General features: G+C 57.4%; 130 protein-coding genes. 96 read left to right on the forward strand and 34 right to left on the reverse strand.

Annotation, left to right across the window (positions count from 1 at the left end):
* The first annotated feature begins 76 nt into the window (after positions 1-76).
* The 19 genes from IAG25_RS32420 (at position 77) to IAG25_RS32510 (ending at position 19,813) form a co-directional block, all read left to right on the forward strand.
* Positions 77-1,093: a PRTRC system protein D gene (locus IAG25_RS32420; RefSeq protein ID WP_187608509.1), complete on the forward strand. Its 1,017-nt coding sequence runs from the start codon at positions 77-79 to the stop codon at positions 1,091-1,093.
* Positions 1,066-1,488 carry a hypothetical protein gene (locus tag IAG25_RS32425; protein WP_187608510.1) on the forward strand — a complete coding sequence of 141 codons (423 nt, stop codon included), beginning with the start codon at positions 1,066-1,068 and terminating at the stop codon, positions 1,486-1,488. Before IAG25_RS32420 ends, IAG25_RS32425 begins: the two co-directional genes overlap by 28 nt.
* A gap of 909 nt (positions 1,489-2,397) precedes the next feature.
* A complete protein-coding gene (locus IAG25_RS32430; RefSeq protein WP_255504103.1) occupies positions 2,398-3,330 on the forward strand; it encodes a tyrosine-type recombinase/integrase in 933 nt (310 codons plus the stop codon).
* Between the two features lie 157 nt (positions 3,331-3,487).
* On the forward strand, positions 3,488-3,787 hold the full coding sequence (locus IAG25_RS32435; RefSeq protein ID WP_187608511.1) for a DUF4148 domain-containing protein: 300 nt from the start codon (positions 3,488-3,490) through the stop codon (positions 3,785-3,787).
* Between the two features lie 233 nt (positions 3,788-4,020).
* Positions 4,021-5,580, forward strand: a complete 1,560-nt coding sequence (locus tag IAG25_RS32440; RefSeq protein ID WP_187608512.1) for a UvrD-helicase domain-containing protein — start codon at positions 4,021-4,023, stop codon at positions 5,578-5,580.
* 165 nt (positions 5,581-5,745) lie between these two features.
* Positions 5,746-6,114 carry a helix-turn-helix domain-containing protein gene (locus IAG25_RS32445; protein ID WP_187608513.1) on the forward strand — a complete coding sequence of 123 codons (369 nt, stop codon included), beginning with the start codon at positions 5,746-5,748 and terminating at the stop codon, positions 6,112-6,114.
* Complete coding sequence (locus IAG25_RS32450) at positions 6,111-6,785, forward strand: DotI/IcmL/TraM family protein (RefSeq protein WP_187608514.1); 675 nt, start codon at positions 6,111-6,113, stop codon at positions 6,783-6,785. The genes IAG25_RS32445 and IAG25_RS32450 overlap by 4 nt, the downstream gene beginning before the upstream one ends.
* Positions 6,786-6,793: 8 nt before the next feature.
* A complete protein-coding gene (locus IAG25_RS32455; RefSeq protein ID WP_187608515.1) occupies positions 6,794-7,234 on the forward strand; it encodes a hypothetical protein in 441 nt (146 codons plus the stop codon).
* Positions 7,235-7,244: 10 nt separating this feature from the next.
* Complete coding sequence (locus IAG25_RS32460; RefSeq protein WP_187608516.1) at positions 7,245-8,234, forward strand: DotH/IcmK family type IV secretion protein; 990 nt, start codon at positions 7,245-7,247, stop codon at positions 8,232-8,234.
* A gap of 2 nt (positions 8,235-8,236) precedes the next feature.
* Complete coding sequence (locus tag IAG25_RS32465; RefSeq protein ID WP_187608517.1) at positions 8,237-9,367, forward strand: DotG/IcmE/VirB10 family protein; 1,131 nt, start codon at positions 8,237-8,239, stop codon at positions 9,365-9,367.
* A 67-nt stretch (positions 9,368-9,434) separates the two neighbouring features.
* Positions 9,435-10,568, forward strand: coding sequence for a hypothetical protein (locus IAG25_RS32470; protein WP_187608518.1), 1,134 nt, complete (start codon positions 9,435-9,437; stop codon positions 10,566-10,568).
* Entirely contained in the window at positions 10,568-11,095 is a 528-nt protein-coding gene (gene traQ / locus IAG25_RS32475; RefSeq protein ID WP_187608519.1) for a conjugal transfer protein TraQ, read from the forward strand. The genes IAG25_RS32470 and traQ overlap by 1 nt, the downstream gene beginning before the upstream one ends.
* Positions 11,096-11,109: 14 nt before the next feature.
* Complete coding sequence (locus IAG25_RS32480; protein WP_187608520.1) at positions 11,110-11,646, forward strand: hypothetical protein; 537 nt, start codon at positions 11,110-11,112, stop codon at positions 11,644-11,646.
* A gap of 27 nt (positions 11,647-11,673) precedes the next feature.
* Positions 11,674-12,459 carry an HNH endonuclease signature motif containing protein gene (locus IAG25_RS32485; RefSeq protein ID WP_187608521.1) on the forward strand — a complete coding sequence of 262 codons (786 nt, stop codon included), beginning with the start codon at positions 11,674-11,676 and terminating at the stop codon, positions 12,457-12,459.
* The gene (locus IAG25_RS32490; protein ID WP_187608522.1) at positions 12,434-13,711 is read left to right on the forward strand and encodes a hypothetical protein; all 1,278 of its coding nucleotides are present in this window, start codon (positions 12,434-12,436) and stop codon (positions 13,709-13,711) included. The genes IAG25_RS32485 and IAG25_RS32490 overlap by 26 nt, the downstream gene beginning before the upstream one ends.
* Positions 13,695-13,949 (forward strand): hypothetical protein, encoded by a 255-nt coding sequence (locus IAG25_RS32495; RefSeq protein WP_187608523.1) that lies wholly within the window; start codon positions 13,695-13,697, stop codon positions 13,947-13,949. Before IAG25_RS32490 ends, IAG25_RS32495 begins: the two co-directional genes overlap by 17 nt.
* The gene (locus IAG25_RS32500; RefSeq protein WP_187608524.1) at positions 13,946-17,002 is read left to right on the forward strand and encodes a hypothetical protein; all 3,057 of its coding nucleotides are present in this window, start codon (positions 13,946-13,948) and stop codon (positions 17,000-17,002) included. Before IAG25_RS32495 ends, IAG25_RS32500 begins: the two co-directional genes overlap by 4 nt.
* On the forward strand, positions 16,999-17,526 hold the full coding sequence (locus tag IAG25_RS32505; protein WP_187608525.1) for a hypothetical protein: 528 nt from the start codon (positions 16,999-17,001) through the stop codon (positions 17,524-17,526). Before IAG25_RS32500 ends, IAG25_RS32505 begins: the two co-directional genes overlap by 4 nt.
* Positions 17,527-17,569: 43 nt before the next feature.
* Positions 17,570-19,813, forward strand: a complete 2,244-nt coding sequence (locus IAG25_RS32510; protein ID WP_255504105.1) for a DotA/TraY family protein — start codon at positions 17,570-17,572, stop codon at positions 19,811-19,813.
* A 47-nt stretch (positions 19,814-19,860) separates the two neighbouring features.
* On the opposite strand, the gene IAG25_RS32515 is transcribed toward IAG25_RS32510, so the two are convergent.
* The 4 genes from IAG25_RS32515 to IAG25_RS32530 form a co-directional block, all read right to left on the reverse strand.
* Positions 19,861-20,115 carry a hypothetical protein gene (locus IAG25_RS32515; protein ID WP_187608526.1) on the reverse strand — a complete coding sequence of 85 codons (255 nt, stop codon included), beginning with the start codon at positions 20,113-20,115 and terminating at the stop codon, positions 19,861-19,863.
* 124 nt (positions 20,116-20,239) lie between these two features.
* Entirely contained in the window at positions 20,240-20,425 is a 186-nt protein-coding gene (locus tag IAG25_RS32520; RefSeq protein ID WP_187608527.1) for a hypothetical protein, read from the reverse strand.
* A gap of 128 nt (positions 20,426-20,553) precedes the next feature.
* A complete protein-coding gene (locus IAG25_RS32525; RefSeq protein WP_187608528.1) occupies positions 20,554-21,840 on the reverse strand; it encodes a replication initiation protein in 1,287 nt (428 codons plus the stop codon).
* Between the two features lie 1,124 nt (positions 21,841-22,964).
* Positions 22,965-23,267 carry a hypothetical protein gene (locus IAG25_RS32530; RefSeq protein ID WP_187608529.1) on the reverse strand — a complete coding sequence of 101 codons (303 nt, stop codon included), beginning with the start codon at positions 23,265-23,267 and terminating at the stop codon, positions 22,965-22,967.
* A gap of 87 nt (positions 23,268-23,354) precedes the next feature.
* On the opposite strand from IAG25_RS32530, the gene IAG25_RS32535 reads away from it, so the two are divergent.
* The 23 genes from IAG25_RS32535 to IAG25_RS32645 all read left to right on the forward strand — a co-directional run bounded on the left by IAG25_RS32535 (position 23,355) and on the right by IAG25_RS32645 (position 41,927).
* Positions 23,355-23,771, forward strand: a complete 417-nt coding sequence (locus tag IAG25_RS32535) for a hypothetical protein (RefSeq protein ID WP_187608530.1) — start codon at positions 23,355-23,357, stop codon at positions 23,769-23,771.
* A complete protein-coding gene (locus IAG25_RS32540) occupies positions 23,768-24,196 on the forward strand; it encodes a lytic transglycosylase domain-containing protein (protein ID WP_187608531.1) in 429 nt (142 codons plus the stop codon). The genes IAG25_RS32535 and IAG25_RS32540 overlap by 4 nt, the downstream gene beginning before the upstream one ends.
* On the forward strand, positions 24,181-25,293 hold the full coding sequence (locus IAG25_RS32545; RefSeq protein ID WP_187608532.1) for a secretion/conjugation apparatus DotM-related subunit: 1,113 nt from the start codon (positions 24,181-24,183) through the stop codon (positions 25,291-25,293). The genes IAG25_RS32540 and IAG25_RS32545 overlap by 16 nt, the downstream gene beginning before the upstream one ends.
* The gene (locus tag IAG25_RS32550; protein WP_187608533.1) at positions 25,277-26,311 is read left to right on the forward strand and encodes a thioredoxin fold domain-containing protein; all 1,035 of its coding nucleotides are present in this window, start codon (positions 25,277-25,279) and stop codon (positions 26,309-26,311) included. The genes IAG25_RS32545 and IAG25_RS32550 overlap by 17 nt, the downstream gene beginning before the upstream one ends.
* A 31-nt stretch (positions 26,312-26,342) precedes the next feature.
* On the forward strand, positions 26,343-29,237 hold the full coding sequence (locus IAG25_RS32555) for a hypothetical protein (protein WP_187608534.1): 2,895 nt from the start codon (positions 26,343-26,345) through the stop codon (positions 29,235-29,237).
* A complete protein-coding gene (locus IAG25_RS32560; RefSeq protein ID WP_222946749.1) occupies positions 29,237-29,782 on the forward strand; it encodes a YcbK family protein in 546 nt (181 codons plus the stop codon). The genes IAG25_RS32555 and IAG25_RS32560 overlap by 1 nt, the downstream gene beginning before the upstream one ends.
* A gap of 226 nt (positions 29,783-30,008) precedes the next feature.
* Entirely contained in the window at positions 30,009-31,205 is a 1,197-nt protein-coding gene (locus tag IAG25_RS32565) for a hypothetical protein (RefSeq protein ID WP_187608536.1), read from the forward strand.
* Positions 31,202-31,717 (forward strand): hypothetical protein, encoded by a 516-nt coding sequence (locus IAG25_RS32570; protein ID WP_187608537.1) that lies wholly within the window; start codon positions 31,202-31,204, stop codon positions 31,715-31,717. Before IAG25_RS32565 ends, IAG25_RS32570 begins: the two co-directional genes overlap by 4 nt.
* A gap of 12 nt (positions 31,718-31,729) precedes the next feature.
* On the forward strand, positions 31,730-32,338 hold the full coding sequence (locus tag IAG25_RS32575; protein WP_187608538.1) for a hypothetical protein: 609 nt from the start codon (positions 31,730-31,732) through the stop codon (positions 32,336-32,338).
* Between the two features lie 41 nt (positions 32,339-32,379).
* On the forward strand, positions 32,380-32,769 hold the full coding sequence (locus IAG25_RS32580) for a hypothetical protein (protein ID WP_187608539.1): 390 nt from the start codon (positions 32,380-32,382) through the stop codon (positions 32,767-32,769).
* A 186-nt stretch (positions 32,770-32,955) separates the two neighbouring features.
* Positions 32,956-33,417, forward strand: coding sequence for a hypothetical protein (locus IAG25_RS32585; RefSeq protein ID WP_222946750.1), 462 nt, complete (start codon positions 32,956-32,958; stop codon positions 33,415-33,417).
* A 201-nt stretch (positions 33,418-33,618) separates the two neighbouring features.
* Positions 33,619-34,107, forward strand: coding sequence for a hypothetical protein (locus IAG25_RS32590; RefSeq protein ID WP_222946751.1), 489 nt, complete (start codon positions 33,619-33,621; stop codon positions 34,105-34,107).
* A gap of 52 nt (positions 34,108-34,159) precedes the next feature.
* Positions 34,160-34,408, forward strand: coding sequence for a hypothetical protein (locus tag IAG25_RS32595; protein ID WP_187608542.1), 249 nt, complete (start codon positions 34,160-34,162; stop codon positions 34,406-34,408).
* A 17-nt stretch (positions 34,409-34,425) separates the two neighbouring features.
* Positions 34,426-34,869 (forward strand): hypothetical protein, encoded by a 444-nt coding sequence (locus IAG25_RS32600; protein WP_187608543.1) that lies wholly within the window; start codon positions 34,426-34,428, stop codon positions 34,867-34,869.
* Positions 34,870-34,980: 111 nt separating this feature from the next.
* Entirely contained in the window at positions 34,981-35,685 is a 705-nt protein-coding gene (imuA, locus tag IAG25_RS32605; protein WP_187608544.1) for a translesion DNA synthesis-associated protein ImuA, read from the forward strand.
* A 4-nt stretch (positions 35,686-35,689) separates the two neighbouring features.
* Positions 35,690-36,007, forward strand: coding sequence for a hypothetical protein (locus IAG25_RS32610; RefSeq protein ID WP_187608545.1), 318 nt, complete (start codon positions 35,690-35,692; stop codon positions 36,005-36,007).
* Between the two features lie 74 nt (positions 36,008-36,081).
* Positions 36,082-36,372: a DUF2471 family protein gene (locus tag IAG25_RS32615; protein WP_187608546.1), complete on the forward strand. Its 291-nt coding sequence runs from the start codon at positions 36,082-36,084 to the stop codon at positions 36,370-36,372.
* Between the two features lie 68 nt (positions 36,373-36,440).
* Complete coding sequence (locus IAG25_RS32620; RefSeq protein ID WP_255504109.1) at positions 36,441-37,163, forward strand: ATP-dependent DNA ligase; 723 nt, start codon at positions 36,441-36,443, stop codon at positions 37,161-37,163.
* A 25-nt stretch (positions 37,164-37,188) separates the two neighbouring features.
* Complete coding sequence (locus IAG25_RS32625) at positions 37,189-37,668, forward strand: 3'-5' exoribonuclease (RefSeq protein WP_187608547.1); 480 nt, start codon at positions 37,189-37,191, stop codon at positions 37,666-37,668.
* Positions 37,669-37,695: 27 nt separating this feature from the next.
* Positions 37,696-37,971, forward strand: a complete 276-nt coding sequence (locus IAG25_RS32630; protein ID WP_255504110.1) for a hypothetical protein — start codon at positions 37,696-37,698, stop codon at positions 37,969-37,971.
* 38 nt (positions 37,972-38,009) lie between these two features.
* The gene (locus IAG25_RS32635) at positions 38,010-39,077 is read left to right on the forward strand and encodes a hypothetical protein (RefSeq protein WP_187608548.1); all 1,068 of its coding nucleotides are present in this window, start codon (positions 38,010-38,012) and stop codon (positions 39,075-39,077) included.
* Positions 39,078-39,415: 338 nt separating this feature from the next.
* The gene (locus tag IAG25_RS32640; protein WP_187608549.1) at positions 39,416-40,342 is read left to right on the forward strand and encodes a DUF72 domain-containing protein; all 927 of its coding nucleotides are present in this window, start codon (positions 39,416-39,418) and stop codon (positions 40,340-40,342) included.
* Between the two features lie 118 nt (positions 40,343-40,460).
* Positions 40,461-41,927, forward strand: a complete 1,467-nt coding sequence (locus IAG25_RS32645) for an ApeA N-terminal domain 1-containing protein (RefSeq protein WP_187608550.1) — start codon at positions 40,461-40,463, stop codon at positions 41,925-41,927.
* Positions 41,928-41,986: 59 nt separating this feature from the next.
* Here the strand turns inward: IAG25_RS32645 and IAG25_RS32650 are convergent, their stop codons facing one another.
* The 4 genes from IAG25_RS32650 to IAG25_RS32665 form a co-directional block, all read right to left on the reverse strand.
* Positions 41,987-42,157 (reverse strand): hypothetical protein, encoded by a 171-nt coding sequence (locus IAG25_RS32650; protein ID WP_187608551.1) that lies wholly within the window; start codon positions 42,155-42,157, stop codon positions 41,987-41,989.
* 214 nt (positions 42,158-42,371) lie between these two features.
* Positions 42,372-42,632, reverse strand: coding sequence for a hypothetical protein (locus tag IAG25_RS32655; RefSeq protein WP_187608552.1), 261 nt, complete (start codon positions 42,630-42,632; stop codon positions 42,372-42,374).
* A 21-nt stretch (positions 42,633-42,653) separates the two neighbouring features.
* The gene (locus tag IAG25_RS32660; protein WP_187608553.1) at positions 42,654-42,869 is read right to left on the reverse strand and encodes a hypothetical protein; all 216 of its coding nucleotides are present in this window, start codon (positions 42,867-42,869) and stop codon (positions 42,654-42,656) included.
* A gap of 168 nt (positions 42,870-43,037) precedes the next feature.
* Complete coding sequence (locus IAG25_RS32665; RefSeq protein WP_187608678.1) at positions 43,038-43,316, reverse strand: hypothetical protein; 279 nt, start codon at positions 43,314-43,316, stop codon at positions 43,038-43,040.
* 256 nt (positions 43,317-43,572) lie between these two features.
* Here IAG25_RS32665 and IAG25_RS32670 point away from each other — a divergent pair, with 256 nt between their 5' ends.
* From IAG25_RS32670 to IAG25_RS32705, 8 genes are all read left to right on the forward strand, one after another.
* Positions 43,573-44,298 (forward strand): hypothetical protein, encoded by a 726-nt coding sequence (locus tag IAG25_RS32670; protein ID WP_187608554.1) that lies wholly within the window; start codon positions 43,573-43,575, stop codon positions 44,296-44,298.
* A 7-nt stretch (positions 44,299-44,305) separates the two neighbouring features.
* Positions 44,306-45,055, forward strand: coding sequence for a bactofilin family protein (locus IAG25_RS32675; RefSeq protein ID WP_187608555.1), 750 nt, complete (start codon positions 44,306-44,308; stop codon positions 45,053-45,055).
* The gene (locus IAG25_RS32680; protein ID WP_187608556.1) at positions 45,052-45,333 is read left to right on the forward strand and encodes a hypothetical protein; all 282 of its coding nucleotides are present in this window, start codon (positions 45,052-45,054) and stop codon (positions 45,331-45,333) included. Before IAG25_RS32675 ends, IAG25_RS32680 begins: the two co-directional genes overlap by 4 nt.
* A 4-nt stretch (positions 45,334-45,337) precedes the next feature.
* Positions 45,338-46,711, forward strand: a complete 1,374-nt coding sequence (locus IAG25_RS32685; protein ID WP_187608557.1) for a helicase HerA domain-containing protein — start codon at positions 45,338-45,340, stop codon at positions 46,709-46,711.
* A gap of 9 nt (positions 46,712-46,720) precedes the next feature.
* A complete protein-coding gene (locus tag IAG25_RS32690) occupies positions 46,721-47,122 on the forward strand; it encodes a hypothetical protein (protein ID WP_187608558.1) in 402 nt (133 codons plus the stop codon).
* A gap of 41 nt (positions 47,123-47,163) precedes the next feature.
* Positions 47,164-48,519, forward strand: a complete 1,356-nt coding sequence (locus IAG25_RS32695; protein ID WP_187608559.1) for a hypothetical protein — start codon at positions 47,164-47,166, stop codon at positions 48,517-48,519.
* A gap of 131 nt (positions 48,520-48,650) precedes the next feature.
* Complete coding sequence (locus IAG25_RS32700) at positions 48,651-49,001, forward strand: hypothetical protein (protein WP_187608560.1); 351 nt, start codon at positions 48,651-48,653, stop codon at positions 48,999-49,001.
* On the forward strand, positions 48,998-49,414 hold the full coding sequence (locus IAG25_RS32705) for a hypothetical protein (protein ID WP_187608561.1): 417 nt from the start codon (positions 48,998-49,000) through the stop codon (positions 49,412-49,414). Before IAG25_RS32700 ends, IAG25_RS32705 begins: the two co-directional genes overlap by 4 nt.
* A 282-nt stretch (positions 49,415-49,696) precedes the next feature.
* Here the strand turns inward: IAG25_RS32705 and IAG25_RS32710 are convergent, their stop codons facing one another.
* The 3 genes from IAG25_RS32710 to IAG25_RS32720 all read right to left on the reverse strand — a co-directional run bounded on the left by IAG25_RS32710 (position 49,697) and on the right by IAG25_RS32720 (position 50,657).
* Positions 49,697-50,029, reverse strand: a complete 333-nt coding sequence (locus IAG25_RS32710; protein WP_187608562.1) for a hypothetical protein — start codon at positions 50,027-50,029, stop codon at positions 49,697-49,699.
* A 16-nt stretch (positions 50,030-50,045) separates the two neighbouring features.
* Positions 50,046-50,312, reverse strand: coding sequence for a hypothetical protein (locus tag IAG25_RS32715; protein ID WP_187608563.1), 267 nt, complete (start codon positions 50,310-50,312; stop codon positions 50,046-50,048).
* Positions 50,313-50,396: 84 nt separating this feature from the next.
* Positions 50,397-50,657, reverse strand: a complete 261-nt coding sequence (locus IAG25_RS32720; protein WP_187608564.1) for a hypothetical protein — start codon at positions 50,655-50,657, stop codon at positions 50,397-50,399.
* Between the two features lie 456 nt (positions 50,658-51,113).
* Between IAG25_RS32720 and IAG25_RS32725 the strand changes: the two genes are divergently transcribed.
* The 14 genes from IAG25_RS32725 to IAG25_RS32790 all read left to right on the forward strand — a co-directional run bounded on the left by IAG25_RS32725 (position 51,114) and on the right by IAG25_RS32790 (position 61,198).
* On the forward strand, positions 51,114-51,749 hold the full coding sequence (locus tag IAG25_RS32725; protein WP_187608674.1) for a DNA topoisomerase: 636 nt from the start codon (positions 51,114-51,116) through the stop codon (positions 51,747-51,749).
* On the forward strand, positions 51,737-52,183 hold the full coding sequence (locus tag IAG25_RS32730) for a hypothetical protein (protein WP_187608565.1): 447 nt from the start codon (positions 51,737-51,739) through the stop codon (positions 52,181-52,183). Before IAG25_RS32725 ends, IAG25_RS32730 begins: the two co-directional genes overlap by 13 nt.
* Before the next feature lie 8 nt (positions 52,184-52,191).
* Positions 52,192-52,416 (forward strand): hypothetical protein, encoded by a 225-nt coding sequence (locus IAG25_RS32735; protein WP_187608566.1) that lies wholly within the window; start codon positions 52,192-52,194, stop codon positions 52,414-52,416.
* A gap of 5 nt (positions 52,417-52,421) precedes the next feature.
* A complete protein-coding gene (locus tag IAG25_RS32740) occupies positions 52,422-55,598 on the forward strand; it encodes an LPD1 domain-containing protein (protein WP_187608567.1) in 3,177 nt (1,058 codons plus the stop codon).
* Between the two features lie 8 nt (positions 55,599-55,606).
* A complete protein-coding gene (locus tag IAG25_RS32745; protein WP_187608568.1) occupies positions 55,607-55,801 on the forward strand; it encodes a hypothetical protein in 195 nt (64 codons plus the stop codon).
* A complete protein-coding gene (locus IAG25_RS32750; RefSeq protein WP_187608569.1) occupies positions 55,798-56,187 on the forward strand; it encodes a hypothetical protein in 390 nt (129 codons plus the stop codon). The genes IAG25_RS32745 and IAG25_RS32750 overlap by 4 nt, the downstream gene beginning before the upstream one ends.
* A gap of 38 nt (positions 56,188-56,225) precedes the next feature.
* Entirely contained in the window at positions 56,226-56,636 is a 411-nt protein-coding gene (locus IAG25_RS32755; RefSeq protein WP_187608570.1) for a hypothetical protein, read from the forward strand.
* 4 nt (positions 56,637-56,640) lie between these two features.
* Positions 56,641-57,219, forward strand: coding sequence for a hypothetical protein (locus IAG25_RS32760; RefSeq protein ID WP_187608571.1), 579 nt, complete (start codon positions 56,641-56,643; stop codon positions 57,217-57,219).
* Positions 57,216-58,427 (forward strand): conjugal transfer protein TraW, encoded by a 1,212-nt coding sequence (gene traW, locus IAG25_RS32765; protein WP_187608572.1) that lies wholly within the window; start codon positions 57,216-57,218, stop codon positions 58,425-58,427. Before IAG25_RS32760 ends, traW begins: the two co-directional genes overlap by 4 nt.
* 3 nt (positions 58,428-58,430) lie before the next feature.
* Positions 58,431-58,895, forward strand: coding sequence for a hypothetical protein (locus IAG25_RS32770; RefSeq protein ID WP_187608573.1), 465 nt, complete (start codon positions 58,431-58,433; stop codon positions 58,893-58,895).
* A 131-nt stretch (positions 58,896-59,026) separates the two neighbouring features.
* Complete coding sequence (locus IAG25_RS41235; protein ID WP_222946753.1) at positions 59,027-59,179, forward strand: hypothetical protein; 153 nt, start codon at positions 59,027-59,029, stop codon at positions 59,177-59,179.
* 2 nt (positions 59,180-59,181) lie between these two features.
* Complete coding sequence (locus tag IAG25_RS32780; RefSeq protein ID WP_222946754.1) at positions 59,182-59,439, forward strand: hypothetical protein; 258 nt, start codon at positions 59,182-59,184, stop codon at positions 59,437-59,439.
* A gap of 14 nt (positions 59,440-59,453) precedes the next feature.
* The gene (locus IAG25_RS32785; protein WP_187608575.1) at positions 59,454-60,671 is read left to right on the forward strand and encodes a hypothetical protein; all 1,218 of its coding nucleotides are present in this window, start codon (positions 59,454-59,456) and stop codon (positions 60,669-60,671) included.
* A gap of 149 nt (positions 60,672-60,820) precedes the next feature.
* Positions 60,821-61,198: a hypothetical protein gene (locus tag IAG25_RS32790; protein WP_187608576.1), complete on the forward strand. Its 378-nt coding sequence runs from the start codon at positions 60,821-60,823 to the stop codon at positions 61,196-61,198.
* A gap of 84 nt (positions 61,199-61,282) precedes the next feature.
* On the opposite strand, the gene IAG25_RS32795 is transcribed toward IAG25_RS32790, so the two are convergent.
* A complete protein-coding gene (locus IAG25_RS32795) occupies positions 61,283-61,522 on the reverse strand; it encodes a hypothetical protein (RefSeq protein WP_187608577.1) in 240 nt (79 codons plus the stop codon).
* Positions 61,523-62,160: 638 nt separating this feature from the next.
* Here IAG25_RS32795 and IAG25_RS32800 point away from each other — a divergent pair.
* The 15 genes from IAG25_RS32800 to IAG25_RS42290 all read left to right on the forward strand — a co-directional run bounded on the left by IAG25_RS32800 (position 62,161) and on the right by IAG25_RS42290 (position 68,758).
* Positions 62,161-62,610, forward strand: a complete 450-nt coding sequence (locus IAG25_RS32800) for a hypothetical protein (RefSeq protein ID WP_187608578.1) — start codon at positions 62,161-62,163, stop codon at positions 62,608-62,610.
* A gap of 171 nt (positions 62,611-62,781) precedes the next feature.
* Positions 62,782-63,072 (forward strand): hypothetical protein, encoded by a 291-nt coding sequence (locus tag IAG25_RS32805; RefSeq protein ID WP_222946755.1) that lies wholly within the window; start codon positions 62,782-62,784, stop codon positions 63,070-63,072.
* The gene (locus tag IAG25_RS32810) at positions 63,062-63,235 is read left to right on the forward strand and encodes a hypothetical protein (RefSeq protein WP_187608580.1); all 174 of its coding nucleotides are present in this window, start codon (positions 63,062-63,064) and stop codon (positions 63,233-63,235) included. The genes IAG25_RS32805 and IAG25_RS32810 overlap by 11 nt, the downstream gene beginning before the upstream one ends.
* Positions 63,236-63,245: 10 nt before the next feature.
* Positions 63,246-63,521 carry a hypothetical protein gene (locus IAG25_RS32815; protein ID WP_187608581.1) on the forward strand — a complete coding sequence of 92 codons (276 nt, stop codon included), beginning with the start codon at positions 63,246-63,248 and terminating at the stop codon, positions 63,519-63,521.
* Positions 63,521-63,730, forward strand: a complete 210-nt coding sequence (locus IAG25_RS32820) for a hypothetical protein (RefSeq protein ID WP_187608582.1) — start codon at positions 63,521-63,523, stop codon at positions 63,728-63,730. The genes IAG25_RS32815 and IAG25_RS32820 overlap by 1 nt, the downstream gene beginning before the upstream one ends.
* A gap of 36 nt (positions 63,731-63,766) precedes the next feature.
* Entirely contained in the window at positions 63,767-64,702 is a 936-nt protein-coding gene (locus IAG25_RS32825) for a DUF6685 family protein (RefSeq protein WP_309243994.1), read from the forward strand.
* A gap of 21 nt (positions 64,703-64,723) precedes the next feature.
* On the forward strand, positions 64,724-65,050 hold the full coding sequence (locus IAG25_RS32830; RefSeq protein WP_187608584.1) for a hypothetical protein: 327 nt from the start codon (positions 64,724-64,726) through the stop codon (positions 65,048-65,050).
* Between the two features lie 308 nt (positions 65,051-65,358).
* Positions 65,359-65,724: a hypothetical protein gene (locus IAG25_RS32835; RefSeq protein WP_187608585.1), complete on the forward strand. Its 366-nt coding sequence runs from the start codon at positions 65,359-65,361 to the stop codon at positions 65,722-65,724.
* Positions 65,725-65,914: 190 nt separating this feature from the next.
* Complete coding sequence (locus IAG25_RS32840; RefSeq protein WP_187608586.1) at positions 65,915-66,235, forward strand: hypothetical protein; 321 nt, start codon at positions 65,915-65,917, stop codon at positions 66,233-66,235.
* 439 nt (positions 66,236-66,674) lie between these two features.
* Complete coding sequence (locus tag IAG25_RS32845) at positions 66,675-66,851, forward strand: hypothetical protein (RefSeq protein WP_187608587.1); 177 nt, start codon at positions 66,675-66,677, stop codon at positions 66,849-66,851.
* A 68-nt stretch (positions 66,852-66,919) separates the two neighbouring features.
* Positions 66,920-67,504 carry a hypothetical protein gene (locus tag IAG25_RS32850; protein WP_187608588.1) on the forward strand — a complete coding sequence of 195 codons (585 nt, stop codon included), beginning with the start codon at positions 66,920-66,922 and terminating at the stop codon, positions 67,502-67,504.
* Between the two features lie 3 nt (positions 67,505-67,507).
* Complete coding sequence (locus IAG25_RS32855) at positions 67,508-67,804, forward strand: hypothetical protein (RefSeq protein WP_187608589.1); 297 nt, start codon at positions 67,508-67,510, stop codon at positions 67,802-67,804.
* Positions 67,805-67,845: 41 nt separating this feature from the next.
* On the forward strand, positions 67,846-68,064 hold the full coding sequence (locus IAG25_RS32860) for a hypothetical protein (protein WP_187608590.1): 219 nt from the start codon (positions 67,846-67,848) through the stop codon (positions 68,062-68,064).
* Between the two features lie 8 nt (positions 68,065-68,072).
* Positions 68,073-68,357 (forward strand): hypothetical protein, encoded by a 285-nt coding sequence (locus IAG25_RS32865; RefSeq protein WP_187608591.1) that lies wholly within the window; start codon positions 68,073-68,075, stop codon positions 68,355-68,357.
* 5 nt (positions 68,358-68,362) lie between these two features.
* Positions 68,363-68,758 (forward strand): DUF6283 family protein, encoded by a 396-nt coding sequence (locus IAG25_RS42290; RefSeq protein ID WP_222946756.1) that lies wholly within the window; start codon positions 68,363-68,365, stop codon positions 68,756-68,758.
* On the opposite strand, the gene IAG25_RS32870 is transcribed toward IAG25_RS42290, so the two are convergent.
* Genes IAG25_RS32870 through IAG25_RS32890 form a run of 5 tightly spaced genes read right to left on the reverse strand, consistent with a single transcriptional unit; the run spans position 68,736 to position 71,395 of the window.
* Positions 68,736-69,425: a hypothetical protein gene (locus IAG25_RS32870; protein WP_187608592.1), complete on the reverse strand. Its 690-nt coding sequence runs from the start codon at positions 69,423-69,425 to the stop codon at positions 68,736-68,738. The two genes, IAG25_RS42290 and IAG25_RS32870, sit on opposite strands and share 23 nt — an antisense overlap.
* Positions 69,426-69,460: 35 nt before the next feature.
* Entirely contained in the window at positions 69,461-69,613 is a 153-nt protein-coding gene (locus IAG25_RS32875; RefSeq protein ID WP_187608593.1) for a hypothetical protein, read from the reverse strand.
* Between the two features lie 34 nt (positions 69,614-69,647).
* Positions 69,648-70,529: a hypothetical protein gene (locus tag IAG25_RS32880; RefSeq protein WP_187608594.1), complete on the reverse strand. Its 882-nt coding sequence runs from the start codon at positions 70,527-70,529 to the stop codon at positions 69,648-69,650.
* Positions 70,486-71,001 carry a hypothetical protein gene (locus IAG25_RS32885; protein WP_187608595.1) on the reverse strand — a complete coding sequence of 172 codons (516 nt, stop codon included), beginning with the start codon at positions 70,999-71,001 and terminating at the stop codon, positions 70,486-70,488. Before IAG25_RS32885 ends, IAG25_RS32880 begins: the two co-directional genes overlap by 44 nt.
* 7 nt (positions 71,002-71,008) lie before the next feature.
* The gene (locus IAG25_RS32890; RefSeq protein WP_187608596.1) at positions 71,009-71,395 is read right to left on the reverse strand and encodes a hypothetical protein; all 387 of its coding nucleotides are present in this window, start codon (positions 71,393-71,395) and stop codon (positions 71,009-71,011) included.
* 157 nt (positions 71,396-71,552) lie between these two features.
* On the opposite strand from IAG25_RS32890, the gene IAG25_RS32895 reads away from it, so the two are divergent.
* The 7 genes from IAG25_RS32895 to IAG25_RS32925 all read left to right on the forward strand — a co-directional run bounded on the left by IAG25_RS32895 (position 71,553) and on the right by IAG25_RS32925 (position 77,543).
* Positions 71,553-72,371, forward strand: coding sequence for a hypothetical protein (locus IAG25_RS32895; protein WP_187608597.1), 819 nt, complete (start codon positions 71,553-71,555; stop codon positions 72,369-72,371).
* Positions 72,361-73,095 carry a DUF2786 domain-containing protein gene (locus IAG25_RS42535; protein WP_187608598.1) on the forward strand — a complete coding sequence of 245 codons (735 nt, stop codon included), beginning with the start codon at positions 72,361-72,363 and terminating at the stop codon, positions 73,093-73,095. The genes IAG25_RS32895 and IAG25_RS42535 overlap by 11 nt, the downstream gene beginning before the upstream one ends.
* Entirely contained in the window at positions 73,089-73,946 is an 858-nt protein-coding gene (locus IAG25_RS32905) for a prepilin peptidase (protein WP_187608599.1), read from the forward strand. Before IAG25_RS42535 ends, IAG25_RS32905 begins: the two co-directional genes overlap by 7 nt.
* A gap of 60 nt (positions 73,947-74,006) precedes the next feature.
* Entirely contained in the window at positions 74,007-74,333 is a 327-nt protein-coding gene (locus IAG25_RS32910) for a hypothetical protein (protein ID WP_255504120.1), read from the forward strand.
* A gap of 90 nt (positions 74,334-74,423) precedes the next feature.
* Positions 74,424-75,557: a hypothetical protein gene (locus tag IAG25_RS32915; RefSeq protein ID WP_187608600.1), complete on the forward strand. Its 1,134-nt coding sequence runs from the start codon at positions 74,424-74,426 to the stop codon at positions 75,555-75,557.
* Positions 75,558-75,570: 13 nt separating this feature from the next.
* Positions 75,571-76,902, forward strand: a complete 1,332-nt coding sequence (locus IAG25_RS32920) for a hypothetical protein (protein WP_187608601.1) — start codon at positions 75,571-75,573, stop codon at positions 76,900-76,902.
* Complete coding sequence (locus tag IAG25_RS32925) at positions 76,899-77,543, forward strand: hypothetical protein (protein ID WP_187608602.1); 645 nt, start codon at positions 76,899-76,901, stop codon at positions 77,541-77,543. Before IAG25_RS32920 ends, IAG25_RS32925 begins: the two co-directional genes overlap by 4 nt.
* Before the next feature lie 691 nt (positions 77,544-78,234).
* Here the strand turns inward: IAG25_RS32925 and aspA are convergent.
* The 9 genes from aspA to ehuR all read right to left on the reverse strand — a co-directional run bounded on the left by aspA (position 78,235) and on the right by ehuR (position 90,307).
* A complete protein-coding gene (gene aspA / locus IAG25_RS32930; protein WP_187608603.1) occupies positions 78,235-79,668 on the reverse strand; it encodes an aspartate ammonia-lyase in 1,434 nt (477 codons plus the stop codon).
* Between the two features lie 375 nt (positions 79,669-80,043).
* Positions 80,044-81,207, reverse strand: coding sequence for an MFS transporter (locus IAG25_RS32935; RefSeq protein WP_187608604.1), 1,164 nt, complete (start codon positions 81,205-81,207; stop codon positions 80,044-80,046).
* Positions 81,208-81,436: 229 nt separating this feature from the next.
* A complete protein-coding gene (gfa, locus tag IAG25_RS32940) occupies positions 81,437-82,009 on the reverse strand; it encodes an S-(hydroxymethyl)glutathione synthase (RefSeq protein ID WP_187608605.1) in 573 nt (190 codons plus the stop codon).
* A gap of 58 nt (positions 82,010-82,067) precedes the next feature.
* The gene (locus tag IAG25_RS32945; protein WP_187608606.1) at positions 82,068-83,177 is read right to left on the reverse strand and encodes an S-(hydroxymethyl)glutathione dehydrogenase/class III alcohol dehydrogenase; all 1,110 of its coding nucleotides are present in this window, start codon (positions 83,175-83,177) and stop codon (positions 82,068-82,070) included.
* Between the two features lie 211 nt (positions 83,178-83,388).
* Positions 83,389-84,585, reverse strand: coding sequence for a M20 aminoacylase family protein (locus tag IAG25_RS32950; RefSeq protein WP_187608607.1), 1,197 nt, complete (start codon positions 84,583-84,585; stop codon positions 83,389-83,391).
* A 7-nt stretch (positions 84,586-84,592) separates the two neighbouring features.
* Entirely contained in the window at positions 84,593-86,044 is a 1,452-nt protein-coding gene (locus tag IAG25_RS32955; RefSeq protein ID WP_375336554.1) for an aldehyde dehydrogenase family protein, read from the reverse strand.
* A gap of 153 nt (positions 86,045-86,197) precedes the next feature.
* Positions 86,198-87,223 (reverse strand): N(2)-acetyl-L-2,4-diaminobutanoate deacetylase DoeB, encoded by a 1,026-nt coding sequence (gene doeB / locus IAG25_RS32960; RefSeq protein WP_187608609.1) that lies wholly within the window; start codon positions 87,221-87,223, stop codon positions 86,198-86,200.
* A 2-nt stretch (positions 87,224-87,225) separates the two neighbouring features.
* Entirely contained in the window at positions 87,226-88,434 is a 1,209-nt protein-coding gene (gene doeA, locus IAG25_RS32965; protein WP_187608610.1) for an ectoine hydrolase DoeA, read from the reverse strand.
* A 469-nt stretch (positions 88,435-88,903) separates the two neighbouring features.
* On the reverse strand, positions 88,904-90,307 hold the full coding sequence (gene ehuR, locus IAG25_RS32970) for a MocR-like ectoine utilization transcription factor EhuR (RefSeq protein ID WP_187608611.1): 1,404 nt from the start codon (positions 90,305-90,307) through the stop codon (positions 88,904-88,906).
* A gap of 334 nt (positions 90,308-90,641) precedes the next feature.
* Here ehuR and IAG25_RS32975 point away from each other — a divergent pair, with 334 nt between their 5' ends.
* The 9 genes from IAG25_RS32975 to IAG25_RS33015 all read left to right on the forward strand — a co-directional run bounded on the left by IAG25_RS32975 (position 90,642) and on the right by IAG25_RS33015 (position 99,137).
* Positions 90,642-91,487 carry a transporter substrate-binding domain-containing protein gene (locus IAG25_RS32975; protein ID WP_187608612.1) on the forward strand — a complete coding sequence of 282 codons (846 nt, stop codon included), beginning with the start codon at positions 90,642-90,644 and terminating at the stop codon, positions 91,485-91,487.
* A 53-nt stretch (positions 91,488-91,540) separates the two neighbouring features.
* Positions 91,541-92,206, forward strand: a complete 666-nt coding sequence (gene ehuC, locus IAG25_RS32980; RefSeq protein WP_187608613.1) for an ectoine/hydroxyectoine ABC transporter permease subunit EhuC — start codon at positions 91,541-91,543, stop codon at positions 92,204-92,206.
* A 3-nt stretch (positions 92,207-92,209) separates the two neighbouring features.
* A complete protein-coding gene (ehuD, locus tag IAG25_RS32985; RefSeq protein ID WP_187608614.1) occupies positions 92,210-92,875 on the forward strand; it encodes an ectoine/hydroxyectoine ABC transporter permease subunit EhuD in 666 nt (221 codons plus the stop codon).
* A gap of 1 nt (position 92,876) precedes the next feature.
* Positions 92,877-93,704, forward strand: a complete 828-nt coding sequence (gene ehuA / locus IAG25_RS32990; protein ID WP_187608615.1) for an ectoine/hydroxyectoine ABC transporter ATP-binding protein EhuA — start codon at positions 92,877-92,879, stop codon at positions 93,702-93,704.
* A gap of 157 nt (positions 93,705-93,861) precedes the next feature.
* On the forward strand, positions 93,862-95,043 hold the full coding sequence (locus IAG25_RS32995) for a cytochrome P450 (RefSeq protein ID WP_187608616.1): 1,182 nt from the start codon (positions 93,862-93,864) through the stop codon (positions 95,041-95,043).
* Positions 95,044-95,053: 10 nt separating this feature from the next.
* Positions 95,054-95,371: a 2Fe-2S iron-sulfur cluster-binding protein gene (locus IAG25_RS33000; RefSeq protein ID WP_187608617.1), complete on the forward strand. Its 318-nt coding sequence runs from the start codon at positions 95,054-95,056 to the stop codon at positions 95,369-95,371.
* 59 nt (positions 95,372-95,430) lie between these two features.
* Positions 95,431-96,648, forward strand: coding sequence for an NAD(P)/FAD-dependent oxidoreductase (locus tag IAG25_RS33005; RefSeq protein WP_187608618.1), 1,218 nt, complete (start codon positions 95,431-95,433; stop codon positions 96,646-96,648).
* A gap of 258 nt (positions 96,649-96,906) precedes the next feature.
* Positions 96,907-98,058: a porin gene (locus IAG25_RS33010; RefSeq protein WP_187608619.1), complete on the forward strand. Its 1,152-nt coding sequence runs from the start codon at positions 96,907-96,909 to the stop codon at positions 98,056-98,058.
* Positions 98,059-98,204: 146 nt separating this feature from the next.
* Positions 98,205-99,137, forward strand: a complete 933-nt coding sequence (locus tag IAG25_RS33015) for a DMT family transporter (protein WP_187608620.1) — start codon at positions 98,205-98,207, stop codon at positions 99,135-99,137.
* A 10-nt stretch (positions 99,138-99,147) separates the two neighbouring features.
* Here IAG25_RS33015 and IAG25_RS33020 read toward each other — a convergent pair whose 3' ends face one another.
* The 3 genes from IAG25_RS33020 to IAG25_RS33030 form a co-directional block, all read right to left on the reverse strand.
* On the reverse strand, positions 99,148-100,107 hold the full coding sequence (locus IAG25_RS33020) for an aminotransferase class IV (RefSeq protein WP_187608621.1): 960 nt from the start codon (positions 100,105-100,107) through the stop codon (positions 99,148-99,150).
* Between the two features lie 286 nt (positions 100,108-100,393).
* Positions 100,394-101,797 carry an aspartate aminotransferase family protein gene (locus IAG25_RS33025; RefSeq protein WP_187608622.1) on the reverse strand — a complete coding sequence of 468 codons (1,404 nt, stop codon included), beginning with the start codon at positions 101,795-101,797 and terminating at the stop codon, positions 100,394-100,396.
* A gap of 14 nt (positions 101,798-101,811) precedes the next feature.
* Positions 101,812-103,290 (reverse strand): NAD-dependent succinate-semialdehyde dehydrogenase, encoded by a 1,479-nt coding sequence (locus tag IAG25_RS33030; RefSeq protein WP_187608623.1) that lies wholly within the window; start codon positions 103,288-103,290, stop codon positions 101,812-101,814.
* Between the two features lie 130 nt (positions 103,291-103,420).
* Between IAG25_RS33030 and IAG25_RS33035 the strand changes: the two genes are divergently transcribed.
* Positions 103,421-103,912, forward strand: a complete 492-nt coding sequence (locus IAG25_RS33035) for an Lrp/AsnC family transcriptional regulator (RefSeq protein WP_187608624.1) — start codon at positions 103,421-103,423, stop codon at positions 103,910-103,912.
* 277 nt (positions 103,913-104,189) lie between these two features.
* Here the strand turns inward: IAG25_RS33035 and IAG25_RS33040 are convergent, their stop codons facing one another.
* The 5 genes from IAG25_RS33040 to IAG25_RS33060 all read right to left on the reverse strand — a co-directional run bounded on the left by IAG25_RS33040 (position 104,190) and on the right by IAG25_RS33060 (position 108,490).
* Positions 104,190-105,062, reverse strand: coding sequence for an alpha/beta hydrolase family protein (locus IAG25_RS33040; protein WP_187608625.1), 873 nt, complete (start codon positions 105,060-105,062; stop codon positions 104,190-104,192).
* Positions 105,063-105,540: 478 nt separating this feature from the next.
* The gene (locus IAG25_RS33045; RefSeq protein WP_187608626.1) at positions 105,541-105,735 is read right to left on the reverse strand and encodes a CsbD family protein; all 195 of its coding nucleotides are present in this window, start codon (positions 105,733-105,735) and stop codon (positions 105,541-105,543) included.
* A 417-nt stretch (positions 105,736-106,152) separates the two neighbouring features.
* Entirely contained in the window at positions 106,153-106,614 is a 462-nt protein-coding gene (locus IAG25_RS33050; protein ID WP_187608627.1) for a hypothetical protein, read from the reverse strand.
* Positions 106,611-107,294: an AAA family ATPase gene (locus tag IAG25_RS33055; protein ID WP_187608628.1), complete on the reverse strand. Its 684-nt coding sequence runs from the start codon at positions 107,292-107,294 to the stop codon at positions 106,611-106,613. Before IAG25_RS33055 ends, IAG25_RS33050 begins: the two co-directional genes overlap by 4 nt.
* A gap of 167 nt (positions 107,295-107,461) precedes the next feature.
* On the reverse strand, positions 107,462-108,490 hold the full coding sequence (locus tag IAG25_RS33060) for a DNA-binding protein (RefSeq protein WP_187608629.1): 1,029 nt from the start codon (positions 108,488-108,490) through the stop codon (positions 107,462-107,464).
* Between the last annotated feature and the right edge of the window lie 982 nt (positions 108,491-109,472).

Consider the following 109,472-nt stretch of genomic DNA (forward strand, 5'->3'; position numbering starts at 1 on the left):
GCCGCTCGGCGTCGTTTGTTCGGCAAACGACGCCTGCAAGCGTCGTTTTCAACTTCCGCCCTGAGACGAGGCATCAATGAGCAAAGCTAAAGCAGTTCGCGCCGTAGACGTCGGCTACGGCAATACCAAATTCACCGTCGGGATGCTCGATCAAGACTTCGATGCCATCTGCGATATGTTCCCGTCGTTGACGCCGACTGCGCTGCAAAACGACTTCTCGCGCGCGATCGGTCAGCAGCGCGATACGCACAAAATCGAGATTCGAGGTGAGACGTATGAGTGCGGGAAGGAGGTGCGCTTGGCACTCGGCGGCGGTAGTCACGATCGCGTGCTGGACGAGAACTTCTGCTTGTCAAACAGGTACTTGGCGCTGGTTCGCGCATCGCTTGCGTACATGGGCGTCGATGAGATCGAGTGTCTGGTTCTCGGTCTGCCGCTGACCACCTACGAAGCCAAGCGCCGTCCGCTCGAACAGTCCGTTGCAGGCGCGCACGAGATCGGCAATAAAACCGTTACGGTTCATAAGGTTACGGTTGTTCCGCAGCCTATGGGCGGTTTCTACGATTACGTCGTTCAGAACAACATGACCGACGCGATCGACCACGAAATGAATCTCATCATCGATCCTGGCTACTACACGCTGGATTGGGTCGTGTCGCAAGGCAGCAGGCCGATCGATTCGCGCTCGGCGGCAGTGAACGAGCAGGGCGCTTCGACCATTCTGACGGCCGTCCGCGACGCGATCGAGGCCGATCTTAGCTGCGATCCGGGCGACATCATGCGCATCGACGAATCGCTGCGCACGGGCCGTGTTTTGCGCGTTCACGGGCAGCAGGTTGACCTCGAAAAATACCGCCCACTGATTCGCCAAATTGCTGATTCTGCGGTGAATAAGCTCATCAGCGGCACGCGCGGCATCGTCGATATCGAGAACGTGATTCTCGTCGGCGGCGCAACGCACCTGTACCGCGACGCAGTCAAAGCGCGGTTCCCGAACCTCGAAGTGCATACCGGTGGCAATCCCGTGTTCGCGAACGTCCGCGGCTTCCAAATGTTGGGGGAACAATGGCTGCGCTCGAACGAAAGCAGGTAAGGCTCAACGGGTACATCAGCGCCGATTCGGACGAGGCGCTGTTCGATGCGATGACCGGCGTCAGCCCGTACAAGCGCATGGCGTTGCTCCGACGCCTTGCGAACTTAGGATTGATGGCAGAGCAGGGACGGCTCCCGGCAGTGCCGCAAATCGCCCCTGCTGCGGTCCAACCGACAGCGCCCGTCGCAGTAAACGAGGCACCTCCGCCACCGCTCAAGATGAACCCGCCACCGCGCTCAACGCCGGTCGTTTCGGACCCGAAAACACCCGTTGCCGATCGCGTGGTAACAGCCAAATCCGAAAAACATTCGGACACGGACGCTTCTGCCCACGATAAACCTCGCGGCCCCAATCTCGCCCTTATGGGCCGGATGAACCTGTCGATTATGGACTGACGTGACGGGTTGTTACCACGCACCGCTGTGTGCGTGGTAACAACCAACTCTCGGAACGTCGTCGCTACCTCGCGCTGCGCCGCTCGGCACCCTCCAGCGCATCACCCCGAGCGAACAAAACGAGCCAGGCCGACCCGGTTCGGCACCGTGTTTTCATCCGACTCGAACCCCTCGGAGCGCAGCATTTTTGACGTCGCTGCGCCACCTCGCGCCGGCCGATCTCATCACGCTCGGGCACGCATCAGTCGTTCGCCATCACCATTCGCTCACTCATTCACGACGCATCGCAAACGAAAGCTGACAGCAATCGACGCGGGGAGAAGACGGGCAGGGACCGCGCGCGCCACGAGCGAAATCGATCAACAGCGATAGCCGCGCTCGCACTCGATCGCACACGACACCGACACGGCCGCGTTCGACTTGCACGCGTTCGAACAACACTCGCTCACTCACCTCACCGTTTTCGAAAATCTCTCGGTATCATGCGTGAAATCGTCACCTGACTGGCGGTTACACCGCATCGAAGGTGCGTGTGTAACGCGGCAAGGTTTACCTTGCCGAGATTCGATACCCAACCTGTAACGAAAACGCTCCACGCTCGGAGACGAACCTCGCCAGAACGCAATCCGGCACACGGAATCGATCCGCATCGCACCCAACGAACCGCCTCCGTCGGCCAGGCCAGCACACAACCATCGAGCAAACGAGCACAGCAGGACACGACGCGAGCAGCAGACGAGCAAAGCAGCGCACTGGATCGACCGGCCACAACAGCCGTACGATCACGAGCAAGGCCAGCAATCGACCAAGTCGCGAACGAACCGGTAAGGGCCACGAGCCCCACGCGCCGAGTTCGCTCAGGCCGAAGCCGAGCAGGCCAGATGACAAAAAAGAACGAAGACCAAACGAATGAATCCGAACCACGCTCAAAACCAGACTCGGACCGCTAGCACCATCAGCGTCTACCTCAAGCGCGCCGACGGCATCCTCAGCCGCATCGCCGACGAGATGCAAATGCCCGAGGACGCGTACCCCGCACCTGACGATGTCGTCGCCTACATGCAGCGCCACGCGAGCGAATGGAAATGGGCGACCTTCCGGCAGTACCAGGCGAGCCTCGTTTGCCGCTACCAAGTCGAATTCGAGCGCACGCAGGATCCTCTATTCAGGGAAACGGCCGACCGAATCCGTGCACTGCCGTGGGCGGATTGCAAGAAGGCGTCCGAGCCGGGGCAGACTTCGTCGCGCAAACGAAAGGGCGTGCCAAAGCGCGATTACGATGTGCTGGTCGCCAACCTCTCGAATCCGAAACAGGGAGGCGACTACGCTCGCCGGGCCGCGCTATGGCTGATGGCGGCGCTTGCCACCGGCCTGCGCCCCTGTGAATGGCAAGGCGCGAGTCTTTCGGTAGACGGCATCTTGACTGCGAGGAACGCGAAAGCGACGAACGGGCGCGGCACAGGCGTCAGCCGGTCCGTCCCCGTGCGCCCGGACGACGCTGCGGTCGTGCGGGCGCACCTCGAGTCGCTGAGCGAGATGCAATCGAAGGGCTTTACCTTCGCCCAGGTACACAATCGCTGCGGCGAGGCACTGCGCCGTGCCTGTCAGTCGCTGTGGGGCAAAGACCCGAAGCGGCGATACGCGCTCTATTCAGCTCGACACCAATTCGCTGCGAACGCGAAAGCAACGAAATCTCAAGAGGAAGTTGCCGAACTGCTCGGGCACTCGTCCGTGCGCACCGCGAGGCGACACTACGCCAAGCGGCGGTCGGCTTGGCTGGAGTACAAGGAGGCCAGCCGGCCCGCCAACACGCCAGAGGTGACGCCGCGACCGAACCATTGAGCCGATCGGCGCCGTGGACCGCATTAGGGTTATCCCGAATCCAGCAACAATGAGTTGTCGAGTCAATCATTAATCTTAAGCGGGCGCTTACCTATACTGAGATCACTGAAACGCAAACAGGGCTGTTTGCGAAAAACAAGATCTGGAGGTAAGCATCATGAAACTCGCAACTCTCATCGTCGCCGCTGCACTCGCCGTCCCGGCCGTCTCGTCTTTCGCGCAAAGCCAGCCGCTCACGCGCGCTCAAGTGAAGGCAGAACTGGTGCAGGTCGAACGCGCTGGTTACAACCCGAGCATGGACCGCACGACGTACCCGGCGCAGATCCAAGCCGCCGAAGCGAAGGTCGCCGCTCAGAACGGCCAGAACAGCTACGGTGGGGTCGCGGACACTGCGTCGGCATCGGGCGGTCCCGCGCACACCGGCAACAGCATCGCGCCGGTCTATTTCGGTCACTAAGCCGATCGGAAGCTCCCGAGTCGTAATCCGAAGTACAAGAGAACTGGCCGCTGTCGGAATCGACATTCGGCCAGTTTGCATTTCTGCACCTCCGTTGTCGGCTAAACCGACGGCTTGCCCAGCGAGATCGCTGGGCTTTTTTCGGCGACCTCGCACGGGCGACTTGAAAGACACGCGCCTATTCCGCAAACAACGTATCATTACTACGATACGTACTCAAGGAGTGGGGCGGAATGAACATCACGGGCAATCAAACAAGCGCGCCGACGCCGGAGCAGGCGAAGGTGATCGGGTCGAAGGCACGGCGCATTCGCGTCAATGCCTATGCCGGCACCGGCAAGACAACAACAGCGCGTGGCTTCACGATGGCCCGGCCGAACGAGCGCTTCCTGCTGATGGCCTTCAACAAGGCGATCGCCGACGACGCAAAGTCGAAGTTCCCGGAGTGGGTCGAATGCAAGACCATGCACTCGCTTGCGTACGGCGCGATCGTTCCGCGCCTCTTTTCGTCACTGCCGCACGACCAGCGCAATGCGAAGCTAGGCGACATGCGCACGCTCGCGATCGCGAACACTCTTCAAGTCAACCCGCGTATGGCGCGTCTGGTTCAAGGCGCGCTGCACGGCTGGCTGTGCTCGCCTGACAAGGCGATTTCGGCGAGCCACATTGCGGAGGATCTGAATTGCCCGCGGAGTCAACAAGGGCAGGTAGTGAACTACGCGAAAGAACTCTTCGCGCAGATGTGCGACCCGACCAAGCTCGACGTCAAGCTTCCGCACGACGGCTATTTGAAGCTCTGGCAGTTGTCGAGTCCCGATCTGTCGCAACGGTACACGACGATCATCTGCGACGAAGCACAGGATCTGAATCCGACTGTGCTCGATATCATCAAACGGCAGAAAACGGGATTGCTAGTAATCGGCGACGAGAATCAGGCAATCTACAAATTTCGTGGCGCGACGAACGCCATGCGCGAGATCCAGGTCGATGAGACCCATTACCTGACAACGTCCTTTCGCTTCGGTTCGGGCGTCGCCGCAGTTGCCACGGCTCTTCTTGGCAGTTTCCGAAAGATGCCGCGCCCGATTACCGGGAAAGGCATGCCCACTATCTTCGAGATCGACACCTCGCGCACGTACTGCACGATCGCGCGCACCAACGCTGCCTTGTTCGACGTCGCCGTCAAAGCACTCGAATCCAACCGTCCGCTTCACTTTGTGGGCGGCACATCCGGTTACCGCTTCGAAGCAATGATGGACGCCTACCATCTGTCGATGAATGAGCACGCCAGCATTCGCGACCCGATCATCAGGCAGTTCACCGATCTGGCCGAACTCGCGGAAGCCGCAGAGGACACCGACGATCGCGACCTCAAATTCCTAAGCAAGATTGCTGACGCATACGGGCAACGCATTCCGGCGCTCATCCGCGAGTTGGAAAGACGCCATGTGCCGGCGCCGAGCGCCAAGTCGTTCGCAACGACGCATTCGAACGGCATCGTTTTTACCACCGCCCACAAATCGAAAGGGCTGGAATTCGACCAGGTACTACTTACCGACGACTTCTGCGACCTGACTGACGATAAAGAAAATTTGTTGCCTGCCGATAAAGTGGATGAGGATGAACTGAATCTTCTATATGTGGCCGCGACCCGTGCGGAGCGCGCGCTGCATCTCAACGACGGAACGCGCTCATTCCTGCGTTCGATTCAACGTGCAGCGAAGGCTGCAACGCCCGTGGATCTCCACAGTTCACAGTCGATCGCCGCCGAGTTTCGATCGCGCGCGAAATGAAGTAGGTACATGTGTACCGGTCAGTGCAAACGTTGTCTCGGTAAGTTGTGTGCACAGCAAGTAACAAAACGCAACCACGATTGACATCTAGTACCTTCTGAGGAATTTGCTTGACAGGCAACAAAGAGCCATAAATAATTTGCGTATTGCAGTAATGATACAGAATTGACAACGCACATTATGGCCGTGAAGCCTCTGACTCTATTGAAGGCGTACCGGGTTGCTCACAACCTCGATACTGCAAAAATTTGCCTCCTGGCAGACGTTTCGCGGTCGTATCTGACGCGGCTCGAACAAGGCTCGATTCCAAGTCCAGACATCGCCGAGCGCTTGGTAAAAGTGCTCAAAGATGCTGACTGCGTGCGTCACTCGCGTCCGTCGGAGCATCCCCAAAAGGTGGAATTGCTCGACGCCGCCCGCCGCTGGATCGACGTAGTGCGCACGCGCGACGCGGAATTCGCCGCCCATGGAGTCCGCGAAATCCATCTGCTATACCCCGAGCGATATCAATCTGAAGAGGAAGTTGGCGCATGAGCACGCCCAAAGCGAAGAGCGCTCCGGCATCCGTCGCGCTTCATCCAGCATCAGGACTTTTGCGCGAGACGTTTCTCTATAAGGCGAGTTGGCCGCGCATGCTCACGTCCAATCTCGTGCTGGCCGTGGCTCTTGTCGTGTCCGGTGGCATGAACCTCGCACAGTTCATGCACAAGCCGGAACCGCAGTACTTTGCCGCGACGCCCGATGGCCGTTTGACGCCGCTTACTCCGTTGAGCGTGCCGATGGTCAATACGGATACCGTCCTCGAATTCTCGCAAGCGTGCATGACCGCTTCCTTCACGCTCGATTTCGTGGATGAGAATCTTCGACGCAAGCTGCAATCGCTGCACGCCTGCTACACGGACGCCGGCTACAACGCGCTCATGGCGGCTATGGACTCGTCCGGCCTCATCAAGAAGATCCGCGACCGCCGTTACGTCTCGTCGGCAACCTCGGGCGGAGCAGGGGTCATCTCCGCGACGGATCCGCACAACGCAGGTGGATACAAGTGGACGGTCCAACAACCCATCAACATCACGCTCCAGAACCAGACTGAGAAGAAGTCGTACACGTTCGTGATGGAAACCGACATTCAACGAATTCCGACCGTCGATAACCCAAAAGGCATCGCCACGGCTGCTGTACGCATCATCGGCACGAATAACTAGGTGACGGCATGACTGACCAATTCCAACCACTTCCGTCGGCAATCGACATCGCCGCGACCGAATCCACTAGCGACACGACCAATCCGCTTGCAAGCGTTGAGGGGACCGAGTGGCATCAGGTGTTCGATATTTTCGACCCCTTCATCGCCAAGCGTGACGAACTGGCAGAACTGCACGAGACCGCTCCGAGTCGTCGCGCGCAGGACTGGATCGTCGGGCTGATGGATATTCGCGCGATGGACGCGATCGACTCGTCGTCGCATCCGCTTGCAAACGTTGCAGGCACTGAGTGGCATCAAGCGCTGCGCGCGCTGAACGTCCTCGAAGCCAGCCGTGCGGAACTTGAAGATCTGCACCGCACCGCACCGAGCCGTCGCGCCCAAGATTGGTTGGCAGGGATCCTCGATACCCGCAAGATGTATTCGATCGTGACCGGCATCGCTTTCTAAGGAATCACTTATGCGCAGCCTGGCCACAAAGCTCATCTGCTTGCTCGCCATGTGCGGCGCAGCAGACCTCGCAAGCGCCCAATATCAGCAACCGTCCAATGCCGGCGCAGCGGGACAGACGCCGAACGGTCCCGGCGCAGCAGCACAGTCACCTAATAATGGCGGCGCAGCAGGTTCGGTTTATTCGAATCCTAATGCGCCGCGTCCGCTCCCGCCGTTGGTGCCACAATCGGCCGTCAACTACGACACCGCCGTGGGCAACTACATGCCCTTGACCCCGGAACAGATCAAGGTGCTGCGCAAGCGACTCGACACAACCAAGCGAGCCGCAGCAGCAAGCCCCACTGTTCCGCCAAAGCCCGTGTACTCGGTGAAAACGGTCGATCTCTCGCCCGGCGCACCGCCGCCGATCGTCCGGGTCAGCAATCTTGGTGCTGCCGTGACGTTCATCGACGCGACCGGCGCTCCGTGGGATCTTCTCGAAGTCAATAACATGTCGTCGGAACGATTCGATGTCGTCCGTCCAGTCGCTGCCGTCCCAACGATCACGATCACGCCGAAAGGGGATTACGTCGAAGGCGACGTCGCAGTCTTTCTAAAAGACCTTCCTTTTCCGGTCGTCATCAAGATGATCGCGGGTCAGAAAGAAACGGATTATCGACTCGACATTCGTGTGCCGCGACGCGGTCCGAACGCCGCCCAACCTATTCAGGGCGTCAGTGCCATTGATCTGCCGAAGGCATCGCTTCAATCTTTGCTCGACGGAATCGACACGCCTGACGCCAAGCCATTGAAGATCCAGAGCGGCCCGAGCGGCATGCAGGCATGGGTTGTAGGCGACCACATCGTGCTGCGCACTCCACTGTTCCTGAACAATCCGGCCTACACCGGATCGCTGACGTCGGCCGACGGCACGCACGTGTACGAGATTCCGAAGACACCCGTGGTCACCGTCAGCGAGAACGGTGCACTGCGCAATGTCATTTTCGATCTGGAGTAAAGATGGCTGGTCAGAAACAAAAGATGCATCCCGGATTCCTTCGTAACGCGAAGGTGCTTGCCGTAATTGCGGCCGTGGTCGTGGCTGGTCTTGTCATCGTCGTACTCGCCGCGAAACATCGCAACGATAAGCCGTCTGAAGTTGATGTGCCGACCGTTGATGCAGCCGGTGGAACGCCCGCTCCCGAGACGCAACATTACTCCCAAGCGCTCGCCAAGCAAAATGCGCAAGGAGCAAAGCAGGCTCGTGCGCAAGATGCTACGTTCATTCCGGCCCTGTCGGATAACACGCCAACGGAAAATACGTTCCAGCAGCGCGAGGCTCAAACGCCTGTCGCGCAGAAAATCGACTACTCGCGGCCAGCCGAGAATCAGAACGCTCAGCAACTGCCGCCGCTGCCGGCACCTGCCCAAGGACTCGGCACACAAATGTCGGGGCTTTTCGCTGCCTGGGACAACCCGCCCAACTCTCAGAAAGTGCTCGGCCTGCAACAGGACAAGAGTAATACCGCCTCGGCCGCGCCGGCAGCAGGCCCTCAATCTGCGTCCTTGACGGCCTCGCCGGCCGAGTCGCGCGAGAAGCGCGTCCTCATTCCGGCGCTCACTCAGTATGCCGGTCATCTGGTGAACGGTATCGATACAGACGCGCCTTCGGACGTTTTCGCCACCATTGACGAGGGTCCGTGCAAAAACGGAGAACTTGCAGGGACGGGTCGGCTCTCGACTGAGACTGTCACGGTCACGTTCACCACCATGCGTTGCAACGGCAAGAGCTACAACGTGACCGCCACTGCGCTTAACGACGAAACGCTGATGAGTTCGCTTCCCGCCGACATCGATCATCGCTACGGCGAGCGCATCCTCGCGCCTGCTTTGCTAGGTGCCGTCGGTGCCGTCGGTGCGGTCTACGCCAACTCGGGCGCGACCGTAACAGTCAATCCGCTCGGCGGAACGACATCGGTCAATCCGAACGCGACCATCACGCAAGCGGCCGGTGCGGCTGCGGCCGGTGGAACGCAAGGTATGCAGCAAGTTATCTCTCAACAGGTCAACTCGATCCCTCCGGTCCGTGGGCGTGTTGCAGCAAACACCACGATCATCATCAAATTCAAGTCTGACGTTGCGGGCGAGTGATCCGTTGTTTCAACGCCCGTCTTTTTCCGTATAATTGCAACCATACGTTGCGGGGACACTATTCACTATGGCTCACGATCATTTCGCTCAACTCGATCCTTCGGATACGACGGTTATCGACGCCGAGCATCAGGAGTATCCGCATAACGAGCATTCGGCTCAGCACGGTCACGACCAGCCGCACCCCGCTGCCGAGGAAGAGGAAGATCTGTCGTTCAACGATAGTCCCGATGGCCGTGCTCCCAAGAAGAAAAAGAAGCTGCCGGTTCCGGTTCTTCTTGGTGGCGGATTCATCGTCTTCATCGCGCTGTTTGCTGGCTACAAGAAGATCTTCGGCCATGCTGCACACCCTTCGCCCGTACCGACGGCAGTCGCTTCGCTTCCTGCCGATGATGGCGCTGGTGGAAACGGCAGCGGTGGAATGATGGCGCAGGGCGGACAAGCCGGTGCCGGGAGCGTCTCTTCTCTTCCTGCCGGACTTCCACAGGCCGCTCAAGCCGCTCCCGCATCGCTTACGGCTGCCGACCTTGGCGCAGCGCCGGCAACGTCGGTCGCATCACTGCAACCGCAGCCGGCTAGCGCGCCGGCAACCACCTTTTCTCCGGCTGTACCGAATGCGATGCCAGCCGCGATGCAGGCTCAACAAGATCTTGGTCCGGCCACGGCCGCACTGGTCGGTGGCAACCCTGCTCCCGTTGCGACCGCCGACGCAACGACGACGCCCAACGCGGCCACCGCTAGCGCGATCATCCCGTCAGCGGCTACACCGGCTAGCGCCGCACAAGAAGCTCCTGTCGAGACGCGTGCCGCAAAAATCGCGCGTTTGGAACGCGAACTGTCCGAACTGCGTGGCAAGCACGCGGTGCAACGCGTCAAGCACACCCCGAGCGCGAAATCCGACGAAGCAACGACGACCGACGGGGCACCCGCTGATAGCGATGCGACAACAACCGCTGCTGACGATCAGCCGGTACGTCATGCCAGCGCAAAAGCGACGCGCAAAGGAAAGCACTCGCGTGTGCTCGAAACGCAGGTCGGCTGGCACATCAAGCAAGTGATTCCCGGCCAAGGTTGGGTCGAGGACGAAAACAGCGGCAAACAGATCGTTGTCAGCATTGGCGACCGCATCGGCGGTGCTGAAGTCACGAAGATCGACGCGGACGCCGGGAAGATCTATACGACGGCCGGAGTGATCCAGTAATGGATCTCACAACGATCGTCGTTCACCTCGCGCAGGACATTGTCGAAGCTGAATCGCTGGCTGTAGCTTTTGCTTTCGCGATCGGCCTCTGGTTCTGCGGCAGTGCGATTTCGAGCGCGATCAAGAAATCGGGTGCACCCGGTTCAGATATTTCCGGCAGCAAGATCTTCGGCACCTTCTTCATCGGCGTGTTGCTCGCGCAGTTCTCTTTCTCGATGGGCAGCGTGTGGGACTCGATGACAGGTTCCTCCGCAACGACGTACGGCATGGTGTCGTATGCCGGCGCTTCTGCGGCTGGCGCATTCGCGCCTGCCGTAAATGCGGTCCTCACGATCATTTCGACTTTTGGCTGGTGGTATGGGCTCAAGGGCTTCACACAGCTTCGCAAGGCATCGAGCGGCGGTGGAGGAGGTGGGTACGAAGACTACGCGTGGAAAGGCTTCATTCACATATTGGGCGGTGCAGCGATGATCAACATCGCTACCACGCTCGATGCTTTCAAAGAAACACTCGGATTGACATTTTGACCACTGGAGTTGTCATGTATAAAACTGCTGCACGCGCGCACCTCTTTGCGACGGAGCACGCCGAAAAGATTGCGCTCGGCGCATTCACGGCGTCGTTCCTCGGCCGAATTGCATTTCTGAACCCGATGCTCGCTGGCACCGTGACTGTGATGGTCACGGCGCTCGTCGCGCACGCGATGACGAAGAAGTCGTCTCCGCGTCTGAGCACGTTCCTTCTCTGGTCGGTGGTGTTGCTCTGCCTGAGCATCCTCCTTCCCGACTACGCCAACGCGTCGATCGGCGCTATCTTCCGCTCGGTCAAGAATGACCTCGGCGACGTCTACTCGGGCATCGTGTATGGCTGCTATGGCCTCGGCATGTGCTCGACCGCTGTGGGCATCAATAGCGGCATCAAGAAGTCCAAGGGCGACCAACAAGTCACCAACGGCCAGGTGTTCGGCTACGGCCTCGGTGGTCCCGCTCTCGGTATGGTCGGCTACATCATGGACAGCGGCGCTGAAACGATCGGCGGAGGCTCCGGCCAGATGAACAAGCTTCCGGGCGGGCTGTAAGCACACCACTAACCACACGACACGACTATGGCCTTCCAACAGGATTCCCGCGCCAGCGTTGCTCTCGATGAAGAGGCAGTGCGCAATGCGGGCGTGTCGTGGGACGAGGCTACGGAAGGCAAGTCTCGTCCGACCGACCAACTCGGCGCGAACTTCGCGACGCGCCGATACCGCGACATTCATTTCTCGGTCAAGCGCAAGATTTGGCGTCAAGACGATCAAGGCATGGAGTCGGCCGACGCCGAGTACAAAGCAAAGCGTGATGCCGTTCTCGTAAAGGGCGGCGGCAAATGTGTTTTCTGTGGCTTCCGCTCGAAACACACTGAAGTGCACCACTGCAATGACAATCACGCAGACAACCGCGATGAGAACCTCGCCATTGCTGATCCTCTTTGCCATGGCACACAGCACATTGGACAGGTTGGAAGTCAGCGGCAAGGGCTTTTCGTGCACCTCGAAGGATTGCCGCAGTCAGAGATCAACCATCTTCAGCGCACGATCGCCGTAGTGCTCGAAACGGGCACCGATCAAGAGAAGGCCGAAGCAAACGCTCTGCTTCAGCACTTGGCTAGTCGAGCCGAACTCATTGCGCGCGAATGGGGTAGCGCCAACCCGTCGGACTTCGCAAATGCCATGCTTCGTCTCCAAGACGAGGACTTCGACAAGCGCATAAGCGCGTTCTCAGGCATGGCGCTGCTTTATAAGCCCGTGCGCTTCATGGAATACATCGGTCGGTGGATCGAAGAGAGCTACAAGTCTCTTCCGATCAGCACGTGGGGGCAGATCTATGAACGCGCACGAGCAAAACGATAGTGCGCTGAGCAACGCGGATCAGGACGCAAAGGTTACCCCTCCCGAAATCGGAATCATGCTCTACGACAACCCGAAGGAATGTGCCTCGGGGTGGGCTTCCGTAAACGGAACCGAAGCGACCTACGTTCGTCAACATTCGGATCTGGCAAACAACGTCATTTGGATCACAAATGGCGAGTTCAGCCAGTTCATCACGCTCGGGCATCGCAACGTCCACAACCTGCGCTCGCTTACGTTCTTCCGAACGCAAATCAATCAGATCTGTGCCGATCTCGGTTACGAGATGATGGGGGCGCATGCGAAGGTGGCGGCTCAAGCCGTCTCCGAGGTTGCTACGCGAGTGTTTCGCCTTGCAGCGCAAGGGTACGAGTGGAAGCCCGGCGAGCTAGCCAATGCAGATTCCCTGCACGAGAACATCAAATCCCGTTTCGCCCGCGACACGTATCCGAACAATCCCGCTCTCGAACGAGCTTTGCGCTCGGCATATCAGACAGATTCGGCTCTGTCGCGTGCTGACTTCGTGCCGAATTCGGTCTTCCTGACGATGCGCTTGAATCGACTGGACCACGCACGACAGATCCTGGCATGCCCGATACCGGATGAGGCGTGGGAATACATCCCGAGCGTCAAATTGCCCGTATCGCAACGGGATCGGCTCGCGTTCTGCCTGAAGCATGACACGCCGATTCTCGCCGAGGTGGTGCTCGACATGACTCGAGCGGATTCCGAGTACGCCGCACTAGCAGCGTTCGGGCAGAAAGTGCAATCGCGCATGGTGCTCCGCGAATGGGTTTCGCACCCTGAACTGCTTTGGCTCGCGCGTTTCACGCCACTGGAGATTAAGTCGGTCTTCCGTTCAGCAGAGTACAAGATGCTGCCCGAAAGGTCGCTTTTGCCGTCGGCACTCACGTCCGATCCGCTGCTTCATCTTTCGTACTCTGCGGGCCTGCTTGCGGAGAACCATTGGATGGCGCTCGCAAGCGACGAGTACAACAAAATGCTGAAAAAGAAGTCGCTGACGGCGCGCGCCGTGTGGCTTCGCGCGGCAGACCGAGCACTGTGTTTCAGTGTGGCAAAGAAGGCGGTCGATCGCGGCTTCACCGTGACCGGGTATTCGACGGGCGCGGTTCGGGTTCGCTTGCTGCGGTCTGAATTGATGCGGGCGATGGAGTTTGCGATCGAAAACAAGATCATCTGCCCGAATTTCCACCGCGTCATTCAAGAGGACGACGTCTATGCCGCCGCTGGATGACCAACCTATCGACTTTCAGTCGCTGACTGAAGTGATGTGCGCGGCGGCAATCCGCTCGGGTGATCTTCTCGCGCTTGATCGGATTGCCGACATGCAGCCGTCGGACCGAGTGCTGCACGCAACAAAAATCATTAGCCAGGCCGCAGCAGCAGATCCGTGGATCGCCAAAGTCCTGAGTGAATCGAAAGCGGTCCACACCATGCGCACCGAGATCATGCGCCGAAGGAACCAACCATGAAAACTATCGCAACGTCCTTTCTTCAAAACGTCGAATCGGTCATGGCGTGGCTTTCGAGCCATGCACTCGGCGCGGACTTCCCCTCGTACTGTCAATTAGAGACGGCGATCGGTCTGGATCCGGATAGCTCGCGCGCGAAACAGATGGCAGCAGTCGATCCGAAGGGCGCACGCCCGTACATCCTCATCACGCGCGACTGCGCGATGCTGACGATGCTCGAACTGACCGGCTCGATGGATATCGTGGGCGATGTGGAGTTCGAACGCATCACCGAAGAACTGCGTCGCTCGATGACGTCCTACTGCCAGCGCGCGGGGCATTCGTTCGAATTCTCATTCGAGCGCGATCCCGACGTCGTGCGGGAAAAGATCCGCGCGATGATGAAGCCGACTTATGACACGTGCGAACGCGTCGGCCTTGACTTGACCGACATGCTCGATGATCGGGTTGAGCGTGTCGCCTCACTTTGCAGCCACGAGTCCTGCTACCTGCTGCTCTACACGCATCTTAGCGCGATGGCGCCGGACGAGTTCAAGCGCGAAATGGAGAGCCACAAGCAGAACATCAAAGAGCACGCGATTCAGCCGATGGTTGACGCTCAATCGCCGACTGCGATCATGAAAGGCATCCTCCACCGTCACGAAACGTTCGTCGATGCGATCGAACGTGACTGCCGCTACGCGAAACTGCATGTCGAGCGCATGTCCACGCACGAGTCGGCGCGCGCTATCCGCATGTCCTACGATCGTCGTCGAACGGATGCGAAATGGAAGCCGGCGCTTCCCGGCGACCGCTACACACCTCGCAAGTCGGTGAACGGCTCACTTGGTGACCTCTACCTGCCGAAGTTTTCGGAACAGATGTGCTCCGGTCGCATCGAGACCGATGGCGAATTCGTCAACATTAATGGCGAGTACCACGGTGCCGCGTACATGGATCTCGGGCCGCAAGAGGTGCATGACTTCATGATGCTGTTCGACCGCGTCGGTCGGGATCTGCCATGGCGCATCAAGTTCACGATCGAACCGGGCGGGCTCGAAGCAAGCAAATTCAAATCGTTCGCGGTGAGCATTTTCGGGTTCCTCGGCAGCACCAATAAGTCGATCAAGAGATCGTTCGACGCGATCCAGCACGCGCAGGACGAGGGGGAGTGCCACGTCTCAGTGCGCATTACGGCCGCGACGTGGGGACCGGACAAGAAGACTTGCCAAGAGCGCCTGTCGTCCCTCGTCGCCGCGATGCAGGGATGGGGCGTAGCGCAAATCAGCACGGACGTCGGCGACCCGGTTGCGGGGCTGACCTCGACGATTCCGGGCTTTTCCGACAAGTCGATTGCACCGAAGCTCGTGCCGCCGCTGCGCCACATCGTGCGAATGCTGCCGATTCAACGCGCCGCGTCCCCGTGGCACGCTGGCGGTTCGATCATGCTGCGCACGCTCGATGGAAAGGTGTATCCCTTCCAGCCCAACTCGTCGTTGCAGACGGCGTGGATCGATCTGATTTGGGCGGTTATGGGTGCTGGTAAGTCCGTTTGGCTGAACACGCTCAACTTGGGCGCGATCCTGTCTCCGGGCCTTCGCCGCCTCCCGCTCATTACGATCTTGGACGTCGGCGTTAGTTCGAGCGGCCTTATTGATCTCATTCGCAACGCGCTTCCCGCCGAGCGGCAACACGAGGCTTTATACATCCGACTTCGCAATGAGTCGAAGTTCGCCATCAATCCGTGTGACACGCTACCAGGTTGCCGCAAGCCGACGGCGTTCGACCGCGAATTCCTGATTTCCCTCCTAACGTCGCTTGCGACGCCAGTCGGCGCTAAGAAGCCATATGACAACGCGCCCGAACTCGCCGGCATGCTCGTCGATGAGGTGTACGCCAAGTATTCGGACCCTAGCTCACAGAAACGATATGAGGCCACGATTGACACGGTGGTCGATGAGGCACTGGCGAAAGTTGGCTATCAGGCTGACGAGTACACGTCGTGGTGGGACGTCACCGATGAACTCGCTCGCGCTGGCATGGCCCGCGAATCTCGCCGCGCGCAGCGCTATGCAGTACCAGTTCTGGCCGACTTCGTGGAAGCTTGCGGCTCCGACCGCATCCGTTCGATTTTCGAGCCGTCCGAGACGTCACGAGCGATGACCGATACGGGAATGACCTTGCTCGACGCCATGCGAATGGTCATCCAGAACGCATTGCGCGACTTCTCGATTATTGCGTCACATACTCAGTTCGAGTTGAGCGACCTGTCCCGCGTCATCGCGCTTGACCTCGAAGAAGTCACCCGAGGCTCCGGTCCAGATGGCGAACGCCGCGCCGAGATCATGTTCATCTTCGCGCGCCAGATCGCGGCACGTCAGTACTATCTGCCCGAAGACATATCCGACCTCGCGCCGGCGCAGTACCACGAGGCTCATCGTCGAAAGTACGAGGACATCAAGGACGAGATGAAGGGCTTGTGCGTGGACGAACTGCACCGCACGGGCGGCAAGACATCGTTCCGCCGATTGCTGTCTCTTGACCGACGCGAGGGGCGAAAGCACGGCATTCGCGTCAGCCTCGCTTCACAGTTCATGGGCGACTTCGACTCGGATGGAGAGCCGATTACCGAGTCGGCATTCTCCGCGTACATCATGAACGCCGGCACGGCCGACTCGCGCCGCAGGGCGCAGGATCTGTTCGGCTTGTCGGACTCGGCGATCGCGGCGCTTGAACGCGACGTGCGCGGTGCCGGCCGCTTCCTCGCATGGCATCAGACCAAGACCGGCGTCGTGACGCAGATCCTCCACAACGCACCGGGCGCTATCGAGCTATGGGCATTCTCGACCACGGCGCCAGACGTCGCACTGCGCAAGCGCATGTACAAGCGAGCTTCGCCTGCCGTCGCCCGTCGAATTCTCGCGCGCGAATTCCCGAGCGGTAGCGCGCAAACCTATCTCGAAGCGCGCCGGGCAGATCAGGGAGCGCGAGAGGTCGAAAACGTAATCGACAAAGTCGCGGACGAGCTGCTCGTCAAATATCGCGACGAATTCCATCTGGAGCGTGCAGCATGAAGACCGACAACAATCGAAGCATAGGCCGAAAGACGCTGCGATACGTGGCGCTCAACGCGATTCCTTTTTATCCGCTGTACGCTGCGCTGCGCTCCATGAGACAGACCGCTGGAGCGGGCGCCGCCACGCTGCGCGACCTCAACGACGAGATCGCCGCGGATTCGACGCGTCCCCACGTCGTGACGTTCCGCCAGGCCCTGGAGCGCCGGCCGGAAGGGGCGTTGAGCTTCGCTGAGATTCGCCATCAAAGCATTCGCAGCAAGCGTGTTGCTTTCGTCTTCACTTTCTTTGGCTCGTGCTTTGGACTCGGCAGCCTCATCGGCGGAAACTTCCTCGGCTTCCTCCTGAGCCTATTGTTGATCGCCTTCACGCTGCTGACGGCAGTCAAACACTCGCATCGCATCTGGCAGATCGAAGCAGGGTGCATCGAACCCGACCGGCCGTTGGGAAGTGTTCGGGATTTCCTGCGTTCGCCGGGAGCGATCGCAACTGTTTTCGATCTGTGCGTGACTTCGTCCATATAGTCGCCGCATAATTTCGTATGCTTATAACCACACGGACATACCAATGAATAACAGATGCAGGCTCGGTTTGGCGAGCGTGCTGGCGATCGCGATGTGCAGCGCTGTGCATCCGGCGTTGGCGCAAACCAACGTGTCGATGGGCGATATCACGGCCGCTGCGAACCGGTCCGGTGACAAGTCGATGTCACTTCTGCAACTGGTGTACGGCTCGATCGTGCAGAACCCGCTATCGAGCGGGGGCAACAGCGGCGGCGGCATGATCGGCTCGATGTTCCTTGTGCTGAATGCCTGCTTCCTTGCAGTCGGCGTGATTTGGGCGATGTACCACTTTGGCTCCGCCATGATCGCCACCGGCCAGGATGGCGAGTTTCTCGGCCAGAAAAAGTCTTCAACCTGGTACGTGATTCGTATGGGCGCAGGCTTCACCAGCCTCGTTCCCATTTTCGGCGGGTACTGCGGCGCGCAAGTCATCATGCTATGGGCGACGATGATGGGCGTCGGCATCGCGAACCTCACAATGGACGCAGCCACGACCGCGCTCGCAAGCGGCGGCTCGATGATATCGACGCCAGTTTCGCCGCAGGCAACGTCTCTCGCCAAAGCGCTCTTTGAGGCGAACCTCTGCTCGGCTTCGGCAAACACCGCGATCGCGAACATGCCGGCCGATAGTGGCGTAAGCGTAGATTCGTCAGAGACGTTCGGTCAATCCAGCACGAGCAATAAAATCGTCCTCATGAATCGGAACGGTCTCTCGTGCGGAGGTGCTGAACTCACGCTCACGGACCCGTCGAGCACGCCACTGCCAAGCCACGACGGAATGGCCGTTTACGAGCCCAACTCAACGTCTGCGGTTTTCTCGCAGATGCAGAGCGCGCATCAGGCGGCACTGACGGCCATGCAGTCGTCGCTTTCATCGGCTGCGCAGTCGTACGTCGCGTCGGTGAACGGCGGGCAGGCGCCGCAAGACGCCGGCTCAATCATCGACAATGCCGCGCACCAGTATGAGGCAACAATCAACGCGGCTATCAACGCTTCGTCCAGCAGTCTGAGCGGACTTGCAAGTGAGCTTCAGTCGAATCTTCGCCGCGACGGATGGATCATGATGGGTGCGTGGTATCAGACGTTCGCACAGGCAAACGCGCAGGTGTCCGGCATGAGCAACGCCACAGCAACAGGCGTCCCGCCAACGGACCTCGATGCGTTGCCATACCCGCAGTTGTACCGCAAGGTTCAAGCGGTGTACGACCAGCAGATTCAGCGCGCGGCTTCTACTTCGACTACGAGCACTCTCGTTGGCAACTTGTCGGCTGGCGTGACCGAGCCGAAAAGCATCATGGCGCGGATTTTCAACGGACAGGCGATCGTCCGATACATGGTAGGCATGAACTCGGGACAGGGTCCGGCTGGCACCACGAACCCGCTGATCGGCATGAAGAACCTCGGCGATCGTATCCTCGACGCTGGTTGGGGCGCGCTCGGTGCCTACGTTGGTATCAGGGCTATCGATGGTGGGGCGCAAAAGGCGCTTAGCGGTTGGGCTGGCAAAGCGCTCGACGTCGCAACAGGCGGAGTCGCTGGAGCGCTTTCTGGTGCAGCGTCTGGCGTTCTTTCGGCATTGACGCCATTCGTCGTCATGATCCTGACAGCGCTTTTCTTCTTCGGCGCGATGCTCTCGATTTATATCCCCATGCTTCCGTTCATCATCTGGTTCGGAGGGGTCGTGTCATGGTTTGCCGTGGTGGGTGAAGGTCTGATTGCAGCGCCGCTATGGGGCATGACTCACCTCGACGGCGACGGCGAGGGCATGAGCCAAAAATCGACGCATGGCTACATCTTCATGCTGAACGCGATGTTCCGACCGGTTTTCATGATTATCGGATTTGTATTGGGCGGCGGCGGAGTAGTGGTGCTCGGGACGCTGTTGAATAGCATGTTCGGCGTTGCCCTGGCGAACGCGCAATTCGATTCGACGACAGGCTTGGTAAGCATCATCGGCTTTATCGTGCTCTACGTCGGTATGTGCCAAACGCTATGCAATGCGTGTTTCGGGCTAATCAACGTGGTCCCCGATCAGGTCTTCTCGTGGATCGGTGGATCGATGGCTGGCCGCGTCGGTAGCGACGTTGAGCGGGACTCGAAAGGTCACTTCGGCGCAAGTACGGGACAAGGTAAGAATGCGGCTAGCAGTATGACTGCGAGCATGGTTAAACCGAACGGCGACGCAGGACGCGTTGGCGGTGCCGGCGCGGGTGCGGGTCCGGGCGAGGTCTCCCGGTCAAGCGTGTAATAAAAAAAGCCCGTCAAGATTGACGGGCTTTTTCTTTCCGGTGTTGATTACGCTGCGCGCTTGCCGGATGCAGACTTGTCGTACGCTGCGTCGAAAACTCTTTGCCGATTAGCCTGCACCAACAGATAATTCTTCGGGTCAACGCGCGCGAGTTCCTTCAGCAGGGCGTCCTTCAGCGCTGCCATGCCATCGTAGTTCGCCTGCGTGCCTTGGAGAGCGCGCTCTACCTTTTGTGCATACGCTTGCCAATCCGCCGCGTTCTGCTGCGCTTGACGCGCGACGCCGAGAGAATAACCGTCCATTTCCAGCCCCTTTCTTCTATGCCGCACTGCGGCTTAATTTCAGAATACCGGACCGGCATACCTCACGCAAGCACATTCTTCATATTTATTCAAGTGAAAAGATCGGCCGGTTTTGTGCCCGGCATTAGTCACCAACATATTCGACGTCCAACTCGTTCGGGTCCGTATTTGGAGCATGTGCGAGCCAGTCGGCATAGTCGTCGTATCCAGCGTCACGAGCAAAAGCATCGAGCGCATCGTCCGGGTGCGCTCCGCGATATTCGCCAAGATCGACGCCCGTTTGTTTGTTGGTAATCGCGTATCGCGGCATGGCTAACTCCGTTCGACTTTTGACGGCCGGCGATGCGTCGCCGGACTGTATGGGTGCCAGACGCGCTTACGGCCGCTCAGGAGCGGCCTCGCGTTAGGAGAGAAGGATCGGCTTGTTGGAAGGCAGAATTAAGCCGCTACGCGACCGGCAACAACGGTCGCCGCGTGTTCGCGTGTGAAAGTGCGAAACCCGACTCGATGGCCGATATTGACGAACTGGCCGTTCCGCTGGTCGTAAGTCGCGTTCGGGGTCACTGCGATGTATTCGGCCACGAGCGCCGCCAACTCGTCGGGGGTGAGTGCCGCGACCGCCTCGTCCGTCCTCCTGGTCTGTTCCTCGAGTGCCTCGGCCTTCTTCCGTTCTACTTCGGCAGCGTCGGCCACTTTCTGTGCTTCTGCTTTCGCGGCTTCGGCCTGCTGGTCGGCTTCGAGCGTCACAGACAGGTCCGAATCGCCCTTGAACAGAGTTGATGCATATCCGACAGCATTGGCCCTGATCTGCTTCTTCTTCATCTTCTCGCTGGTGATCTTGGCCGTCTGGAAAGCACGCTTAGGATCGGTGTTTATCCAATCGATCGCCAATCTGTCGCTGACGCCGACTTCGCGCAAGAGCTTGTAGGTCTCTGTTGCTCGAACTTCGTCCTGATCCGGCTCGACCAGGGTGAGGGAGCCTTGCGCAGCAGGCTCGACCACGAACTTGATGGCCGCGACCTTGCGGCCGGCGCGTTGGTATTCCGGAGTGATGTAGATATCGGATACCGCGTTGATCTCTTTGACAGCCTTCTGAATGACCTGATTGTTGAAGTGCTTGAACTGGTCGTACGCACTCGCGACCGGCTTACCGTCGCTGTCCACGCCAACGCCGAGCAGCTTTTTCCACAGATCCACCGAGATAAAGCCGGTGGATTGAGTGCCTCGGAAGCGCACACAGTTTTCGTAGAGTGCCAGTGAGTAGGCGCCGGTGAATTCCTTCTGCACGTTGAGATTGATGACGGCGTAGACCTCGGGATTCGCCAGCGCTTCGCGCATGACTTTCGAGTACTCGTACGTGCAGATCCCGTCTTCGATTGTCGCTGCCGATACCGGCGCGCTTATCTGCCACTTCTGGCGCTTCTTGTCGCGCGACTTGTCGTAGAGCACGTCGAACTCAACGCTGGTTTTTGTGATTCGACGCAGCGACTCCTTGAGAGACGTGACGTTATTGCTTTCCTCCCATCCAATCATGTCGCACATGACCGCCACCGGCAGGGAGAACTCTGTCTTGCTGGTTAGATCGTCGAAGGCATTGAGCAACAGCACATTGATGAGCTTCCGCTCGACCGCCGTAAGATCACCCGAAATGTGCACAGCCGATATGTGCTTGCGAACTTCCTGTGGCAGGGTTGCGGTGGCCGGTACGATGTTGCGTTGCGCCATAGACGATCTCCTCTCTTGCGGCGTATTGTAGGAACAAAAGGTCAGAATAACAAAGCATTTTTTTGACCTTTCGTAGATCCGCGCACGCGATTCCCGGATTTCATCCCCGAAACCCTGACCTTAACGGGCGAGCTGATCCCCGAGTGATCCGCAAGCTGCCGATCCCTACCTCATTACGTCCGACTCCCGAGCGGACGACCTAAAACGTGACCGTTGCGCAGAACGCGTCTAGTGACTTCGCAGCGGTGTGTGTTGGAACGTTTGCCTCTAGCTCATAAACCTCGATTGCATCGACAGATCAAGCATTTGCGATAACGGTGCCCGTGAGCCCGAGCTTTAGCCACGCAAATGCAAACGCAAGTAAACCGTTAAATCATTCCGACTATAGGCGGAATATTTCCGTTTACCCAAGAAAAGAACATACGTTTCCTCAGATGACTATCAAGCCGCCACCCGTCCCCGAAACCCTGACCTTTAGGTCACTCTCCTTTTCGTGAGGACGTGTTTACCCGAGCTTCCATCGGTGATGGAAACCGCAAGTGGACGCGGAGACACCTATTCCGTCGGCTGTCCGCGTCAAAGGTCGTTACAACCACTCTAAATTTTGACCTTAATGCTTTTGATCTCCCGTTCTTGTCCCCGAAACCCTGACCTTCACCCCAGGTCAGCGCTCAATCCCCGAAACTCTGACCTTTGAGCACAAAGGTCAAAAGACCAGCCTCAGCGGTTGACCATTTGACTCACCGCACCATCGGTGTCCCCGAAACCCTGACCTTTAGCCTTTGATCCCCGAAACGCTGACCTTTCCTCCCCGAAACGCTGACCTTTCATTGTGGATAACCGACCTTTGTTTTGTCGCATCAATAGGTTAGGTCGGAGGTCGGGGGTGCTCCCCGAAACGCTGACCTTTCCCCGAAACACTGACCTTTGCGTCCCCGAAACACTGACCTTTGATCCCCGAAACGCTGACCTTTCCGGCCGCAAACCCTTGCCAGTAAAGGCTCTCAGAAGCGCAAAGGTTTTAAAGGTTTTGATGTTTTCTAAAGAACAACATCAGGGATGATGTTTTTTTAAAAAATTCTCCAACCGAACACCGAACCCCCACACCTCAACCCGCGGGTGCCTCAACGCGGCAAAAAACGCTTACGGGGGTCGGTTTGATCGCGGGGGTCTACCGCCACGGCGTCGCTGCTGTCACCGACGACCGTTTGTTGTATCGACGACACCGTCTCGCCGATCTCGCTGATATGGACGAGCAGGCCCAAGCCACCGAGCACCGCAAGGTGGTTCAGTTCGTTGGTACTTTCTTCCTTCTCCTTCGCCACGACGCGCCGGACGGCGCCAGCGACCTTCTGGAGCTTCTGAGCAGGCTGTTCCTGATCAACGGGCGGTGCCGGCTTCAACTTCGGCTTAATCGATGTGTTCATGATGGGCAGTTGACTCCTACGCAACAAATTGACGTATATCCGTAGCGTTGGTACGATACGGAAATCTTCGTTTGGATCGTAGCACACATGAATCGTCGCCTCGGCACCCCTAGAGCCGATTTGATCGATCTGCTCACCTCTGAGGTGGGGCGGATGGTCGCACGTCGAATTGACTCCGGGCATGGCTACGACGCTGCCAAGCCCACGCGCTGGGTCCGGGACGCAGCAAAGCGCATGGTGACGCTCGTCCGTGAGATGGACCGCGACCAGTTGGAAACTTGCAACGCCGAACTGAACGTTTTTTTCCGCATGATCCCGTTCAGCGAAGCGATCCCGGTAGTCATCGAGATCGAAAGGATCTGGCCGCACCACGTCGAGACCATCCCGGAAGCGAATCGAAGACTCGAACTGGTTCGAAAGGGAGGTGAGTACGCGATGCTTTTCAGCCCCGAGAAAATTCAGAACCTGCTCGCATGCATCGCAGAGATCGAAGGGGCTCAATGATGCCAATGTCGTTGCCACCGATCGAGCCGGCCGCGTTCCATCAGTGCGTCATTGAGGCGGAGCAGAAGTACCAGGTGCCCGCTTGCATCTTGGAGGCCGTTCACCAGGTCGAGTCAAGCGGAACCCTTGAGTCGGGTCTGGTTCGCCGAAACACGAATGGCACGAGTGACTACGGTGTCACGCAGATCAACACGGTCTGGACGAACTACTTCCAAAAGAACTTTGGATTGACGTCTGCGGACTTCGCCAACAACGCTTGCCTCGCGGTGAATGGAGCCGCGTACATCATTCGGCATGAGATCAACGCTAGCGGGGACTTCTGGACTGCCGTCGGTCGATATCACAGCCGCACGCCTGACAAGCTCTACCGATATGCCGTCAAGGTTGCGACGAAAGCACAGGAATTCGGATGTCAAATCAGGTAAGCAACCGATCCTCAACGCCGCTTTTTTTCCTCGCGGCGATGCTCGTCGTCGCGGGTGCGATGGTCATGTGGCACATGAAGCACGAGGCGATTGTTCAGCGTGTGCTCGTATGGAAGGCATACGAGGTCATTCCGCTGGCTCATGTCTCAAGCGTGGCCGAAACGCTTCAAAGTCGGCTCGTGCTCTACTTTCGCTACGCGCGTGTCGTGTCGGCGAAAGAACTTTTCATGCTTGGGTGGCAGATCGGCGCGTTCTATGCGGTGATTCCCGTTGGGCTGAGCGCATGGCTCACCTGCAAGGCGCTTCAACATCCGATTCTGAAGGCAAGCCGCGTGCACACGATGCAGTCACTGCTCGAAGTGCAAAGCGAGTCGTTCTCTGCGGTGGCGCCGATTCTTTTACGCGATGGTACGGACGATAAGTCGCCCGAGTGGGCTTCCTCAGTGCATCCAGAAGAGTGGGTCGCGAAGCATGGACTGATTGTCAACGAGAAGCTCGACGTTGATCGAGTCCGCGCCCTGCTTGTGAAGCAGTTGGGAAAACCGGTCACGTCGTTCAGCAAGATGAAGGCGCACGAGAAGGCCCTGTTTGCTGTGTTCGGCCTTCGTGTGTTCTTCAAAGACACAGAAGGTTCGAAGGAGCTTGTCGATGCGCTCAATTACAGCGCGTCAAACGCCAAGTCGCGCCCGAACTATGCCCTCGCTCGCGAAGCATTCGAGAGATGCGCCGCCGCAACTCCTGCAAAGAAATGGCTGCTGAAACACCCGTATCCGCGAACCCTCTTGATGTCGATGCTGATCGAGTCGCGTCAGATGGGCGTGCTGCCGTCGGCGAGTTTCATTTGGCTCAAGCCGCAAGATCGCGGTCTCTGGTATCCGCTGAACACTGCGGGTCGCAAGGTTCCGTTCATGGAATCTGCGGGCGTATTCAATCAAATGCAGGCCGAAGAAGTGGCGTGGGATAACGAGTGCGTGCTGACTGAGCCGCATGTCGAAGACGCCATCGTTGGATTGCAAAAGTATCTCGAAGACACGGGCATCCTGGATGCCGAAGAGCAGCAGGACATTTTTAGGAACCCATATGAGAAAGTCGCCTGACAAGAGCATTCAAGACACGATCATCGTCGATCCTGACGGAACCGTGTGTACCGCTTTCGCTCGGACAGGTCACCTCGGCGGTATGACCAAGGTTCGCTACGGTGCCGGCGTTCAGGCGTCGATCGGCTCGTTCTCGGTTACGACGGCGGACAAGAGCAAGGAAGGTGAGAATGCAGCCTCAGCGCCGCACGCGCTCATCTTCGTCAGTGAGTCGGCGGGCGAAGAGAAGATCGCGATCGTCGAACGCTTCGAGTCTTTGCAAGACGCCCGTAGCGCTCTGCAAGGAGTCACGCAAGCGGTTCGGCGCTATGTGCGGAGCCGTCGGCGGCGACGCGTTGCGCGCACGGTCGGTTTGTACGCTGCCGTTCCGTTCGTCGGATTCATCGTGGCTATGTCGGCAGTGCGTTTCATGGACTCCCATCAGGCGCTGCCTGCGCTTGTCAGCGACGCGCAAGCAAACGAGAAATCGTTAAACGAGATGGCGCAGGCACTATCCGCGCAGAAGATCGCTTCAAACTTCATTGGCGCGAGCGGCGTGGCTCCGCAGTTACCGGCTGTCAGTGCGCCCTTGCCCGCATCGGAAGTGCCGCTGCCGAAGATTCATTTCGGGCAAGCGTCCGTCGAGAAAGCTCATACGCTCTACGTTTATGCCGATCCGAACTGCCCGGCCTGCAAACGCTTCGAGCCGCACCTTCAGGATTTGGCGAAAGACTATTCGGTCTACGTCTTACCGGTTCCGTTCAAAGACGGCTCGATGACGTTGGCCGACAAGATTCTTTGCTCGGCCCAACCGTCCGAAAGCTGGCGGAAGGTAATGGCACAGCCACCGGCCGACGTCCCTGCCGACGTTCTCAACACGCCGGAGTGCTCTCTTGGCTACGGTGCGATCACGATGAACGCGGAAATGTACAAGAAGCTCGATTTCAAAGTCACGCCGATGGTCGTTGACGATACCGGCTATGTGTTCCCGGAAGGTGCGACCGCGTCTGTTATCCGCGCTCACCTCGCATCCAAGTAAGTGTAGGTAACGATAAGAGAGCGATGCCGCGATGGCACAGGATTACGGGACACTCAACAATCGAGAGCTATCGCAGCGTCGCATAACGCTTGATCCACGCTCGTTTCTGGAACGGTTCGGCGCGTGGTTGCGGCATCCGCGTAACTACGCGAAATTTCAAGTTTCGATGGCGATCTTGTCGATCGTCCTCGCTGTCGTATCGCTTCCGCTCACACTGGTGATGGTGGCGATTCAAATGTGGTTTTCGTGGCAGCGCCACGAGATGCCGATGCGCTATCCCAAGCACGTTGGTGGGATCGACCCGAGCTTAGATGAGGCGAAGCCGCATCCGAAGGGCAAAGGCGAGATCATCCAGCGCAAACCAGCGAACGGCATTCTGTATCTCGGCAATCAGCGTTCTATCGACCGTGCGGAACATCTGAAAGAGCTTTGGGTGACCGACTCGGACGCTCGCACTCACGCGTTGCTGATGGGGACGACCGGCTCCGGTAAGACGGTCACGTTGTTGTCGATCTGCTTTAACGCGCTCGCATGGGGCTCGGGCTTTTTCTATTCTGACGGCAAAGCGGATTCGAGTCTCCACGCGGCCGTCTGGTCACTGTGCCGTCGGGTCTATCGAGAAGATGACTACCTCGTCCTGAACTACATGACGGGCGGTGCCGATCCCTATAAGAAGTCGAAGTCCATCGACAAGACTTCGAACGGGATGAACCCGTGGTACGAGGGATCACCGGACTTTCTCTCGCAGCTATCATCGTCGCTGCTTCCGAAAGCGAGCGGCGATGGCGCACAGTGGCAGCAGAAAGCTGTGAACATGATGGACGCGCTCATCCGTACGCTTTGCTATGAGCGAGCCGTCGGGAACATCACGCTTTCGATTGGCGTGATCCGCGAATATCTCGCGCTTCCCAACCTGGTGAAGCTGTACTTGAAGGGAAAGAAGGGTGAGATTCCGCAGTTCGCGTACCTGCCGATTAAGGCGTATCTCGAAACGGGCCTGCCGGGTTTCAAGCCCGACATGGCCGACAAGCCGGATAAGTGGGACCAGACGGTGTGGGACCAGCACGGCTATCTAACCGGCCAGTACGCACGCACGCTGTCCATGCTCATGGACACGTACGGCTACATTTTCAAGGACAAGTACTCGGAAGTGGACATGATGGATGTGCTGCTCAATCGGCGCATTCTCGTGGTCATGATTCCGACGCTGGAGAAGTCGTCTCAAGAGGCGTCCAACCTCGGCAAGCTGGTGGTGTCCAGTATTCGCCTGATGATGGCGATGAACTTGGGCCACAAGCTCGAAGGAACGTACAAGGACATCATCGACACGAAGGCTACGAAGTCGCCCGCGCCGTACATCATCACGATGGACGAGCTTGGGTACTACTTTGCCGAAGGCATTGCACTGATGTTCGCGCAGGCGCGCTCCTTGGGCTTCATGATGATCGCGGCAGGGCAGGATATTGCGGCGATGGCGAAGGGCGATAACAAGGAAGAAGTGGACTCGATGATCGCGAACACGAAAATCAAGTACACGCTCGCCTTGGAAGATCCGGACAAAACGCTCGACGTCTTCAAGAAGGTGGCGGGCCAGAGTATCGCTGTCGAGGTCGGTTCATTCGAAGGTTCGGTGAGCAACTTCGCCGCGACCAGCTACCGTCAGAACCTAACCGGCTCGATCCAGCGGCGCGATCGCATCGAGCTTCAGGAACTGAAGGCGTTGCGCGAGATGGAGGGCGTTCTGATCTTCAAGGATCAGGTTACTCGAGCGCGGTCTTTCACGTGGTTTCACTCGGCCAAGTTCTCAGCGCTGCCGTTTCGGCTGAATCGGTTCCTGCAGGTGGACCGACCGAAGCGGGAGGATCTGACGGAGAAGCTAAAGCCGATCGAGCAAACAAACGCGCGCTTCACCACCATCGACCGGATCATGAAGAAGATCCGCAGCGGTGAGCGGCCGGCGTATGTGGCGACTGTCGATCCGATTGCTGATGCGCTGCGTGAGACGTATTCGACCATCGAGACGCACAATCCGAACACGATCGCTGTCGAGCGAGGCATTGCCTACTACATGGCGGCAGTCGCCGCGATGCGCCAGCACAAGGCTGACGAATCCGGCCGTTATTGGGATCCGATTGACGTGGACCCGTCTACGCTCGATGACGACGCACCGATGATGATGGACGTTGGCGAGGGAGAGGTGCCGATGCCGGCGCCTGTCGCGAAAACGGCGTCGCTTGCGGACGGCGATCAGCGCAACCCTGTTTATCACGATCCACCGCTTCAAGAGAAGCTTGGCGACTCGTTCGAGGATCTCGTGCGTCAGTTCTCGGCAGCACCGGAAGAAGCAGCGGCTGAGTCAATCCATTCTGACTATGAGGCCGGTCCTTTCTCGCCCGCCGCGTCGCAGCCAGCAACGGCACCCCGTGAGGTCGTCGGTTTTGCAGCCGATGTGTTGGCTGAGGACGTGGAAGACGATTTGAGTATCGATGCCTTCCTCAAGAGCAAGCTCGGCGGCGACACGGCCGCGAGCGCGGCATCGTTTGAACAGGAAGTGTTCGGGCTAGCCACAAGCGATGGGCGCGCATCGGAAGTCGTTGCTCCTGCGCCCGATACGGCTTTTGTCTCGCGCGCAGAAACGCCGCAGCCCGTGAAGCCTGAATCCGCCGTCGCTGCCGCTGTGCCGGCTGAGCCAGAGGTGGTGATCGGATTCACGGACTCGACGGCCGAAACGCTCGTGAAAATCGAAACCGCGCTCGGCAGCGAAAACCCGGTCGAGTCAATGAAGAGCACGGAGGCGGAGATTTCGGCGCAATTGCGCTGGACGAAGCCGGTCGAGCACGTGGACCAAATGAGCGATCTCGATCTCGATAGTGCGTTCAGTTCGATTGAGGCCGTCATCAACCAGTCGGCAAGCAAGGTGAAGTGATGCTGTCACGCAGAGAGTTTTGCAAGGCGTTTGCCCTGTCCGCTGGTGCTGCGCCTTTTCTATCGCCGACCACATCGCGCGCTGAGGCGACGCAGCAGTCCGTGCCGACGCTGCTTTGGCTCAAGCGAGGGACGGATGAAGGGCATCTCGATTATTCGACAGAGGAAGGGTATCGAGCGGTAGCTTGGCTCATGCGCGACGTTCGCGCTGGCGTGGTTGGGAACCCGGACTGGCGACTGCTCCAACAATGGTCGTGGATGCAGGCGTGGCTCGCGTCGTACGGGCACCATGCGAGGTTCGATATCCACTCCGGGCTCCGGACAAAAGCGACGAACGATTACTGCGAGGGCGCGCGCTCGTCGTTCCACCTTCCAGACGAACGAATGGTGTTTCGAGCAGGCGACTTCAGCACGCCGGCCGCGCCGAGCGAATACATGGGCAGACTTGCGTATCTGTCGCAGCAAGGCGGTGTGGGCTTCTACCAGACTCGCGAGTTTACCCATACGGACGTGCGCGGCCGGGTGGTCGTCTGGCGCTCGCGCTGAACTTGCATGCCGTGCATGCTCACCTTTTGTCGTTGGCTTGGCATGAGAGGAAGAGGGCGAGACGGAGCGTATAGCGTAGAAACCCCCGTGTGGTAAGCGCACATGGGTGTTTTTTAGGGTGAACTGTTACCAGATGACAACGAAAATTTCGTTACGTATCGTATAGTCAGTAAGAAAAGGGCATGCGTATAATAAACGCTATACATATTGTGCGTGTGGAAAACCTATGGCATTCGCTGCTGCAACCCAAGGCGGTGTCTCCACGGGCCTGTCGGGAACTACGTTCTTCCCACAAAACCCCGTTACGACAGCCGCACCCGGCGCACTGACGGTCAGCAAGCCGGCTCTTGCCAGTCGAGTCAGAGGCTACGCCTCGCCCGACCAAGAGGAAGGTCTGATCGAGAAAATCATCGAGGCGATTCGCCGCTTCTTCGCCCGCATCTGCCGCGTATTCTTGCCGGCCTCCTCCTCCGCGAACAGAGTTTCCGACAATAGTCTGCAAAAGCCGCCGACCGATGCGTTGGGGCTAGGCGATTTGTCGCGACCAGAATCCGAGGGGATGCCGTCGGTAGCAGAGACGGACGATGAAATTTCTCTGCACGGTTTGCCAGAACCGACATTGGAGCGAATTCAGGAGACTGTGGACAAACTGATTCATTCGGTCGAGGGATCGGGTTTGTCGGACTCTGTTCGTTCAGCATTGTTCATGTCGGAAGGGGACCAACGTACGACGTTCCGCGTTCTCCTCCAACATAACCTCAGCGATACGCTGAAAATCCGCAGTGAGACAAAGGCGCTTGAAACCGATATCGAGTCGTTGATTTCGCCATACGCGAATGAACATGGGATTACCACTGCCCAGGCGACGGCCCTATTACGCGCGGACCTTGAAAGCGGTGGGACATTCATCGCAAATCGTGTGGACCCGAACTGTGAAATTCGAGGGCGGGTCGCAGAATTGCTTAGACTGAATTCCAGTCTTGCTGGATTGGCTAAAGCGCGCGGCGAGATCTGCACCAGTGCAATCGATTCGGGCGCTTACGTGCGGGAAGAACTTGGCGCACTGATCGCTCAGCAGGGGTTTGATACCGAATTCCTTTTCAAGCCGGAAGCTGCTGCCGCTGTACCTGCGAGCCAAGAGAAATCCAATGTTGTTTCTCTGTCGGAATACAAGGACGGGACCGTCGTTGGCAGTTCGCCGGCAGCTTCCTCGCAGCAAGCGATGGTGAAAGAAGCGATTCGCGAGCTTGAGAAGCAGGGCGTCATTGAACCGGACGCCGACGCAGAAAATAAGATGGTCCAAGCAGCCGCAGTTGATGATGTCCTGAGCGATGAGGCTGAATTCGAAACCGAAATGCAGGGCGACGATCTCGGCGACTTCTTGTTGAGTCGTAAAGCCTCTACACCGAAACCTAGAATATGAACAAGGTTAGCGAAAAGCGACCGCTACGCTCAGTCGATCTCGAAATATGGCGCAGTCAGCATGGGTTGACCATCAGCGCTGCATGCGAGCTTCTTGGTTTGCAACGTCAGAAATGGACTGAGCTACAGAAGAACCCATCCGAGCCACTCGACGATATGGCTGTGGGTATCCTGCTGCTGTTCTATTTGCAGCATCCGGAGACGATTCCAATCTCTCGCGTGATTGATATCAAACGGGACATGGAGTCGCTTGGCTTGAATCCGGACGATCCGTCGGATAAGAAAGAGTACGCCGTAGCGCACGGTCGCGAGCCCGCAGCAGCTTATCGCTGGCTTGGCAATCAAGGAGCGGTAGGCAAGCCCGTCGAGCGCTTGATGGAGGCAGTAAGCAGGCTAGAAACTAACTCGCCAGAAAAACGCCGCAACGCCCTTCGCAAAATTGCGACTGAAGTTGCGAACCGCCAGGGCATAAGTGATCCGTTCTCTCGTGGAACGTGGCGCAAAGAAGAGTGACGAGGAACGTTCATGGTTAAGACCAAGCGACCGGGTATCGACGTCACGGTCGTGCAGTTTTTCAAGCCGAAGAGTGTGCCGCATCGAATCGCAGTACCGTCGATCACAACGCCGCTTGTGAAGTCGATACCGGGATTCATAACGGGACTGTCCGGTCATCAACGGCTGAATGGCTTGATGTACGCGCGCCATTACGCTGATGCCAACGAACTCGAAATGATCGTCGTCGATTTGTTGGTTGGCTTCGAGCGTCCCTTGTATCCGAAGGTGATGCCGCCAGAGTCCGTCAAAGATCACGACGTGCTCAATATCATCCGCAGCAACAAGGATCTGATCGAGGTGTTGGCTGGTCACTGGCGCGAGTGGGTCATCGCAAGCGAGGGCAAGAAGGCAGAGCACAAATATGACTGGTCCCGAGCATCGGACTTCGTCGCTCGCCGGCCGGACCTGATAGCCAAGCTGCTGGAGTTGGACGAATTCAAACATGTCCAAATCGTCACGCATCCAGTTATGACGAACTTTAGCGATCAGGCTTTGACAGCAACTTCGTTGCGCGCCGGTTACCCGTTGATCGTTGAAGCGAATGCGCGCTTTCACCCCGATATCGAGGTGACGCTTTGAGTTTGTCGGCTTGGACTGGTGCCGAGCCCAACGGAGTTGGGATGTACAAGTTTTCGAGCAACGAGGTCGAGGCCCGCAACGTCCTCGCGGGTGCGTTTGAGCTTGCGGAGATACGGGTCGCCAACCTCTCGGTCGTGCCGTGGACTTCACCGGTTACGCAAGCTGCCCCGAAGGGAATCTTTCATCTATTGGTCGCGGTGACCGTGGACCGTAGAAATATGGAAAAAGCCCTCTCGATCCTCAGGTCGTACGGCCTGCTCGACGTTCGTGTGCGCTCTGAAGAAGGCACCGTCGAAGGCGCAATCATGCCGGAGTACTACTATGAGGCTCCGCCTTCGCAAGGTATGCGAATGTTTGGCTACGCGGTCCGCGTTGTGAGCACGCTCGTATTCGTTGTTGGGACTATCGCGATCGTCCGCCACTTCGCTTAGGCCGTTTCGCTAGTCTAGGCGACCGCGCAAGGACGGCGGTGTTGCTGCGATAGCGCGGGCTGTGAAGACTTCGACGCTTCAAAGAGTCGGTGCGCTGCGATAGAGTGAGTCACCATTGGATGCAGTCGGCGTTCGCGTCGCTAGAATACGGCGGAACAGAGTCGCCCGAGTAACTTCGAGATCGTCATGTTTGAGCCTGCTCGGTCTTCGCTGGCTTTGCTGAATCACGAACGGAGGCAAGGTATGGATAGCAACCTAGACCCGACGGAAACTGTTCGCGCAGACATGACCGCGCTGTTGCGCAAGATAGTACAGGCGTATCGAGCAGCGAAAACTCCCCAATCGGAGCGTGAGGTTTTACTGCAACTAGGAGCCGCGAGGGAAGCCATGCGTTTGGCCGAACCGCTCGTCGGGACTGCGCACTTTGCCGAGCTTAGCGACCTCGATGTGTCCCAGGCTGAGTTGGCTGAGCTTCTAGCGGAGTATTGGACGCATCTCATGCAGCCTGAAGAGAAGACATTCCTTGCGCGGATACAAAATTGCGCCCTGAGAGCGCAGGTCGTGGATCCAGAGGCAGGCGCGTCGCGGTTTTTCGCTCTTATGCGTGAACTCCAACGCGACAACGATCGCAAGCTCGTGTTGGTATAGCACGCAGTTGTGGAGCGTCTGTGGCGGGCGTTGGCGCGTGGATTGACTAATGATTCGCAAATTTTCCTTCTGGTGCAGTGTGCGCCCCGTAACGGCCGGGAGCCGAGAAAACTAATAGAGATGGGTGAGGCGAAACGACGTGGCAGCCGTGACGAACGAGCTTCCGCAGCGAAAGCACGAGCGCAGCATGGGATAGAGCAAATGCAGGAGTGGGCGAACAGGCCCGTTGACGAAGATCTCTTCCTGTTCTGCACAAACCTCTATACGGCAGCGGCACGCATGACGATGCCAGTAGAGAATCCCGAGGCTAGGCCAATAACTATTGAAGGGATGGGGACGTTCGCCTTCAAGGACATTCCTATGAATCGTGGAATGATGGCTGTGACTAAAGAGCTTATCGACCAAGGCGTCGATGAGCCGACTCGCACGTCAATGTGCTGGCGAGTCATGAATTTCGGCGACGTCCTCAACGAGGGCGAGCGGTTCGCTCGCTGGTTCCGTGCCGGTGACAGGCCGGGTGCAGTCTCTGTCGCAGAGGCACTCATTAGAGCGGGAGCCGTCGCGAAGATCGACTTCTCAAAAGAATCGGCAACGTTCGATATGGACGACGTGGCCCGGCATGCGGCGCAGATCGAGGCGCGGTTAGAATCCGAAGCGAACGACGGCGACGCTTCCGGGGACGAGCAGTAGAAAACCGTCCGTCGGGCGTTCTCTCCCAAGAAAAATCGGCAGGTAAGCGATCATGTCGGCAAGCTACGAGTGGACGGAGTGGCACCTGACCCCCGATGGGTGGATTCGGGGCAGCGAGAAAACGGACTTCGATCGGACCATTGTTGATCCGCCCGGCCAGCGAGTGCTGACCGTGCGATTCATTGATGAAAACAGCGGCTACAGCGCGCATCAATCGCACAGAGAAGAATGGCGCAGTAGCGACGAGGCGGCGGTTCAAGCATTCCTCGAACGATTTGGACCGGCGCCTGCGGCGTTGTGACGGCGGAGGAGGCCGACATGAAGCAGTTTCTGGTTTGCTCATCCGATCAATCGATCTCTCGATCGTTCGGGTATATCGTGGAAGCATCGACCGACAACGAAGCGCGAGAAGTCTACCTTCGTCAGGTGTACGCGAAAGATGAGGTCTTCCGCGAGGCTGTACTCGACCGAGCGATCAACGCGGCGTTCGCCGATCGCTTTTACGTGCAGACGCCGCAGGAAACGTACAGATACAACGAGACCGGACTAGCGTCGGTGACTGATGAGGTCATAGCCGACCGTGTTCGTCAGTTCTTCGCTAGCAAGCCCGACTTGGGCGAGTCCTACTTGGCTTACCTCAACGACGGCGACGAGTCGCGATTGAATGACGACTTCTTCGAATTCGCAGCGGTCCACGGCGACTTCGGAGGCGTTGATGCCCTCGAAATCGCTGCGCTTCCCAAGCTCGAAAACGTTCGATAGGCCGTGGGGACCGGCGCGACGCGGGCTATTGACGTTTGGCGTTCGATAGGGACGCGTTGCCGTGGCGAACTGCCTTATACTGTATAAATGTACAGTATTCGCTAGCCGTTCATGTCCGCTCTCCCGAAAAACATCGAAGAAATCCACCCAAGTCTGTGGAAGGGCAACCAGCTTGCGCGTAGCGTCGGCCGGACGGTGCCGACCGGGTATGACCGGCTCACACGAGAGCTTCCGGGCGGAGGGTGGCCCATTGGTGCACTAGTTGAAGTGATGTTGCAGCAGCCTGGGATAGGCGAGGTGCGTCTTTTGCAACCGGCGCTGACCTCGGTCGCGAAGCGACCCGTCGTCTTGGTGAAGCCGCCGCAGGTGCCGAACGCGGCCGGGCTGTCTTACATTGGAATTCCCGCCGACAAGCTCCTGCGGCTAGAGCCGACGAAGACGGCTGATGCACTTTGGTCAACCGAGCAGATATTGAAGGCCAACACCTGCGGCGCAGTTATTCTTTGGCAGCAACATATCCGAGCCGAATCGCTTCGACGGCTGTCACTTCACGCGCAGTCGTCCGACGTGCTGTTCTTTGTTCTCCGGCCGTTGGCTGCTGCACAAGACACGTCGCCAGCGTCCTTGCGGTTATCGTTGCGGCCGGCAGAGAACGGCGTGCGAATTGAGGTAATTAAACGTAAGGGACCGGTCGGTATCGACCCGTTCGATCTCGTGCTTAAACCGTGGCCGATCTTGCTCAGTCCATATGGGCGCAGTCGTACCGTCCGCGCGATCGAGGCGAAGTTGCAGATTCCAGCAACTGTCGAGGCGTAAGCAAGTGGGCCGCAAATTGCCACGGTTCGAGCCGATCGGCATCGACGAGAGCAGGGTGTTGTGGGTGAAGTATCGCGGCAACCAAGACATCGAGCGCATGCTGCTTGAAATTGCTCATGCACGGCAGGTTTTCGGGCACATCGAAGCATACTTCGTCTCAGTGCAGCGGGTTTGGCAAGCCCAAGACCTAGGCCAGCTCGTAGCGATGGAAAAAATTCGACTTCTGTTGATGGAGGAAAGCCTGCGAACAAAGGCGCTGGCTGGACTCATGCCGCCGCAGAAGAACGAGCCCGATGAGCCTGAAGCCGCGTTGCTAGAATGAAGTCGTGTCCCGCACTACCGTGAATCCGATTGGGCGGGCGCGCACAAGTGGGAACCAGAGACATGGAGAACGGAATGGACGCGTTTTACGCCGCCGACGAGGCTCTTAAGGAAGCGGTGCCCGGCATTGTGGAGCGGCATCGGAGCGCCGGAGTTTTGACTTGGGCACTGCTTCATAGAATCGAGTCAGAGGTTTTCTCCGAGGTTGCTGCCACGGGGAAATATAACGCCCGCATGCTCGGTATGTTGCGCGCACCGGCTGTGCTCGATTATCCGAAAAACGACCAGCCAGTGTCGTTTGAAGGGCACGACGTTGTTCCCTCAGTGTTTCGCGCGATAGACGACGCATGGCGTCGAGGCAACTGATCCGGCAGTAAGCCACGCGAGGCACGGAGGATGCGTGCGCCAGGGATTCCCCGAGCGAGGTGCCCGTGATGGCTCGTCCTCTGAACAAAACAAACTCCGACAAGCGGTCCACGGCACGCGCGAAGCCTCCGGGCGTCGCTTTACTGGCGCCGATCGAGGCGCGGGATTTGATGCTCGCGACGCTGCATCGTGCGCCATTCTCGGAGCATGGCTGGCTCTACGAACTGAAATACGATGGCTTCCGAGTCATGGTGAGGAAGGCCGGAGACCAAGTGGAGCTTGTTTCTCGGCCCGGAAACTCTTTGAATAGATCCTTCCCAGATATCGTCGCGGCGGTCGCCGAGATACCTGGCGATTTCGTGCTCGATGGCGAGTTGACGGTCGATACGCCAACCGGTCGATCGGACTTTGAGCGGCTACGGCAGCGGGCGGTGACGTCGGTCGCGTCGCGCGTTCGAGCGGCAGCGATCGAAGCTCCCGCCCGTCTTTATCTCTTCGACATCATGGCGAGCAATGGACGGGACTTGCGTGGCTTGCCACTGGTCACGCGGAAAGATCATTTGCGAGGGTGCTTCGAGGATACGAAGACGGTCATCTTCGCCAACGGGATCGTCGGGGCCGGCCATTGGGTGTTCGAGCAAGTCGAGCAGCTAGACTTGGAAGGCATGGTAGCAAAGCGCTTGCAATCGACGTATCAACGGGGGCGGTCGTCCGACTGGCGAAAGATCAAATTTTCGGGATACAGCCGGCAAGCCGCGTTAGGATGGGGGAGAGCGCGCTCTACCTCGTAACACGATCCGTATAGACCTAAGAACAATGACCCGATCGACGCCTCGCAGCCCGTGGAAGACGCGCTACTTCTTAGATACCGAATTCACGGATTTTCTCGACTGCAAATTGATTAGTCTCGCGATCGTAGGCGAGGATGGGCGCGAGTTCTACGGCGAGCGCTCCGACTTCCCGCGCGAGACGTGCAGCGAGTTCGTGCGGGCCGCAGTATTGCCGCAGCTAGGCCAATTTCCAGATCGATGCATCACCGCCTCACGGATGCGTGATGAACTGCGCGCGTGGCTCAGCGAGATACCTTTAAAGCCGACGCCTGTCCTCTGCTTCGACTATCACGGCGACCTCGACGTCATGGGCGATCTGCTCGAAGGCGTCATGCCGTGCGGGTGGAAGCAGGAACTTATCGGAAATGGCATCAGCGTAGAGCAGAGGGAAGCATATTTCCGTGAGCACGGCGGACGCCACCACGCGCTGCACGACGCGCGTGCGAATGCGTATGCCTATCTATGAAGGCGAGGGAGCGGACAGCGAAAGGCAATGCTAGGATCCAACCATCACTACGCGCAGAACATCATGCTCGAATATACGGACAAGCTCGTAAGTGTCGTTTCCGCCTGCACGTGCGACCGCTGCCAACGGCGCATGACCCCCGGCGAGCCGGAATGGGACGAGAAGGTGTCGATCTCATACAAGGCGGGCTACTATTCGACCTTCGGTGACGGACGGAAGATCGAGGTCGATCTTTGTCAGCACTGTTTCAAGGAAACCCTCGGGACGTGGGTGCGAGCGACGCCGACAGACGACGTCATCTAAACTTGCACGAACGAGAGACGTCTGTGGAAGCAAACCCAATGTCAAAACCTTCAATAACAAAAACGCCGGCATCCGACTTCGAGAACTTGGTGCGCAACGGCATCGACTTTCTCGAAAAAGCCATGTCGCAGCTTGATAGTGACCCGAAGCACTCGGTCATCAATTTCTATACTGCGGTCGAAATTTTTCTCAAGGCCCCCCTTGTTTACGAGCACTGGACGCTAGTGGTTCTTGACCGAGATATGAACCGGCAGCAATACGAGGCCGGCGATTTCCTTTCGGTATCCTTTGAAGTTGCCTGCGCACGTTTGGGGGCAACACTGTGCAACCCACTGAAGAGTGGCGCCAAAGATGCATTTGATCGGGTTCGCAAGCACCGCAATCGCATGGTTCATTTCTACCATGGCGGCATCGATGGCAAGCAGCGGGATGAGATCAAGTTGGAACAAGCACAAGCTTGGTTTGAATTGAACAGGTTCGTTACGGACACTTGGCGTGACCAGTTCAAGCCGTTCGCACATGAGTTCCGTCGCATGGAGCACAGCTTGATTGCGAATAATCACTATGCTCAGGCCAAGTACGAGCACTTGAAGCCGAAGATCGAAGGGCTGCAAAGGGGCGGACGGACATTCGAGATATGTCCACTATGCGGCACCCAAGCCTACCAGGTTGAAGAGGAAGCTCCCCGCCTGACCTACTGCCATTGCTTGGTGTGCTTCCACAACGAAAAACGGCTTCAGGTTACTTGCCCTGAGTGCGGTGACGAAGATCAATACGCTGAGCCTGATGAGGGTTTTAGCTGCACGAAGTGCGACTGCGAAATCTCGGGACAACACTCCCTCTTCGATCTGCTGGATCAGAATCAATCCCGTGGCACGAAGGACGACATTGACTCCGACACGCCTGCGAATTGCGACGAGTGTCAAAGCTACCATTCAGTCTGCGAGTTCGAAGGCGGGTACCTTTGCACAAACTGCTTCGCTTACTTCGAAGCGCTTGGCCGATGTGGCTGGTGCAATGAGTACATGACGGGTGATGATGAAGACACTTACGTGACCGGATGCGAACACTGCGAAGGGTACGCACAACACCATGCGGATGATTGATCCTCTTTGGACCGCACAGACTGGTGAGTAGCGAGAGCCGTCGCGGAGCCGTATCACTAGAAGTTGCTGGCAAGCCAAGCCTTCGCCTGCGCACCTTTTTGTAGGGGTTTGGTTAGGCAAATGGAGCAGACCGGGCGAGGCGACGCCATGCTACGGTGTGGTAGCAAATGGTAGCCTGAGCCGGTTTGCGTAGGACTGTGGGGCGCGGTACGCGCGTTTCAGTCGTCCATGATTAAAGCGTGCGCACCGGCCGTGAGAGGCATCAGCAGCAGCGGGCGTAAAGGCTGCACATCCGCAAACTATGTCTTTGGGTCACAATGCAACTGAGAGATCTTCCCGTGAACATAAAAGTCGGAACTGCGTCATGGACTGACCCGACGCTAATTGCTAGCAAGCGCTTCTATCCGCCAGGGTGCACGAGCGCGGAAGCACGTCTGCGCTTCTACGCCAGCCAGTTCCCGCTAGTGGAAGTTGATTCGAGCTACTACGCAATGCCGAGTGCGTCGAACTCCGTTTTATGGGTTGAGCGTACGCCCGAGCACTTCACTTTCAACATAAAGGCGTTCAGGCTGTTCACCGGGCATCAAACGGACCGTACAAAGCTGCCTAAGGACATACAGGCCGCGCTTCCACCTAGCGACAAGAAAAACCTGTACTACAAGGATACGCCGGGCGAAGTGCTCCAAGAGCTTTGGAGGCGATACATCGACGCGATCAAGCCGCTAAAGGATGCGGGCAAGCTTGGTGTCGTTCACTTCCAGTTCGCCCCTTGGGTCATCAACAGCACGGAAGGACGGGCACACGTTGGGCACTGCGCCGACGTGATGGAGGGCTACACGCTCGCTGCAGAGTTCCGGCACAAGTCATGGTTCTCAGAGAAGGGCCGCGTGAGCACGCTAGCCATGGAACGCGAGCGCGGATTCGTCAACGTTGTGGTCGATGAGCCGAACACGTCGGCTAATTCGATACCGGCCGTGTGGGAGGTGACGAACCCCAAGCTCGCTCTCATTCGCCTGCATGGGCGCAATCACGAGACATGGAACATCAAAGGCGCGACGGCCGCGTCGTCGAGGTTTAACTACGACTACAGCGACGAAGAGCTTGGTGAGCTTGCCGGGCGGATCATAGAGCTTAATAAATCCGTCGAACTAACGCACGTTGTCTTTAACAACAATATGGAAGATCAGGGGCAGCGGAATGCCAAAAGCTTGATAGCGATTATCGGGGGTAGCGCAATAGGTCCGGGTTCTCCCAAAACGTTGTAGCTTCGGCCGGTAGGCACGAGGTGCTTTATCCGCAAGATTTGGCCTAAAATTCCTGCCAGGATGAAACAAAAGCCGCGGTGGTTCCAGCGACGCGCTCAACTCGAAAACAATAAAACACTTGGACAGCATTCTCGACTCAAATGGCCTCTTCTGGTGGGGGCATGAAGAAATTCCCGAAGGGCTTATCGCACCACCAAGCTCGGTCGCTGGGCGACTGACCATTGACGGATCTGGGGTGTCGCGCCTAGACCTCGTAGGTCTACTTACACCCGTGGTCGAAGCTCAGGTAGCTTTGTTCCGTCAAGGCCAACCGTTGGACCAAAGCCTGACCATCTTCGGGACACTGAGCGCCGGCAAGGGGACCGTAGTGCTCGGTCGCCTGCGGAGGAATGGATCGACGATGGCCTCTATGGGTCTATCGGTTGAAGGCTTCATAGCGCTGGATTGCCTACTCGATAAGAACACAATGCGGCCCGTGGGAGGGAAACGATTCCATAGCCTGACCGTTGACGTATCAAATTTGGGGGAGTGGTTCTACAAGGACGCAATACACCTTACTCCTCGGCGGGGGGCTTATAGACTTGACGTCAAGGCTCCTCCCGAAGTGACGTACAAACTTGAAGGCAAGCACATTACGGTGTTTCACCGTGCGAGCCCGTCGCATGAAGGTGCGTACCCGAGAAGCTATAGATCACTTGAGATCAAGCAGTACACGTATCTGAAAGTGAGGTCCGTTAAAACGCTTAGCTTGGAAGAGCACCGCGAAGAGATGCAACTGATCGAGGATCTGTTCATACTGTTGACCGGTCATCGCGTATATGTGCCGTGGCCATCTTTGCGAGGTCGGGGTAAGGTATGTACGTACTATTATGGACGGACGTCGGAGATCGTGGAGCCGGTAAGACTAATGGAATGTTGGACGTCGTGGGGCATGGTGCAGCAATCGTTCGGCAATCTCTATGATGGATTGCGACGGGGCATTGACGATTGGGGGCCCGGACTGTATTTGTATTTAGGAACTCGTAGAGCGACCAAGCTTTTCACGGAAAACAGGTTCATGAACTTGGTATGGGGATTAGAGTCTTTGCATCGCAAGACTCAGGCTAACAAGACACCCGATACCACCAGGCTTTCTGCAAAGATCGAACGTATCCTCGCGCAGATTGAACAACCTAAAGATAAGAAGTGGCTCGCCAACAAGCTGAAAAATGCAGGCGAACCGTCTCTGGAAGAACGGCTTTTTGAGCTTTTCGAGGAGCTTCCGTTGGAGGTTGACCGTGATGCGCTCCGCGCATTCAGCAAGCAATGTGCGGACAGAAGAAACGACATTTCCCACTTCGGCGGAGATCGACACGGCTCATATTCGGAGTTCAGTACTCGTCTTAACGTGTTAACGAGGCTTGTTATCGATCTGTACCATGCGCTCTTGCTCCAGCGCATCGGTCTGGACCCGTCTGTCGTGAAGAGGCGGTTCTATGGTGGACCAAACAGCTATGGATACGGGCGGCTCTTTCACGAACTCGGGCTAACTAGCTCGATGGAAAAGCGGGGCGGTGGACGACGGCCGGATGGCCGGAAAACCTGAGTCGGCGGCCCGTGTTCTCCGCTGGAGGCGGGAACTGTGTTTCAGACATGGTTGTTGATTCAACCGCTCTTAACGTCGCCAAGTGCCTTGTAGCCAAAAATGAGCAACCCGACGATCCCGATCAGGACCATTTGCACGCCGATTGGGCCACCGTAAGCCAAGGTCAGCCCGCCAAGCAAGGCGATGGCGGCGCTTGTTACCAGGCCAAAGATCATTTGACGTTTGTTCATGCTTTTCTCCAAATTGGATGCCATTCTAGTTTTACAAGGGATGGGTTGTTTGTGCGGAACCTTTCACTCGCCTGGCCCATAGCAAGGTCAGCATGACGTGCAGCGCCGTCCCTCGTACGTAGCCGGGGGGTGCCGGTTGCGGACAGTGACACCTGATGTAGGCGGCGATCGCGCCGATGACTATCGTGCCGAGGCTGCTCATTAGGCGCGCGTCCTATGCCCACTTTTCCGGGTCTGCGGCTGCTTCCCAAAGTTCGGGCGGCACAACCGTATGCAAGCCAAGCTGCTTCGCCGTCTCAATCGGCAGGCGCACGACGAGATCGGCGCCTTCGCCGGTGGAGGTGCGAAGTTCTTCGATCTTGACGCCTTTGAATTCGAGATAAACGACACCGTTTTCGAACAGTTCTTCGTAGAGACGCCAGCCCGGTTTGCCGTCGGCCGGGTCCGTCACCGCTAATGTTCCCTTCGTGCCCATGGTTCCCTCTAGAAGCGGTCGTTAAAAATTGCTGTCGAGCCAAGCCTTCGCCCACGCGAAGCCTCGGTCGTGCGCGGCATCCTCGGTGTCGAAATATCCGATATCGAAGAAGTGGAAGATCTGTCCTTCGTCTTCGTCTTCCCATGGACCCCGTTCGACTTCCACCCACGTGTGCCAGTGGAAACCCTTTTTCTCCGGGTGCGAGTCGATTGTCCACTCGCGGTATTCGATTTTCATTTGTGTCGGCGGCTTGGTGCGGTCGAAAAGATGTATTCGCTACCGGGTGGTGCGCTATGCTAGCGGACGCTAGCATGTGGTAGCAAAAGATGGTGCGGACACGGCTTAGTCTTTAGGGCGCTTCGAGGCCGCGCCGTCTCGTGTCGATCGGGGCTTGCTACCGGTCCGTTATTTCCGAAAGGGTCGCGCCGCTCGGATCTCGTCGGCCGTCCACGTCGGGTTGTCCGGGTCTGCCGCGATGCCGCGTTGGATTGCCGCATCCTCTTCAGCGGTGTTGCGCATGACCCGTTGCTTTGAGCCGTCGCTGTGTTCCCGCGCGCGACGAAACTGCTCGTCGGTCCACTCCGGGTTGTCCGGATCGGCAGCAATGCCGCGTTGGATGGCTGCTTCCTCTTCGTCCGTGGGACGAATCGCTCGCGTCGGACCGCTCTTGGTCGAATCCTGCATTGTCTTCTTAGACCTCCCTTGGCTGATGTGTGTGGGTTGACATCGTGGCTTCATAGCGCAGTGTCCCCACTTTCCGCGAGCGCCCCGGTACTGTCAACAGACGGCGAGACACCACGTTGGACAGGGGTCGCCCCGGCATCGCGAACCGCTTACGCAACGGTCAGATGGCCATTTTCTTGACTGGCAAGCAAAAACTTGCGAACATGCTGTCAGTTGCGTATCGTACGTAGGATACGGAACAACGGGATTTAAATAGATGGAAAATACTCTTTCTCCTGCTGGTGCTGGCGGCGACGAGCAGACGGAAGCCATGGCAATGACGCCGCTCGGCAAGCTGCTCGTGGTTCTCGTGTTGCTCGGCGGTGGCTTCTCGGCGTGGAAGTTCGGGCCGACCGCTATGCATGCTTGGTCGGAACCGCCGACTGCCGCCCGGACGCACGCGGAACACGGCGCGGTGCCACTGCGAGCGCCCGCGCAATCGCAGGCCGTGCCTGCGGCTGAGATGTCCCAAGCGACAAAACCGGCGCAGCCGTCGGCGGAACCGTCGCCAGACCAAGCGAAGCGCGATCGCCTCATGCAGGTCGCCGTCGCAGGCCGGGCAGTCGCTGAGCAAAACCGTCAGCGCATCGCTGAACTCGAATCCACGATCCAAGACTTGGACGACAAGCTCGGCGCGCTTCAGGCGCGCAAATCGTCCTCACACGCGGCTCGCGAGGAAGCAGCGACTGCACTGAAGGCGGTACACGCGACCGCTGCGGCAGTGAAAGAAGCCGCCACCGTCGATATTGGCGCATTGCCCGTCGAGACGGTGAGCGCGCGTTCGATCGGCATCACAGCTTTGACGAAGGGCGCGGTTTCGCTCGCTGGCGGGCAACAAGTCACCGTCGGCCAGGCACTGCGTACCGGTGAGACGGTGGTTGCAGTGGACCCGAAAAGCCACGCCATCGTCACCAATCACCGCATCATCAACGTATCAAACTGAGTCCAACATGGCACAGCAAAGCCTTATTACCCGCGTGGCTCTCAACTTGGGCTTGGTAAAGCGCGCGCCAGCAGTGCGCATGCAGTCGGTCAACGACACACCGCCTCCGCCACGTCAGGCAGCAGCGCCGGCCGCAACGGTTCGCCGCGTATCGGCGTCGATAGCGCCGCCGCAACGGTCGGTTGTCACCGCGCCCGCGCACGCCGAGCGCGCCGATATCGCCGCAGCGCACGGCACGCATCCTGTGACCGAAATGCAACCGACCACCTCGAATGGCGCGCGCGCCGTGTCGGGAACTGGCGCGGCCGTGTCGCGCGCGAGCGAAACAGATATCCATACCGTGCTGCCGCACGGCGCGACCTTCACCGGTGACATGGTGATGGCCGAAAGCTTCCTGCTTAAGTGCATGGTCACGGGCAATGTGACGCTCGAAGGGGACGCGCAAATGGTGATGACCGACACCGGCCGCATTCTCGGCACGCTACGAGCGAGCGTCGCGGTCGTAGGTGGGCAGGTTGATGGCGACGTTTTCGTAGACCGCTTGATCGTACGCGGAACCGGCACGATCAATGGAAACGTGCACTATTCGTCGATCGCGATGGAAGAGGGGGCGCAAGTCAATGGTCAACTGACGTACGTCGTTCCCAACGTTGTTGGCTCTGCCAACGGCGAGGCTCATCCCGAGCTTCAGCATGCGACTCACGCGGACATTCAGGCGTTGCGCGCTGTGCCTGCGCCCGTGGAGCGCGCTGCGTGACCGGCAAACGGTTGAACTTAAGACCCGGCCTCGTAGCCGGGTTTGTCGTTTGGGCGATCGCATGCAGCGCGCTCGCCGCGATGCCGGTTCCCCACACGATGTTCATCTGCGAGCACATCGAGTCGTTTTTTCAAAGCTCGCCCGATGATGAGTTGATAAAGCGCGCTAAGACGCAGCTTGCGGGCGTGCTCTGGATTTCAGGGCTTGGTGTGGCTTCTCTTTCCATGGCTGCGGTTCGCGGCATCAGAAGGGCGCGAGGTTCCCGACCGGCGCGCTGACTACATGAAAATATTCCTCGGCTACAACGACTACTTTCGAAAGAAGGAAAACAAGGACGTCCCGGTCTACTGGAACTCGGAAGACCTCATCAATCCGCATCTGATCCTTTGCGGTAAGTCCGGCACCGGCAAGTCGTATCAGCTTTTGCGCTTCATCAGTGAAGCTATCAAGACCGCCTCGCCGGGCTTCGAGCGTTATCACAATCTCGACGTCCACGGCGACCTCGTCGTACCTGGGGAAAGCCGCGTCGAGTTTTCGCGAGCGACGCGGTACGGCTACAACCCGCTCGTGCTCGATCCCAATCCGAAGTCTGGTGGAGTCGATCGCCAGATCAACTTTTTGATCCAGACAATCGGCCAAGAGTCGCGCAAGCTGATGGACAGGCAACAAGCCTGCATGCGCAATCTGCTGACTGACGTCTACGCGGTGTATGGCATCCATGAGGAGCATCCCGAGACTTGGGTCCGAGAGGAAATGACGGAAGCAATGCGCACGGCATTGTGGGCGGAGCGGCGGTGGGCTGATATGCAGCGCTACTACCCGACGCTCGACGACGCTATCGGGTTGGGCGAACGCAAGCTTAAGGCTATGTACGGTGGTTTGAACGTCAACGAGCAAGGCACGCGCGCGGTGGCGGCGCTCGAAGAGATGAATCGAGCCGCATCGACGATGAACAACGCTGCGACCTCGAAGAGCAAGAAGTTCGACGTCGATGACAAGGAACAAGCGCAGAAGGTGCTTGACGCGGCAAAAGCCAAATTTCTCGACAAGGTGACCAACTATGTTTCGTCGATCGAGACGGGCCGTGAGTTCGAAGATCTCATCAAGTACGACTCGAAGGAAGTGCTCAAGGGTGTCATCGATCGATTGAAAAACCTGAAGGCGACGGGGATCTTCAACGCCAATCCCCCGCCGTTCGATCCGGATGCCAAGGTCTGGTCGTATGACCTGACCAACCTGGACGAGCAGGATAAGTTCATCTTTGCGAAAGTGCGAGCGCAGCACATCGCGCGACAGCGCAAGCTCGGCGGGCTGCAAGGCGAGATCAGGGAGATCATCGGCCTCGACGAGGCTCCAGTCGTGTTTGACGACAACCCGGACAGCATCTACAACAAGATCGCGAAGGAACTGAGGAAGTTCGGACTAGCGCTCTGGTGCGCCGCGCAAACACCATCAGACTTCCCGGAAGGGGTCATCACGACGGTTAGCACGAAGATCCTGCTTGGCATCGATAGCTACTACTGGTCGGCATCGTGCAAGAAGTTGAATATCGAAGACAAGGTCCTGAAGTTCATCACGCCGCAGCAGACCATTGCCGCGTACATGGACAAGAAGGGATCGCTAAACGCGAAGTTCGTCAACGTCCAACTGAAGTAGGCGAAGAGCATGAAAGCAAACAGGTTGGGAGCGGCAGAAATCTTGTTGCTCGCGCTTATCGCGGTCAGTGGAGTGATGGCGTTACGAGACAGACTGCCAGCGAGCAAGTCGGAAATCGCCCGAATCGGCAGACTGGCTGCGGCGAACGCAAACGCAACGTATGCGTACGAGAGCGCGGTGGCCTCTGATCCGTCGATGAGCATTCGCGAGGCGCGGCAGCTACGGGAAAAGATCGCTAGCATGAGCGCGTACCATGCGCCGGCATTGCACGTCGAGGAAAAGCGCAGCGATGACGACGCATGGTGGCAGAACCACGTTCGTCCGCTCGTTCCGTATGCCGTCGGTGGGATCGCTGCTGCCGTTGCGATGCAACTCGCTCGCATACGACGCAAGCGGCAGGCGGTCGCTTAGATGGACGTATCGTCAAGGTACAACGCTAGAAGGGTGTTTTTATGGCAATGAAGTTCGCTCTATTCAAGAGCGCAGACGGACGAATCGAGCTGCGGTCGGCGGATGGCCGTCCATTGCCGAAGGGCGACGTCGATCGAAGGATTGTGCACATCCTGCCGCAGTATCTCTGTCCCGAGGATGCGATCGATTTTATCGGTCCCGACGACGTGACGTTAAGGGTGCGGTCCTTGGCCTTGGAGTCGCGCGGGGTCGAGGTGTGCCCGGAGGGTGGTATCAAGATCCGCCAGCCGTACCCGAACCGCCGTTTCATGGTCGCGGGATCGGCGGATATTCGGGTCGGCTGGATCCTGCCGATTCCGGAGGGCGTGTCGGATTTTGACCTTCAGTTCGAATGGAGTTTTGCGCCGGGCACGATCGAACCTGAAAGCGCCTACGTCGCCCGCCACCGCTTGGAGGTCGTGCTTTCGCCTGGCACGGGCAGGACGTACACGCTTGACACCTCTTGCTGGCCGACGGACAGACGTGGTGCCGTGGTGCCAGTCGATTCAAAGCCGTACACGCCCCATAGCTTGTCGTGGCTGTCGGATTATCGCCGGGCGCGCGTGTCCGATGCCCGCTCGTGGATCGAGGGTGACGCGGAAGACGGCCGAGACGGGGCGGGCGTCGAATTCATCGAGCGAATCACGTTGCCGTCACAGACGGTATCCGAACTCTGGTCGATCACTCAATTCGAGGATGAGCAACTTCACGAGGTGGCTCAGCAGACCAACATCGCAACGAATGCCGACTTGCACGAGCGCAATGCATGCCTGGTAACGCCCGCGCAAGTTTTTGTGAAGGCCATTACCCTCGCGCGCGAGACACCGTTCGGACGGGGAAGCGAGTTCGCCGCGAAAGGTGCCGGCGTCATGGGTCACTGCGAGACGCATCCTGCGGCGTTGGAGTTGTGCCGTTGGTGGAACACCAATGCGCCCGTTGAGAGCACTCGATGCGCGAGGCTCTTCAATCTGTGGATCCGAGTACGCGACGACGGCGAGTATTGGGCCGGTCACGAGGACGCGCCTAACGTGCCGATGGAAGTGCTGTCCGAAGGCGCCAATGCCCACGCGCGAGTTGGCGGTCTGGTGTTGGTCGAATTCAACAAAGGCTCGAAAGACTTTTCCTATGACGAAGGTGGGTTTGAGGTCTTCGATGTGACGGGTCGAGTTGTGAGCGGCGCGGGCGTGTCGCGCGAGGCTGTGGAGTCTGGCGAGTTTGATGAGGGTTGGTATGGCCTCGATGCGCTTCAGAGCTTCCCTGAGCGGTTTCCCGGCGCGTGGGGCGAGATCGTGCGCGCGGCGGCAGAGGAACGGAAGGAAGCGGCAGACGCGCCTTCTCAACCGCGTATGCGTTTTTGAGGTTGGTGATGCGAAAACGCGGAGCAAAGATCCATCACGCAAGGCGAGATGCCAGCCCGTTCGTACGAGCATTCGCGGCTAAGTCGGCCTTGTCCCCGGCCCGTATCCATAAGCTCGCGATATGCCATCACATGGCGCTCCGCGAGGTGCGCGATGGTCGCGGCACTGATGCGGCCATGGGACGGCTTGCCGAGGCTTTAAATGTTGCCATGGTGCTCTGTGATCGTGGATTCGGGCTTGACGAAATGGCGTTCATCAAGGCCGCGCAGAGCGAGCTAGTGGCCGCAGAAGGCCCAAGCCGGCAGGCAGGGCGCTGGTTCCTGTCAGACCGCGCGTACAACGCCATCTGCACTGCGCTGGAGATTCATGACCAGCAATTAGAACTAGCGACAGAGGCGGAAGTGCAGGGAGCGTCAGTCACCGTGAAGAGTCTCGCGGCCGCAGGGGAAGTGATTCGGTTTCAACCAGGAAGGATGCAATGATGGTCAAAGGCAAGAAGGAAGCGGTAAGAGGCAATGTCGTCGCGACGGTTCTGCTGGCAAGTATCATCGGCACGACGATCAGCGCAGCGACAGCGTTGTCGTCTTTGAGCGGAAGTTCAGACGCGATACTCGCAGCCAGTTTGACGGCCGCGTTGCCGATCGATCCCGCCGAGAAGGGAGCGCAATCGCAAGGCGCGAAAGGCCGCGACGGTGAACCAGTTTTGACGAAAGAACTACGCCAGCGCCGCGAGCAGGTAGATGCCTTAACGGAGCGGGCTAAAAAGGCGCGGTCAGTCTTCCGAGATTCACTTTTTGCGCTGGCTGTCTCTTTGTGTTTGGCATTCTTCGCGTCGCTTGAGGTGGCGATCGTGCACTTCAAGAGGCCAAAGGCTGACAGGGCGTTGGCCGTTTAACGACGTGTCGTTGGCGCATGATGGATAGGGTGGCGCGTTCCCTGTTCGCGCCGCTCATGATCGAGTAGCGGGAACGCGCCAGGTGATGCCCGGTTCTGAGATAGTGCTAGGTCGCCTCGTCGAAGATCCTGCTCTGCCGTGCGAGCGGTTCAATGACCGTCTCGCGTGGGTGGATCATGATAATTGACTCATAACCGCGGTTGTCACGGACGGTGATGTAGACGGCTTCAGTCGTGACCGTATGGCCTACAACTCTGCCGTTTTCGATAATCGGTTCTCGCGTCATTCGTTCGCCCACGGTGCGCCATACGCGCCGCATTCGACCGCACCGTGAGTAATGCAGTGTTGCGCCCACACCCCCGACAGCTTGATGTCAAACATCGCGTGGGGGCCACACTCGATCGCAAGCAAAGCTGCCTCTTCGTTGTCGAAACGGACCGGAAGATGCCAGCCAGCAAGCTCCTTCTCGTCGTCACGCGTCATGTCGGAGCCAATGCCGTCGGCGATGCTCCATCCACCGTCGCTCAGTTTGACCGCGAAGAGGTCGCGTTCTGACTGTGATGCTTCGGAATAGTCGTTTGACAGTCGTTGAATCAGGTTTTCGGATTTAGACATTTTGGTTCCGGTCTACTCATGCGGTTTTGTACAGCGCGCGATGGGAGTCGTGCCAGTCACGCGGCAACGACGCAATGCGCTCAGCGGCGTGTTCGACGGCTCGGATTTGAGCGGCTTTGCGGATGGAGAGTGCGCGATTGCCGAAGCACTTCGGACCACCGCTGACGCGATGGACGCGGATCTCGCCGGCAATGTAGTTGATGCCGAAAATCCAGTCTTGGCTCTTGAAGCTTCCGGCATAACCGCCGTCGTCGAAGACCTGTTCCGAGATAGTTTTGACCATGCGACTCACCGTGAATGTGCTGTTATATTAGGTCAGTTAAACTGACCTAGCAAGCACTTTCGATGCGCCGGGTGTCTTCGTGCGTTACTCGGGGCTGGTGGCTTTTAGGAATTTCTCGACAGCCGTGCCTTTGATGACCGGACCCCACGAGACGAGCCGATACACGGCGCCTTCTTTTTCGATCACGACACCAAGCTGCGTTCGGAGCTTCGTCACATCGTCGGATATCGACTGTTTGTGGTGGCCGATCTTTGCGGACAGAGATGAGAGTGTGGGGCGCTCCATGGTGGCAATCGCATGAGCGACGGTGAGCAGCCGACGGACGTCGCCTTTAGGAAATTGCATGATCGGGCGGGGGGTTGTTTGCCCGGATGGTAGGTCAGTTTAAGTTACCGTGCAAGTTAGGCCCGGGCGAAAGGTGAGCTTATTCAGGATATGAAGTGAGCTTTTGCAGGAGGCCTCGATCACGGTGCCAGAGAAGGCGTGCGCAGGTGTTCCAACGCAACTAACGTTCTGACGCCCAACCGCCTGTGTCACGGAACGCCCAGTGAAGAAGCCGGGCCGGGGAAGTCAACAAAAAACGTTTGGTAACGTACATTTCGAGGGCTCTAATAGTCCGTCCTTACTGGACAGCGATAGCGGAATCGATATAATCGGGATGACTGCGGTACGTATCCTTACTACTATACGGAATTAGTTGCCTGGCAGTCAACTAATCTGCCGGATTCGTTTGCAGGTATTGCCGATGACCCTTGCCGGCGCTGCCAGGCGGGCGTCACGGCCTGAAACGAGCGAGTGCTCATGACATACCAAGTTGGACAGAAGCTAAGGGGCGGTGTTGCCAAGCTGCGAGAAGCGCAGACAACGCCGCCCAAGCGATTTACAGACGGCACGCTCATCTCCGCGATGACGAACATTCATCGATTTGTGACCAGCGAGGATGACCGGAAGATCCTGCGAGACACCAAAGGCATCGGCACCGAGCGCACCCGCGACGCGATCATCGAGACGCTCAAGGCACGAAAGTACATCGTCACCAAGGGCAGGGAGTTAGTGCCGACTGACTTGGGGATCGAGCTGATCCTTCGTCTGCCCCGTGAGTTGTCCGATCCGGTGACCACGGCGAAATGGGAAATGGCGTTGGGTTTGATCGAGCAGGGGCAAATGACCCGAAAGCAGTTCGACGCGATGATCCGGAACATGGCGACGAAGCTGGTGGAGAAGATGGAAGGATTGAACTTCGACGTCGAAAAGCTCGGCGTCAAGACAGTTGAGGGCAAGCCGAGGCCGGAGCTAGACGCGACTCTGCCGGGACACGGCGAGAAGTGCGACAAGTGCGGGAAGGGAACGATGCAAGGCAAGCGGCTTGCGTCGGGGAAAAAGGTGTTGGGGTGTAACGCCTACCCGAAGTGCAAGAACTCGAAATGGATCGACTGACGATGAAAGATGGCGCATTGGAAGGGGTGCTGAGAACGAGGCTCATGGCGCTAATCGCGGAGTTCGTCCTGCCGACCCAAGCAAGAACGTTGCTGCATCGCGCATCGGAAGCCGTGGGACGGATCGACTTCGAGGCGCATCTACACGGAAACGAGATTGCGTCGATTTCTCTGGACCCGACAGGGATTCGGTTCCTCACCCACCACGGTATTCACGGGCGGTTGTATCCGAATTTTTTGCTCGACGACGAATCATTGACGCGTACCGCAACCGGTGAACGCATCGACCTGGCGGCGACGCTGCGAACACTCCGTGTGTGTTTCCGCCAAGCCGATGAGTTGAAGCTGACCGACGACCGGGAAGAGTTCGATGAAGAGGTGTTCATCGTTGACCCGAGCACCGCAGAACATTTAATTGAAGAGCAGCAAACTTGAGGCACAACATGGCTTTGGACGAAAACATTGAACTGGTGCGCAATCTGCGAAAGACCGGAGACCATCTTGCCCGCTTGACCGGGTACATGGCGATCGGCGTGCAACCGAGCCGCGAGAACCTCCTGAACGCGCAACGCTGGTACCACGAGGCGTCGGCAGAAGTCGAGCCGTTCCTGCAAGCGATCGAGGCTGACAAAGCATCGAATCGAGTCCGTCAAGCGTTCCGAGGATAAGCGCAATGCCGTTGCGTCGGTGGGTGAGCCTTGCGCGTTACGATGGCGCGGAAATGCTAATAGCGGGGCAATGCCCGCCAGACGGCCGCAATCGACTCGTCGTGCGCGGCTATTCGCGCAGCGACCTGTCCACGCATGGGTTTGAGAAGCGCGAGGGTGGTCTGTGGATTGGCGATCGCCCGTCATTCAAGACGTCGGAACTTTTCGCGTGGTTTCCGGGCTTCGACCCGAAGCGCGATATTGTCGAGATGGACACGGGTGACTTCCTGATCGGCTACGAAGATCTGGATCTCATCGACGACAACGCGACGCTTGACGCCTTCCTGGTGAAAGGCGCGAACGTTTCAATGGCTCCCGATTCGAGCGCAAGTCCGCCCGCCGTCGAACAGCGCAGCGCTCAATTCGAGAACTACCGCCAGCACATCGAAAAGTCGGATGGGCAGATTCCTGCCGGCATGATCGAGCAGATCGAGCAGGACGAACGTCTGGACGACGGTGAAGCCGAGACATTGCTCGCGCTTCTTAAGCCGGCTCCAACCACGACGCCTGAACCGGAGCCGCGTCGCACGACCAAGGCACCCCGTGGCCAAGCACCGGACGAAGAAGAGCAGAAGCCTCAGAAAACGATGCACGAGAGGGCGGAGGAAACGCGTTCCGCTGTCGATCCTGCCGAAGTCGCGGCGATTACAGCGCAATTCCCGCGTGAGTACGCCGAAAAGCCGTTTAATGAACCAGTGGATGACAAGGCGCGCGGTTGGTATCTGAAAGACTTTGCGCTGCCGCGCAAGCCTGCCGCTGCACTCGAAAAGATAGCGGCGCTCCAAGAGGCGACTCGCGCCACATTGCAGACGTCGGTCGATCGCTATAACGATATTCGCGAAAGAAATGTCTACGCACTGTCGGACTACGACATTGACATCGCATACCAGTTCAGCGCGATCAACGGTGTTCATCAATCGCTGAGTCTGAAGCAAGCCCACATCCTATACGACCGCCGCAAGCTTGCGGTGCTCGAAGAAGCGGCGGCTGCGATTCTTGTCGAGACGAACGCGGCATCGAAGAATATTGCGGCACCGTCCGCTGAATCGACGGAAGTTTCCTCGAACGAGTCTGCGCCTGACGTCGAAGCGACGAAGCTGGATATCGCCGCTCGCCCGCGCCGCGCGGTCAAGAGCGAAGAGCGTCAGCGTCAGCGTATCGAGGACGCGGGTGAGAAGATCGGCGGAGCGCGCAAGGACTTTTACGTGAAGTCGCTCGCGGTCGCCGACCTCGACGGCATGAACGAGCGTGAGAAGCTCGAACTCGTCGGCAAGGACAATATCTGGCCGCGTCGGCCGCTCAGCGAGTTCCGCGAGGCTGGCGTCGATGCGCGCGTCGCGCTTTTTGTGAACGCCATGCGCCGTGACCTTCCGGCCAGGATTACAGATGCAGCGGATGCGCCCGCCTATATTGAATTCGTCACTAAGCTCCGGGACATTGCCGGGACGCTCACCGAGCCCGACGGGCTCGAGGATCGCGAAGCTTCTTACTTCCGAGCGATCGTCGATGCTGGTTTGCTGTACGAGAACATCCAAGGCGAACGCGGGACGAGCAACTGGCGAAGGTCCATGGGCCTCGGCGCTACCTACCAGTCAGTGTTCAAGGACAGCAAGTCTTGGCGCTTCATGGACTCGTATCTGTACAATCCGTCGCGCGGCTTTCGCGGTGCGAAGTCGCTGTATGACTCCCACTACCATCAGATCGGCGATGAATACGTGCCGGGCCGCTCTCTGAGTTCGGATGCTCTCTACGACTTGATCGAAGCGAAGCAGGACAAGGCGAATCAGCGCCGCGCGAACACGATGAAGGCGCGAGAGTCCGACGACGAAAGCCAGTACCTGTCGCGGCCACATCTCGATCACCTGGTGCGATCGGGCTTGCCGGATGACCGCGACGGCCGCAACGTGAAGCCAGACGATTTTCTTGAGGCATTTGGCTTTCGGGCGTGCGAGTTCGGAAACTGGTTGCCGGATATCGAGCGGCAGGACGTGCTCAATCGTGCGTTCGACTCGCTTTCCACGCTCGCGCGCGTTCTTGGTGTCGAAAAGAAGTTTCTTAGTCTCGACGGGTCACTCGCCGTAGCGTTTGGGTCGCGAGGTGTCGGGAAGTTTGCCGCACACTATGAACCGGCGCGCAAGGTTATCAACCTCACGCGCCTAAACGGTGCTGGATCGCTTGCGCACGAGTTCTTTCACGCGCTCGACGATCATCTGGCAAACCACGTGCGGCAAGTAGTTAAAGAAGCGTCGTATGGTGGTCGCGTCGGCAGCAGCTATTTCGCCACCGAGCTTTTCTTGTCGGAAAAGCGTGCAACCAAATCGGCCTCATCGGCGGGGATCGCGCAAAGCAGTTATGTCCCGACCGATATGAAAGAGCGATTGGCGCCACTCGTCGATATGGTGAATTCGATGTCGCTTCGCACACTGACGGAAGACGAAGCACGGATTATCGCGGGCAATGCGCTGAACAAGACGTTTTACAACTTGGTCGGTGGAATCCGGAGCGCGCTTTTCGTCCTTATGCCGAGCAAGGAAGCCAAGATCAGGAACGAACTGGCGCAGCGATACGCCGAAACTGCATGGCAGGAAATCGAACAGGGCAATGCACCGAGGACGGGCCTCGGGATCCAACACCCGCTCGTCGAGCGGCTGGCTGCGATGCAGCCGGAAAGGGCGCTCAACCGCAGCGATACCTCTTCTCTGCGGGACGCGCTTCGCGCGATCGGCGATGTGCTTCGTGATGCGCCTGATGCTTTTGCGCTGGCGAAAGACCGCGATACGCTGCTCGCGTCGGAATTGATGACGAAGATCGCGCGGACGAAGTATTTCACGGATGCGGACAAGCTCGACGACGGCAAGTCAAAGGTCTACTGGTCCTCTGTTCGCGAGCTTGCGGCGCGCGCCTTCGAATCGTACGTGCAGGACCGCTGCGAGCAGAACGGCCAGCGCGATGACTACCTCGTGCACGGTACGGAGGAAGAGCGATTCGTCGGGGCTTCGCGATCGCCGTATCCAACGGGAGCCGACCGACAGGCGATCAACGCTGCATTCGACAGCTTTGTCGCATTCGTGCGGAGGGAACTCGCGCTGGATTGGGAGCCGGAACTTGCCGCGAACAACTTTGCTCGGCCTCGGGCAGCATAGGAGACGACGTGTCACAGTTGATTCAGTTCATAGAGCGGGTCAGAGGCGCGCTCACGGGCGCGGAGTGGCGATTCTTCAACGCGCACTATATCGAGCGCAAATCGATCGAGGATGCGATGCCGTATGCTCCGGGCACCCGTGGCGATGCCGAAGAGATGCGCGAGGCGATCTTGCGCAAGATGCGCGACGGAGCGGCGGTATGAGCGACGTCGATTTTACGTACGAAGAGAGGCGGCACGCGGGCGCGCAGTTTTTCCGGGATCTCGCCCTCGAAATGATTGAACTGACCGCGAGTGACTTGGCAAGACCGTTGCCCGATGCGCTCGATCGCACGACGACGGCATCCCGTCGGCGGGCGGAGTACGCAGGGGCGCTGGACTGGGTCAATGAGCGCACGAAGAATCCTGTCGTTCCGTTCTCACTCTGCTGCGATGCCTATAACGTTTCGACAACACATCTGCGTGAGGCGTTGCTCGCACGGCCGGAGGTGGTGCTCATGCAGATCCGGGCCACGCTTAAGGATCGTCCGGCGCATCCTCGCGGTGCAACGGATGATGTGGACGAACGGCGTGCTTCGCTTCGTCCTTGAAAATACGTATAATTAGTACGATACGAGGTTTTTTTGACATGGACGGTTTTCGGATTCCCGTGCAGCATCACCAGGCGCTTGCTCGCTACTTCGAGCACTCGCTTGAATGTTCGTTTGCGCTCAGCGGCGAGTCTTGCACGGCGTCGGACGTCTTCCACTGCAACGGCTTCTTGCCGCTGATCGTAGAAGTCGCGAGCCGCCGCAGTGTGATCGCGTTCAACGAACCGATCGCCGCGACGATCGCACCCTATCAGGCTGGCCTGTTGGGAAAGACGGTCACGCTGCCGGAAGAGTCTGACAAGGTTGTCCTGCCGCTGCTGGTCCGTGCCGCTGAGTTGCTTTTCAAACCGACTCCCGGTGAGACCATCGAGCTTTACCCGATATTCGAATACTTCTGGACACCGGCCGACAAGCGGGAACACGCAGCTTGGCAGCCTACGGATCTTTGACGCGATGACCCGCAAATCTCTCTTAGGCTTTCATTGCCGCGCGCTGGTGTTGACGGTGGCCGCTGCGCTCGCGAACAGTGCATTCGCCGGTTCTTGCGATATGCAGACGCAGATGCAAGCTGCGCAGTCAGCAGAACAGCAACGCCGTCTGAACAACATCGCGAACAGCTATCAGCAGCTTGGTCTGCTCAACGATTTGCAGAATCAGTGCCTGGCCGCAATGCCGGCCGTTCCGACTGAGATCGGTGGCTCTACTCTAATCGCGACCGCCATGAACAAGATTGTGCAATCGACGTGCTCGCAGCTAGCCAGTAAGGCACGTTCGACTGCGCAGTCCGCGATCAGCCAGGCGCGTAACTCCGCGCAGTCGGCTGTGAGCGGGATCATCGGTAATGGCGCGATCAGTAACACGGTCACCGGCATCGCCGGGAACTACGCCTCAAACAGCCTTTCGTCCGGCGCCGATGCGGCTGCGAACTCCGCTACGACGCAGGCGAAGGACGGGTTGTTGTCGAACACGACCAACGCGGCGAACTCTGCCATCAGCGGTGCCCTCAACAGCATCACGAGACTGTTCCAATGAAAAAGCAGGCTACTCTCACTGCGCTGGCGGCGGCTGCGCTCTTTTCGTCGAGCAGTGCGTACGCGGTGTGCGACGGATGCGTTGTCGGCGCTGTAGGGACCGCAGCAACATCCATTACCAGTGCACTAGGGGCCGGGTTTGCGTCCCTCAGCACGCTGCTTACTACGATCAACGGCAATATCGGCGGCGTCGGCGCAAAGACCGCGTCATCTATGATTCAAGCTGCGAACACGCAGCGGGAGATGGGGATCGAGATTCAGCGCCAGCAGGAGCAGGACAGGATCGCGCGCGAGACGGAACTGCCGATCGACCCTTGTTCGACCTCGGGCAGCAACTACGCGAATCAGGCGATTCGTGGAGCAGGCGCCACGTCGTCGAGCTACCGGCGCGGTGGTGGCAGCGGCACGGCGTCCGTGTCGAGCAGCGTGCTAGGCCACGCGCTCAGCGATGCCGCACCGTCCGCGGAAGCCTCGCGCCGTGCGAGCACAGCAATTCACCAGCAGAAATACTGTTCCGCGCTCGAAGTGCGGCTTGGTTATCCGGGTTGCGGGTCATCGTCAATGCCGGATGCGGATGCACAGGCGGAGTCGATTTTCACGGGTGCCGGCCAAGCCGGGAAGACGCCGGATCTGACGTTCACCAAGGATCAGGAAGAAGCCGCGCGCGCGTACACGAGGCTGTCGCTGGACCCGCAGCCGCCCGAGAACATTTCGCGAGCGGAAGCAGCCACTGAGTCCGGCAAGCTCTATATCGCGATGCAGAAGGCATATCAGGCAAACATGTCCGCTGCCGAGAAAGCGCAGAACGACGAAACCGCTTCGCACATGCCTTTTGCGAACAGTGCGAGCCTGATCGAGCAGATCAAGCAGTCCGATGCGGCGGCGCAGTACTTCAATGCGACCGCGTCGAACGTGGCGAAAAGCACCGGTCAGATGAGTCTCGCGGAACTGCTGGATTTCGAAGCCGGTCGTCGTTGGCGCAATCCGTATTGGGTGATCGAGCAATCGGCGGTTTCCGACCCGACGAAGCTCCAGCGCGAGCAGCTTATGACGACGGCGTTCATCGCAGAGCTTCAATACGAGAACCTGAAGACCAACAAGTTCAATTCGGTGGTCCTCGGACAGATCCTTGCGTCGCTCACGCGCTCTAATGACCGCCCTGCAATCGAATCCCAACTTCAGCGCGTACGCGCTACCAACGCGAGGTAACCGATGATGGTTGCTGCCGAATATGCGATTCCGTCGCCCGCCGAGCGACTGGCAATGTTCCGAGCCGACCGGCTAGAAAGCGGTGTGTCCAGCATCATGCCGGCCGCGATGGCGTTCCGTGACGAGACGGATCGAGCGCTCAGCGGGACTCGATCGCACGAGCAATCGCAGAAGGCGCTGACGAAGGCGTTCGTTGCCTCGTACCGCGCTTTTTCCGAGTCGCTGGAGTCCGCGCGCACTAGCGGGGTGATCGACGGCAGCACGATCGATGTGCTGCACGGGATCATGACTCGTATGCGCGAGGAGTACGCGAACGGGCTGGCGGCCCTGCGCGAAGACGTGGCGCGGCTGGAACAGGACGGCCCTGACGCGCTTAAACAGTTCTGCACCACAGCAAGCGACAAGATCGATCGCCTCGAACAGTTTTGGCAAACGACGTACCAACACGCTCCGAAGATGCGGATGTAATGGAAAACTCAGGATGGGTTGCGATGGGTCACAACCAATTAGCGACGACAGCGACGCAGATTCGGCAGGAAGTAGGTCGGGAGCTAATCGAAAGGTTCTTGCCGCGCTCTGATGCCTTCTTCAGAGACGAAATGAGCATCATCGAAGGCATCGTGTCTGATTGCGACAACGACGTCCAGAAGACACAACTCCGAAAAGTGCTCGATGATCTCACCGTGCTTCGTCGCGGCATCGAGGCGCTGGTAGTCGCGTCGGCGAGTCTCTTTCGGGCCGCTGAAGGCTAGACATGGCAATAGCGAATGTTGAGCCCGATGCCTCCAGCCTCGTCGGCTGCATCGATCGAAATCGGCTACTGACTGTGAACGAGGCGAAAGCCACCATCGCGGCCAAAGGCTGGACAAACCGCGCGCTCGCGCAATGGTGGGGATGCCGACCCGAGCACGTCAGCAGGATCATTCATGATCCGATGCGAAAGCGTCATTTCGACGACGCGCTGCGCGGACTTCCGTCCGCAGCGGCGGTGCGGGCGCAAGGGAGGGCTTGATGTCGGCATCGAGCATGGAACAACTCATCGCCGAAGTGCGGGAGAAAAGGCGTCAACGCGAAGCCCTCGCCGATGCTTTGCTCGGGGGCATCGCCGACGGCGATTCGTTGTCGTTCTATCGAGGGGACGGTCAGACCGCGCTCGTCGGGCCGGATGTATCGAAAGCGGGCCGCTTCCGGCTGACGCGGTTCGACAACATGGGGCCGGTAGGACACGCAGAAACAAGCAGCATGCTCGACGCAGTTCGGCAAGCGCTCGGTGAGGGCTTTCTGCCGTCGGATGCGGAAAACGTAGCAACGGATGGGGTACGGTCAATTGATGGAGGGTTTGTGTCGAGGGTCGATGACTTACGGGAGCGGATGGCCGCAGTTGTGCGTGAAGTGCACGCATACGGCAGTTCGCGCGTGAAGGCGCCGCTTCGAATCGCCGGTCGTACGGGACCGCTGACGGTACTCGAAGCCGACAGTGGCGACTGGAGCGCACAAACGCCGACGTACCTTGCTGGCGACCTGTTGCCGGTGAGCGAGGGCGTAGGGAACCGAAACGGCTCCGCATTTGCTTTCTGGATCGGTAATCGAGAGCCGGGTTGGCCCGAGGTCGAGAGCGCGATGACGAGCTTTATCGCGGATCATGATGTGGTGAGCGTTCGGTTCATTCGGGCGCTGCCGGTGGAAGTGCATGCAGCAATTGCGACGGAATGGGAGGCTGTGAAAGCGATGAGCGCAGGAGACCCGCAACGGCGGAAGCTTTTCAAAGACGATCGAGGTCATCTCGTCGAGGTCCAAACCATGGGGCTGGAAACGGTTGAGTTCGCCAACCAGGGTGGAGGCTTTCTGCGGAAATTGTCTCGCACGGACTTCGAACAGCGATACGCGCCGACGGACACGCCGTCGTACGAACCTGCGACGATCGTTGCCGAGTGGCTGGACGACGATGCGCGCTTGCCTGCATACAGCAACGGCTTGCTGTGGAACGGTTGGGCTATGCCGTACTTCGAGAAAGACACGGCCATGCGGCTGATGGAAATGATGCCGGGCATCCGCTATGACGAAGAGCGCGATGCGTTCATCGCTCGCGACGAAGGGGCCGATGAAGACGACGTCTACGGCAAGGTGTCGATCAGAGTCGGGGACAAAACGGTGGATACCTATGCGATCGGCGCGGGCTCGTGGTGTTGGGAAACGCCCGAGGACGAGCCTGATGTGGTCCCGCCTAAGCGTATGCGGATTTGACCGAGTTCCCGTAGACTGCCCGCATTCGTCTCGCACATTGCGGCAACCAAAGCTCTCTCAGGTTCTGGCACGGCCCTCGGAATTGGCCAGAACTTTTCAACCGACTCATCTGAGTCGGTTTTTTTTCAACAGTACAACGGAAGATTGCAATGGCGCTGAACAACGAAGTTGATGAAGAACTCGCCGCGCTCGGCGAAGTGGCGCTGCGAAACGCGTTCTATAGAGAATACAGCGCTCTCGTTGAGCGGTATGTGATTGCGGCTGACGGCCTTGGCATTGATGAATTCACCTACCGCCTCGCGGAGATGACCAGTCCGTTCGGACGAGGCAACATTGAGTCGGCAGGGCGAGTAGACATTGCGGTCGTTGCGGATGGAGAAGCTAGGCCCTGCGCTACGATGCGCGACGCACTTGCTGAAACGGGCGATGCTATCCAGGTTTGCGGGGAGACGGTTTTTGAGTGGCGGGACCCGCAAGGATGGTTCGTCGCCGAAACGCCTGCCCGTCGCCCGAAGCCGCGCATGTAACATCTGGTCGCTTGGGCGAGCGCGACGGCATGTGTCTCCAACACCTAAGATCGCGACATAGAACGTCCGCGATCCGTTCGTCTGTCAGTCCGGTGATGGGCCGCCGGGCGGCACAGGCGCGTGAAGGAGCGCTGTATCGATCCCTAACGCCTCCATAGCGGCGGTGAGCTTCCCTATCTCCTGCCTGAAGTTCAACTGCCATTCCTCGCCTTCGCACGTGACGGTCATCCCGTCATGAACGACAAGCGCATAGCGTGCGTAATGGAGCGCGTCGATGATCTTGGCGTCTTTCCCGGCCTGTTTGATGAACTGATTGGCGTCCACGGTATGTCCTCCACGGCGAGCGTTTGCTCGCGATCAAGCATATCGAGTGCCAGCCTCTTCAGTTGCCGCGCTTTTCTGCCGTTAACTCACGGACCGAATTCTGGCCGTTACTCGGCAGGCCGAAGGCAATGAAAAAAGTAATGACCATCGCAGCGTCGTTCTTGGCGCTTGCGAGCAACTCCGTGCCCGCGTTTGCGGGCCACGATCCCGACTGCTACGTCATGCGGCAGGCGTCGAAAATGCGGGAGACTATCGTCTCAAAGGATTCTCCAAGAGCCAATACAACGACTATCTGGCCGAGCAATTATGGGCCGGGAAGCTTGAGAAGCATGCATTCCTTCTGTGGCGCAAGGGGTCTGACATCGCGTACTTGCCCGCCAACGCCCGCGAGAAGCCGAAGGCGATCGCAGCGCGCACATTTGCGAGCTGCGCCGCCGAGTAGGGGCAGTGCACCACGACAAGAATTTGACTGGCACGCAACAAATTGCCAAAATTCCGTATCGTTGGTACGATAAGATAAATTCCGACGTCGCCCGCTGGCACCACAAGGACCATAACCGGATTCCGGCGCAGAATACCGCGTCACAGTGAAACGCCCGCCCGCATAGGCTCGTTGCGATCGAAAACCACCGAGGTACATGATGGACAACCGAGAAAGTGACGCTATTTCAACGATGCGACGAGTAAATGAATTTCTAACGGCCGATGTGCTCATTGGTGTCGTCCTGTGCGTCTTCGCATTTTTCGTTATCGGGAAGCTTGAAGGAGAGGGACTTCAACAGTTCGCGACTGATTGGTTCTGGCCGGTTGGCGGGATCGTCGCGTTGGTAGGCGTAGTAGTCGGCTTCGTCGTTGCGAATCGCCATCGGAGGCTCGGTCAGTACCTCGTCTTCGTGTTCTTGGCGGGCTATTTCCCTGCCTTTCTCCACTTCCTGATGGCCGGGGAAGAGCACACGCCGGAATCATTGAAACTGGCTGTTTCCTTGTGGTTGATGCTTGCACCGTGGCTGGCGGCTGCGAGCTTTTTCGCGGAAGCGCGATTCGAGAAGCGTCGGAAGGTGGAGGCTGAGGCAACGGACCGCGCATGACAATTAAATCGAGCACCCAAGTTTTTCTCGCCGACTTCCTTATCGCGAGCCCGTCATTCTTTATCGATATGGGCCAACTGTCTCGGACCGTCAAGCTCGCTTGGATTGCGATCCTGTGCGCAGGCGCAGTCGTCGGGACCATCGTTTATCTGAGAGAGCGGCGTGGCGAGTATGCGTGACGAATCAAGCAACCCGCACGTGCGGAGGTATCGGGCGTTGTTCGCTGAGCAGCAGCGGCGCAAGAAGTCGCTGCCGCAAAAGATGCTGCTGACTGCCGCTATGGTCGCGCCATTAATTGCTGGCGGCTTCGATCTTGGATTTGCCACGCCGTGGTTCGTCGTTCCCGCCTCGGCGGTGGCGCTGGCGATGATCCTGATCGCAGTCAACTCGATCTCTTTTCACCTGGCGTTGTCGGAGTCCCGAGCGGCGTTGAGGAAAGGAGCGGTGAGCGATGCGTGCTAAGACATTCCGCGTGAAGCTGAAGCGCGTCACTTATGCTGAAGTCGTGATAGAAGCGGAGTCCGCCGCTGCCGCGAGGCAGCAAGTCGAGGACGAAGGCCCGCACGACTGGTTTGTGACGTCGGAAAACATTGGGACGGACACCACGACAATCGTGTCCGTGTAGCGCGACAACAATGGCTGAAAAGAAAAGAAAGCGCAAACCTCCGATCAGCGATCGGGTCATAGCCGGACTCGAAGACCTGCTGGCATCCATACCGGTTAGTTTCCAGACGACTGCCGAGCGCACGTCTGCTATCCAGTACCTCTCGGCATTAGTCGAGTACTGCAACACCCCGGAGTACCGGCAGAAGCGCGAAGACATCAGCGCGAAGACGCGAGACTGGCATCTGCAAAACACCGGGCGGGTCATCAAACCACGGGCAATCGGTCGTCCACGGAAGGAAAAGTAATGGCAACCACTCTTGTGCCCGAATCAAGCGCTATCGATATGATCGGCCCCTACCTGGCTGCGAAGGCAACTTGTCCTGCTTGTAGCTATGAAAACGTGCTCGTGCACATGGAGGGGCCGACGAGCCCTGTGAAACCTGTCCTGATTTGCGCGCATATGACCGCGCACGTAATTGAGGAAGGCGAAAGCCACTTCGAATTTAACTACTAAGCGGCCAACTATAAAACTATGGTATCGATCTTGAAGATGCTGGCGGACGGCGCACAGGAAGACCTCGGCCGACCAGTCACGCTCCAACGCCTGCTTGCGAACACCCCTGATCTCTCCGTCGATTTAACCGCCGTTCCGGAGAATATCTGCGCGTCGAGCGTCCCACAGTGGCACAGGCTCGGCGAGAAAAACGACATTCACGATCGAGCCCGACGCGGTACGTTGATGGGATGGAAGCGTTACGGTGGTGATTTTTTGGGGTATCAGGTGCATCGCCCCGAATTCGAGCGGATTTGCGTCGAGACAGTTGTTAAGGACTGGCAGTGCGATATCGCCGACGTGCACGGCTTCGCGAATTCGAAGTCGGACCTGTCGCAGTTCGCATCAACCAACGCGTTCGTCGAGGAAAGATGCCCGCGCATGATCGACACAATTAGCCCGGAGAAGCTGGCCGAGAACCTCGCTCACAAGGAGATTCGGATTCTTCACAGCAGCGCTACGTCCGACCACTTTGCCTACTACGCGTGGGACAAGCGCGTATGGCTCATGAATGACGGAGGCTCGCATCACTTTGCTGCGGCCAAGTACATTGCGATGCGCCTAGAACAGCGCGTGCCTCTGCAAGGGATTCTTCGTGCATACGCTATCAACCCTGATATGGTTGCGTCGCTACGTCGGGACTACAAGATGTTTGCCATGCCGGAGAGCGCCGTGTTCGGTAGCGGCTTTTTCAAGGCTATGGAGAGCTTCAAGGCACCCTGGATGTGGCATGACATGCCGGCGCCATTTCAGCAAGCGCGTGCGATTCTGTTGCCCCGGAACGAGCGCCGATCGATGCGAGTGGCCGAAGAGCTTTCGAAAGCAGGGGTTACGGATTTCGGAGAGCATCTGATGGCAGTGGCGACAAATCAGGCCGATCGCATCGAGCTTTATCACGATCGGCCGGTTTCCCGGCCAAGACTGACAGCGTAATCCCCATCGATTGAGGAACACATGAGGCGTCTGGCTGTGGCATTGGCAACGGTGTTTGCGAGCGGCGCAGTGATCGCTCATCCTACCGATTTCTGCTATGAGCGGTCGCATTTCGCGCTGATGGTAGCCGAGGATCGCGACGCTTTCAGAAGCAAACGCACGGACGAGGATGAGGACTTCGCGAAGTCTGCGTGGAGAAGCATCCTGCAAGACCATAGTCAGCGCGATATCGACGCGCACATCGACATCATCGTTACCGTGTGGGAAGTCATGCAGCAGCAGACCCCAAGCGAGATCGAGGCGGTCACACTTCACGACTGCCTCAAGAGGCCGCAGCGGTATCGATAACAAATAGTCGGAGAACGTATGAGTGCGGCACCTAACGAGGGACCAATGACTGTCGCGGAGGTAGACGAGGCAGCGCGAACCGTGGTCACTCACCTTCAGGCGGCGTTGGACGAACTAGCGAAGAAGAAAATTCATCCGGCAGCAGCAGTGCAAGGTGGCATCCAAATGTGTTTGAGGTTATACGCTGACATCCTCGACGACGATGCAGAAGCAATCCGCCAGACGCGGAGATTCCTCGACCGGTGGGCGGCCGACTTGAGCAGTAGCGAAACAGACAGCAGACCCCACTGACATAACGGCGAAATATCGTGGCAAAAACCAACTATCCCTCAACGACGCTCAAGCCCGAGCAGATCCTCGACTTCAACCTTCAAGACGGCTCGCGCGTGCGAATCGTTCTACAACCGAAGCCCGACGCAACGGGAGACAAGGTCGCCCACGTTGACCTTGACTGCGCGCAAGCCGGAACATCGGCGCTAACGCGAGTAGGCAATACCGGTCGGCCCCGAACGGTATTTGAGGCCGGTGTTTTGGCGTATCAGTTTGCACAGAAAGAAGCGCAGCGACTTGGCGGCGTTGCCATCGTCGGAGCAGATCTGCAAGGAGAAGAATTCCTTGAATTGGCGGACGTGCAGCAGATCGTCGGCAACAGTCTTCCCGTCAAACTGTTTTGAGCGGTCCTCGATGCAGCGCACCTTGCATGCTATTGGCCTCGTGCTGTTCGTCGGTGGCTTGGTCCGTGGCGTGCCTTGCTAGCCTCTTGCCGGCATAGCCTAGTACCTTCGAACCGTAATAGGACAGGCATGGCTATTTCGCTCGTACTCAAATCAGTTGCGCAAAGACCGGCACGATCGGAGAATTAAAATGGGCATTCTGGTCCGAAACATCGGCGATCCGAAGGAATGGACGCCCGACTACTCAACCAACGCAACCGGCGGCACCAGTTGGGGCGGGAAACACGTTTCTATGCTGACAGCAACCGATCTGGTTGCGCTTCTCGATTTCTGCCGTGGCGAAGCGTCGCGTGTCGGCTGGAACGACGCGGCGAACAGCCGTACTGACGTTGCTGCGAGCAACCCATTCCACGCCGAGCTACTTGGCGGGTATCCGCATCGGGAGTGGGCGACTTACTATGTGGAAGGCATCTGCGAACACACGATGGCCGCATCAGAGCGGATCGGCTAACGATGAACAACGCTGCCGCGCGGCGTTGGAAAAGGATCGACATGGGTGTATCTCGAACGACGACAGTAACGTGTCTAGCCTTCCTTTTGGCTTCTTGCGCGATGACACAGGAAGAGTTAGGTCAACAACAGCCGAATGCACGTTTCACCGTACCCGCTGACCTTCGGTGTCTGTATGAAAAGGGAGCCGAGAAAGCCGCTTCGAGCCTTGGGATGACAGAGCCCAAGATGAGCGGGTACATTAACGCAGAGGCGGGGTACGCTTGGTTTAGACAACCGATGACGCTTATTCGGCTTCGCGCGGTAGGTCAGGGCGCAACCGAGATCACGCGGCAACAGCATGGTAGCGCGGGAGCGCTTGGGCAAGGCAACGATATGCTCGCCTACCTGAAGAGCAATCCATGCGCTGCCGGAGAGCAGTAGACCGGACTGGAGCGCGTATGACACAACTGACTGTCGCATTGGCGCTACGTGCAGCGATCAACGTGTTGCGCGACTCAGCCGAGTCGCGACGCATGCCGTGTGGCGAGCCGCTCGACGATGCCAGTGTCGAACTGCATCTCGACGCGGCCGAGACGCTCGAACAATCTCTTGCTGATCTTCGACCTCACGAATAAGACGAGAGGTGTCTACTAAGCGCCCCTGCGCAACCACGCGATAGCGAGTCAACTGAGCGTTGGACCCTATGACCATCATCGATGGTTTTATCGGCGTGTCGTGCCTCGCAGTGGGCCTGGTGACGCGCGATATCGTCCCGGTTTTTTTTCGGAAGAAAGCGGAAAATTACGCCACGAAACAAGACATCGCAGAGATTACTCGCTTGCAGAGGCAGGCGGCGCACCGGTTCGATGAGCTTCTCGAGAATTCGAAGCAGCGTCATTCGTTAAGGACTCTCGTCGCTGAAAAGCGAGTGGAAGCACATCAGCAGGCGTTTCTCAGGGTGAAGCGGCTATTGGGCGCGCGGCAAGACGAAGAAATAATCAACGAGTGCCGCGATTGGGCAGATGCCAATTGCCTATATCTAACGGCTGGCGCGCGCAAAGCGATGTGGTCAGCCATCGGCGGCGCAGAGATTCGTGCACAACACCTTAATGAGGCGGAGAAGGCGGGCGATCCGCAATACGTCCGTGTCTATCACGAGGAAGCCGGTAAGGCGTGGGGCGACATCATGAAAGCGCTAGATCCGATCGTTACTGACGTCGAGTTACCTCCGCTCGGTCGAGATGAGTTGGAGACATTCTCGAAGGGCACCAAGACAGATGAGGGGTAGGCCATGAGACGTTGCGCCAGGTACGACGATTGGACGATCGAAGCATCGCCAACCATTATTGCGAAACAGCGGCTTTTTCGATCGGGTGTAGTCATAGAGCGTGACGACGGCGAACGTTTCGTGTTCTCGGATCTTGGGAACCGCGTCTATCGCTGGCAGGCTTACGAGCGCGGCATTGAGTGGGCGAAGCACTGGATCGATACGAACTACCACCTCGGCGCACACAGTGCCCCAAGGGCGGTTCATAACGCCAAGGAGGAGAATATGCCGTTGAGAGAGACGGCCGCTATGCAGTGTTGAATCGTGAATACAAGCCGGTTGGATGCTGGACAAAAGAACACGTGACCTATGACGATCACCCGATTCTCGTGAAGATCAAGGGGCTAACGGCTGTTCGTGCCGCGAAGATCTCTTTCAAGGGTGACACGAACGTGGAGTTGATCTATCTGTACGATGACGGCTGCGTTCCGACCGATAACGCTGCAAACATGAATGCGTATCTCGCGCGCCTTGCCGTGCTGGCAAAGTTGGAAATTGATGGTGAACCGCATCGGAGGTAGGAAGAAGCATGGACAAGGTTGAATCCGGAGCGACGGAGCACCTGGCTCACACGCTAAGCAAGTTCACTTTTGTGGATCTGACGCAAGACGAACGTCAGGCGGCATTCATGGTCGCCCGTACGTTGCCGAAGGACGCCGTCTTGAAAGATTTTGCTGCTGCCGCGAGCGCTTCGGAGATCGAGCGCGCGGGTCTGCCAGCGGAGGTCGCGAGCATTCTGGCGCCATTGGTCGCGAGGCTGGAAAAGGTCGCGTATGCAGCCCGCTTCGCTGCGCTGTTCGACGCGAGCAAGTGAGACCTGTGGACAGGAGTCAGACGTCCAAAGTCAAGGTCGCCCGTCGGCCTTGTGAGTCCTGCCCTTGGCGCAAAGACCGGGATGCACGTGATATTCCAGATTTTTCGCTGGAGTTGGCGGAGAAGTTGGCCGCGAGCTGTCCGGACGAGAGGAATATGGGTCCGGACTTCGGAGCCTCTTGGTTCGCGTGTCACCTGTCCCGCGCAAACGGCGAGATGCCTTGTGCCGGCTGGCTGGCGATGGTCGGGCTCGCACACCCGAGCGTGAGAATGGCGCTTCGCGAGAAGCGTCTTAGCCCCGAGGCAGTTCATCCGCCATCGGACGGCCCCGTCCTGCACGAGAGATATTGTGACGTGCTCGAAAAGCTCAGGCGAACTGTCAAAAAGACTGCCGCCCCATGACTTTCGCCAATTTGCAACTCATGTAGTACCCCAAGTTGGTAGTCAGGGTAGAGGTGCCGCCGTAAAGCTTCGACCATTGGTCCGCAGTAAGCATTATCTTGTGGCTTTGCGGTACATAAGTCTGTTTGGTCAATAGCGCTTGCATGCTCAGGGCATATGCGTCCAACGGATAAATCGCGTGGAGAGCACGATCCAGCTTTGCTGCGTCCGGATTTTTTCGATACGTCACAAAGCCAGTTCCGGATCCCTCGTCGAGAATTGCCGCAATCGACAGTTTCGCCTTCGCAAGGGCGTTGCGCACACCCCAGACCGTGTAAAGAGGGCGCGCTTCAAGCGCCGCATATCGCGTGTTTCCTTGGCTTTGGGCGGGAGCCTTCCAGTTGTTTTTTTTCAGTTCTTCCTCGTAGACCTTCTGCGCGGCAGTGCTTTCTGCCGTCAGATATCGATCTTCTTCGGGGGGAATGTTCGGCAGCACTTGGTCCGCGTAATCGAGCGTGGCAGTCAGCGTTTTCAGGGAGGCGTCATCCCAGAAGTTGCATCGTCCTTCGGCGGGGTCATAGTCTTGTTGATGGCCGGCACTAATTGCAGGTGATGCCATGCTAAACAGCAGAGCTAAAACGGCTGCGTATTTGATTTTCATCCGATCCCCGATGTTGTTCTGGTACATCAATTATTGCCGCAGGACGAAGCATCTGTCATACCTTATTCGCTCGGATGCGCCTCATTGTCTTCGATGAATCTTTCGCTCACGAAATATGCCTTGGTCAGTGGAAGTGACCAGCCGGCCTGAATGTGAAGCTGCTCAATGCGCTCCATGCCGATATCGGCATCAAGCAAGCTCTCGAAGTACGGCATCCATGTTGACGTCCGGTCGTTTCAAAACGCTACGCTACGATAGCGTTTGGTAGCATTCGTGCGCTTGAGCGGCCGCGACAGAACGCGTCGGCACCGGCAGCAACGCAACGGGCGCCAACGGCCGCGTCGGCTGCGCCACGATAGGGTCTCGCTCTGCAGTGGCCGCGCAGTCGTGTTCACCAGACGCAAAGAAAGCGGATTGCCATGCGTTGGACAGTTCGCGAAGCTGCTGGAGGCGAGCGTGCGGCGCGGTGAAGTGCTGAGCGAAGGATATACATTCCCTTGCGCTTTCAGGCGTCGGATTAACGATGGCCGTGACTGGCTGACCACAGAAGCGCTGCCAGACGGTCGGCATGGTCAGCGCAACAAAGAACTGTTCAGTAGCGGTTAGCTCTCTCTCACGCGCGAGTTCGAGCAAACGAAGCGCGTTCGTATCGCCTACAGGGGTGCGTAACGGGTCCGAGGGGACGATTGGCGTGCCGGCCAGCACGACATTCGGGATGACGTCGTAGGTAAGCGCTACGTATGCGACGTGATAGTCATCACCCAAGTCCGTACGCAACACAAATTGGTCCCCTCGCCGCATGAACAACGTCTGCTCATCGCTGCCGAGCGGCACGGGCGATCGTGCCGAGTCTTGCTCGTGCGGGATACCCGACACACGGCCCACCGTGAGTGGGCCGATCTCCGAGCGTACGTGTACGGGAGCGTGATTGCTGAGCACAGCGCGCGGCGTCATGCCTGTGCGCTGTTGTACGACGCGCATCGCGCGCACGTAAACGTCAACGTCCGAGCCAAGGTCGCAGCGGCTGACGAAATCGCCGTCAATGTTGACGCTAAGGGAAATGGAGTGTGGGGTAAGCATTGTCGTCTTAGGACTTGAACCGGGGAGCGCGAGACGCTTGCGCTTCGACATGATCGGCGGCTGCCGCCTGTTCGTCGCCGACAATGTCGCGGATCTGCTCTTTGGTCAGCCCTTTAGTTTGCAGGCTGAACTCCGCTTGTCGCTTCTGCTCTTCCGAGCGCGCGGCGCGCAGTTGCGTCGCCTGCTCTTCTAGGGTGCCCTGCCCCGTCCCCTCGATCATGTCGCGCTTGATCTCCAGCGTGCGTTCCTGCGCCGCGACAAGTGCCCGATGGTGGTCGTAAATGCTTGCCATGACGCGGCTGTCCTGCGGGTCGCCTACATACAGCTTTTGGGGATCGTACGAGCCGGGTCCGACTTTAACGTACGCGCCAGCGCCCAAGAGGCTGGCCGCTGTCGCCCCGATCACCGCCGAACGCTTGAAAGCGGTGCGGAGACGGTTAGCGCGCGGCGTGAGTGAAATGCCGATGCCGAATCCGACGTCAGTCGCGAGGATCTGTTGCTGAAGTCTCTGGAGGCTTTTCATGGGAACCTCAGTGCTGAAGGGTTTGGCGGATCGCTGCCAGGCGCTTTTCGAAAACCTCGTCCGTGATGAGCCTGCGGTCCCGGAAAACGTCGTTCTCCGTTGCCGAATCGGCAGCAATCAATGCAAACGCGTACTCGACAAGGCGCGCGTCTGCGCGAACGGGTGACAACTGCGTGCTCGCCGCAGCAAGAAAGCGGGTTTCTTCTTGCGGCATAGCTGTCTTGGCGAGCAAAAGGGCGCTGGCAATGGCGATCGTGGCCGCGCTCAGCGTCCGAACGCCAGACGGTGTCTTGGCGAGTTCGGTCAACTGCTCGCCCAAGCGGGCGTTCTCAGGGATCGCAAGGACATCGGCGAAAACCTCTTGCACAACGGGATCCGGGAATCGGATATCCATCGGTTTGACTCCTCTTCGTTTTGCATGTATCGTTACAACGATACGTAATTTGTCTCATTGTATCCGAATTAGAAATCAGGGGTTCATGTTTGTCGAGAGGCGCCAGGCAGGCGGCTGACGCGCCGTCCGGGGTATTGCACGGTCTAGGGAAATCGGAATGGCAAGCAGCTTTTCACTGCTACTCAACGCTCGCGTGTCATTAGCCATCTTCCACTTCGCGCAAGGTCCGACTCGCCTGCTTTACGAGGCGGAGGAATTGGCTTCACAAGCGGGCGCAGCGAGTGCCATGGAAGGGGATGAGTTAAAAACGCCCCATCTATTCGCTCGCACCGGAGCGTCCGCCGACTACGACATTCATCTCGACGCACTGGCCGAGCATTTTCGGCATGGTTGGCGCACCCACGCGAAATGCATTGGCGAGTACTTTTCGGTGACCACGAACGGACTGTGGGTTCGGATTAAGAGTCTGGAGCGCGATGGCGCCCACGGCTCGATCACGCTGTCGCAAGCGACGGCGTCGCAAGTCTTCAGGCGACTGGCTCAGCGTCCTTCGCCATATGGGCTGTGGCGGAACTACATCCTCACGCCCGGTGCCTACCTGCTCCGCGTTGACGACCCCGAGGCTAGCTCGTACGGGCAACTCATGTTGCAGGTCGGTCAACCGGCGCAGGGCGGCATTTTCTTCGGTAATCCAGCGACTGAGCACCTACACATTTCTGCGCTTCTCGCTCTGGAAGGTCGCGTAAGTGCGTTGTTTGGTCCGTCTCCGCTGCTGCTCGGCCATATCGGGAGTTTCGACGGCGGGATCTGGACGAAGCGCGGGCGCATTAGTCAATTGTTGGCGCAATTGGGTGCGCCGGCATATGCGGCGATGAATCGGATCGAAGACGTGGGCGAGGGCAAAGCGCGGATCAAGCGGGACTCATCTCGCGCTGTCATCAGGTATAGAACTTTTAACGATCGATATGAGCGTTGATAGGGCGAAGATCCTCGACAAGATCAAAAAGTGTCTGGCACTTTCGAAGAGTGCGAATGAGCACGAAGCCGCCGCCGCGCTGCGGCAGGCGCAAACCCTCATGCGTTTGCACGAGATCGATGAGGCGGAGATCGAGGATTCGAAGATAAGCGAGGCGAACGCAAGCGCGAGCGCCGCGCGGCGTCCGGCTTCTTGGGAAACGATATTGGCGGGCAGCGTCGCGGACGCATTCGGCTGTGTGCGCCTGTTCGGCCCGGCAGCGAGCGGTAAGGGCTCATGGTGCTTCGTCGGGGCCGGATGCGCGCCTACGATCGCACAGAACGCATTCACGGTTCTGCTGCGTCAGGTAAAGGGCGCGCGCAAGGCGTATAGCGACACGGCATTGCGTCGCTGCACGCAATCGAGGAAGACGGTTCGCGCCGACATGTTCTGTCTGGCATGGGTCACGACCGTGGACGCACAGGTTGCGCGGTTCGCGCGGCAAGCGAAGAGGCCGCGATATCGGCTTACCTCAAAAAGCAGTACCCCTCCACGAAGGAACTCCAGCTTCGGCACCGCGCCGCTGACAAAAAGGTCGATGAGTACCTTCTTCGCGACTTCGATGCGGGACAGCGAGCCGGGGCGAACGTGCGCCTGCAACACGGAGTGGCGACTGACCGGTCTCAACTCGTGCTCGAAAACGCCTATTGAGCGTCAGCGCATAAGAGAACACGAACAATGCTGACCACCTTCCTTTCTGCGACTGCGGCGGACGTGGCCCTTCTTCCCAGGGCCGTCCTGCTTCTCATCGTGGCGTATTTCAGTGCCGTCATCGGCAGTTTCCTGACGGTCGTGGCTCATCGACTGCCGATCATGATCGAGCGTCAGTGGGCATCGGAGGACGGCGAGCCGCCGCAGGGTACATACAACCTCGCGTTTCCCCATTCCTCGTGCCCGTCGTGCAATACGGCGTTGCGGCCGTGGCACAACGTGCCGCTGCTGAGCTACGCGCTCCTGCGCGGCCGATGCGGTCATTGCGGTGTGCGGATCTCGGCACGCTATCCACTCATCGAAGCGATCACTGTGGGCCTCGGCTTGCTCGCTGCTATTCGCTTCGGCTGGCACTGGCATGCCTTGGCCGCGTTTGGCCTGGCATGCGCGCTTTTCGCATGTGCACTCATCGACATTCAGGAAGGGTTGCTGCCGGACGCGATCACGTTGCCGCTGCTGTGGGCTGGACTGGCGGTGAATCTGCTCGACGGATTTGTACCTATACACGAGGCGGTGATCGGCGCAATGGCTGGATACGGCTTCCTGTGGCTCATTTCACAGGCGGTCAAGCAGTGGAAGGGGCGGGACGGCATTGGCTTTGGCGATCTGAAGCTCTACGCGGCCGTTGGCGCGTGGCTTGGTGTGCACGCAGTTCCGCAAATCCTCGCGCTCTCGTGCCTGTTTGGATTGCTTCACACGGTCGTCCCTTCACTACACGAAAGCGATGGCGAGAAAACCATTGTGTTTGGTCCCGCGATCGCGCTCGCCAGCGCTGTGACGCTATACGGCGGTGTCTGGAATGCGCTCGCGCGGGTGTTTTTCTAAGCCCGGCATAGTCCGGGAATTTCAGTCGTTTTACTCAAACCACGCTCGAAGGGGAGAACCATGAGCATCGCAGAAAAAAGCAAAGCAGCAAGCCAGAGCGGCGTCATGCCGTTGACGACGGCACTCGGTTACTACGGAATCGCATGGGCCGCGCTCATCGTCGGCATGGTGGCGGCATCGCTGGCCAAGTGGCCGCTGCTCTTTTTCATCGGCTACATCGGCGCTGGCGTGTTCCTGAATCGCACTGTGCTGCGCAATCTGATTCAGTGGCACCCGATGTACAACACGCTCGATAACGTCTTCAAGGCGAAGGTCATTCACGTCATCTTCTGGCCGCTGAGCTACCTGTCTCTCATCGTGAAGATCGCCGTCGTGCGAGCAATCTAATTGGCGCACGCAGGTCGCGTGCGTCCCACGGCGCAGCCACAGAGACGGGCCGATCCGACACGACTAGACCACCTTACGAAGGAATCAACGTTGGAAACCGAAAGTACCGACATCCGTACGAGAATCTTGAAGGCGCTTGACGGCCGACGCGAGAACAAAGTGCCTGATTGCACGCTTCTCGTGGAGGACGAGAAGCTTCGAAAATGTCTCGAACTGCTCAAGAACGCCGCTACGAAGAAGAAGGTGTATCTCGACGTTCCGCTAACCAAGATCGTTGTCGTCGCTCACGACGGTCCAGCGCAGTACAGAAGCGAGGAGAACGAAAGCGGGAACGATAGGATTTTGACTTGGCGAGTCCTGATGGGCGGAGTGACGGCCGAAGGATGGACGCAGGAGCAGCTTACCTATCTGGAATCTGAGGTCGGCGAGAAAGGTTTCAACAGCAGAAGCCGAACTGCCCTCGAATTCGATACACTCGGTGGCGCGGTCGAAGAGACGAACGGGCTGCATCGACTGACGGCTGCCGTGTGTTGGCTGTCTTCGAAGCCGAATGGAGACACAGCAGAACTCCGCAAGGCTTGCGTTACCACGTGGACGTTCGCGCCAGAGGTGCAGGAGGTCTTTGCGAGAGCGAGCGCGGGCAAGTGGGAGATGCTCGTCGGGCGAGAGACGGTTTGCGGGTCCGAAAGGGGTCCGTTATTGATTCGATGCGCGGACGCGTCTAGCAAAGACGGGGTGCAATTCGTCGTCACTCGGGAGGGAGCGCAGAGGCTGACCGTAAATGAGCAGGAACGGAAAGGGGTCATTCAACGTCTGTTCTCGCCGGGGCGCGCGCGCGACGATGAGCCGTCGATTGCATGGATTCGGATCCCGCCCATGATTGTGTCGGCGATTGCCGACACAAAATGGATCGCGGACCAGATGAAATCGCCGCGCTATCGGGATGCTCCCTCGCAATTCAGAAAGCAGTTCGCCGGTCACTGGAGCGAGACTGTTTTCGTTGACGACGGCACCCGTGTCATCGATGACGAGTACTTCACCGAATCCCACGGCTACAACGACGCGGATCGTCGAGGGATTGCGGCCCTTGGTGTGGGCGAGACATGGGAGAGCGACGCGTACGGTGAGGCGCACACGGTGACGCGCTTGGAAGACGTTTGGTGCAAGAGCGAAGCGGCTGACGACGAGGACGAACCCTCAGCGCGTCAGCGCATGCGTCCGTAACGCTGGCGCGGCAATGGATCAAGACTTCCTTCGTAAATACCGGACGATCGTCGAAGCGACTGCTCATATCGACGTCGCGAGCGCGCAAGCGTTGCTCGACGGAAAGACGGAGAAGCCCCACGGGGTGAATCCGGCGCTGCAAGTCGATGCCGCTCGTGACCCACGGCGCCAGTACCGCATCGGAGCAGTGCCGCTTTGTTTATTCCGCGAGAACGAGGCGGACCACCGATACGACGGAACAGTCGATCTCGAACGGGCGAAGGACTATGCCTCGCGCGAGGCAAACGACGTTCCTCCGGTCGTCGCGGTCCTGTCGGCTCGGTCCGGACAATTGAACATCATCGATGGTGGCCACCGTATTTCTGCTGCGCGTATGCGCGGTGACGCGGCCATTCCTGTGGTCGTCGCGCTGCCCGCCGCGTCGAGCGTCCTCGTTATCGCAATCAAACTAGGGAAGGTAGGCCAACAGGAAATGAGTACGACCGAGAATGAAAGCAATCGGGACCGAAAGCCGCAGTTTGGGGTGCCGGACGACGTGTCGATTAACGTCGTGAGTTGGCAAGGGCAGGGCTTCTTCGGCGAGATTCGGTACAACGCCGGCAAGGACATCGTCACGGTCCCGCGCCCCAACATGCGTTGCCCGGATGATCTTTTTCCGTCCGAGGCTGAGGCGCATGCCGCTTGTCTCGCGCGGATCGAGGAAATGACGTATCGCGCGACGGTGTCCAACGTCGAACCAGCGATGAGCGCGCCCGTACTAATCTTCGCGAAGTCGGAGCCCGAGGCGATGGTGTTCGGGCGCAAGGCGATTGCGGAGTTTGGCAGGGCCGGTATGTCTATCGAGGTAGATCTTCCAACCTCGCAAGGCAAGTTCGTTGCCCGACGCGAAGGTGACGATGTGCTGTGCGCGACGCATTTCGAAAATCCGTGGGTGCGACCGCCCGCGAGCGAGTACTTGAATGGCCTGCTCGCGCCGCGTCACGAGTTCCAGCAGCGCGACGCTATGCGCATGCTCGACCAGTTCGATACGAAGACCGAGGTTCGCGATGGTGTCGTTCGCTGGCGCAGCAATGACCGAGTGCCACCGCAGGAATGCCTCGATCTGTGGAAGTTCGTCGGCAAACCGTTCGACGCCGAGATGAGCCAGAAAGCGCGCGACGCAGAGAATTCCGCGTTTCTCGCGGACTATCGGCAAGTGAACACGGGCGCGAAGCCGTCGGCGCAAGCGTTCGCCGAAATGCGCGCGAACTTCGAGGTAGGCAATCAACCAATGAACATCGTCACCGGCGATCGATACGACCTCGAAAAGGAAGCCGTGATTGCATCCCGGCCACGAGTGCGATGAACGTTAGCGATCCACCGATTGACGTAAGCAAGGACGAGATGAGAAATATGTGCAACATGGCGGCGAAGGCGTTGCTCGAACACTTCACGGCCGGCACGGCGCGGATCACCGACCTTGGTGTCTACGTTCCTGTCGATTTCCACATGGATACGCGAGGAGACACCCGGCACCGTTTTGAGGTCGCGATGATGGCGTTATTCGACCGACGGAAGGACACGGAGCGCTTTGATGCGTGCGGGCTGGTCAAGCGTGACGGCAGCTACGGCGTGACCGTCCGATTCGACCTGCCAAACTTCAGCGCGCGTTTCTTTCCCAAGCACGAACGCCTACAGTTCTTTCACTCGATGGCGGTTCGGGAAGTTGCAGCTACGGTAGCCAGTCAATGCTCGTCAGATTACGCGATTGCGTTGGAGAGGCATTTCCCGGATCCACGAAGCGCATTCGAGCGCGCCATCAGGGCGTCGATTGGGCAATATGGCGCTATACGGTGGAAGAGCGAAGCAGAGCGCGGCGAGATGAGCCGGTATCTGGAAGCGCAGGCGCTGGATCAGCGCGTCAATGGATCTTCGGCAAGAGTGACGCCATCGAGCATGTTTGAACAATCCGGCGATCGTCCCCTGGCGGGGAAAATGCGAAACTGACGAAAAGGTGAGGCGTGAGCGCGCGAGGATCCGAAGAACGTCTGATGGTCCGTTGCGTTGCCGTCGCACAAGCTGGCCTCGACGTCGCGCGCGACGCGATCGTCTTCCGCGTTGCCTCTATGATCTTGCGGAGCCGCTTTCCCGTCGCGGCAGCGACGTTGAAGGCGGCAAGCGATGACTACTTTGCGGAGCATCCAACGGACTTGCGGCATGCCGAAGAGGTGGTCAGGGAGGGATGGATCACCAGCTTTCCGCGACTTCGAGAAACCCTCACGGTTCGATTGGAGGCTTATCTGCGATTCAGCGCATGTTGCATATGCGTGGTGGTCCAATGTCGAAGCGGAGGATGCGGGCATTAACGAAATCTTCCCGGCGAGCCAGCTTCACTGGGCAACAACACTCGTAATGTAGGATGCCAAAGTATCTCCGCTAAATTCCTTTATGTTAAGTCAGTAACTGCTGGTGTTTCGCGAGCGCGTTGGTCAGCCCCAAACGCATCGGTGATCGATGGATCGTCAAAAAAAAAGCCCGCTCCGAAGAGCGGGCTAAATCCACACGCCCCGAGAGAGGAGCTGCACGTGGAGGAGACTTCTCCTTCGAGCACCGCGGTGGCAAAGCTTCAAAGCCTTTCGGCCTGGCTGCAGATGTGATCTAACAGGAGATATTGAACCGCGCCCTCGAACTGGTCGGGTCAGACTTCTGGCACCCGGCGCGCGGGTGCCATCATCCTCGGCTGCGTTAGCATTGCGGGCTGCAAAATTTCGTCGAGCTGCTGCTGGGTGAGCAGCCCTTTCTCGATCACGACCTGGGCGACGCTCTTGCCCGAAGCCAGCGCTTCCTTCGCGACGTCCGTCGAGTTTGTATAGCCGATATGCGGGTTAAGCGCGGTCACGATCCCGATTGAGCTCTCAAGGATCGCGCGCAGCCTATCACGATTTGCAGTGATGCCGTCGACACATTTCGACGCGAGCGTGAGGCACCCTGCACGTAAATGCGCGACACTCTTGAACAGGCTATGCGCAATGATGGGCTCGAACGCGTTGAGCTGGAGCTGGCCCGCTTCGGCGGCGAAACTCACCGTTACATCGTTGCCGATGACTTCGAACGCGATCTGGTTGACGACCTCCGGAATCACCGGATTCACCTTGCCCGGCATGATGCTCGAGCCCGCCTGCACCGTCGGCAGGTTGATCTCACCGAGACCGGCGCGCGGTCCGCTCGAGAGCAGCCGCAGGTCATTACAGGTCTTCGAGAGCTTGATCGCGACGCGCTTCAGCACCCCGGAAAGCTGTACGAAAGCGCCGACATCCTGTGTCGCTTCGACGAGATTCGGCGACGTCGTGAGCGCGATCCCGGTCACGTCGGACAGATGCTGGCATACAAGCTGCGCATATTCCGGATGCGAGTTGATGCCCGTGCCGATCGCCGTCGCACCGAGATTGATTTCGCAGATAAGTCTTGCCGCTTCCCTGAGGCGCTCTTCGTCCTCGCCGAGCATGACCGCGAAAGTGCTGAACTCCTGGCCGAGCGTCATGGGCACCGCGTCCTGAAGCTGAGTGCGACCCATCTTAAGGTCGATCGCGAACTCGAGTGCCTTACGTTCGAACGACGCGCGCAGCACACCCATCGCATCGACGAGTTGCCCGATTCCCGCGTACGTGGCGATCTTCAGCGCCGTCGGATAGACATCGTTGGTGCTTTGACTGAGGTTCACATCCTCGTTCGGATGGAGCACGCCGTAAGTGCCGCGCGGATATCCGAGGTGTTCGAGCGCAAGATTGGCTATGACCTCGTTCGCGTTCATGTTCGTCGACGTCCCCGCTCCACCTTGAATGACATCCACGACGAAGTGCTCGTGCGCGGTGCCCGAACGCACTTGCCTGCATGCTTGCACGATCGCCTGCATCTTCACTTCGCTCAGGAGGCCCAGGTCGTAGTTCGCGAGTGCAGCCGCTTCCTTCACGCTCGCCAGCGCATTGACGAGATTGGGGTAGCCCGAGATCGGAATGCCCGTGATGGGAAAGTTCTCTAGCGCGCGCAGCGTATGTACGCCGTAATACGCGATGGCGGGCACGGCGAGATCGCCGAGAAGGTCGTGTTCGATACGTTCAGTCGGAGCGAGCATGTTTTCTCTCATTTTGAAATGGGAACGAAGTCATCCCGCACATGTCGGATCCGTCTTCGTCGCGTGGATCGTCTGATGCGGTGAGGTCAGTGCGGCGGCACGGGCGCACAAGCGACGCATCGTCTCGCGAGTACGGCGGTCCGGTCGTCAACGCTCGCGCGTGTCATCCGTGAAGATGACGTACGCTTCGCGCAACGGAGCGGGAGTTCAGTGCCGCCGAGGCGTACTTGCTTATGTGCTAAATCCGCGTCCTTGCTACTCATTTCGTCTCGCCTTCTAACTGGCCGAACAATCTGCAACGAATCCGTGCTGGCCGTGACAGTTGACGCCGCGTTTGTCATTGCTCGCCTCGAAGGCCACGCCGAGGCTCCTCGCCTACGCGAAGGTGCGTTTGGAACCCGCGGAGAGCGCAATAAGGCATACCGATATATGAATGACAGAAAGGAAGACCATAAACCCCTGAGCCCCAAACCCCTGCATGAAATAGGCAACGAGGGGTGAACCGGCTGCTGCTCCTAGACCCATCCAAAAGACGAAGCAGCTAGTTGCGTGTACCCGTTCGGAGGGTAACAGTCGGTCATTTACCAATGCCAGACACAGTGGATAAAGAGTGAAAGAAAGGCCTCCCACCGCAAATATCGTAAACATTTGAAAATTAGCGGACGAGTGCGAATGAAACAAACACGTGACAGAGAATAAACAGGCAGTCGCCGCAACGGCTGAGATGACAATTTTTCTATTTAACTTGTCTGAAATGCGCCCGATCGGCAGTTGAAGGATAACGCTTCCAAGGAACCCGCTGGCCATATAAAGCGCGACATCCCGCTTTGCCAGGCCGATCTCAGAAGCATAAACCACCCCCATGCCCATGATCGCACCGATTACCATTCCAGTTCCGACGCAGCAAATTGCGACCAATGGCGAGAGTCTAAAGATGATGAACGTTCTGGCGACAGGCGAAATTTTGTAATAATTCGGCGTCGCCCTTTGATTCAACAAGATTGGCACACAAGATAAAGAAAATGCAACAGCCGCGATGTTAAAGACGGTAGCCACCTCCAAAATTAGAAACAGCTGTCCCAAGGACATCGTACCTATGGAGACTATCATATATACCGCTAACAGACGACCTCGTATCTTGTCTGTTGCTAGTGCATTGAGAGATGTTTCGACCACCGTATAAAGGCCTGCCATGCAGAATCCAGTCAATCCCCGCAACAACAACCACAAATAGAAATTAGGCGACAACGAGAGAAACAAAGTTGCGGCGGTCATCAAGGAAGCGAAAATGCAGAAGGTGCGCTGGTAACCAATAAGCGCAATAAGCTGAGCTATATACAACGATCCAGCTATATAACCCGAAAAATATGAAGTCGTTAGAGTGCTTACTTGTTGCCCAGAGTATCCGCCAATAGCCGTCGCCAGCGCCACAACCGAACCTTGCAAACCGCTCGCGAATGTCCCAAACGATATGCTCGAGATCAATGCAACTGCGGCGTTGCCAAATAACGCGGTACTCTGGGAATTACGGTCAGTCATGAAACCGCCTTCGCTATATGTCGCCTGCCTCGTCCGTGTTCAGTGTGCTAAGGTGCTCTTCATTCGATTGAAACCTTCTTTGAACTGCGCCTAGAAAGTCACTGCTTCAGAAGCGGAGAGCATTACGCCTTAAAAAGAACTGACGAAATAAATTGCCGAAAATGGCCTAGTTCCGTAAGAATTGAGAAAATGCGCCCGTTCTTGCGGGCGCAAACTCAGTTAATTCGTATCAAAGCACCCCGGTCCTCTTGGCAACACTGGTTGCGATTGCGTCCATCAGAGGAGGATTGAGGCTGTCATACGGCGGCAACCCTAGTTCGGTGAGCTTCGCACGCACGGCATCCATTTGCTCGGGGCGAGCCCCGCCTCCTTCGATTATGGATGACACGAATGCTGCGAAACGGGGCTCCTCCCAGCCTTGCTCATCCGACAACTCAACGTGGACGAAGTCAAGGCCGTAGAAAGGGTGGGCGGAGTTCTCTATACGCCCATACATATGGACACCGCAACGACTGCACGCATGCCTTTTGATGACAGCATTCTCGTCAACGGGACGAAGTTTTTCTGCGTGGGCCACGACCTCCACCTTATCCCGGGGAACCACTCCAACCACTGAGAATGCGGCACCTTTCGGCTTCCAGCATTTGGTGCAGCCACAGGCGTGATTGTGTGCGACGTTGCTATGCACTCGGATTTCAACCTTGTCTCCTGTGCACTGGCATCGTAGGGTGCCACCGGAAAAATCAGACGACCCCTTCTTGACACCGTTATCGATATTCGGATGCAATGCTACGGAACTCATGCAAATCTCCTGTAGTACAAAAGTAACAACGCTTCTAGTGTCTAAAGATGAGCGATGCTCAGTAAGCAACCACGGTCCTAATAGATTTTCCCTCGTGCATCAAATCAAATGCGTCGTTGATCCGGTCGAGAGGCATAGTGTGCGTTACGAACGGCGCAAGCTGAATCTCTCCATTCATTGCGTCCTCGACCATCTTCGGCAACTGCGATCGTCCCTTAACGCCGCCAAATGCAGTACCTTTCCAGGTTCGCCCCGTAACAAGCTGGAAAGGTCTGGTCGATATCTCCTGCCCGGCTCCTGCGACGCCGATTACAATTGATTGGCCCCAACCGCGATGAGCACTTTCAAGAGCCGCCCTCATCACATTGACGTTTCCGATGCATTCGAAGGTGTGATCAACCCCCCAACCGGTCATTTCAACCAAAACTTGTTGAATTGGTTTCTCATAATCCTTTGGGTTCACGCAATCCGTCGCGCCAAAGGCGGTCGCAAGCTCGAACTTACTGGGATTTGTATCGATCGCGATAATTCTGCCGGCTTTGGCTTGACGAGCCCCTTGAATGACAGCGAGTCCGATTCCACCCAGTCCAAAAACGGCAACTGAATCACCTGCTTGGACCTTTGCGGTGTTATGAACGGCACCGATGCCCGTTGTGACTCCGCAGCCGAGCAGGCAAACATGCTCGGGATTTGCGTTTGGGTTGATCTTTGCAAGCGACACCTCGGCTACAACCGTGTATTCGCTAAAAGTGGAGCAGCCCATATAGTGAAAAAGGGGTTGTCCATTGTAAGAAAATCGAGACGTTCCATCAGGCATGAGGCCTTTGCCTTGAGTTTCGCGAACGGCGACGCATAGGTTTGTTTTTCCGGACTGGCAGAATAGGCACTTGCCACATTCAGCGGTGTATAACGGGATTACGTGATCCCCAACGGCTACACTGGTAACACCCGGGCCGACTTCTACGACGATACCTGCGCCCTCGTGTCCTAAAACAACGGGGAACAGCCCTTCCGGGTCTTGTCCTGACATCGTAAAAGCATCTGTATGGCAAACACCGGTGTGAGTGATTCGAATTAGGACTTCGCCTGCGCGAGGGGGAGCGACGTCAATATCGACGATCTTCAGCGGCTCACCAGGACCAAAAGCTACGGCTGCACGAGATTTCATAGGGGTTCCTTGTTGCGTGCACGCTTCGCTGTGCTGCATTCGCAGCAGGCGAGCGCGCCATCGTTCTGACATCATTGGGCAATGGTTTTAAAACGATGCATTTACAATGCACCGCCGCTTCAAATTGTTTTGACCGCGCTCTCGGGCGAGGCAGGGACCGCAACGGGGCCCACTTGCCAGTGATTGCGACCGACTTCGAAAAGGTTCGCCCCTACGAACTTGCCTGGAGAAAGCGCTGCGCTAGCGTCACCCAGTACGTAGATCCAACAGACAGCAACTCGTCGTTAAAGTCGTAGCTCGTGTTATGAAGCATGCAGGGTCCCTCCCCATGGCCATGTTCTCGGTGAGCGCCGTCGCCGTTTCCTAGAAACGAATAGCAGCCGGGCTTTTCCAGAAGCATGAACGAGAAGTCTTCGCCAGTCATAGCCGGTTCGACCGGATAACGAACGTTGCTCTTGCCTACCACTTCTTCCATAACGGAGGCCGCGAAGCGCGCTTGTTTTGGATCATTGATAGTTGGCGGATACCTTCTATTGAAGATCAACTCGACAGTGCACTCGAACGCCGCCGCAGTCATTTCTACGATGTGCTTCATCCGTGACTCAACCAGGTCCAAGGTCTCTACACTAAATGTACGCACTGTGCCGCCGATCCACGCCTCGTCCGGGATGACGTTGAGAGTGTCACCAGCATGAACCTGCGTGATCGACAGAACCGCCGTGTCAATCGGCTTCTTGTTGCGGGTAATGATGCCTTGGAGACCGTTCGCAATTTGCACTGCGGCGAAGATCGGATCGCGACCGCTGTGTGGCAAGGCAGCATGCGAGCCGATACCCTTGACGGTGATGCGGAAATCATTGCTGGAAGCCATGATCGGGCCGTCTGTAACCCCAAAGTGGCCTGCTGGCATCCCAGGCCAGTTGTGTATCCCAAACACCGCCTGCACGGGAAACTTTTGAAACAGGCCGTCATCAATCATCGCTTTCGCGCCTGCTCCGCCTTCCTCGGCCGGCTGAAATATAAACACGATGGTGCCATCGAATTCACCATGCTTAGCAAGGTACTTCGCCGCGCCAAGGAGCATTGCAGTGTGCCCATCATGTCCACAGGCGTGCATGCGTCCGGGATTCTTCGATCGATGTTCGAATGTGTTGAGCTCGTCGATCGGCAAAGCGTCCATGTCCGCGCGCAGCGCCAGACTTGCTGACCCGGCCCCACGTCGAAGTATGCCGACGACGCCTGTCTTCCCCATCCCGCGGTGCACTTCCAAGCCCCATCGGTCCAAGTTGTCTGCGACCAGCTGGGATGTTCGGTTTTCTTCGTAACGTAGCTCTGGGAACGCGTGGATCGCGCGCCGCAATGCTTTTATTTCGTCATTAGACGCCTCAATTTCGGGGATCAACGCCATGATTGCCTTATCCGTGACCAACAATGGCCTTGATTTCAAGAAACTCTTCGACCCCTTGAACTCCATATTCTCGTCCGTTCCCGGATTGCTTATAGCCTCCGAACGGAGCACGCGGATCAAAAGCTGGATGATTGATATGGACCTGCCCGGCTCGGATACGATAAGCCACGCCGCGCCCTGCTTCTATATTTTGAGTCTGAACGTGAGCACCCAAGCCATAGACGGTGTCGTTAGCAATTGCGATTGCGTCCTCGACCGTGTCGTAAGGAATAATGCATAGCACTGGACCGAAGATCTCTTCCTGCGCGATTCGCATGTGCGACGTTACTTCGGAAAAGATTGTGGGTCTTGCGTAGAAACCCCGGCTAAATCCTTCTACGCGCCCTAGTCCGCCACACAGCATTTTAGCGCCGCTTTCGATTCCGACTTGGATCATTGTCTGAACGCGATTGAACTGAGCTTCGTTCGCGATCGGTCCAAGAACAGTTCTCTCTTCCTGCGGATCACCGACTACAATCGCATTGGCAGTCGCACTAGCAATTGCCTCGACTTCAGACAATCTGTCGCGAGGTACGATCATCCGGGTAGGTGCGCTGCAGGATTGCCCAACATTGCGAAACGCAGACATCACGCCGAGTGGCACCGCTTTTGCAAAGTCGGCATCAGGCAGCATCACGTTAGGGGACTTTCCGCCCAGCTCCTGAGCCACGCGCTTGACTGTAGGTGCAGCCGTTTGTGCAACCAACACCCCTGCACGGTTTGAACCGGTGATCGAAATCATGTCGACACTGGGGTGCGCTGCGAGCGCGGATCCAACCTCCGGCCCACTGCCATTGACAAGATTGAAGACGCCGCGAGGAACCCCCGCATCGTGAACCAGTTGAGCGAATAACAGCGCACTAAGCGGCGCCAGTTCACTTGGCTTGAGCACGACCGTGCATCCGGCGGCGAGCGCGGACGCTACCTTTGCGGTTATTTGGTAAAGCGGCCAGTTCCAAGGAGTGATAAGCGCGCAAACTCCGATGGGTTCACGGAGCGTTGCCGTGCCGCCTTTGACGGACAGGAATGGGTATTCGGATACCACCTCGCTCGCCGTCCGCACATGTTCGGCTGCAAGCGGGACTTGCGATGCACGAGCAAACGAGATTGCCGCGCCCATTTCGAGCGATATAGCTTGAGCAAGCGATTCCTTGCGTTCAAGGATAAGCGCATGGATTCTGTTCAGGATCTCGAACCGAGTCTCCACCAACGACAGCGACCACCACGTGAACGCCTCACGCGCCGCATGTACGGCTTTGTCGACATCCGCAGATCCGCCCATGGCCAACTGGCCGAAGGGCTCTTCCGTCACGGGACTAATCACCGGGACAAACTTGGGCTCTTCGGGTGCGACCCATGCACCATCGATATAAAAGCGCCTCAAAGCTACTGGATCGATGACGTTAGACACTGCTGACATGGAACTCATTTCACACGACCCCGAGATAGGAACAACGCTAGTACTCTGACGAACTCACGCTTACGCGAAATACATGTTGCAACGATAGGGATTGGCGACCGACGGCAACAACCGCTGTATTAAGCAAAACTGTGCGGTAGAGATGAATCCGCGCTAGCGCCGCGGAGAAATGTCGCCAACGACTATATCGGCCACAACGGCGACCGTATCCCCGCGTTTCACCAGTCCAGGGAAATGGCGTGCCGCCAGTAACCCGTCTCGTTTGGCCAGGCATTCAACTGCTGGTGTTCCAGTACGACCGATATCATGAATCCTAGCGATCACGTCCCCTTGGCGAACCAATGCGCCGAGATCGATACATTGCTCGAGCAGGCCATTGAGTTCGCTCGTGACGTAACAGCTTCCGTCTGGCATGTCTAAGAGCGTCGTCGAATCCTCAACGCCGAGAGATGTTTCGGTGTGCTCCACTACGCCAGCGTTTGCCAGAAAGCCACGGATACCTCGGTCTGCAATCGCTACACTCCGGGCAGTTGATGAACCTCCGCCCCCAAGCTCCGTAGAAACAAAGACTTTGCCTGCCTCCTCGACGGCAGTGTCGAACATGCCCACTGCATCAAGTTCCAGCATTTTCATCGAGTACGGAGCGGCAAACGCGTACATCGCCTGCTCACATCTAGCCTGCTGGTTCTGATCGCGCAATACATGAATCGCCGCAAACGGCAGGAATTCCAATGTCCGTCCGCCCGAATGAATGTCCAACACAAAGTCCGAGGACGGAAGCAGATATCGCTGAAAGAAATCCGCGATTTTTTCAGTGACGGCTCCATCGGGCCGCCCCGGAAAGCTACGATTTAGATTTCCCTTGTCAATCGGAGATGTCCGCGATCCTGCTTCGAATGCTGGATAGTTCATGTACGGGACGACAATCACCCTGCCGGACACATCGCTGGCTTTTAATGATGATGCCAATTTCGCCAAAGCGATGGGTCCTTCGTACTCGTCCCCATGGTTCCCACCCGTTAATAGCACCGTGGGGCCACTACCATTCTTGATTACAGATAGCGGAATCATCACCGCGCCCCAAGCCGAATCGTCGCGCGAGTACGGAAGCTTGAGAAAGCCATGGCGCTCCCCATTGGCGTCGAGATCGATCGTCGGCGCGAGTGATGATTCACGCATTGCTACTCCTTGATAAACAACTTACGTGGCGTCTGACAAAAGGTTTCAACGCCAGTCTCAGTGATGAGGATCGTCTCGGAGATCTCCAAACCCCAATCTTCTTGCCAGATACCCGGGATAAAGTGGAAGACCATGCCCGGTTGCAACACAGTGCGGTCCCCTGACCGCAAGCTCATCGTGCGCTCGCCCCAGTCAGGCGGGAAGCTTGCGCCGATGGGATAGCCGCAACGGCTGTTCTTGTCGATCCCCGCTTTGCGAAGCACACCATAAAAAGCATTCGAGATGTCTTCGCAGACGTTCCCAGGCTTCGCGGCGTCAAGGCCTGCTTGGATGCCCTCGACGACAGCCTTCTCGGCATCAAGGAAGTGTTGCGGAGGCCGACCCAAATAGACCGTCCGAGATTGCGGGCAGTGATATCGCTTGTAGCAACCCGAGATTTCAAAGAAGGTACCAGTGTTCTTCGCGATGGGGCTATCGTCCCACGTTAAATGCGATGCGGACGCATCCACTCCGGACGGCAGCAAAGGCACGATCGCCGGGTAGTCACCGCCGTGTCCGTCTGCCCCCTTGATCCCGGTTGAATAGATCTCAGCTACGAGATCGCTCTTCTTCATGCCAGGCTCGATCACCTCCGCGATCTTCCCATGCATTTTTTCAACGATACGCCCGGCGATGCGAATGTAATCAATTTCCGTTTGCGATTTAACCGCTCGCTGCCAATTGACCAAACCGGTTGCATCTTTGAGCCTCGCATCGGGCAGATTGCGCTGCAGAGAAAGATAGGCGGCTGCGCTGAAATAGTAGTTGTCCAGTTCGACGCCGGTCGAAAGGTTGCTCCAACCCCGAGCCTGCAATACTTCCTTGGCCAGGTAATCCATTGGATGTCGTTCGGGCGACTGCACATACGTGTCAGGATAGCCGACGATGTTGGAGTGATTCAGAAACGTTGTGCGCTGGGCACTGGCGCCGTCCATTAACCGACCAAACCAGACCGGTTCCCCTTCTAGTGATAGGAGAACGCATTGATGTACGTAAAATGACCAACTGTCATAGCCGGTGAGCCAATACATGTTAGTCGGATCGGTAACGATCAACAGTTCGAGTCCAGCCTTCTGCATCGCTGTACGGGTTTTCGCTATCCGCGACTCGTACTCGCTTCGAGTGAATGCAAGCCGTGGGGCCATTTCATTCGCGTGAGATTGTCCCATCATGTCCTTCGTCGATTTTGGTCAGCCTAAAGATAGATCCGATACAGGGGTGCGTGGATAGTGCTTTGTGCGAAGCGGAGCGATAGGTCGGGAATGGAAGTCCCACGCTGGCGTCGTCTAAAGGCTGGCGAAATCGTCGTACTGTCCACGCTCATCGTTTCGGCGAGCCCAGTGTAACGACACAAAATCGGAAATCGAAATGTCCTAGTGCAATTCCTAGACTGACTTCGGAGGCGTCGGGGTTGCGCTTGGCTGTGACCGCCGATTAACACCGTCGGATCGGGGGTGTAGGCTGAGAATGGGGGCTCGAAAACGTGGCCAAGGCCAGCGCCTGTTAGCCAAAATCAGAAGGCGATAAGGGTCCATCGGTGCTACTAGCATTGCTTTTTTTGATGCCTCTTGGATTGCACCACTCGCGTGGCGACAGCCTAGCCCAGAAAAGAGGACTTCTGCCGGTAAGCCTGCCGCCGCATCAGAAGTCGTGGACTTGCGGATATTGTTCGAATGTCTCTGCGATCGTACGAAACGCTGCCTCACACGTCGCATCTGTAACGTCAGCCCCAACGCAGATGCGAATTGCGTTGGGACAAGGCGTACCGGGAACCAGAAAGGGCTCGGGCGACGTTACAGCAATGTGTCGATTACGCAGTTCACGAACGATGCGGTCAGCGTGCCAATGCTCCGGCACTGCCAACCACGCGGACAATGCATTGGGATGCGCCCCTTTGACGAAGCTTCCCAGGGCCGCGCGCAGCATTCCTTGCCTCGTAGCTAACTTTTGTCGTTGCAAATCAACGAGGCGCTTTGCGGTGCCGTCATTTATCCAGCGTGTTGCGACTTCGGCAACCGGCGGTGCAGTCATCCACGTACTGACGCGCAGAACGCTCTCCACCCGCAGAGCGTAGCGACGAGGCGTGACCAAATAACCAACGCGCAGTCCGCTCATCACCGACTTTGCCAAGCTTGTGCAATAGAAGCCCAGATCAGGAACAAGACTTGTGATTGGCGTAGAAGATGCCTCGAACAATGCGCCGTAGGCGTCATCCTCGATCACAAAGACTCCGTGCTTTGCCGCGATACGAGCGATCGACGCGCGTCTTAGATAGGGCATTAGTGAGACTGTCGGATTATTGAATGTCGGCGTACAAACTATCGCCGTGACACGCTCGCTCGCACAGACTTCTTCGAAGTGCTCGGGGCGAATACCATACTCATCTGTCTCTAGTCCCTTCAACGTAAAGCCAAGGAGATTGGACAAGCCAATTACACCGTGGTCGGTAACGTTCTCCGAAAGCACGGTGTCACCGGGACCCACGGTCGATGCCAGTGCAAGGAAGATTGCTTGAGTCGCCCCGTTAGTTACGATCAGCGACTCGGGGTTAGTCGGCATGTTGAGAGTCGCAAGCCATTGTGCACCGGCTTGCCTATGATGATCGGCTCCAGCGATCGGCCGATAAGACCGTATCCACGGTTGGTCGTCCACGCGAGACAGTACGCCACACACTTCCCTCCAGGCAGCGTCGTGCTCTGCGCAGTGCACGATGTGAGCGGTAGAAAAGTCAACGACCTCTCGGTCGGCAGTATCCAGGACGTAATTTGACACGGTGACGCGAGGCGCAACGAAGCTACCTCTTCCGACTTCGCAGCGGATTAATCCTTGACGCTCTAATTCCTTATAGGCGTTTGTCACCGTCTGCACGCTTATCCCGAGATCGGCTGCTGTCTCCCGCTGCGTCGGCAACCGAGCCCCCGCCGCCAGCGAACCACTTTCTATATCTTGGCTAATCGCACCGACCAGCCGTTTGTACTTCGACTCCCCTCCGGCGGCTTCGCGGACAGCGGTTATCCAACCGCCCCCATTTTTCAGATGTTTCATCCTGCCGCCCCTCCTGTAGGCGAACCTTTGTAGTCACGGACAAAAAAAATCGACCAGTAGGGTTTATAGGAATGTTCCATTACATTAAGCCTAGCGGGCGGGCCATGCCAAGCGTGTGTCCAGCGGGTGTCGCATAGGGAAATACATTACATGATCTAGCGAACTCCGCGCTTCAATCGCCCGACTTGCCCCTATCGAAAAAAACTTGTACTAGTTCAATTCACGGCGAAATATGGCTATGTATGCTGGTCTGGACGTCACACAACCACCGACGCGGTTAGCTTTCTAGGGCGACCGCGCTATCAGCCTGAATCCTGTCGAGGGAGACAAAAAGATGATCAAAAGACTTGGAGCCGCCCTGCTTTGCGCTGGCATTGCCCTAACCGGGATCAGTGCCCCGGCCGCGGCTGGACCATTGATGGAACGTCTTAAGGCCGGCCAGCCGATCCGTATTGGTTTTGGGAATGAGCCTATCTACGCCTATCCCGGCGAAAATGGCGACCCAAAAGGCTTCGCCAACGCGGTCGCAATCGCCGTGTTGAAAGACATGGGTGCTAAAGATATTCAGGCAACCGTCATGGATTGGAGTGGCCTGATCCCAGGGTTGCAGGCGAGTCGCTACGATGTCATTACTGGTGGAATGTACATCCTTGGGACGCGGTGTAAAAACGTGGCTTTTTCTGACCCAATCGCGAAAACAAGCGATGCGTTGCTGGTGCGCGCCGGCAATCCGAAGGGCCTCCAAAACTATAAGGATGTGCATAACAAAGGAGCCGTTTTCTACACCAATACCGGGTCAAGCTTGATCGAGGTCGCGAAGAAAGAAGGTTTGACCGACCAGGAGATAAACTTGGTGCCCGGTCCATCTGAGGTCATGGCGGCAGTCAAGTCAGGCCGCGCGGATGCAGGTGGTTTGACGTACTTCGAAGCTAAGCATATGGCGGAGGCATCGAACGGGAGCCTGGAAGTTACAAATCCGGCCAACATGCCCGAAGGGGATCAGAACTGGGTGGGAATCGGGTTCCGCTCTGAAGATGCTGATTTTCTAGCCAAGTTCAATGAAACATTAAAAAAGTTTATTGCTAGTCCGCGTTGGGTCGAAGCAGTTAAACCCTACGGCCTGACAAACGTCAATTTACCCGGTTCGACTACTACTCAGTGGATCTGCGCTAACCGGTAAATCTATGACGTGCGAGCTGCACGAAGCTCGCACGTCTGTCGCGGATGAAAAACATGGGCGTTTTCGAGTTTCTTCAGCTTTACTGGCCAAGGCTGTTGTCAGGCGCTTGGATCACGGTTCTTGTGTTCTTTTGCTCGACTGTTCTGAGTGTCGCCTTAGCGATCTGTGCCGGCCTCAGCAAACTTTCCAGAGCACGGCTTCTGCGCGTGGTTGCATCTTGCTACATCGAGCTGTTCAGGGGTACGTCTTTACTAGTCCAGCTCTATTGGATCTTCTTCGTGCTACCTCTTTTCGGCCTCACCATTGGCAAGTTCGAAGCGGGAGTCTTGGCCGTCGGTCTGAACCTTGGGGCCTATGGTGCGGAGCTGGTAAGAGGCGCCATCGTTGCCGTACCTAAAGGGCAGTGGGAAGCAGCGACAGCTCTCAATATGTCGCCAATTCAGCGCATGCGGCGAGTTATCATTCCGCAGGCATTAGTAATCTCACTGCCGATGTGGGGAAATCTCTTAATCGAATTACTGAAGGCCACGGCGCTGGTGTCGTTGATATCCGTAACGGACATCATGTTCCAGGCGAAGCAAATCAACGGGCTCACATTTCTATCCGCCCAAAGTTTTGGGTTGGCCCTGGTCATCTATTACGTGATGGCAAGGTTCTTGTTGACCCCCGGGATGCGCTTTCTGGAAAGGCGACTTCGGTCAAAATTGGGAAGGGGATAAGAGATGTTCAAATGGGATTGGGTCTTCGCTTCGCAGATTTTTCCGCGACTGCTGCAGGCGACAGGCAACACCTTAATTGCCGCCTTATCTGGTTATGCGATCGCTTTGGTGCTGGGACTAGTGTTGGCTTTAATTCAACGAAGCAACGCGGTATATCTGCGATGGTTCTTCAACGAGTTGATGGAATTCGTTCGATCGACGCCACTTCTTGTTCAAGTCTTTTTTGTTTTCTACGTCGCCCCGCAATTTGGGTTGCAGTTGAGCGCATGGGCTTCAGGCATGCTTGCCATCGGACTTCACTACGGGTGCTACATGTCTGAAGTCTACCGGGGCGGAATTGAGGGCATTCCTCGCGGGCAATGGGAGGCGGCGACGGCACTAAACATGTCGACAAGACAGACGTACACCCGACTCATTCTCCCGCAGGCGGTCCCATTGTGCATTCCGGGTATGGGCAATTATCTTGTCGGCATATTCAAGGACACGCCGATGCTCTCTGTTATTGGCGTTGCCGAACTAATGCACACGGCCAATGCTATTGGAACCGATAATTTTCGCTATCTTGAACCGTACACCCTTGTTGGCTTGATATTTTTGGCGATCTCTCTGCCATCGGCAGGGCTCGTGAACTTATTGGATAAGTTCATTCGTCGCAGATTAGGAATGTAACATGATGGATATGCTTAACATGCCCTTGCCGCTCGCCGACAGCAGTGACCCCGGTGCGAAGCCAATCTTGAGTTTTAGAAACGTTCGAAAGGCGTATGGCTCACATGTCGTCCTGAACGATCTAAATCTCGACGTGGCACCAGGCGAGACGGTGACGATTATCGGCCCTTCCGGTTCCGGCAAAACGACGGTATTGAGGGCACTAATGACATTGGAAACAATCGACGACGGATACATTTTTGTCGATGGCGAGCCTTTTAGCCACATGGAGGAGCGCGGTGTCTTGGTGCCAGCATCGCAGAAGTACATTCGTTCCCGACGCTCCGCCGTTGGCATGTGCTTCCAGCACTTCAACCTATTTCCCCATATGACCGCTCTGCAAAATTGCATGGAGGGTCCGGTGCAAGTCTTGAAAATGCCGAAAGCGGAAGCGCGCGACCGTTGCGTTGAACTGCTGGAGATGGTGGGGATGGCGGACAAGATGGGACAACATCCATCGCGTCTGTCGGGCGGGCAGCAACAGCGCGTGGCAATTGCGCGGGCGCTGGCCATGCGGCCAAAAGTGATGTTATTTGATGAAGTCACTTCAGCGCTTGATCCAGAAGTAATTGGCGAAGTAACCAATGTAATCAGAAAGCTCGTGGCAGAACATAACTTGACCATGTTGATGGTCACCCACCAGATGGGGTTTGCACGCGATATTTCTGACAGAGTCTGCTTCTTCTATGGCGGGAAGATTGAAGAACAGGGACCGCCTTCTGAACTCTTTTCTAACCCCCGCAAAGAAAGAACTCAGCAGTTCCTGCGTGCAGTGAGGGAAGCGATCTGATCTCACGCGCTTAACTTGCCGGGTCGCTGTTTCAGCCGGCATTTTTTAACGCCCTGGGCAGATGCTTCTACCGATCATCTGAACCACGCACTATTGAATTAAAGGATGATTTCGAATGGGTCACACTACTATCCCAGTCTCGTCCCCTGAATGGTCAATGCTTTCCTTGGCCAACGAGGAACCGTTTCAGGCCTACGACGAACTTCGCAAGCGCGGACCGCTGGTTTGGGATCCTGGCATGAATTGTTGGCTCGCCGTGAGTTATGACGCGTGCAAAATCATTGAAACCGATGAGGACACGTTTCATATCTTGTACGCCGATATCGATGAAAAAGTGCGCGAGATCAACGGTGGCTCGACCGGCATCACTGTCCTAACCGGAGAAAAGCACGCCGCAATGCGGCGGGTGTTTCTCAAGATGTTGAGCCCCCATTCTATCGAAAAGTATCGAACTGCCCACGTGCTTCCGGTCATCAATGACGCGATCGACCGGTTTCAAAAACGAGGTAGCGCTGAACTCGTCGAAGAGTACGCGCAGGCAATTCCCGAGCGAGTGATGGCCTCATTGTTTGGCCTTCCTTGGCGGGACGATGCGCTCGTCAAGCAAATTGCACTTTGGCATAAGGACATTGTGGCGTGGGTTGGGATGGCTCACGGGCCTGGCGAATTGATGATCAAGGCACAGCTTGCGTCAGATCGGCTGAACGAGCTCTTCCTGCCGCTTGTCATTGAGCGAAAGGAAAACCGGGGCGACGATTTCATCAGTTCGCTCTGGACGCAGGGTGAAAAGGATTATCCCGGCTTCGGCGTCACGGAAGTACTTCACAACACCCGCGAAGCGGCTGTCGGTGCTGGTGAAACAACCGCAAACGCAATCGCTAACGCGGTGTACCTCTATTTGACGAATTCCGAAGTTCACCAGGCCATCACGGCCGACCAAGAGGGGCCTTTGAATTCCTTCGTGGAAGAAACATTGCGTCTTTTGGGATCGCTGCAGTGGCGCTTTCGGGTCGCGGGTCGCGACGCAACGGTTTTGGGCGTCGATGTGAAGAAAGGCGATCTGATCTGCAATTTGCATGCTGCCGCGAACAGAGATCCGTCGCATTATGGTTGCCCTCACGCCATCGACTTGGCCCGAAAAGCTCCTACTGACCACCTCGCTTTGAATGTTGGGCCGCGGCTTTGCGTAGGGATGCACTTGGCCAGGATGTTGATTCGCGAGGGGATGAAGACACTAATTGAGCGGCTTCCGGAGCTTCGCCTCGATCCATCTAAAGAAAAACCACGCTTTAGGAACTTTTCTCATCGTTCCTATGGCCCCTTGAACGTACTTTTTTGAGGTAATCACGGTGCGAATCGTTGTATATGACCAAAGCGGTACGAAGGTTGAAATCGGAAACGTGTCGGACAAAACGTTGATGAGCGCCATTCGTAGTGCAGGGCTCAACATCACCGCGCAGTGCGGCGGCTGCGCTTCGTGCGCGACTTGCCACGTTTATGTTGAAGACGACTGGAATCGCAAGCTCGAGCCTGTTAGCGACATCGAAGATGCAATGCTTGACGTCGCAGAGGAGCGACGCGAGAACTCTCGCCTGTCCTGCCAGGTCAAGCTCAGCGATGAGCTTGATGGCCTGACTGTAAGACTTGCGCCTGGCTCGGGTTTCTAACGACTTTCAACGACAGTACGGGCTATCTTCAATAATCGGACAATGCGGGACCAAGCTTCATGCAAAAGAGACTACTTATCGTCGGCGGATCGTACGCCGCATGCGAGCTTGCCGCTCAGGCACGCGAGAGCGGTTACGCGGAGGACATCTTGATCGTTAGTGACGAGCAAGACCTCCCGTATCATAGGCCCCCGCTATCAAAGTCCTTCTTGAAAGATGTCAATGAAGAACTTATGCCTCTGCGCGCGGAAGCGTTCTATCGCGATAAGAAAATCGACGTGGAGCTTGGGACCCGAGTCGTCTCGATCGATGGAAATAGCAACCGTGCGCGTCTATCAAACGATGTTGTGGTCACCTTTGACACCCTTGCGCTGGCTACGGGCGCTCGCGCTCGCGTGCTTCCGGGCCTGGAAGCATGTCCGAGCAACGTGCATTACGTTCGCAACGTGGCAGATGCTCGTAACCTTCGCTCCACGATACAAACTGCAGAGCGTGTGGTCATAATCGGTGCAGGGTTCATTGGCCTTGAGGTTGCATCGGCACTTGCGCGTCAAGGCAAAAAAGTAACGGTGGTCGAAGCAGCTGATCGCGTACTTGCCCGCGCCGTTTCACCCGTCCTCTCGAAACTGTTAACAGAGATTCACCTCGACAATGGAGTTACGCTTCTAACCTCACGGATGGTGCGGCCTATCGTTGGACCGACCGGTCTGGTGAACCGCATCGAAGTAGACGATGGCTCCGTCTTGAGCGCCGATCTAGTAGTTGTCGGTGTTGGCTCAGAGGCAAACCTGGACCTTGCGCGACAACTTGAGTTAGACGTGCGCAACGGTATCGTTGTCAACAATAGGTCGAGAACGTCGAGGGATAACGTCTACGCAGCTGGCGACTGCGCGACATTCAATGGTCCGTTCAATCCAACGGGCATTCGCTTGGAGTCAGTCCAGAATGCGATGGACCAGGCCCGTGTCGCCGGCGATGCCATAGCTGGCGGCAACAAGGTGTACAACGCTGTCCCATGGTTTTGGTCGGATCAGTACGAGTTCAAAGTTCAAATTGCTGGTCTGTCTGGGGCCGGAACTGACTGGGTTTCTCGACCGGGAGACAAATCGGATGTTTCGGTGTTCCATTTTCGCGATGGCATTTGCGTTTGCGTCGAGAGTGTAAATCGCCCACGTGACCACATGGCAGCGCGGCGCCTTCTCGCGAGCAACAAGCAGATCACTCTTACGAGCCTGCAAGCGGTCGACTTTAATCTTCCGGAGCTTCTCAAAACCTAGTTGCGTAAAGCGACGTTTGAACATAAACAGGGCATCGAAAGCACTATTCCTATGATCGGGGGATTGTAGTCAAGCGCTGGATCGTGTGCTTATTTGGATAGCTCGTAGAAGCGGACAAAACCGGCCGCTTCGACACTTCTACATCCAGTAGCACTAACGAATCTGTCGGTCGTTCTCACCACGACTTAATTCAAAAATTAAACAGAAAGTAAACCCAATCCGTAAATGACCCTCGGAGAAAATAAGGAGAACTACAGAATGCAAGTTAAGCACCTTTGCACCGGCATCTCGCTCGTTGTACTGGCTTTCGGAGCTTGCCCGGTCGCCCACGCGCAAAGCAGTGTGACGCTATACGGCATTATCGATGAAGGCTTCGATTACATCTCCAACGTTTCCGGAAAAAGCTTCTATGGCCTAGTTGGTGGTGAAGTGTATGGCAGTCGATGGGGGCTGAAAGGAACCGAAGATCTTGGCGGGGGTCTCAGTGCTGTCTTTCGACTTGAGAGTGGATTCGATCCAAATAACGGCCGGCTCGCTCAGGGCGGCTCCGCTTTCGGCCGTGCCGCGTACGTCGGTTTGGACAGTAAAAGCTACGGTACAGTCACCGTAGGCCGACAATTAAATGCATCTGACGATTTGTGGGCGCCTTTCACTGGCACTGGGTCAATCGGCGACTTCGCTGATCATCCGCTCGACAACGATAACGCTGATTGGTTCGTTCGAAACAACAACACGGTGAAGTACCTATCCCCCACCTTTTACGGGTTGAACTTTGAAACCACGTATTCATTCAGCAACAGCGTCGGGTTTGCAAACAATCGCCAGTACAGCGCAGCAGTCTCATACGCCAATGGTCCTTTCTCGGCCGCTTTGATGTATGTCAGAGCTGACAATCCAAGTGCGACCGCGAACGGCGCAGTATCCTCAGAAACAGCATTTGGCTTTATAGCCTCGAAGCAGCAGAATATCGGTGTTGGGCTGCGTTACACGTTCAGTAATAAAGATAGTGTTGCATTTGCGTATTCTCGGGTTGACGCTTACGCTTTGCCAGACGGCACGCTGGGCAGTAACGCGACTGGTTTAAGCCTCCAGGGACAGAATTCCTGGAAGTTCAATAACTTTGATGTCAGCGCTCAACATTATTTTTCGCCTGCATTGTTGGCAGTCGCGGCGTATGTGTTTACCACCGCAGATGTGAATGCGGCCCAACACAGCGTAGCCAATTTCCATCTCGCCTCCCTCATGCTTAATTACGACCTCAGTAAGCGTACGGCCGTTTACGTACAAGGTGCATACCTCCATACCAATCAGGCGGCAGCCGAGGTATTCGGTGCAAACGTCGCGGGGTTGGGGCTGTCGTCCAGCCAAAATCAGGCGCTTGCGCGGTTGGGTATGACGCACAAATTTTGACGTTCCTTATCAGACTTTCCTAAATTTTCCTTTTGCGGCGGATGCGTGCCCGCTTACCACGCGGGCACTCGTCGTTCATTTAGCGGCATTCGGCGAGATAGGCGTTCGACGAGATCGAAGAGCAGATTGACACTTGGGAAAAAGCCATGACATACGGCTCCGATGCGAGTGACGCCAGGCCGAAGACGACGTCGGACGCTGAGCGTTGGCTTTCTGTTGGCGGCCCGGTCGCCTTTTTGTTGCTGTGGTCGGCCGGCTTTCCGTTGGCCAAGATCGGCTTGCAATATGCTTCACCCCTGACCTTTCTTTCAATTCGCTTCGCGCTCAGCATCGCCGCGCTGATCGTCGTGTGTGCTTTCAGGCGCCCGCGCTGGCCGCGCGACATGCGCAGTTGGCGGTATCTGATCGTCATGGGCCTTCTTGTTCAGGTCATGTATTTCGGCTTGAGCTACCTCGCAATGACGACGGGCATTGCGACTGCCTGGCTAGCGCTCATTGTTTCTTTACAACCCATCCTTGTAAGCATGTTAGCGCCTTCTTTGACGGCTGAACCGATTGGCGTGCGTCAATGGCTTGGTCTGATTCTGGGGCTCTGCGGTTCAGCCGGTGTCATCCTCTCCCGCGGTACGTTGCCGGGGTCGTCTGTTGGACCTGTTTTGCTCGCGATTGGCGCGCTTGTTGGTATTACTGCGGCGATGCTTTACGAGAAGCACGCGGGCACGGCACAGGATCCGCTCACATCAAACCTCGTACAGTATCTAGTCGGTTTCATATGTTGCGCGCCAATGGCTTTAGTCTTTGAACATACCGAAGTGCATTGGAATCTTTCGCTGGCTGCTGCACTCTCGTATCTTGTGATCGGCAATTCGCTTATTGCGATCACGTTATTGCTCGCGTTGACGCGAGCCGGCAAGGTATCACAAGTAGCGGCTTTGTTTTTCTTTGTTCCACCCGGCGCTGCGATAATGTCCTATTTCTTCCTTGGAGAAACGTTGCCCGCGAAAGCGTGGTGGTCAATGAGCCTCGCCGTGTTAGGCGTCGCTATTGCGACATGGAAAGGTCGTGTAAATAGCCGTTAATCCTAAAAGTTCACCTGTAGACAACCGCCGTTGACCAGGCTGGATCCTGATGCTTAGCCCAGTATAAGTCCGTAAGGCGTCGCGTTACCGGACCTACGGTTCCGTCCGCAATGAGCCCGTCGTCGATTCGGGTTACGGGCATGATGCCGCCTGCAGTTGATGTGATAAACACTTCGTCGGCATCTCCTAGGGCCTCTCGCCCTATGTTTCGGGCGACAGCGCTTAATCCCAACTCTTCGCTCAAGTCGAAAACAGTCTGACGAGTGATACCGGGGAGCACACCGAACGCTGGCGTCGCGATCTCCCCATCCTTGACAAGGAAAATATTGAAGCCCGGGCCCTCAGCGACAAATCCATTTGTATCTAAGACTACTGCGGTCTCAGCTCCCATGTCGAAGGCTTCAAAGAGGCCTTTTACAAGGTCCAGCCAGTGATAATTTTTTATTTGCGGATCAACTGACTGAGGAGGGATGCGGACAGTCTCGCTGATGGCGACATGCAAGCCCCGCCGCAATTGCTCATCGCTCGCCACAGCGCCATATGGAACGGCAAAAGCGACGAATCGGTTTTGCGCTTGCCTAGGGTCGCGGCTGAAAGTCGGTGATGAACCGCGCGTGCAAATCATTTCGACGTACGCCGCCCTGAGCCCAGAGAGTGCGACGCAATTTGCCAGAATGGCCGCGATCTGGTCGCTGCAATAGGGTACTTCCATTCGAAGGCGCTTTGTTCCTCGGAGAAATCGATCAAGGTGTTTTTCCAATCGGAAGAAGCGTCCGTTCCACACGTGCACTGTGTCGTACGTCGCGTCCGAGTGAAGAAAGCCCCAGTCAAGCACAGAGATTTTTGCCTCGGACATTGGCAAATACTGCCCGTCCATGAAGGCGACCCCTTGGGGATACCGTCTATCATCGTGGTGTCGATCGACTAGCACGGGAGACGTGGCGTGGATACCGGAGTTTGTGCTGTTCATTTCGTTTCCAACAAGCGTGCGGCGCTTTCCGTTGCGCCGCTTAGTCATTGAGGAAAACATCAACGCGGAAGCTTTCTGACACGCATCTCAAATCATAGGCTAAATCGAACCTTGACACGATTTCGAGGTCTCGGAGAGTTCTAGAACCGGCCAAGCATTCGCTGATACTCCTCGCCTAAAGCTTGATCCTCCATCGTGGCTGGCTTGCCGGCCGCCGGACTGTCTGCCCCCAGGACGGTCTGCCCTGCTCTACCGTTGCTATTGCAACGGTAGAAACATCGCCTGATCAACCTACAACGCCTTCGCGCGTCAGTTCGTCCAAAACCTGCCGGACGGCTGCGGAAGCTATATGGACGATCTCCTCCACCTCCTCTTTCGTCGTGACGAGCGGAGGCGCGAACCCGAGAATGTCCCCGTGGGGCATCGCGCGTGCAATCAACCCGCGATCTCGGGCAGCTTTGGAGATTCGCGCTCCGACCTTCATATGCGGTTCGAAACGCGTCTTTCGCTCTCGGTCAGCGACGAACTCGACGGCGCCCATTAAACCCACGCCTCGAACTTCTCCGACTATGGGCAGTTTCCCAAACTCGGCCTCCAGCCGGTCTTGGAAGTAAGCGCCGACGTGACGCGCGTTGCTTGGCAAGTCTTCCTGCTCAACAATGTTAAGAACAGCGTTAGCTGCGGCCGCTCCGATCGGATGACCAGAATACGTATAGCCGTGCGAGAAGGCTCCTACTTTATCGGCACCTTCTTCGATGACGTTGTAGACTTTCTCGCTAATGATCGATCCTGACAGAGGAAAATATGCTGATGTCAGGCCCTTAGCGACGGTAATTAGATCGGGCTCGATTTCGTACTTTTGGCAGCCGAACATTGCTCCTGTGCGTCCAAAACCTGTGATCACCTCGTCTGCTATGAGAAGGATGTCATATTTCTTGAGCACCGCCTGAATAGCTGCCCAGTAGCCCTCCGGCGGTGGCGTGATACCACCCGTTCCGAGGACCGGTTCGCCGATAAAAGCTCCGACAGTGTCAGGACCTTCCCGCAAGATCAAAGCCTCCAGTTCTTCAGCGCGTCGTGCCGAGAACGCAAGCTCCGTTTCTCCAGCCTCAGCGCCCCAGTAATGATGAGGAACACCTGTGTGAACGATGCCCGTCACGGGCAGATCCATATAGTCATGGTAGAAGCTCATGCCGGTCATCGAACCGGAAACGACGCTACAGCCGTGATAGCCACGCTGGCGTGAAATGATCTTCTTCTTGGTGGGCTTTCCACGAAGATTGTTGTAGTACCAGACCAGCTTGGCGTTCGTTTCGTTCGCATCTGAACCCGACAAGCCATAGAACACCTTGCTCATCTTACCGGGAGCCATCTTCACGAGGCGGTCCGACAAAATGGCAAGTTCGTCGGTCGTGTGCGCAGCATAACTGTGGTAGTAGGCAAGTCGGTACGCCTGTCGCGAGATTGCATCAGCGACTTCCGTGCGGCCGTACCCGACGTTGACGCAGTACAACCCGGCGAACCCGTCGATATACTCACGACCCGATGCGTCTCTAATCCGGATTCCTTTTGCGGACTCGACGATAGTAGGGTCGCCTGCTTTGCCTGTCGCGAAGTCCTTGAGTTGCGTGAAGGGGTGAAGCACCGACGCTTTGTCAAGAGCGGAGATTTCCTGGATGTTGATTGTCATATAGCTACCCTATTTCATTTGGTCAGTTGGCCGATACACGTGTACTTGGCTTCAAGGTAGTCGAGCATCCCGTAACGAGATCCTTCCCTACCAAGACCAGACTGTTTCCAGCCACCGAAGGGAATCGGCGCACCGGTAAATTTCGGTGTGTTCACCGCCACCATTCCATATTCGAGGCTGTTCGATAAGTGCATCGCTCGCCGGAGATCGGACGTGTACACGTAAGCGGCGAGACCCATCTCGCTGTTGTTGGCTCGTGCGACCACCTCCGTTTCGGTATCGAAAGGCATGATTGCAGCGACGGGCCCAAAGGTCTCCTCCGTAGCTATTAGCATTTCGTCTGTTACATCCGAGAGGACGGTAGGCGTCACGAAGTTTTCGCCCAGCGGGTTGTCAATGCCACCGACGACAAGAGTTGCCCCCGCGGCGAGTGCTTGCGAGATTTGATCGCGGCACTTTTCTGCAACCGACTTACGGGTCATCGGCCCAATACGGACGTTCGGCTCGAGGCCGTGGCCTACTTTGAGTCCTGTCGTCGCCTTCGCAAAGGCATCCACGAAAGCGCTATATATACCTCGCTGCACGTAAATTCGATTCGCAGCCAGGCAGTCCTGACCGGACGTCGCGAATTTGGCGCTGATGCATCCTGTGACGGCTGCCTCCAGAGGCGCGTCGTCGAAGAGAATGAAGGGAGCGTGACCCCCCAATTCGAGCGAGGCTTTTTTCACTGTCTCTGCAGCTTGAGCGAGAAGGATGCGGCCAACGTGCGTGGATCCCGTGAAAGAGAAGGCGCGCACCTCCTTATGCTCCAAGAGACGCTTCGCTAAGGGTGCCGCTTCGCCCGTGATCACTTGAAACACTCCCGGAGGAAGTCCAGCTTCTACGCCGAGCTTGGCGAGTGCAAGCGCAGACAATGGCGTTTCAGGCGCGGGTTTCACAATCATCGTGCATCCCGCTGCCAAAGCGGCACCCGCTTTTCTCGTGATCATCGCGCTTGGAAAGTTCCAAGGGGTGATGGCCGCAGTGACGCCAATTGGTTGCAGCTCGACGAAAAGCCTGCTGCCCGGCAAGTGACTTGGGATTGTTTCTCCGTATGCCCGTTCACCCTCAGACGCGAACCAGTCAAGGAAAGAAGCGGCATAGGCGATTTCCCCCCGAGCTTCGGCCAAAGGCTTCCCTTGCTCCGCCGTCATGATGACAGCGAGATCGTCGGCGTGTGCACGCATTAGGCGGCCCCACGAACGCAGGATGTTCCCTCGCGAGACGGGTGTTTGCTGACGCCAATCTGCAAACGCGCGGCGGGCTGCAACTACTGCGTCGTCCACCGCATTTAAGGGACACGATGCAACGTCGAGCAGGTGCTCACCCGTCGCGGGATCGAGCACGGGAACAATCTCCGAATATTCGACCCATTCACCCGCGATATAGGCACGATGTTCAATAAGGTCGGGTCGTTTCAGTTGACGCAGTGCAGCCGCAGCAAGGTCTTTCATGATTCTCCGAATTCTTTCGCAGTGTTTGATTCAGGTAATGTACCTGCCGAAAAAGTCTGGTTGACCGCGTTAGGAGGGGTTGGTACGCTGGAATTCGGCGAACCAACGGCGGCACGCGCCCAAAAACTGCATGGCAAATTTAGACAGGATCGACGCGGCGATTCTCCAAAGAATTCAGAAAAACAACCGCTTGACGTCTGATGAGTTAGGCAGCGTTGTTAATTTGTCGGCGTCAGCGTGTCAGCGACGGCTTAAGCGCCTTCGCACTGACGGGGTTATCGAAGCTGAGGTCGCTATCGTCTCGCCCAAGGCGCTCGGTAGAGCAATCACTATGGTCGTGCTTGTCTCGTTGGAGCGGGAAAGGGCCGATATCGTAGATCGATTCAAGAAAGCGTTGCGCTCAACTCGAGAGGTCATGATGGGTTTCTACGTGACGGGAGACGCAGATTTCATGCTCGTGGTGACAGCAAAGAGCATGGAAGACTACGAATTGTTTACTCGGCGCTTTTTCTACGAAAACCCTGACATCAAGGGGTTTAAGACGATGGTGGTGATGGATCGAGTGAAAGCGGGATTTGAGTTTCCGATCGACCTTGATGATCCGATGTTCGGCGACGCATAGGCAGATCGCCGCCAAGCTTCCAGCGTTATTTCGGCTGTTCGTGATTTCGACCGGAAACGGCCGGTGCCTTGGGTTCTTCCGGCCTGATGTTTATCGTCTGGAACCACTTCGCGTGCCACGCATAGGGCGCACCGGCATCGCGTTCTGCAATTTCTCTTATGCGGCACTGAAGGCTTGAAGGCTTCCGCCGGTTGGAACCTGAGCAAGAAAAGGACGCACCGTCAGGTACAAGCCCTGTCTCGGTGATTATTGAAACGCCTGACCGCTTGCCTTTCGCTTATCCGACGACCTCTTTCAGCGCGATTTTTTGCTCGATTTCTTGCGTCGACATTCCCTGCATTGCCCACGCGACGATGTACTGCCCTGTAACGTCCAAGACATGGTTGTTACCAAGCCCTTCGGCGCGGATAAGAGTGACATCGTGCCCCAGCGCCTTCGCAGTTTGGTAATAATGCTCTAGATTTAGAAAAAGCGCAGCCTTATCCTTCTCGTCGCCGATGATAAACAAACGACGTCGGTGGTTGGTCGCGACTTCATGCAAATGCGCCACCGGGTCGTAGATGTCAGGGCCTCCGTCGTATCCGCTGCGCGTCAGGCTACCGTTGCGCAAACCATCAAGAGATAAGCAGGCGGCAGAAAATGCAACACATTCAACGTCTGGAAACTGGGTAAGCAAATAACTGGCTACGCTGCCGCCACCCGATTGGCCTGCGATCCCATAGCGCTTGATTTTGTAGCGCTCGAGCAGATGTCGAACCGCACCCGCAACCAATTGCAATTCGCGCGTTTGACGAGCTGAACTGTGTTGGCCGGAAGACCCATATAGTCCCGGCCGGGCGATCTTAATGAATGGCATTCCGAGCGAAGACGCTGCCATCTTCGCGTAGGAGTTTTGCCTCGCTACGCTATTGTCATCGTAGCTAACAACTTCCCCAAACCATAGACGATCTCCGTGTATGTAAAAAACCGCCATCGGAGTTTCATCGGTAAGGCCCGACGACCAGTAGCGGATACAGTCGCCTGACCCATCGACCTCTACCCATATGCCGTTGCCGCGCGCCCGGCACTCAGCCTCGGTGCATGTCGGCACACCTTCCACAACGCTGGTAACGGCAAAGATTTCGTCGTAGATCGGCTGTTTCTTTGACATGGTATGTCGCTGCTCCTAAAAATCACCGATAAGATTTACTCGCTCGATACTAGCGGGAAAAGCAGTCGCTTCAACTTGTCCTAGTGCAGGCTGCTACTCAATTAGAGAAGAATGCCGCCGACTTGGCTCGGCAGCCTGGCCCACCGCCGTGCTTTCAGTGCCCGTGATCGGGCGTTTCAGTTATGTTGGCCGTCACGAGGCTTGCAGCGTTCCTATATTGCAGTGGCGCGCGGACTGCATCAGACACAGCGTGCACGATAGCCGAACTCATTGCGGGCCCTGAACCGTTATTGTCGAACGCGAAACTTCGAAGTCGAATTTTGACTCAATCCATCGATTCGTATGCCGATTCCCCACGCGGAAGGAAATTTCGGCTTGTATGGAATTGATGACGGAGAGGACGTTAAAACGCCCGCGCGAAGCGGGCGTTGAAGCAGTGAGCCATACCGCTCGAGGCGACTAGGCTGCCGACAGTCGGTTACGGCTTCGCCGCATCGTCAGCTGCATCCTTCAGATCTTCCTTGGCGTCGCCCAACTCCTTGCGCGCTGCGCCCTCGACCTGTTGCGCGTCGCCCTTCGCTTCCTGCGCGGGATCGTTCGTCACTTTGCCGACGCCTTCGTTGATCTTGCCTTTGATCTTCTCCCCGACGCCCTTCACCTGGTCTTCATTCATGGTCGCTCTCCGGTTTGCCTTGGCATGCAGGCACAACGAAGTCGGCGCAAATAGGGTGCCGCGTCGTGGCCCGTAAGCGTCGGCGTCGCAGTGCCCATTTTCACTAGTGAAAATCGCCCTCGTCCCGCTTTCCAAAGACCGCAACCGTTGATGACGAAGAGGACAGGTAAGGTGCCGTCGTGGGCCCCACAGGCGTCGCTCCGCTTCCTGCGTCGCAGTGCCCATTTTCACCAGTGAAAATCGCCCTCTTCCCGCCTTTCCAAAAACCGCACGGTTGATAACGAGAGTTATCACGGGTGTTCTGTTTTTCGCGCCACGCGCCGGACGTGGCTGCCGTGGCCTCGCATTCCCTCGCAACGCGACGATCGCCATCGAGTTGCAGTCGTTCCGCACGCACGGGACGTCAGACGAATGCTCTTAGCGAGTCTTGTCATCCATTTTCTCAAGCGCTGGCAACAGGATCGAGTCGAGTAGCTGTTGCTTGCTCTTGACGTTGGTGTTCTTGTAGACGCGCTCGAACATGTCGCGCGTGTGTTGGCTGACGCGCCATTGAATCTGTTGGTGCTTGTCATACGCGACGTGCTCGGCCGGGTTTGCTCGCTCGACCACAGCGACTTCTGGCACGTTGACGGGAGGAGTAACTGCGACCGACGGAGCGGCGGTAGCTGAAGCAGTGACAGCGGACGGAGTGGATACGACCGACGGAACGTCATTCGCCGTCGCGTCTTCTCGCACGGGTGAAGCAGCATCAACCGGTGCTTGCGGGGGCTGCTCTGCCGGATCTGCGTTAATCGCCGCACGGCGGTCATCCGCACCCTGAGCGAAGCGTTCCATTGCCTCGCGATCAACAACGCGCTTCGGCTTCTTGAAGGTACTCATCTCATGATGTCCTGTGCAAACAGTTGAATCTCAGCGGCCGCGAGCGACCGCGCCTTGCTTTTCTTCTTGACCTCGACGACACCAAGTCCGTCACGCAGCGCATCCTTGTAGATCTGCCGGAACCCAATTGAATGGTTCACCAGGTCGATTTCTTCATAGTCTTTAAGGAACTCGCGTGCTTCCTTGTAGTGCTTCTGCGTAGGGTGGTACGTGAGCATGCTCAACAGCCCGAATGTCTTCAGGTCTTCGTTGAGCCCCTTGGCGAGACCGATGACCTCGTTCATGTGATCGAGCGTTTCGAGATCTGCCTGACTGGCGGCAAACGGAATGAAAGCAACATCGGCAGCTGCTAATGCCGTCCGCGTCTCCTGCGTGTCGCCCCCGCCTACATCGACGATCACAAGCTGGTAACGGTTGGCGAAGTCGGTGATGGCGTCGTACACCTTCCCGGTCTTCTGGGCGATGTGGATCTTCGGAATCTTCGCGCCTTCCTTGATCGCGTCGTCCCGACGATCGATCCAGTTTTTCGACGTTGCTTGCTCGTCGCAATCGACGATCAGCACATCGACGCCCTCGCCAGCGAAATGTGCGGCCAGGTTGGTGCACACCGTGCTCTTTGACGTGCCTCCTTTTTCTCCGCAGATAACTATGACTTTCACCGGTAGCGTAATGTCAGTCACTATACCCCTCCATTGTATTCGATAGCAAATGGTAGCAATTGATAGGATACGGTAGCGTCCGCTCTGATATCAGGCGCATTCCCGTTGGGCGGAGCTCGTGATGCCGATAAGTTTTCATTGTCGCGTCCACCATCGTGTTGTTGCTCCTGTGCACAGTCATCGCTTCGCTATGCCGTGGCGTCGGGGGACTGAATGGCGGAGAGCCGTTCGACCTCCTTCTCCAGATCCGCTATGCGCGCATGTGCGGCTTCAACTTGCGCGGTCGTCTTTTCCTGCGCAATCAGCACCTCGTCACGGTCGCGCCGGTATCGCTCGGCCAGCGCCTCGGCCGATTCCGCGCGGCCCTGAAGGATGCCGTGCTCGCTGTGAAGGCGATTGACCTGTCCCTGCATGCTCTGCATTGTGATCGTGAGCGTCCGATTCTCGTCTTCGACTTTCCCTCGCAGCTCGCGATCACGCGCCGCTGCTGTCTTGTAATCATCGGCAACGACGAGCAACCGGCGCTGCTCGGCTTCAATCCGGTTCGATGCCTTCTGAAGGTCTTCGATCGTGCGGTGAAGCTTAGTGATTTCTTCGGTTCGTCTGCGCTCCGCTTCGGCGGCTTGTTGTTCAAGTTGCTGGAGCGCCTTCTCGCGCTCGACGCGTGCCGCCTTTTCGCCCGCAAGCTCAACAGCGAGCGCTTCCCGCGCTTCGCTTTCGGCTGCGGCACGCTGCCGAGTGGTGTCGATCTCAGCGCGCGCCTCGCGTAATTGGTCGAAGGCTTGGTTCTGACGCGCTTCAGCGTCGCGGATCTGCTCTTCTGCCTGGGTGCGGAACTCCGCAAGTGCGGCTTCCGCTTGGGAAAGAGCGTTCTCCCATACCTTGCCCGCCGCGTCCGCAAAGATCTCAAGCAGGAACGGGGGAAGGTCCGGACGGTCGAGCTTGATCGCCGCGTTATCGCGGATGGTCTGCCAGAAACGGTTGATTTCCGCCAAGGCTGTCCCGGTGCTCGGCGAGCGCCCATCGGCGCCAAGTAGAGCGACGAGCCGCGCCGCGCCGGCCCGCTCGCCAAACTTGAAGAACAGTACGTGGATCAGCGCCTGAAGCTGCTCGCGGTAGTCGCCTCGGTACGGGTGCTCGCGGCGAATCCTGATCACCTCTTCGCGGATCTGATCCTCGACGCCCAAGTCGGAGGGGCGGTTCGTGCTCTGTTTCATATCATTTACGGTGATAGCGATTGCTAGCATTCGCTAGCAAAGCGTAGCGTCGTCAGCGCAAGCCGCGAATTATAGGGGACAAAACTTTCTCGGTCAGCGCGAACGAAAGCGGCAGGAAGCGAAAATCCTTTTAGAACAACGACCAGACGCGTCATATTGAAGCTTATCCACAGGTCTCTCAACAAAAATCGTTGAAAACTCCTCTCCCCAAGCTAACGGGAACGATCGTATGGTAGCAATTGGTAGCGTAGCAACATTGCGCGGGGAACATGGAGCGAGAACGAGCGTCGGCACGGGTCGCACGGCAGGAGGGAGGCATGTGTTTCCGGCCGCTACCAACGTTTAGCCCACTAACCTTACGCTACGATAGCGAAGGAGCAACGCTCCCGAAAGTGTCCGGTTTCTCATTGCGCAGGCAGGGGCGGGAGGCGCCTAGCTGGGCGACCCAACGCTACCCTACGGTAGCAAATGGTAGCAACGGTTTATAGCAGAACCTCCAGCGCCTCGCCGTCAGCTAGCCTACTCAACGCTACCGTACGGTAGCAAATGGTAGCAATAACCGCCTCCGGCAACGGGCCCAGCGAGGTCTTCCCGATGCTACCGTACGGTAGCAATTGATAGCTTGTTTCGAGTTCTCGTCTCCCTCCCCCGGCATTGGTTGAGGGGGAGGATCGGATCGTCGTGGGGGTGCCGAATGCTTCGCCGTGTTGAACGGTTCAGCGCTATTTCGCTATGACGTAATACGTCATGAACATGACTAACGGTTGAGCTTATCTGACATAAGCGCTATTATGTCATCTAACGGCACAAGACTGAGGCAGATGGTTCGCAATCCGTGAAACATCAGTCCGGAAACCACCGCCAGGCCCATACTGCGCAACGCTTTCAAGGAATCGCGCAATTTGCCGTGAAACATGATTTGAATTTCGTATCATTACTGTGATGCGAGAATTGACAACCGTTTAGGGTCCACTGGTGACCT

It is taken from the genome of Caballeronia sp. EK (assembly GCF_014384845.1).
GTDB classification, from domain to species: domain Bacteria; phylum Pseudomonadota; class Gammaproteobacteria; order Burkholderiales; family Burkholderiaceae; genus Caballeronia; species Caballeronia jiangsuensis.

What these genes read in the sequence shown, in the direction of transcription:
- IAG25_RS32420 (WP_187608509.1), top strand. Translation starts at nt 77, where the DNA reads ATGAGCAAAGCTAAAGCAGTTCGCGCCGTAGACGTCGGCTACGGCAAT.
- IAG25_RS32425 (WP_187608510.1), top strand. Translation starts at nt 1,066, where the DNA reads ATGGCTGCGCTCGAACGAAAGCAGGTAAGGCTCAACGGGTACATCAGC.
- IAG25_RS32430 (WP_255504103.1), top strand. Translation starts at nt 2,398, where the DNA reads ATGAATCCGAACCACGCTCAAAACCAGACTCGGACCGCTAGCACCATC.
- IAG25_RS32435 (WP_187608511.1), top strand. Translation starts at nt 3,488, where the DNA reads ATGAAACTCGCAACTCTCATCGTCGCCGCTGCACTCGCCGTCCCGGCC.
- IAG25_RS32440 (WP_187608512.1), top strand. Translation starts at nt 4,021, where the DNA reads ATGAACATCACGGGCAATCAAACAAGCGCGCCGACGCCGGAGCAGGCG.
- IAG25_RS32450 (WP_187608514.1), top strand. Translation starts at nt 6,111, where the DNA reads ATGAGCACGCCCAAAGCGAAGAGCGCTCCGGCATCCGTCGCGCTTCAT.
- IAG25_RS32455 (WP_187608515.1), top strand. Translation starts at nt 6,794, where the DNA reads ATGACTGACCAATTCCAACCACTTCCGTCGGCAATCGACATCGCCGCG.
- IAG25_RS32460 (WP_187608516.1), top strand. Translation starts at nt 7,245, where the DNA reads ATGCGCAGCCTGGCCACAAAGCTCATCTGCTTGCTCGCCATGTGCGGC.
- IAG25_RS32465 (WP_187608517.1), top strand. Translation starts at nt 8,237, where the DNA reads ATGGCTGGTCAGAAACAAAAGATGCATCCCGGATTCCTTCGTAACGCG.
- IAG25_RS32470 (WP_187608518.1), top strand. Translation starts at nt 9,435, where the DNA reads ATGGCTCACGATCATTTCGCTCAACTCGATCCTTCGGATACGACGGTT.
- traQ (WP_187608519.1), top strand. Translation starts at nt 10,568, where the DNA reads ATGGATCTCACAACGATCGTCGTTCACCTCGCGCAGGACATTGTCGAA.
- IAG25_RS32480 (WP_187608520.1), top strand. Translation starts at nt 11,110, where the DNA reads ATGTATAAAACTGCTGCACGCGCGCACCTCTTTGCGACGGAGCACGCC.
- IAG25_RS32485 (WP_187608521.1), top strand. Translation starts at nt 11,674, where the DNA reads ATGGCCTTCCAACAGGATTCCCGCGCCAGCGTTGCTCTCGATGAAGAG.
- IAG25_RS32490 (WP_187608522.1), top strand. Translation starts at nt 12,434, where the DNA reads ATGAACGCGCACGAGCAAAACGATAGTGCGCTGAGCAACGCGGATCAG.
- IAG25_RS32495 (WP_187608523.1), top strand. Translation starts at nt 13,695, where the DNA reads ATGCCGCCGCTGGATGACCAACCTATCGACTTTCAGTCGCTGACTGAA.
- IAG25_RS32500 (WP_187608524.1), top strand. Translation starts at nt 13,946, where the DNA reads ATGAAAACTATCGCAACGTCCTTTCTTCAAAACGTCGAATCGGTCATG.
- IAG25_RS32505 (WP_187608525.1), top strand. Translation starts at nt 16,999, where the DNA reads ATGAAGACCGACAACAATCGAAGCATAGGCCGAAAGACGCTGCGATAC.
- IAG25_RS32510 (WP_255504105.1), top strand. Translation starts at nt 17,570, where the DNA reads ATGAATAACAGATGCAGGCTCGGTTTGGCGAGCGTGCTGGCGATCGCG.
- IAG25_RS32515 (WP_187608526.1), bottom strand. Translation starts at nt 20,115, where the DNA reads ATGGACGGTTATTCTCTCGGCGTCGCGCGTCAAGCGCAGCAGAACGCG.
- IAG25_RS32520 (WP_187608527.1), bottom strand. Translation starts at nt 20,425, where the DNA reads ATGCCGCGATACGCGATTACCAACAAACAAACGGGCGTCGATCTTGGC.
- IAG25_RS32525 (WP_187608528.1), bottom strand. Translation starts at nt 21,840, where the DNA reads ATGGCGCAACGCAACATCGTACCGGCCACCGCAACCCTGCCACAGGAA.
- IAG25_RS32530 (WP_187608529.1), bottom strand. Translation starts at nt 23,267, where the DNA reads ATGAACACATCGATTAAGCCGAAGTTGAAGCCGGCACCGCCCGTTGAT.
- IAG25_RS32535 (WP_187608530.1), top strand. Translation starts at nt 23,355, where the DNA reads ATGAATCGTCGCCTCGGCACCCCTAGAGCCGATTTGATCGATCTGCTC.
- IAG25_RS32540 (WP_187608531.1), top strand. Translation starts at nt 23,768, where the DNA reads ATGATGCCAATGTCGTTGCCACCGATCGAGCCGGCCGCGTTCCATCAG.
- IAG25_RS32545 (WP_187608532.1), top strand. Translation starts at nt 24,181, where the DNA reads ATGTCAAATCAGGTAAGCAACCGATCCTCAACGCCGCTTTTTTTCCTC.
- IAG25_RS32550 (WP_187608533.1), top strand. Translation starts at nt 25,277, where the DNA reads ATGAGAAAGTCGCCTGACAAGAGCATTCAAGACACGATCATCGTCGAT.
- IAG25_RS32555 (WP_187608534.1), top strand. Translation starts at nt 26,343, where the DNA reads ATGGCACAGGATTACGGGACACTCAACAATCGAGAGCTATCGCAGCGT.
- IAG25_RS32560 (WP_222946749.1), top strand. Translation starts at nt 29,237, where the DNA reads ATGCTGTCACGCAGAGAGTTTTGCAAGGCGTTTGCCCTGTCCGCTGGT.
- IAG25_RS32565 (WP_187608536.1), top strand. Translation starts at nt 30,009, where the DNA reads ATGGCATTCGCTGCTGCAACCCAAGGCGGTGTCTCCACGGGCCTGTCG.
- IAG25_RS32570 (WP_187608537.1), top strand. Translation starts at nt 31,202, where the DNA reads ATGAACAAGGTTAGCGAAAAGCGACCGCTACGCTCAGTCGATCTCGAA.
- IAG25_RS32575 (WP_187608538.1), top strand. Translation starts at nt 31,730, where the DNA reads ATGGTTAAGACCAAGCGACCGGGTATCGACGTCACGGTCGTGCAGTTT.
- IAG25_RS32580 (WP_187608539.1), top strand. Translation starts at nt 32,380, where the DNA reads ATGTACAAGTTTTCGAGCAACGAGGTCGAGGCCCGCAACGTCCTCGCG.
- IAG25_RS32585 (WP_222946750.1), top strand. Translation starts at nt 32,956, where the DNA reads ATGTTTGAGCCTGCTCGGTCTTCGCTGGCTTTGCTGAATCACGAACGG.
- IAG25_RS32590 (WP_222946751.1), top strand. Translation starts at nt 33,619, where the DNA reads ATGCAGGAGTGGGCGAACAGGCCCGTTGACGAAGATCTCTTCCTGTTC.
- IAG25_RS32595 (WP_187608542.1), top strand. Translation starts at nt 34,160, where the DNA reads ATGTCGGCAAGCTACGAGTGGACGGAGTGGCACCTGACCCCCGATGGG.
- IAG25_RS32600 (WP_187608543.1), top strand. Translation starts at nt 34,426, where the DNA reads ATGAAGCAGTTTCTGGTTTGCTCATCCGATCAATCGATCTCTCGATCG.
- imuA (WP_187608544.1), top strand. Translation starts at nt 34,981, where the DNA reads ATGTCCGCTCTCCCGAAAAACATCGAAGAAATCCACCCAAGTCTGTGG.
- IAG25_RS32615 (WP_187608546.1), top strand. Translation starts at nt 36,082, where the DNA reads ATGGACGCGTTTTACGCCGCCGACGAGGCTCTTAAGGAAGCGGTGCCC.
- IAG25_RS32620 (WP_255504109.1), top strand. Translation starts at nt 36,441, where the DNA reads ATGGCTCGTCCTCTGAACAAAACAAACTCCGACAAGCGGTCCACGGCA.
- IAG25_RS32625 (WP_187608547.1), top strand. Translation starts at nt 37,189, where the DNA reads ATGACCCGATCGACGCCTCGCAGCCCGTGGAAGACGCGCTACTTCTTA.
- IAG25_RS32630 (WP_255504110.1), top strand. Translation starts at nt 37,696, where the DNA reads ATGCTAGGATCCAACCATCACTACGCGCAGAACATCATGCTCGAATAT.
- IAG25_RS32635 (WP_187608548.1), top strand. Translation starts at nt 38,010, where the DNA reads ATGTCAAAACCTTCAATAACAAAAACGCCGGCATCCGACTTCGAGAAC.
- IAG25_RS32650 (WP_187608551.1), bottom strand. Translation starts at nt 42,157, where the DNA reads ATGAACAAACGTCAAATGATCTTTGGCCTGGTAACAAGCGCCGCCATC.
- IAG25_RS32655 (WP_187608552.1), bottom strand. Translation starts at nt 42,632, where the DNA reads ATGGGCACGAAGGGAACATTAGCGGTGACGGACCCGGCCGACGGCAAA.
- IAG25_RS32660 (WP_187608553.1), bottom strand. Translation starts at nt 42,869, where the DNA reads ATGAAAATCGAATACCGCGAGTGGACAATCGACTCGCACCCGGAGAAA.
- IAG25_RS32665 (WP_187608678.1), bottom strand. Translation starts at nt 43,316, where the DNA reads ATGCAGGATTCGACCAAGAGCGGTCCGACGCGAGCGATTCGTCCCACG.
- IAG25_RS32670 (WP_187608554.1), top strand. Translation starts at nt 43,573, where the DNA reads ATGGAAAATACTCTTTCTCCTGCTGGTGCTGGCGGCGACGAGCAGACG.
- IAG25_RS32675 (WP_187608555.1), top strand. Translation starts at nt 44,306, where the DNA reads ATGGCACAGCAAAGCCTTATTACCCGCGTGGCTCTCAACTTGGGCTTG.
- IAG25_RS32685 (WP_187608557.1), top strand. Translation starts at nt 45,338, where the DNA reads ATGAAAATATTCCTCGGCTACAACGACTACTTTCGAAAGAAGGAAAAC.
- IAG25_RS32690 (WP_187608558.1), top strand. Translation starts at nt 46,721, where the DNA reads ATGAAAGCAAACAGGTTGGGAGCGGCAGAAATCTTGTTGCTCGCGCTT.
- IAG25_RS32695 (WP_187608559.1), top strand. Translation starts at nt 47,164, where the DNA reads ATGGCAATGAAGTTCGCTCTATTCAAGAGCGCAGACGGACGAATCGAG.
- IAG25_RS32700 (WP_187608560.1), top strand. Translation starts at nt 48,651, where the DNA reads ATGGCGCTCCGCGAGGTGCGCGATGGTCGCGGCACTGATGCGGCCATG.
- IAG25_RS32705 (WP_187608561.1), top strand. Translation starts at nt 48,998, where the DNA reads ATGATGGTCAAAGGCAAGAAGGAAGCGGTAAGAGGCAATGTCGTCGCG.
- IAG25_RS32710 (WP_187608562.1), bottom strand. Translation starts at nt 50,029, where the DNA reads ATGTCTAAATCCGAAAACCTGATTCAACGACTGTCAAACGACTATTCC.
- IAG25_RS32715 (WP_187608563.1), bottom strand. Translation starts at nt 50,312, where the DNA reads ATGGTCAAAACTATCTCGGAACAGGTCTTCGACGACGGCGGTTATGCC.
- IAG25_RS32720 (WP_187608564.1), bottom strand. Translation starts at nt 50,657, where the DNA reads ATGCAATTTCCTAAAGGCGACGTCCGTCGGCTGCTCACCGTCGCTCAT.
- IAG25_RS32725 (WP_187608674.1), top strand. Translation starts at nt 51,114, where the DNA reads ATGACATACCAAGTTGGACAGAAGCTAAGGGGCGGTGTTGCCAAGCTG.
- IAG25_RS32730 (WP_187608565.1), top strand. Translation starts at nt 51,737, where the DNA reads ATGGATCGACTGACGATGAAAGATGGCGCATTGGAAGGGGTGCTGAGA.
- IAG25_RS32735 (WP_187608566.1), top strand. Translation starts at nt 52,192, where the DNA reads ATGGCTTTGGACGAAAACATTGAACTGGTGCGCAATCTGCGAAAGACC.
- IAG25_RS32740 (WP_187608567.1), top strand. Translation starts at nt 52,422, where the DNA reads ATGCCGTTGCGTCGGTGGGTGAGCCTTGCGCGTTACGATGGCGCGGAA.
- IAG25_RS32750 (WP_187608569.1), top strand. Translation starts at nt 55,798, where the DNA reads ATGAGCGACGTCGATTTTACGTACGAAGAGAGGCGGCACGCGGGCGCG.
- IAG25_RS32755 (WP_187608570.1), top strand. Translation starts at nt 56,226, where the DNA reads ATGGACGGTTTTCGGATTCCCGTGCAGCATCACCAGGCGCTTGCTCGC.
- IAG25_RS32760 (WP_187608571.1), top strand. Translation starts at nt 56,641, where the DNA reads ATGACCCGCAAATCTCTCTTAGGCTTTCATTGCCGCGCGCTGGTGTTG.
- traW (WP_187608572.1), top strand. Translation starts at nt 57,216, where the DNA reads ATGAAAAAGCAGGCTACTCTCACTGCGCTGGCGGCGGCTGCGCTCTTT.
- IAG25_RS32770 (WP_187608573.1), top strand. Translation starts at nt 58,431, where the DNA reads ATGATGGTTGCTGCCGAATATGCGATTCCGTCGCCCGCCGAGCGACTG.
- IAG25_RS41235 (WP_222946753.1), top strand. Translation starts at nt 59,027, where the DNA reads ATGAGCATCATCGAAGGCATCGTGTCTGATTGCGACAACGACGTCCAG.
- IAG25_RS32780 (WP_222946754.1), top strand. Translation starts at nt 59,182, where the DNA reads ATGGCAATAGCGAATGTTGAGCCCGATGCCTCCAGCCTCGTCGGCTGC.
- IAG25_RS32785 (WP_187608575.1), top strand. Translation starts at nt 59,454, where the DNA reads ATGGAACAACTCATCGCCGAAGTGCGGGAGAAAAGGCGTCAACGCGAA.
- IAG25_RS32790 (WP_187608576.1), top strand. Translation starts at nt 60,821, where the DNA reads ATGGCGCTGAACAACGAAGTTGATGAAGAACTCGCCGCGCTCGGCGAA.
- IAG25_RS32800 (WP_187608578.1), top strand. Translation starts at nt 62,161, where the DNA reads ATGATGGACAACCGAGAAAGTGACGCTATTTCAACGATGCGACGAGTA.
- IAG25_RS32805 (WP_222946755.1), top strand. Translation starts at nt 62,782, where the DNA reads ATGCGTGACGAATCAAGCAACCCGCACGTGCGGAGGTATCGGGCGTTG.
- IAG25_RS32810 (WP_187608580.1), top strand. Translation starts at nt 63,062, where the DNA reads ATGCGTGCTAAGACATTCCGCGTGAAGCTGAAGCGCGTCACTTATGCT.
- IAG25_RS32815 (WP_187608581.1), top strand. Translation starts at nt 63,246, where the DNA reads ATGGCTGAAAAGAAAAGAAAGCGCAAACCTCCGATCAGCGATCGGGTC.
- IAG25_RS32820 (WP_187608582.1), top strand. Translation starts at nt 63,521, where the DNA reads ATGGCAACCACTCTTGTGCCCGAATCAAGCGCTATCGATATGATCGGC.
- IAG25_RS32825 (WP_309243994.1), top strand. Translation starts at nt 63,767, where the DNA reads ATGCTGGCGGACGGCGCACAGGAAGACCTCGGCCGACCAGTCACGCTC.
- IAG25_RS32830 (WP_187608584.1), top strand. Translation starts at nt 64,724, where the DNA reads ATGAGGCGTCTGGCTGTGGCATTGGCAACGGTGTTTGCGAGCGGCGCA.
- IAG25_RS32840 (WP_187608586.1), top strand. Translation starts at nt 65,915, where the DNA reads ATGGGCATTCTGGTCCGAAACATCGGCGATCCGAAGGAATGGACGCCC.
- IAG25_RS32845 (WP_187608587.1), top strand. Translation starts at nt 66,675, where the DNA reads ATGACACAACTGACTGTCGCATTGGCGCTACGTGCAGCGATCAACGTG.
- IAG25_RS32850 (WP_187608588.1), top strand. Translation starts at nt 66,920, where the DNA reads ATGACCATCATCGATGGTTTTATCGGCGTGTCGTGCCTCGCAGTGGGC.
- IAG25_RS32855 (WP_187608589.1), top strand. Translation starts at nt 67,508, where the DNA reads ATGAGACGTTGCGCCAGGTACGACGATTGGACGATCGAAGCATCGCCA.
- IAG25_RS32865 (WP_187608591.1), top strand. Translation starts at nt 68,073, where the DNA reads ATGGACAAGGTTGAATCCGGAGCGACGGAGCACCTGGCTCACACGCTA.
- IAG25_RS32870 (WP_187608592.1), bottom strand. Translation starts at nt 69,425, where the DNA reads ATGTACCAGAACAACATCGGGGATCGGATGAAAATCAAATACGCAGCC.
- IAG25_RS32875 (WP_187608593.1), bottom strand. Translation starts at nt 69,613, where the DNA reads ATGCCGTACTTCGAGAGCTTGCTTGATGCCGATATCGGCATGGAGCGC.
- IAG25_RS32880 (WP_187608594.1), bottom strand. Translation starts at nt 70,529, where the DNA reads ATGTCGAAGCGCAAGCGTCTCGCGCTCCCCGGTTCAAGTCCTAAGACG.
- IAG25_RS32885 (WP_187608595.1), bottom strand. Translation starts at nt 71,001, where the DNA reads ATGAAAAGCCTCCAGAGACTTCAGCAACAGATCCTCGCGACTGACGTC.
- IAG25_RS32890 (WP_187608596.1), bottom strand. Translation starts at nt 71,395, where the DNA reads ATGGATATCCGATTCCCGGATCCCGTTGTGCAAGAGGTTTTCGCCGAT.
- IAG25_RS32895 (WP_187608597.1), top strand. Translation starts at nt 71,553, where the DNA reads ATGGCAAGCAGCTTTTCACTGCTACTCAACGCTCGCGTGTCATTAGCC.
- IAG25_RS42535 (WP_187608598.1), top strand. Translation starts at nt 72,361, where the DNA reads ATGAGCGTTGATAGGGCGAAGATCCTCGACAAGATCAAAAAGTGTCTG.
- IAG25_RS32905 (WP_187608599.1), top strand. Translation starts at nt 73,089, where the DNA reads ATGCTGACCACCTTCCTTTCTGCGACTGCGGCGGACGTGGCCCTTCTT.
- IAG25_RS32910 (WP_255504120.1), top strand. Translation starts at nt 74,007, where the DNA reads ATGAGCATCGCAGAAAAAAGCAAAGCAGCAAGCCAGAGCGGCGTCATG.
- IAG25_RS32920 (WP_187608601.1), top strand. Translation starts at nt 75,571, where the DNA reads ATGGATCAAGACTTCCTTCGTAAATACCGGACGATCGTCGAAGCGACT.
- IAG25_RS32925 (WP_187608602.1), top strand. Translation starts at nt 76,899, where the DNA reads ATGAACGTTAGCGATCCACCGATTGACGTAAGCAAGGACGAGATGAGA.
- aspA (WP_187608603.1), bottom strand. Translation starts at nt 79,668, where the DNA reads ATGCTCGCTCCGACTGAACGTATCGAACACGACCTTCTCGGCGATCTC.
- IAG25_RS32935 (WP_187608604.1), bottom strand. Translation starts at nt 81,207, where the DNA reads ATGACTGACCGTAATTCCCAGAGTACCGCGTTATTTGGCAACGCCGCA.
- gfa (WP_187608605.1), bottom strand. Translation starts at nt 82,009, where the DNA reads ATGAGTTCCGTAGCATTGCATCCGAATATCGATAACGGTGTCAAGAAG.
- IAG25_RS32945 (WP_187608606.1), bottom strand. Translation starts at nt 83,177, where the DNA reads ATGAAATCTCGTGCAGCCGTAGCTTTTGGTCCTGGTGAGCCGCTGAAG.
- IAG25_RS32950 (WP_187608607.1), bottom strand. Translation starts at nt 84,585, where the DNA reads ATGGCGTTGATCCCCGAAATTGAGGCGTCTAATGACGAAATAAAAGCA.
- IAG25_RS32955 (WP_375336554.1), bottom strand. Translation starts at nt 86,044, where the DNA reads ATGTCAGCAGTGTCTAACGTCATCGATCCAGTAGCTTTGAGGCGCTTT.
- doeB (WP_187608609.1), bottom strand. Translation starts at nt 87,223, where the DNA reads ATGCGTGAATCATCACTCGCGCCGACGATCGATCTCGACGCCAATGGG.
- doeA (WP_187608610.1), bottom strand. Translation starts at nt 88,434, where the DNA reads ATGATGGGACAATCTCACGCGAATGAAATGGCCCCACGGCTTGCATTC.
- ehuR (WP_187608611.1), bottom strand. Translation starts at nt 90,307, where the DNA reads ATGAAACATCTGAAAAATGGGGGCGGTTGGATAACCGCTGTCCGCGAA.
- IAG25_RS32975 (WP_187608612.1), top strand. Translation starts at nt 90,642, where the DNA reads ATGATCAAAAGACTTGGAGCCGCCCTGCTTTGCGCTGGCATTGCCCTA.
- ehuC (WP_187608613.1), top strand. Translation starts at nt 91,541, where the DNA reads ATGGGCGTTTTCGAGTTTCTTCAGCTTTACTGGCCAAGGCTGTTGTCA.
- ehuD (WP_187608614.1), top strand. Translation starts at nt 92,210, where the DNA reads ATGTTCAAATGGGATTGGGTCTTCGCTTCGCAGATTTTTCCGCGACTG.
- ehuA (WP_187608615.1), top strand. Translation starts at nt 92,877, where the DNA reads ATGATGGATATGCTTAACATGCCCTTGCCGCTCGCCGACAGCAGTGAC.
- IAG25_RS32995 (WP_187608616.1), top strand. Translation starts at nt 93,862, where the DNA reads ATGCTTTCCTTGGCCAACGAGGAACCGTTTCAGGCCTACGACGAACTT.
- IAG25_RS33005 (WP_187608618.1), top strand. Translation starts at nt 95,431, where the DNA reads ATGCAAAAGAGACTACTTATCGTCGGCGGATCGTACGCCGCATGCGAG.
- IAG25_RS33010 (WP_187608619.1), top strand. Translation starts at nt 96,907, where the DNA reads ATGCAAGTTAAGCACCTTTGCACCGGCATCTCGCTCGTTGTACTGGCT.
- IAG25_RS33015 (WP_187608620.1), top strand. Translation starts at nt 98,205, where the DNA reads ATGACATACGGCTCCGATGCGAGTGACGCCAGGCCGAAGACGACGTCG.
- IAG25_RS33020 (WP_187608621.1), bottom strand. Translation starts at nt 100,107, where the DNA reads ATGAACAGCACAAACTCCGGTATCCACGCCACGTCTCCCGTGCTAGTC.
- IAG25_RS33025 (WP_187608622.1), bottom strand. Translation starts at nt 101,797, where the DNA reads ATGACAATCAACATCCAGGAAATCTCCGCTCTTGACAAAGCGTCGGTG.
- IAG25_RS33030 (WP_187608623.1), bottom strand. Translation starts at nt 103,290, where the DNA reads ATGAAAGACCTTGCTGCGGCTGCACTGCGTCAACTGAAACGACCCGAC.
- IAG25_RS33035 (WP_187608624.1), top strand. Translation starts at nt 103,421, where the DNA reads ATGGCAAATTTAGACAGGATCGACGCGGCGATTCTCCAAAGAATTCAG.
- IAG25_RS33040 (WP_187608625.1), bottom strand. Translation starts at nt 105,062, where the DNA reads ATGTCAAAGAAACAGCCGATCTACGACGAAATCTTTGCCGTTACCAGC.
- IAG25_RS33045 (WP_187608626.1), bottom strand. Translation starts at nt 105,735, where the DNA reads ATGAATGAAGACCAGGTGAAGGGCGTCGGGGAGAAGATCAAAGGCAAG.
- IAG25_RS33050 (WP_187608627.1), bottom strand. Translation starts at nt 106,614, where the DNA reads ATGAGTACCTTCAAGAAGCCGAAGCGCGTTGTTGATCGCGAGGCAATG.
- IAG25_RS33060 (WP_187608629.1), bottom strand. Translation starts at nt 108,490, where the DNA reads ATGAAACAGAGCACGAACCGCCCCTCCGACTTGGGCGTCGAGGATCAG.